Below are 115,343 nucleotides of genomic sequence, written 5' to 3'. Positions count from 1 at the left end.
CGCCGGAGGTCAGGTCGCTGGCAGCGCAGCGCGGCTACCTGCCGGCGAACGTGCCACTGCTGAAGACAGTGGTGGCGATGGCATCGCAGCAGGTATGCGTGGTGGGCAATCAGGTACGCATCGATGGCGTCGTTGTTGCCAGGCGCTTGAAGTGGGATCTCCAAGATCGCGCGCTGCCAGCCTGGCAGGCCTGCCGGCGCCTGGTTGGCGATGAACTGCTTCTGCTCAGCAGCGACCCGGAGTCGTTCGACAGCCGCTACTTCGGCCTGGTGTCTGTCGACGCGGTGATCGGTCGGGCGCAGCCCCTGTGGCTGGAGTCGCGTCGATGAACAGGCCTTCTCCGTATCGATCTGCCTGCCGACCGCATGCGCTCGACGTGCACGGTCGCGGGCCCCCTGGCTGTAGATTCTTCTGCCCTCGCCTGCCTGCCAGAGGCTTTGGAGGTCGTCGTCCTGCCTCTCCTGATTACCCAACTCAGCAGCGCAAAGGCACGGAAAAAGCGGAGGGCAAGATAAAAGGGGGCGGCACTTCGTTGGCCCGGAAAGCAGTCTGCACGGGGGTTGGCGGTGACACGGCGCCTGCGTCGCCAGGTGCCGGAATCGTGTTCGCCCCACAGTTGTGTTGGCCGGGAAGCGTGCCTGACACGCCCTATTGCGATCAACTTGGAGGAGTCTAAACATGAGCAAGGGAAGCCATCCTGACGACGAGTTGCGCTTTCGCCCGCAGCCGGGCAAGGCGCAGCAACGCGGACAACCCTTCGTCAACCAGGTGCTGCGCCAGGCCAACAAGGCCGGCACCGGCAAGCCACGCAAGACAGGCCACCAGCCCGGCGCCCGCCTCGGCCGCGGGCATGTCGCCGCCCGTTTCAGCGCGCAGCAACTGCCGTCCAACGCACGCCGCGTCACCATCAAGACGCGCCTGGTAAACCTGCGCCAGGCTGGCAAGCGCTCGACGCTCAGCCACCTGCGCTACATCGAGCGCGACGGCGTCAACCGCGAGGGCGATCCGGGTCAGGCCTACGGGCCACTGACCGACCAGGCCGACCTCAATGCATTCGAGGAGCGCGGCAGGGACGATCGTCACCAGTTTCGCTTCATCGTCTCGTCCGAGGATGCCGAGCAACTCGACGACCTGCGCACCTACACCCGCCACCTGATGAGCCGGATGGAGGCCGACCTCGGGACGCGCCTCGACTGGGTAGCAGTCGACCACTGGAATACCGACAACCCGCATATCCACATCGTCCTGCGCGGCAGGGACGACACCTGCAAGGACCTGGTGATCGCCCGTGACTACATCGCCGAGGGCATGCGCAACCGAGCGTCGGAGCTGGCCACCGAATGGCTCGGCCCGCGTACCGAACTGGAGATTCAGCAGAGCCTGCAGCGCGAGGTGCAGCAGGAGCGTTTCACCAGTCTGGATCGAACCCTGTTGCGCGAACGCCAGACTGGCGTGCTCAGCCTGAAGGGGCTCGCCAACCATCCACGTAGGCAGTTGCTGATCGGTCGCCTGCAGCAACTACAGAAGTTTGAACTGACCGATGAAGTTCGCCCAGGACAATGGCTCCTGCGGGACGCCGCCGAGGCGACCCTGCGCGCCATGGGCGAGCGCGGCGATATCGTACGCACGATGCAGCGGGCCATGGGGGGCGCGCAGCGCGAGTTGACTGTATTCCAGCCGGGCAAGGATGGCCCCGAGGTAGTCGGCCGGATCGTCGCCAAGGGGCTGGCCGACGAGCTGCACGACCGCGGCTACCTGGTGGTCGACGGTCTCGACGGCAAGGCTCACTACCTGGCCATGCCTGCACGCGCGGAACTGGCCCACTACCCCATCGGTGGCGTGGTGGAAACGCGCAGCCTGAGAGAACCGCGCACAGTGGACAGGTCGATTGCCGCGTTGGCTACGGGCGGTATTTATCGCACCGATCATCACCTGCCCCTGGCACGATCACAGACAGTCGAAGGACAGGATCCCCAGGCACTGGTCGAGCGTCATGTACGGCGACTGGAAGCGCTACGCCGGAGCGATATCGTCGAGCGGCTGGCCGAGGGCGTCTGGCGGGTACCGGCCGATCTGCCCGAGCAAGGCCGGCGGTATGATGCCCGCCGCTTGGGCGACGTCGCCGTCGAACTGCGCACGCCGTTGCCCCTCGGGCAGCAGGTGCGCGCCGTCGGCGCCACCTGGCTGGACCAGCAGTTGATCAGCGGCAACCGCGAACTGGTCGACCAAGGTTTTGGCAAGGAGGTGCGCGAAGCGTTGCGACAGCGCGCCGACTTCCTAGTGGAACAGGGCCTGGCCCAACGCCAGGACCAACGCGTGGTGCTTGCACGCAACCTGCTAGTCACCCTGCGCGGGCGGGAGCTGACCGCTGCGGCGCGCGATATCTCGGCGCAGACGGGCATGCGGTACCACCCGGCGGTTGAGGGCCAGCGAGTCAGCGGGATTTACCGGCGCAGCGTGCAGTTGGCCAGCGGCCGTTATGCCCTTCTCGACGATGGCATCGGCTTCAGCCTGGTGCCGTGGAAGCCGGTGATTGAGCAGCGGCTCGGGCAGAGCGTATCGGCGCTGATCCAGGGCAACAGGGTGTCCTGGCAACTGGGTCGCCAGCGCGGGCCGTCGATTGGTTGAACAACAGGCGCCGGGGCTTACACCAGCGCCGGCTCCTGCAGCAGCCACTGCTCGAAGTCTCGGCTCTGCGGCATGCCTTCCTTGGCCACGTAGTAGACCAGCCGCAGGTGGCGATCCTCGTCGATGGTCAGCGTGGTGTGCTCGAACACCACCTGGCCGACCGAATCGATCTTCAGGTGACGGTTCCCCTGACACGGGCCGTGGATGTCCTGCTGCCGCCACCATTCCCTGAAGTCCGGCGAGGCCTTCTCCAGGTCCTTCACCAGCGCGGCGATATCCGGATCCTGGGTCGCCCGCACGAAGTCACGACGGAAGCTGGAGAGTATCTGCAGCGCCTGCTCCTCCCAGGGATTAAACAGCTCGCACATGGCCGGGTTGGTGAACAGCATCCACAGCAGGTTACGGCGGTCCGCCGGCACGACGGAAAAGCCGAACACCCGATCCGCTGCGGCGTTCCAGGCCAGCACATCCCAGCGCAGGTTGAGCACGTAGGTCGGACGTGACGGCAGATCCCCCATCAGACGATGAATCAGCGCAGGCACCGTGCACCAGGTCTTGCCCGGCTCTGGCGGCAGTCGCTGGTGGGCGAGCAGGAACAGGTGGCGACGCTCGGTGGCATCCAGCTTGAGCGTGCGCGAGAGGTTGTCGAGGAAGGTCGCGGACACGCTGATTTCCCGTCCTTGTTCCAGCCAGGTGTACCAGGACAACCCTACTCCGGCCAGGGCTGCAACCTCCTCGCGGCGCAGCCCCGGCGTGCGCCGCCGAGTACCGGCGGGCAAACCCACCTCCTCCGGCGAAATACGTTCGCGGCGGCTGCGCAGGAATTCGGCCAGCTCTACCCGAGTGCGTTCGGCTGTGCGAGGCGCGCTCATCCGGTTACCTCCAGCACTAGGATAAACAGTCAAATTGTAACCCCTATAAATCCCGAGAAGAATACCCCGACCTGGCCGCAAACACCCGTGCCAGGGCTCTTGCTTGATGAGGATCCACACAGAGACGTGTCATCAACTCGCTAAGGAGATAAACGGATGTACCAAGCACTTCTTCGGGAACAACTGAGCATGGCCGCCGGCCTCGAGGTACGGGTGCCCTTCTGCGACCACCGCCTGGTCGAGTACGCCTTCAACATCCCGTGGGCGTTGAAGGCCTTCGACGGGCGAGAGAAAAGCATCTTGCGCGCGGCGACCCGCGACCTGCTGCCGGAGTCGATCAGCGAGCGGGTCAAGAGTCCCTATCCCTCGACCCAGGATCCGGCCTACGAGCAAGCGCTGCGTGACGCCCTGGCTGCCATCCAGGCGGATTGCAACGCGCCGGTCACGCCGCTGCTCGACAGCGCCCGTATCCAGCAAACCCTGGCCAAACCGCTCGGCAATGTCTCGCCCATGTACGAGCGCATGGGCATGGAACTGGCGGTCGGCCTCAACACCTGGCTGAACGAGTACGACGTCAGCCTCGAACTCTAGCCCCAACCGGATGTGGCCCCGGTGCGGGGCCGCATCCCTCCGCTGTACCACCTACACGTTCCTGCAACGCAAGCGAGTCCGAGCATGCACACTCCCAACCAATCACCCATCTACCTCATAGCGCTGGGTGCCTTTGCCCTCGGCATGGCCTCCTATGTCACCGCCGGGCTGATCCCGATGATCGAGGCCTCGTTCGCGGTCTCCGTCGCGGTGGCCGCGCAGCTGGTTACCGCCTTCACCCTGGCCTACGGCCTGGGTTCGCCAATCTTCGTCGCCCTGACCCCAGCGCACCGTCAGCGCGCCGGCCTGTTGCTGGCCCTGGGCCTGTTCGTCATCGCCAACGCTGCCAGCGCGCTGGCCGAGAGCTTCACCGCGCTGATGGCCTGGCGGGCCATCGCCGGTATCGGCGCCGGCGTCTACCTGGCCATGGGTATTGGCGCCTCGGCCGCCGTGTCCATCCCCGAGCGCCGTGGCAAGGCCATCGCCATCATCATGGGCGGCATGGCCAGCGGCGTGGTGCTGGGTGTTCCGCTCAGCCTGCTGATCGCTGAACAGCTGGGCTGGCAAGCTGCCCTGTGGCTGGTCACCCTGCTTGGCCTGGTGGCCTTGTTCGGCCTGCTGCTGAAGCTCCCTTCCCTGCCGGCAGCCACTGCCACCACGCTGGGCCAGAAGCTAGCGATTCTCGGTGACGGCCATGTGCTGGTCATCCTGCTGGTGTCGCTGCTGGCCGCCATCGCCAGCCTGGGCATGTACACCTTCATCGCCCCGCTGCTGGCTGACCCGACCTATGGCGCGGTGCGCTCGGTCACACCCTACCTGTGGGTCTGGGGCATCGGCGGCGTGCTGGGCAGCTTCCTGATCGGCCCGCTGGTGGACCGTATCAGGGGCCCGGTGCTGACCTTCGCCATCATGCTGATCCTCGCCGTGTCGCTGTTCGTGCTGCCGCTAGCAGCTGCCCTCAACACCTGGCTGGTGATGCTGCCCATTGCCCTGTGGGGCGCCGTCGGCTGGGCGCTGCAGGTACCGCAGAACAACGAGCTGATACTGGCGCGCCAGGCCCAGGGTGACGGCAACCTGGCCATCGCCCTGAACGAGTCGGCGCTCTACCTGGGCAGCGCCATCGGCGCCGCAGCCGGCGGCTTCGTGCTGCTGTTACAGATGCCCACCTGGACCCTGGCCGCCAGTGCCGGTGGCGTCGCCGCGCTGGGCGCGCTGCTGCAGATCATCAACCTGCGTCGCCAACCAAGCTTGAACGGCGACGTGCAAGCCGAAATTTACAACTGACGGAGGAAAGGCCGTGGAACTGCGCCACCTTCGCTGTTTCATCGCCGTTGCAGAAGAACTGCATTTTGCCCGCGCCGCCGCGCGCCTGCATATCGAGCAGTCGCCCCTGTCGCGGATCATCAAGGAGCTGGAGTACCGCCTGGGCGTGCAACTGTTCGAGCGCACCACACGGCGCACGCGCCTGACCTGGGCCGGCAAGGTGCTCCTGGAAGAAGCCCGCCGGGTGCTCACCGTGGTCGACCAGGCCAAGGCCAGCGTCAAGAGCGCGGCGGCCGGCTACCGCGGGCGCATCCGCGTCGCGCTGTCCGACGGCATACCCCAGGCACGCCTGGCCGCCCTGCTCGCCCAGTGCCGCGAAGAGGAGCCGGAGGTCGAGATCTGCCTGTCGGAGGTTACCTTCAGCGAACAGGTCAGGGGCCTGAACGGCGACCTGTTCGACATCGGGCTCGCACAGTCCGACGAGGTTGGCGATGGGCTGGTGGCCGAGCCAATCTGGTTCGATGCACTGGTTGTGGCGGTGCCTGCCCGCCACCCGCTGCTGAGCTACCGGTGTGTGCCGCTTGAAGAGGTCGTACGCTACCCGTTGGTACTTTGCGATCCACAAGTTTGCGAAGGTTTCTGGCAACAGCTGCAGCGGGTACTGGGCGCCGTCGATACGCGACTGACCATCGCTGACCGCGTCCCCACCCTGGACCTGATGATGGCGCTGGTGTCGGCAGGATACGGGCTCGGCTTTTCCAGCCTGGCGCGCATCAACGAACTCAACAATCCGGACGTTGTGGCCCGTCCGCTAGACGGCTGCACAACCATGTTGACCACTTACCTGATACGGCGCGAAGGCGAGCCGGCCGAGCAACTGGCCCGGTTTATCGAGCGGGTAAGCCCCGCGGAAAGCCAGGAGTCGCTGCCCGATCACACATCACAGAAGGAGATCGCTTGATCGGCCCTGGCACAAAACCTTCCCCTCGCAGCCCTCCTCAGAAGAACGTCTGAGCGGCAGCACCGCAGTCTGCAGAACCCGCCCCGAGGTCGTGTTGTACCTATCTAGTGGCAGACTGCCCTATTGCATCAAAACGCCATCATTGCTACTAACTACACTCTGCCACTAAGCGGCACGGCACCTATCAGCAAAATCAGGGAGAGATTATGCAAGACGAAGTCCTACGCAAGCTGCTCCAAGCTCTCGAGCCGCCTGTAAAACATAAAGTCTTTGTTAGTTATCACCACACGCTAGACCAAGCCTACTACGAAGCCTTCTCCACGAAATTTCATGACGCCTACGAGTCTATCCACGACCACTCGCTAGACGATGAAATTGATAGCGATAATAGCGACTACGTAATGAGAAAAATTCGTGAAGAATATCTCACGGGCACCTCTTGCACTCTGGTCTTGATAGGTGCGGAAACGTATAAGCGAAAGTACATTGACTGGGAAATTAAAGCGACCTTAGATAAAAACCATGCATTGATAGGCATTTACCTCCCTACAGCCAAGCGCAATGAATTCGACAATAAAATAGTTGTCCCCGGACGCCTTTACGACAATATAATTAGCGGCTTCGCAAGCTTTGTAAGCTGGGCAGCGATAACTGCTTCAACTGATGCGCTCGATCAGCACATAAAAACAGCAAAATCAAAATCCAAGACCCTGATCAACAACAGCAGAGTTAAAAAGGCGAGAAATGGCTGACTTGACTTGCACTGACCTTGCCCGTCCTTTCTTTGTAGTCCATGTAGTTTGGCACCCTTCATGTGAAATTGGCGAAATAATTGCCGACACGCTGATGCAGCACTTCCGACGGAACCTCTATAAGAACATTGTTGGCGGCATCGGAATCCCAGTGGTATTTCGAAGCACATGCTTACCTGATGCAAGCACGCCAATTCCAATCTTACTAGAGGACTCTGAAACATCGGCAACTGTAGTAGTACTTGACGAAAATCTAGTTTCGTCGACAGAGTGGCTAGATTACATAAATCGAGCGAACGCCCAAGTAACCGAAGCGTCTGAAGGTGGATTCAAAAGGCTATTTTTTCCTGTAGCGATTAGCCACGAAGCGCTGTCAAATGCCCAAATAAGAGCACAAGCTATCCGCTGGTATAATTGGGAAGGCAACGATGGACAGCGAATTCAGCGGTTGCTTAGCGACCTAACGTACGAGTTCTGTAGAATTTTACGCTACAATCTCGCACAACTTGAGCACCCTACAGAAAGAAATATCGCCGAATACTTAAAGAAAGTCCAAATCTTTCTGAGCCACTCAAAACATGATGACGAGGGGGTCGATATTGCCAACGCGATACGCGATAGAATTTATCAAGGATCCGGTCTAGCTTCATTTTTTGACGTTCACGATATCCCTGCCGGCCTCCAGTTTGATGAAGTATTGCTGCACCAAGTCCGTGTGAGTGCAATGGTGGCAATCCATACCGACTCGTACTCATCTCGAGAATGGTGCAGAAAAGAAATCATCGAAGCAAAAACCTGGAACGTCCCCCTAGTCGTTGCAAACAGTATAAACACAATGGACGAAAGAGGCTTTCCCTATATGGGAAATGTGCCGCTAGTTCGACTTGGCTATGATGTAACAGATACGACTAGAATTGACATTGTTATTGGAAGATTGCTTGACGAGGTTCTGAAAGACTTTCTGTGGAAATGTCAGACACAACAAATTAGAAAAGATTTGCCAGCAAGAGCTATCTTCATCCCCCGTCCTCCTGAACTTATTTCGCTTTCATGTATTCCGGATGTATATCCAGACACTCAGGATAGCTCTGCTCGAGACTTAATTATTATCTATCCTGACCCCCCCTTGAGCACTGAGGAAGAGAGGCTTCTCAATCGTGTAGCCCCCCACGTTCAAATTCGCAGCCTAAATGAATGGAAGGCGGGAGCTACCCGATGAGCTACAAAGAAGTTCTGGATGGAAAAAAAATAGCCATATCTATTTCAGAAAGCGAGCACATGCAGGCTCTAGGTCTAAGTGAGGTGCATCTAGTTGAAGCCATGTGTGAGCTAGCACGCCATATGTTGGCACTGGGTGCAACGTTAATATATGGTGGAGACCTTCGTGCTCGCGGCTTCACCCGCTTACTTTATGAGTTAGCCTCACGCTATCGAAAGGACTCTCCGGATAAGAAAAACCGCGCAAGCATTATAAATTATCTACCATGGCCATCCATCTTGTCGTTTTCTCAGGAACAGTTAGAAGACCTAAGACGCGAGTTGGCTGGCACTGCAGAGATTTGCCTTCTAGATATCAATGGGGAGCTGTCGCAATCACCTTACACAGCGGATGATCAATCCAATGCGCATTTACACTGGGCAAAATCTCTCACCCAAATGCGAGTTCGAACCACTGCCGAATCTACGGCGCGAATTGCCCTTGGCGGAAAGACGAAGAATTTCATGGGTGATATGCCCGGAATTGCAGAAGAGATCATGACCTCACTAACCACTCAGCGCCCCGTTTATCTTTTGGGTGGATTTGGGGGTTGTACGCGGGAGATATTGGACGCGATGGGCATACCAAACAATCAAGTAGCGTCAATCCCAACCTGGAATGGTGCAAGTGCTTTTTCGGCATTCGGCATTGAAAGCTTAAATAATGGGCTTTCTACCGAAGAAAACTTAGCACTTGCAACCACGCCATATATAGACCAAGCAGTAATCTTGGTAATTCGCGGACTTCTTAATATTAAAAAATAACCTGCCCAGACAATATCTACGCGAGAAGGAAATTCGAATGGCCATCCTAACTGAATCAGAGGTAATAGCGCGATCTCGCACAGTCAACCGCTCAGCTCGAATGTTCAAATCCACCTATGACAGCCATGCATCGTCAGAATACTTTGATGTTTTCCTGAGTCACTCATCCAATGAGCCAGTTGACATAGTATTTGGCATCAAGGGTCTGTTGGAAGATGCAGGGCTGAAGGTATATCTAGACAAAGTTGACGATCCATATCTCTCTCCAAATAGCGTTACACCGGAGACCGCAGAGATCTTACGAGCACGGATGCGCCAATCAAACTCGCTGCTTTATATCTATAGCCGATATTCGACCCAATCTCGATGGATGCCATGGGAGCTCGGCTTCTTCGACGGCCTGAAAGGAACCGTAGGCATTCTTCCTGTCAAGCAATTCTCGAATAGCACCTTCAAAGGGGAAGAATACCTGGGCCTGTACCCATATGCTGACCTCGCAAACATTGCCAACTCTACAACGAAGAAGCTCTGGATTAATAAATCCGAAAATGAGTACGCCGGCCTTGCCAGCTGGGTAAAAGGTACTGAAAAAATAACTCGGCGTGCCTAGCTCCCACTAAACCACTTACAGCGCGTACCGCTTTGCTTGGAATCCCTATGTATCGGCACCCAACTTAGGCATCGCGACCTCTGTAGTGACACTAAAATCTGACACCAACAGGACACGAGAATGAATACTCCCCCAAAAGTATTTGTAAGCCATGCAAGCGAAGACAAAGAGCGTTTCGTACTAGATTTCGCAACCAAATTAAGGGAAGTAGGAATTGATGCCTGGCTTGACAAGTGGGAGATGCTGCCTGGTGACAGTCTCATAACCAAAATTTTCGATGAGGGGATCAAGAATGCGCAAGCAGTAATAGTTGTGCTCTCCAAGAATAGCATTGACAAACCTTGGATCAAACATGAGCTTGATGCCGCTTGCGTGAAAAGAATCAATACCGGTAGCAAACTAATCCCTATTGTCATCGACGACTGCGAAGTACCCGAGGCTCTGAAAGCGACCCTTTGGGAGAAAGTTCACGATACAACTGCGTATCAGCCCAGTCTTGAACGTATCGTTGCGTCTATTTTTGGGGCTTCGGATAAGCCTGCACTGGGGAAACCACCGGCCTACGTGGGTAGCTTCGGCGTTGGCGTGTCCGGCCACAATAATGTAGATAGCCTAGTATGCAAGTTAGCTTGCGAGTTCGCCCTAGAGGCTGGCACTAGACACGTTGATATCTCAGCCTTCTGTCAAGATGGCGCATTGATCATCCCCGAACATCAGTTAAGAGAATCGGTTGAAATACTGGGCGAACACGGGACATTTGATCTTCGGCACACCCTAAGTGGTGGATTCCCATTTATCGCAGTAACCGACGCCGGATTTGAGCTGTACGCTCGCGACCATGTAGATGACTACGACAACATCTTTCGTTCTGTAGTCTCGACTATTGTAAATAACGGTCTTACAAGCCTCTATGAAATAAGAGATGCTTTGAGTCTCAAGCCATTCTTGGTTGAGCACATTCTGAGAACTCTTGCTGGAGCTCAGAAAATTACAGTCTCGTGGTTCCTTGGTGGAAACTGCTCCATTCACAGCGTCTCGCCATCTTTGCGTCGGTCACTATCGTGACCTGAGGGCTGTACCTTCAAGCTTCATGACTGCGCCTCAACACAGCAGCTCAGTCGACAGCACCCACATTTCGCTCCCCCACGAGGCGACTGACTCTAAGGACAGAACGCTCGTACATTCGCCAACGGAGACTATCGCTGTTGGGACTGGAATCAGTGACGTCTCCTCTTGCAGAGTAGCCCCCGGCTTCGAAGCCGTTTTGATTTCCGGAAGCAATGACCGCATTTGGCCGATTGCTGCTTAAAGGCCGCCAACCGGCCATCTACACCATACCCCGTTGATCTTGTCCGCCACCCACCGCTGTCTGCTGTGTTGTCCTATCTGTCTTAGTACCCGCCGAAACGGTCTTTGACCCCTACTCCTTCAGTACCGAACCTCTCGCCCGCGGCACATCGGCGTGCCGTGCGTTTTGTCTCGGAGGCTGGGTTCAGGGATGCAAGTGACAACGGTGCTTTACGGCCAGGTGCTGGTGGTTCTGGCCATTACCCTTTCCGGGGTGTGGTGTGCCACGCAGTGGACGGCTGCTGCGCTCGGCCACCAGGCCCGCCTGGGAGCACCCTGGTTCGAGTTGCTGGGCATACCGGTCTATCACCCCTGGCGTTTGTTCGAGTGGTGGTTCGTCTTCGATGCCTATGCGCCGGAGGTCTTCAACGTCGGCGGTAGCATCGCTGCATGCAGCAGCCTGCTGGCGTTGGTGGTGGCCATCGGCATGGCTATCTGGCGCGCGCGCCAGGCGCGTCGCGTCACCACCTACGGCTCGGCGCGCTGGGCCGATGCGGATGAGGTGCGCCAGGCCGGCCTGACCCAGCCGGCGGGAGTGTTCCTCGGCCAGTTCGACGATCAATACCTGCGTCACGAAGGCCCCGAGCATGTACTGACCTTCGCGCCTACGCGCTCGGGCAAGGGCGTCGGCCTGGTGGTACCCACCCTGCTCTCCTGGCCTGCCTCGGCGGTCATCCACGACATCAAGGGCGAGAACTGGAGTCTGACTGCGGGATGGCGTTCGCGCTTCTCCCACTGCCTGCTGTTCAACCCCACCGATCTGGCCTCGGCTGCCTACAACCCGCTGCTGGAAGTACGCCGTGGCGCCCACGAGGTGCGCGACGTGCAGAATATCGCCGATATCCTGGTCGACCCAGAAGGCGCGCTGGAGCGGCGCAACCACTGGGAGAAGACCAGCCATGCGCTGCTGGTCGGCGCCATCCTGCACGTGCTCTACGCCGGCCAGGACAAGACCCTGCGCGGCGTTGCCAACTTCCTCTCCGATCCGGCCTGCACCTTCGAGCTGACCCTGCACCGGATGATGACCACGCCGCACCTTGGCGATGCACCCCATCCGGTGGTGGCCTCGGCAGCACGGGAGGTGCTGAACAAGAGCGACAACGAGCGCTCGGGCGTGCTCTCCACGGCCATGTCCTTCCTCGGCCTGTACCGGGACCCGACGGTGGCCGAGGTCACCTCGCGCTGCGACTGGCGCATCGCCGACCTGATCTCGGCCGAGCATTCGGTGTCGTTGTACCTGGTGGTACCGCCCTCGGATATCAGCCGCACCAAGCCGCTGATCCGCCTGATCCTCAATCAGGTCGGCCGGCGCCTGACCGAATCGCTCGACGGCTCCGACGGTATCGAGCGTCGACACAAGCTGCTGCTGATGCTCGATGAGTTTCCGGCGTTGGGGCGACTGGATTTCTTCGAGACGGCCCTGGCCTTCATGGCCGGCTATGGTCTGCGCGCCTTCCTGATCTCCCAGTCGCTGAACCAGATCGATAAGGCCTACGGCCAGAACCACTCGATCCTCGATAACTGCCACGTGCGAGTGACCTTCGCCACCAACGACGAACGCACCGCCAAGCGCATCTCGGAGACCCTGGGTACCGCCACCGAGTTGCGCGCGCAACGCAACTACGCCGGCCACCGTCTGGCGCCCTGGCTGGGCCATCTGATGGTCTCGCGCCAGGAAACCGCCCGCCCACTGCTGACTCCGGGCGAGGTGATGCAACTGCCCAGCGACGAGGCCGTGGTGATGCTCTCGGGCCTGGCGCCAATCCGCGCGAAGAAGCTGCGCTACTTCACCGACGCCAACTTCCAGAGCCGGGTACTGCCCGCGCCGCGCTTGCAGCCGGGCCGCTATGCCGACGCGCCGACGCCACGCGCGGATGACTGGAGCGGCCTGGTCGTACCTGCCGCCATCGGCGCTTCGCCGGCTGGCCTGACCGATGACGAGACCGTCGACGGCGGCGGCCCGAACATTCAGCCCGAGTTGGCGGAAGTCGCCCAGTTGCCGGATCACGACGAGCTGGCCAGCGACCTGCTGCTGCTCGACGAGGACGACATTCCCACGCCCTTCCTCACCCAGCCGGATCCACGCCTGCAGCGCGTAGCGCGGCTGGCCGCCCTCGACCCTGACGATGGAGTAGCCCTATGAGCCGAGCCCGCCTCAACCTGTTTGTCCAACCCGAACATGCCAAGCGTCTGAACGAACTGTCGGTACGTGGCTTCCCCACCGCGACCTGGCCGGGCGTGCTGGACGATCTCAACCGCATGGGCTTCGCCTATCGCTGGTCGACCCGCTTCATCTGCCTGGACAAGGACGAGGCCGAGAAGGAACTGGTGCGTCTACGCCGGCAGTGGTTTGCCAAGCGCAAGGGCGTCCTGGCGCTGCTGCGCGAAGCGATCTTCCAGCAGGAAAGCCCGCTGCTCGACAGCGACGCCGCGAACAAGGCCAGCGACGCCGACGCGGCGTTGCAGGAACTCGGCGCCGACCAGGTCGCGTTTGGCTATGTGACCGCCACCGTGACGGTGAGCGATGCAGACGCCCAGGTCGCCGACGAGAAGTTGCGCCGTGTCGAGCGGGTGATCCAGGGCCGCGGTTTCGTCACCATCGTCGAGAGCCTCAACGCGGTGGAGGCCTGGCTGTCGTCGATCCCCGGCAACGCCTACGCCAATGTCCGCCAGCCGCTGATCTCCACGCTCAATCTGGCGCACCTGATACCGATCTCGGCAGTCTGGGCTGGCCCGGCACGCAACGAACATCTGGATGGCCCGCCGCTGGTGATCACCCGCACCGATGGCGCGACACCGTTTCGCCTGGTCACCCACGTTGGCGATGTCGGCCACACCCTGGTGGCTGGCCCTACCGGCATGGGCAAGTCGGTGCTACTGGCGACCCTGGCATTGCAATTTCGACGCTACCCGGGCTCGCGCCTGTTTCTGTTCGATATGGGGCGCTCGCTGCGCGCAACGGTGCTGGGCCTGGGTGGCGAGCACTACGACCTCGGCGGCGATGGCGAGCTGGCCTTCCAGCCTCTGGCGCGCATCGATCAGCCGGGATACCGAGCCTGGGCCGCCGAGTGGCTGGAGGCTCGCCTGCTGCAGGAGGGCGTGGCTATCGGCCCCGAGCAGAAGGCTGCGCTGTGGACGGCGCTGGACAGTCTGGCCGGCGCGCCCGAAGCGCAGCGCACATTGACCGGTTTTTCGGTGCTGCTTCAGGACAACGCTCTGCGCCAGGCGCTGCAACCCTATGTGCTAGGCGGCGCTCATGGCGCATTGCTGGATGCCGATCAGGATCGCCTGGGCGGCGCCGACGTGCAGTGCTTCGAGATGGAGGAACTGATGCACAGCAAGGCGGCGGTGGCCGCCGTGCTGAGCTACCTGTTCGCCCGTTTCGAGGAGCGCTTCGACGGCGCGCCGACCCTGCTGATCCTCGACGAGGCCTGGCTGTTTCTCGACGATCCGCTGTTCGCCGCGCGCATCCGCCAGTGGCTCAAGACCCTGCGCAAGAAGAACGTCAGCGTCATCTTCGCCACCCAGTCGCTGGCCGACATCAAGGACTCCAGCATCGCTGCGGCAATCATCGAGAGCTGCGCCAGCCGCATCTTCCTGCCCAACCCGCAGGCGGGCGAGCCGCAGATCCGCGGCATATACGAGGGCTTCGGCCTCAACGACCGGCAGATCGAGATCATCGCCCAGGCCACGCCCAAGCGTGATTACTACTACCAGTCGCGCCTGGGCAACCGCCTGTTCGACCTCGATCTGGGGCCGGTGGCGCTGGCCTTCGCCGCCTCGGCCAGCCCGGCCGAGCAGCGCGAGATCGACCGCATCCTGCAGGCGTACAGCACCGCCGATTTCGCCCCTGTCTGGTTACGTCACCGTGGCCTGGACTGGGCCGCCGACCTGCTCACCGCTTATCCCTCATCACACAAGGAGTGCCTGCCATGAGATCCCCTGCCCACCGTTTTCCCGGCGCAACGTTGCTGGTACTGGGTCTGCTGGCCTTGAAGCCGGCCAACGCCTTCACCGTAATCGATCCGACCAACCTGGTGCAGAACACCTTGACCGCAGTACGCACCCTGGAGATGGCGAACAACCAGGTTCGCCAGTTGCAGAACGAGACCCAGATGCTGCTGAACCAGGCCCGTCATCTGCAGCGCCTGGACTACAACGTGGTCAGCCAGTTGCGCGCGAGCCTGGCCAATACCGAGCGGCTGCTCGCCGGGGCGCAAGGGCTGGCCTACGAAGTGCAGCGCCTGGATCAGGAGTTCAGCCGACTCTACCCGAACGAGTACACCGGCGACGTCAGCAGCCAGCGCCTGGCAGAAGAGGCGCGGGAGCGCTGGCAGCAGGGCCTCGACGGGCTGCATACGGCGCTGCGCGTGCAGGCACAGGTGACGCAGAACCTGGCCGAGGATGAAAGCGTCTTGGCGGCGCTGGTCCAGCAGAGCCAGTCCGCGGGTGGCGCCTTGCAGGCTGCTCAGGCCACCAACCAGTTGCTGGCCCTGCAGGCCAAGCAGTCGATCCAGGCGCAGCAACTGCAGATCACCCAGAACCGCGCCGTCGCCCTGGAGCTTGCCCGTCAGTCTGCTGCGGCCGAGGAAGCACGCGAACGGCGGCGCCGATTTATGGGCAACGGCACGCCCTACACCCCCTACCCCGTGCAGTTCTATCGCTAGGGAGGCGGCGTCATGAGACTCCTGACACTGCTACCGCTGCTGGTGCTGGCCGCCTGCGGACAGGCTGACAACGGCGTCATGGCTCGGCAAGAGGATGCACCTGAACGCTTCTACTCGGGCGGCGCCCATCCCAGCGAGTTTCTTCGTCCTGCCGACCTACCCGCCATACCAGCAAGTTTCGACGAGGACGTGCCATGAACGACGTCAGCGTGATCGACCGTTTCCTCGAGGTGTTCGGGCTGTATATCGACACCGGCTTCGGGCTGCTCGGCGGCGAGGTGGCCTTTCTCACCATGACGCTGGTAGTGATCGACATGACCCTGGCCGGGCTGTTCTGGGCCATGGGCGGTGAAGACGTCAGCGCCAAGCTGATCCGCAAGACCCTCTATGTAGGCGCCTTCGCCTTTATCATCGGCAACTTCAACATGCTCGCGAAGATCGTCTTCAACTCATTCGCCGGGTTGGGTCTGCTGGCCTCAGGTTCTGCGTTGAGTCATGCGGAATTTCTGCAGCCGGGACGATTGGCTGCAATTGGGGTTGAGACCGGAGGGCCGCTGCTTGAGCAGATCAGCAGCCTCAGCGGTTTTCCCGAAGTCTTCAGCAATCTGCATAGCATTTTTGTGCTGTTTCTCGCCTGGCTGGTGGTGATCGTCAGCTTCTTCTTTCTGGCCATTCAGCTGTTCGTGACCTTGATCGAGTTCAAGCTGACCACCCTTGCCGGCTTCGTGCTGGTGCCCTTTGCGCTGTGGAACAAGACCGCCTTTCTCGCCGAGAAGGTGCTGGGCAACGTGGTGGCGTCCGGCATCAAGGTACTGGTGCTGGCGGTGATCGTCGGCATTGGCAGCGGGCTGTTCGCCGAGTTCCAGGCTGTACCGGACGAGCCCTCCATCGACCATGCGCTGGTGGTCATGCTCGCCTCGCTGGCCCTGCTCGGCCTGGGCATCTTCGGGCCGGGCATTGCCAGCGGGTTGGTCTCCGGCGCACCGCAACTGGGTGCTGGTGCAGCTGCCGGTACCGCGCTCGGCGTGGCGGGCATGGCAGTTGGTGCTGCTGCAGTAGCCACAGGTGTCGGCGGCGCGGTATTGGCCGGTGCACGCATGGCACCCGGTGCAGCGCGCGTAGCAATGGGCAGCGCTCGCTCTCTGGCAGGAGCCTCTTCCGGTGCTGCAGCAGGTGGCGCCCCCGCCGCGTCCGATCCTGCTACTGCTCCAGCCAAACAGCCCGACTGGGCCAGGCGCCTGCAGCGCAGGCAACAACTCTCACAGGCTACCAGCACAGTCGCTCACACCCTTCGTGGTGGCGATGGCGGTGGCTCATCACCCGGGCCGCAGATCCGCGACCCATCGAATTCGTAAAGGAGGACGAGGATGCGATTCAGACGTCCACGGGTGCGCTACAGCGACACCCCTCAACCGGTCACCCCCTACCAGGCAGCGGCACAGGCCTGGGACCTGCGCATGGGTAGCAGCCTGGCGCAGGCACGCAACTGGCGGCTGATGGCCTTCGGTTGCCTGGGCCTGGCGCTGCTGATGGCCGGCGGTCTGGTCTGGCGTTCGGCGCAGTCGACGGTGACGCCCTATGTGGTGGAGGTCGACAACCTCGGCCAGGTGCGCGCCGTCGGCGAAGCCGCCAGCCCCTACCAGCCTCAGGATGCGCAGATCGCGCACCATCTCGCGCGCTTTATCGAGCAGGTGCGCTCGCTGTCGATCGATCCGGTGGTCGTCCGGCAGAACTGGCTGGAGGCCTACCACTCCACCACCGACCGCGGCGCGGCCACTCTCAACGATTATGCCCGCGCCAACGATCCCTTCACCCGAGTCGGCAAGGAGTCGGTATCAGTCGAAGTCACCAGCGTGGTGCGTGCCAGCGACAGCTCCTTCCAGGTGCGCTGGATCGAACGCCGTTTCGTGAATGGTTCGGCCGCCGGCCTGGAGCGCTGGACGGCAGTGATCTCGCTGGTGCTACAGGCTCCGCGCACCGAGGAAAAGCTGCGCCGCAACCCGCTCGGCATCTACGTCAACGGCCTGTCCTGGAGCCGTGAGTTGGACACTACGGAAGGAGCCAAGAAACCATGAAAACCTCCCTGAGCCTCTGCCTCTGCCCTTTGCTGCTGAGCGTGCTGGCCGGCTGTGCCAGCCAGCAACCGCCAGTGATCGCCCTGGACGAACCGGTCGAGGCGCATCGCCTAGCGGAGCCACCTAAGCCAATCGAGGTGGTAGAAGTGCCCAAGCCCCTGGCTCTGCCGGCTCAGCTCAAGCCACTGCTGGAAACTCAACCCAGCAAGCCGGCCAAGGAACCGACCGATGAACGCGTGCGGGTCTCGCGCGCCAATCGCGATGCTCGGGTAGCGCCGAGCCGCGAGGGCTATATCAACGCCATCCAGGTGTGGCCCTATTCCGATGGCGCGCTGTATCAGGTGTATGCCAGTCCTGGCCGGGTCACAGCGATCAACCTGCAGCCTGGCGAGGAGCTGGTCACCGTGGCCGCCGGCGATACGGTGCGCTGGATCGTCGGCGACACCACCAGTGGCAGCGGTGACGAGCTGCGCACCAGCGTGCTGATCAAACCGACGCGCATCGATCTCAACACCAACCTGGTGATCACCACCACGCGCCGCACCTACCTGATCGAGCTGAGTTCAACCGAAAACGCCTGGATGGCTTCGGTGTCCTGGGACTATCCGAAGGATCGCATGCTCGCCCTGCAACGCCACGCTAGTGCCGCACAGGCCGCGGCGCCTGTGGACGCCGGCCTGGCGCTGGAACAGCTGCGATTTCGCTATGCGATCAGCGGAAGCAATCCACCCTGGAAGCCGCTGCGCGCCTTCGACGACGGCCGCAAGGTGTATATCCAGTTCCCGGCTGGCATCGCCCAAGGCGAGCTGCCGCCGCTGTTCTTGATCGGCCCTGAAGGTGACGGGCAACTGGTCAACTACCGCTTCCGCTCGCCCTACTACATCGTCGACCGCCTGTTCGGCGCAGCCGAGCTGCGCCTGGGTGCCGACAAGGGTGACGTGGTGCGGATCGAGCGCACCGACGGCGTGGTACGGAGGCCCTGAGCATGACGGCCAAGAACAACGACCAAACCGCAGGAACCTCGCTACCGCCCAAGGAAGCGCCGGAGTCGCTGGAGCTGCGCGCCAAGCCGCGCCTGGTTACTCGCCTCAATCCGCGCATGCTGGTGGTAGTGGCCGGAGGCCTGTCGGCTGCGGTGCTCGGTGCCATGCTGTGGTCGCTGCAGCCGCAGCGCCGCCAGGGTGCCGAGCCGAACGAGCTATACAACGTCGACCGCGTGGCACGCTCCGAGGGGCTGGAGCAGTTGCCGGCAGACTACTCGCAGCTGCAGCCTCCACCTGCGCCCGAAGTAACGCAACTGGGGCCGCCGCTGCCAGGTGATCTGGGCGGGCCAATCCTCAGGGCGGAGCAACAGGCGCAAGGTTATGGACATGGGCCAGATGCCGCCGAAGCAGAGCGCCTGGCCCTGCTCAAGGAAGCCGAGGAGGCAACGCAGTCCTCGGTGTTCTTCCAGACCAGCAGCGCGAGGAAATCGAACGTTGCATCCACCGGGAGTGCCCAGCCAGATCCCATGACCCTGGGTATGGCCTCGTCAGGCGCGGTAGCCGCAACAGCAGGAACGCCGACCCAGCAGGAACGTAATGAGGCGTTTCTCAGTAAATCCGTAAACGCACAAATCCGTAATTCCGGCTTGCTGCAGATGCCTGAGTCGCCCTATCAGGTGATGGCCGGCACCGTCATCGCGGCGGCACTGGTAACCGGTATCAAGTCGGATCTGCCCGGCGACGTAATCGCCACAGTGACCGAGCCGGTCTACGACAGTGCCACCGGTCAGCACGTGCTGATCCCTCAGGGTGCACGCCTGCTGGGCCGCTATAACAGTCAGGTGAGCTATGGGCAGAGCCGCGTGCAGGTGGTGTGGCAGCGGGTGATCTTGCCGGGCACCTCGTCCTTCCAGCTCGACAATCTGGTCGGTACGGACGCCGCCGGTTATGCCGGTCTCGAGGATGGCGTCGACTGGCACTGGAACCGGATCGTCGCCGGCGCGGCCATGACCAGCCTGCTGGGTATCGGAGCCGAGTTGGCGGCACCGACCACTCGCACCGACGGCGACCGCATCATCCTCGCCGGGCGCGACAGCCTGCAGGACACGGTGAACCAGGTCGGCCAGGAGGTCACCCGCCGCAACCTCGATATCCAGCCCACGCTGACCCAGCGCCCTGGCCTGCCCCTGCGGGTGATCGTCAATCGCGACCTCGTGCTGCGCCCCTACCAACCCGTCACAGCTCAACAAGGAAGCCCGCAATGAGCACGGCCAAACTGCGCCTCGGCCCACTGCCGAAAACCGAGAACCTGAAGCTGACCTTCACCTGCCCTGCCAGCCTGAAGGCCGACCTCGAGCGCTACGCGGCACTGCATTCGCATACCTATGGCGAAGAGGTCGACGCCCTGACGCTCATCCCGCACATGCTGGAAGCATTCATGGCGAGGGATCGGGTTTTCAGGAGAACAAATACACAATCTTGCAGCGGCAATTGATAAGCCTGCATCCCCTCCCAGCTGCCGTAATGACAACGGCAGAAAACCCACGCACGGTTGAAAACCGTGACCTAATACATCACACTTATCGCCATGATCGTAAGCTTCCGGCACAAAGGTCTACGCATTTTCTTTGAATCTGGCTCAACCAAAGGCATCCGGGCCGACCACGCAAAGCGCCTGGGCCGAATGCTGAGTTTTATGGATAGAGCCAATGAACCCGCCGACCTCGACATCCCCGGTTGGCGGCTACATCCCCTCAAAGGGGAACTGGAAGAGTTCTGGTCACTCACCGTCAATGGAAACTGGCGAGTGATCTTTCGATTCGTGGGTAGCGACATCGAGCTCGTCGACTACCTTGACTACCACTGAACAGGAGGGGGTTATCCATGACCATGTTCAACCCACCGCACCCTGGTGAAACCCTGCTTGAGGACGTGCTCCCCGAACTGGGCATCAGCATTGCCGAGCTTGCCCGCCGCCTTGGTTTTGCGCGGGAATCCCTGTCTCGCATCTTGCACGGCCATGCGCCGGTCAGTCCGGATTTGGCTGTTCGTCTAGAGTTGGCCGGCATCGGCAAAGCTCGCACCTGGCTCGGCGTGCAAGCCGACTACGACCTTTGGCAAGCCAGGCATCGCGAACAGCCGCACATCGAACGCTTTGCTGCGATTGCTTAATTCCGTATGGAAGATGACGACTGATAACGAGGGAGGCGACATCGATGAGAAGAAAGATTCTTGGGAGCAATTCAAGCCCACTATCGACCTTCTTCAGGAGCAGCTCTGATACAGCCAAGCGCGCTGCTTACGGCGCAGCAGCTGAGCGCGCCATCGAAAGTCAGCGCAAGGTACTCGAAAAAGCGAAACTCATTCGAGAAGCCAAGGCAATAGCCTGAAGTTTTCGTCGCGCTAACGAGCGCCGCTATCCACATCCTGCTGAGGGATTAGCCTTTCCAGCGACGCCCACCCAGCACATGCCGAAATGACAACGGCTGGGCAGACCGCGAATACTACCGACGATCAAACATCTCGAAGGCCGATTGCAGCTGAGAATGGTCGGAGGCCCGCTTCGTAGCTGATCGTGAAGCAAGATTCTGCAGTTTCCTTTTTATCGCGGGGAGCTCTGCTGCCTGTGGCAACTCGATCAAGTCAAAATCTGGATTTTCCATCTCGACGGACTCCAGAAATGCTCTCGACCGCGGAGTCAGCCACTCCGAAATTTGCAGAAGAAGCCTGGCGCGGTGCTCCAGCAGCATCTCTGAGCTGACAGGTGCTGCAGTCATACCACGGAAGTGGGTCTGGTATATCGCCTCGAAATCCTTGGGCTCATTGGGAACCAGCATCTCCCAGGCAGGTTTCGGGCTACAGGTCATGTAGATCAGGAAGGTTCGCCAAAGTCGCTCATCTGTGCGCGGATCGGCCAGAAGCAAACCTATATCAAACAGGTCGCGCGGATGCTGCCTCGACAATGCTGCTGCCATTTTCCCCGCATATAGATCCGCAAAGTCGAGCACCTGGATCGAGGCAAAGCCAAAGGCCTCCTGGACCTGCGACTGGACAACCATTGTCCGTACCGGATGCACGGAACCGCGCATCACCGGAGTCGTTTCTATTTGGACTCGGGCTCGTCCACGACTCACTATCAGCCGGTTTACGAAACCACCTCTCTCTGGCGCTGATGTTTGTACTTGTAGCCTTAATGGCGCAGAGCCAAGTGCCCTTCCCAGACTTTCTAATGCATCGGAGATCTGACCAGCATCCTGCGCATAGTCCTGCATCGGCAACCAGGTCAGATCGATATCCACAGACAACCTGGGCAAGTCATGCTCGAACAGGTTGATCGCCGTCCCCCCTTTGAGGGCAAATCGTGTTTCTTTCGCCAAGGTCGGCAGAATTTCCACCAATAACTGGACTCGGTCGGTGTAGCGCTTATCCCAGGTGCTCATCAAGATCCGCCGGCAAGGTTATTTGGTAGGTTGGGTTCAAGCGACCACCGGGAACCAGGCAACGCTTTCCCTTCCCTAGATAGACGCCGTCCAACGAGACATGATCCATCCAGGCGTGCTGGTGGCGTTCTGCGAGGGCTAGGAACAAGCGCTTGGCTTTTATGCTGGTGCAATGTCGCAGCAGCATGCTTATCCTTTGGGGACGAAGGGTATCCGCACCCTGCATCAGCGCATCCACTTCATAAACGAGCGATGCGTCTGACACGCCATCACAGAGTTCGAGGATTGCGCGCTCAGGTGTCGCGACGACGATGCGGCCGCGGTCGCCATCAGCATCCACCCACTCGAGCCCAAGATTCCTTAGGGCTTCGTCATCCATGTCGGCCTTGAATGACAGTGCTGAAAGATTGAATGGGCTTTTGCCGCACAACACTAACTCAGCTTTCAATGGAAGCTTATCCACCCAGGCAGGGAGGCTTCCAGGGCCATACAGAGTAACCCTCTCACGCTCGCCCAACCGCAGATAGTGCTCGTGCCCATGCCAAGCCAAGGCAAAACGCCCACCAACATGCAGCGGCAATCGTTCTCCTTCCTGCAACGCACGCACTACAGCAGCCCAGGTGAGACGTCCGCCTCGTCGTTGATAGACTCCACGCGCAGGCGATTCCAGCCAGCCGCTCGCGGTATATCGCGCTACGAGGTTGCTGCTGTAGCCATGAGCCTTCAACCAGCTACTGGACACCAGATCGCTGTCGCCGAGCCCTGCAAGCAAGGAGTTTAGTTTTTCAGGTTTTTGCACACTCATAGTGAGCAAAATAGATATTTTCTAAACCATCCGCAAGAAGAAGGTTTATAGAAACCAAAAAAAACTCACCATTAGTGAGCAAAATTCAGCTTTTATAAACCAGCACCGAGGAGTTCTTGAACATTGCTACAGGCGCTCCCGAGGCCCCTTCCATTCCAGCAACGCCTGTAGCGGATCCAGCTCGCCAACAAGCTCACGCGCTTGGGCAAGCTTGTCCATAGCAATACACCGCTCGGCTTCGGGCAGATTCGATACGGAGCTCTCAGCATCACTGAAAAAGGCCTGGATTCGCTTTATGTCATCCCAATGCTTGTTGGACGAAATCGGCCTGAATAAATTAAGAAAAAATCAGTAGAATCGGAAAAAATGAAGATTTTCTTGTCTCACTCAAGAAAATCTGGGGGCCAGAGCCAAGCTAAAGGAATTTTTGACATGCACCTAGTCGGTTACGCTTGGCTACGCGAAGCCATGCAACTGTCCGCATTCCCCTTGCATCTGCCAGCGATTGTGCAGCCTGTCACTCGCTTGAAGAAGATAGGCCAGACCTTGGCTGTACCATCTGCCATCGCACCGGCTGCTGATGACTTGCTGGGCCATGTCCTCTTCGCGCTGAAGCATGAGGGGGGTCAATCTTGCCATTCTGACTCAGGCTCTCCCCAAGATACCAGTCGCAGCCCTGGAGAATGCCCTGCAGGAGGCGCCCAACGGCATCTACATTCGCAAGGCGTGCTATCTGAGAGAAGCATTCACCGGCGAGGAGGTTCCTCAGCATGCACCGGTTCGGGGGGCTTTCGTACCGCTCTTCGATCCCAAGCGCTATGTGACCCGCCCGGGAACAAGAAACTCCCGGTGGCGGGTGGAATTCAACGGCCTTGGCGACGTGAGCTACTGCGCCACCGTGGAAAGAACCGCCAGGCTGATCGAACTTCAGGAACACGACATACTTGGCCGGGCGAAAGCCTTCATGGAGTCCCTGCCTCCGGTCATGATGGATCGGGCGATCAACTGGGCATATTTGCATGAAACCAAGGATTCGTTCGCTATCGAACGCGAAGCGCCGAACGAGGACAAGTCGCGGCGATTCATTCACTTGCTACGCCAGGCACACGAACGCCAGCCGCTGACCGAGGAGTATCTGGTGGCGTTGCAGAACGCCACGGTATCGAACCCTTATGATCTAGCTGCGGCATTCAGGCATGAACAAAACCACCTCGCAGGAGCCCTTCAAGGGGCTGCTGGGGTAACTTACGTTCCCCCTCCACCAGAGCTGTGCCGCGAACTGATGGAGCACCTCATGCGGTTTGCGAATGAGGCCCCCACCCAAATCGACCCGCTGGTAGCGGCTGGAATCATTTCCTTTGGTTTCGTATTCCTCCACCCCTTTATGGATGGAAACGGACGCCTATCCCGGTTTCTGATCCACCAGGCACTTTGCCGCGCGGGCGCCTTGGAGAACGGCCTGCTACTGCCAGTGTCGGTGGCAATGAAACGTGAGGAGCGCCTGTATCTGGAGGCACTGCAGGACTTCTCCCGCCCAGCCCGGGATTTCTGGGATGTGCAGTGGATCGACTTTGGCAAGTTGGCTTTCGACTTCCGGGGAGATGCAGCGATCTACCGCTACTGGGACGCAACTGCCTGCGTCATCTTCACCATGGAAATGGCTCAGCACGCCCTGGAGGTCGAACTCCGCGAAGAAGCCGCTTTTCTGGAGTGCTACGACGCCGTCTACAGGGATGTGGATGAACGATTCGACATCCGCGGCAGCGACTTGGCGAATCTGGTGATGATGTGCCTAACCAATGATGGCTTTGTTTCGAAGCACCGTCGTAAGCAATACCAGTACACGGTACCCACTGAAGTCTTCGACTACATAGAACAGACTGCCCAGCAGGTTCTTAGCGAGCAACACGCGGCTCGAGAAACACGTCAATAGCCGCATCTTTTTATCATTTAGGCGAGCTGAACAAACCAATGCATTCAGAGCAAGCAACAGGTTTAAGAAATATAAAAAATGCTCACTATCAGCGAGCATTTTCCGAGTTTCGTAAACCCAGACAGAATCAGTTTCAGCGCTCCCGCGGCCCCTTCCATTCCAGCAACGCCTGAAGCGGATCCAGCTCGCCAACAAGCTCACGCGCTTGGGCGAGCTTATCCATAGCAATGCATCGCGCGGCTTCGGGCAGATTCGATGCGGAGCTCTCCGCATCACTGAAAAAGGCCTGGATCCGCTTTATGTCATCCCACTGTTTGATGGCACTCAGCAAATCAGCTCTCGCCTGCTCCCTTGCTTCGTTTTGACGTCGAATCCGTTTCTCTCTCCTCGAGCCGGCACATCTGCTCCTTCCACTCCTGCTGACGAATTCTCGCCTGTTCCTCGGCTTCCTCTACCAATCGGGCAATTACAGGCGCGGCGTCCGTGAGCTGCTGGACGATCTCATCCAGCTGGCCGCGTAGCGAGCCTTGCTTAGCCTCCTTCCAACTCTGAGACCAATCAGTCCACGGATATGGCGAGAACGCCCTTATACATAGGCGGCCGGTCGCAAAGTCCATCCGAGTCGACCAGTTCCAGGTTGGGCTCAAGCGGCGCATCTGCTGCGACGGTATCTTGGAGGTGGGGATGTACTTGCCATCGATGTAGCGGGCCTCCAGTTCCTCAGTCATCTCAAATAACGTCAGCCCAATGGCAACCGTCCCCACGAAGACCACTGTCGGCTTGGATGGTGACCACAACGCCGGATGCCGGTGCCTTGGCTTCTTGGGTGGATGCTCATGCTCATCAAGCGAGGCCCGGGCATAGGTTCGGTCACTCGGAGCAAACATCACCCGATGACCAGCAGCCTCCAGCTTGAGAAACAGCAGATTCGCCAGCTTCAGGGCAGGCTCCAGTTGCGATTTGGTCACCACAACATCTACCAGGCGCTGCCTCCCGGGCTTGAGGAAGCCCTGGTCGATGACGCGGCCTTGCTCAAATACTTCATACGCCCCCATGACAACAGGATGCTGCTTTGAGCGCGATATACGGAGCTGTTCAGGCCTGATTTTACGCGGCACCGGTGCCTTCGGAGCCGGTTGAGAAACAGCACCAAGAGCATCTCCCTTGCGCCAGACCTGAAGATCACCAGGCCCAGCCTCAGGCAGCGGTGGCTGAGGACTTGGTATTCCATTCTCCAGCTTTACCCAGTGCCCGCGCGGCGGCCGCGGGACATTCATGCGGGCACACACGCGCGCCAAGAAGCTGGAAGAAACACGGTGGTGATCTGCGATCTTGGTCATGGGACGCCGCCACACCTCTGCGTACATCTCCTCACGACTGACTGGGCCACCAGGACTGGAACCAGGTTGCTGGGCTACCTCTTCGGAAGACACGTATCAATCCTCAAGCCTGATATCGCCGACCAACCAACGGCTGGCCATACGCAACGATCCATCAGGTCAAACCGAACCAAAACGGTTGTTGTACCAAACCCTCCCCAGCCCCCTCCACCACGTTGTTCGCCCGGCGAGCAACGGACAGCATCTGCAGAACGGATCAGGGTCGATAAGGAGGCGATATTCATGCCCGCATCATCTGAACAGATAGCCGCACGCTTGATCACCTGCCCACCCCGAATCCTGCGAGCCAGTGCGGCCCCAGCCTACCTCGGCATGTGCCGCACAGAATTCAACAAAACCGTCCGGCCTTACGTGCGGGAATTCCGCATTGGCGTGCAAGGCATCGGCTTTGATCGCGAAGAGCTGGATGCCTGGGCAGACGCCTACATCGACCGGGCCATCATTGAAAAGGAAGGTGCCAAGGGACATGATCACTCCCGCAGCGAGCGCCAAGGAGAAAAACCATGGCGCGAAAAACCATTAGCGGCCTCTACCAAAGGAACGGGATTTGGCACATCGACAAGGTCTTCAGAGGTCAGCGAATTCAGGAAAGCACTGGATCAAGCGATAGGAAGGAGGCAGAGCAATACCTGATACACAAGCTGGAAAAGCTCCGGGAACAGAAGATCTACGGCATCCGTACGATCAGAACCTGGCGGGAAGCCGCTACGCGTTACCTGACCGAGTACAGGGACCAGCCGTCGATAGGCCTCACAGCCATCTATCTGGAGCAGTTGGACCCGTATATTGGCGACCAGCCTCTGACTCATGTCGACGACGAGACCCTGGCTCCCTACATAAGGGATCGACTCAAGAGCAGCAGAACCAGCGATGGCAAGTTGAAGCCTGGCGTCTCACACCGCACGGTGAACATCGCCTTGGAGCGCGTCATACGCATCCTGAACCTGTGCGCCCGAAAATGGCGTGATGAGCAGAAGCGTCCCTGGCTCGACGTTGTGCCAATGATCACCAAGCTGGAAGAGAAGAAGACGAGGCGACTCCCCTACCCTATGTCCTGGGAAGAGCAGTCGATTCTCTTCGCCGAACTGCCTGATCATTTGCGCCGCATGGCCCTGTACAAGGTCAACAGCGGCTCACGCGAACAGGAGGTTGTGAAGCTTCGCTGGGATTGGGAGATACCGATTCCTGAGCTCAACACCAGCGTATTTCTCATACCGGCGGATTTTGGTGGCCGACATGAGAGCTCCGGGGTCAAGAACGGCGACGAGCGGCTCGTGGTGCTCAACAGCGTAGCCAAGTCGGTGATCGAGGGGCAGCGCGGGCTTGATCCGGTCTGGGTATTTCCTTACGGACAACCCGATCGAAACGGCAAGGCCACTCCAGTTCACCGGATGAACGATTCGGCATGGAAGAAAGCCAGGGTCAGAGCAGCGAAGAAGTTCCAGGAGCGTTTTCTGCGTCCTGCTCCACCTGGATTTGCTTCGATCCGCGTTCACGATCTGAAGCACACCTTCGGTCGAAGACTTCGGGCAGCTGGGGTAACGGAGGAGGACAGGAAGGCTCTGCTGGGCCACAAGAACGGCAGCATCACCAGTCACTACTCGGCCGCCGAGCTGGGCAAACTGATCGATGAAGCCAACAGGATTTCGGCTACCGACTCGCGCGGGCCGGCCCTGACAATTTTGAGGAGAATGGCAGGATGAAAAAAAGTCCCGCAAAAGTCCCTGCGCTTTTAGGTGTGAAGCGCCCATAAAAAAATCCAGTCACCGCTAAGTAACTGGATTTTTTAGGGTTTTTTTGGTCGGGACGGAGTGATTCGAACACTCGACCCCTTGCACCCCATGCAAGTGCGCTACCAGGCTGCGCTACGCCCCGACTGGTGTTTTCAGTGCTGCTGAAAACGGATCGAACTATACCTTAAGCATCTGAAAATGTGAAAGTTTTTTAGCGCTCCGGTGGATTATTTCCGTAGCACCTGCAGCACTTCCTCCAGTTCCGAAATCATCTGGCGGATCATTTGCTTGTACTGGGTGGTGTCCTCACGGGCTTCTTCGCTGGAGAGGCGCTGTCTGGCGCCGCCGATGGTGAAACCCTGGTCGTAGAGAAGCGCCCGGATCTGGCGAATCATCAGTACGTCCTGGCGCTGGTAGTAGCGCCTGTTGCCTCGGCGCTTCACCGGGTTGAGCTGTGGGAATTCCTGTTCCCAGTAGCGCAGCACATGGGGCTTTACCGCGCAGAGTTCGCTGACTTCACCGATGGTGAAGTAGCGTTTGCCCGGAATTGTCGGAAGCTCGTCGTTATGGCTTGGTTCCAGCATAGGCCTCGACCCTGGCTTTGAGTTTCTGCCCTGGGCGGAACGTCACGACACGGCGCGCCGTGATCGGTATTTCCTCGCCGGTTTTCGGATTGCGCCCAGGCCGCTGGCGCTTGTCGCGCAGGTCGAAGTTGCCGAACCCGGACAGCTTGACCTGCTCGTTTTGCTCCAGCGCCTGGCGAATTTCCTCAAAAAACAGCTCGACCAGCTCCTTGGCCTCGCGCTTGTTCAAGCCTAGCTCTTCATAAAGACGTTCGGCCATTTCAGCTTTCGTCAGAGCCCCCATACGCTATTTCCTTAACGTGGCGTTGTACCTTTCTTCCAGGGAGGTAAGGATTTTCTGCATCGCACCGCTCACCTCATCGTCGTTTAGAGTGCGCGAAGGGTGCTGCCAGGTCAAGCCGACTGCCACACTTTTGCTAAGCGGATCAATACCTTTACCCTGATAGACGTCAAATAGCTTGAGGTCGGTCAGGTTATCGCCCGCCGCTTCACGGATACAGCGCAGCACATCGTCCGCCGCTACGCTGATTGCCACAAGGATCGCCAGGTCGCGACGCACCTCGGGGAAGCGCGACAGTTCGCTGAAACGCGGCAGCCGCCCTTCACTGATTTCGGCGACCAGCAACTCGAACAGATAGACCGGCTGGTCGATACCCAGGCTGGAGGCCAGTTCGGGGTGCAGGCTGCCGGCGAAACCGACCAGACGCCCTTCCCGCTCGATACGCGCCGTCTGCCCTGGATGCAGGGCCGGATGCTCGGCGGCGATGAAGGTATAGGCCGCAGCATCGCCCGCGTAGGCAAGTACGGCTTCAACATCGGCTTTCATGTCATGGAAATCGACCGCTTCGCGCCCATTGCTCCAGGCTTCCGGCAGCCGGCTCCCGGTCACGACGCCAGCCAGCATCGCTTCCTGCTTCAGATCGCCAAGCTGGCCGACGAAACGCAAACCGCTTTCGAACAGGCGAACCCGCGTCTGTTGACGATTCAGGTTGTATTGCAGCGCCTTGATCAGGCCCGGCCATAGGGTTGCCCGCATGGCCGCCATGTCCGAGGAGATCGGGTTGGCCAGCTGCAGCGGCTCGACACCGGGACTGAACAGCTCGAACAGCTTCGGATCGATGAAACTGTAGGTGATCGCTTCCTGATAGCCCCTCGCAACCAGCAGGCGACGCAACGCCGGCAGCTCTGCACGGGCTTCCGGGCTGGCCTCGGGTGCCAGGCGCGCCTGGGGATAACGCACCGGCAGGCGATCGTAGCCATACAACCGCCCCAGCTCTTCGATGAGGTCGACTTCCAGGCTGATATCGAAGCGATGGCTGGGCACGCTGACTTCCCAGCAACCCTGCGACTTCTCGACAACGCCCAGGCCCAGCGCAGAGAGCAGCGAGACGACCTGCCCCGCCGGCATTTCCAGCTCGAGCATCTGATCGATACGCTCGGCACGCAGCACAATCGGCGCGATATCGGGCAGATCGGCTTCGCTGGCTGCTTCGATCACCGGGCCTGCGTTGCCGCCGACGATTTGCAGCAGTAACGCGGTCGCCCGCTCCATGGCGCGACGGGCAAGCTGCGAATCCACGCCACGCTCGTAGCGATGCGAGGCATCAGTGTGCAGGCCGTAGGAGCGCGCCTTGCCGGCCAGGGCGATGGTGTCGAAGAAGGCGCTCTCAAGGAACAAATCCTGCGTCGAAGCGCTCACACCGCTGTGCTCACCACCCATCACACCGGCAATGGCGAGGGCGCGCTGGTGATCGGCGATGACTAGGGTGTCGCTGCGCAGTGTCACTTCCTGGCCATCGAGCAGAACGATTTTTTCCTGCTCTTCGGCCATCCGCACGCGAATGCCGCCCTGGATTTCAGCCAGATCGAAGGCATGCAGCGGCTGCCCCAGTTCGAGCATCACATAGTTGGTGATATCCACCACCGCATCGATGCTGCGGATATCAGAACGGCGCAGACGCTCGACCATCCACAGCGGCGTCGGACGCGACAGATCGACACCGCGGATCACACGACCGAGATAGCGCGGACAGGCTTTTGGCGCCAGTACTTCAACCGGACGCACTTCGTCATGAGTGGCAGCCACAGGCGCGATATCGACGGGTGCAACCTGCGCGGCGTAAATCGCCCCTACTTCGCGGGCAAGCCCGGCGATGGACAGGCAGTCACCCCGGTTCGGCGTCAGGCCGATTTCGATGCTCGCATCGTCCAGCCCCAGGTATTCGCGCAGATCGCTGCCCACCGGAGCATCCGCCGCCAGCTCCATCAGCCCGCTGTCATCGGTACCGATCTGCAGCTCGGTTTCCGAGCACAGCATGCCATTGGACTCGACGCCCCGCAGCTTGGCCTTCTTGATCTTGAAATCGCCCGGCAGCTTCGCGCCGAGCATGGCGAAGGGAATTTTCAGGCCGGGGCGCACATTGGCCGCACCGCAGACCACCTGAAGGGTTTCGCTGCCATTGCTGACCTGGCACACGCGCAGCTTGTCGGCATCGGGATGCTGTTCGGTGCTCAGCACCTCCCCCACCACCACGCCACTGAACTCACCGGCAACCGGAGTCACGGCGTCCACTTCGAGGCCGACCATGGACAGACGTGCGACCAGCTCGTCACGCGATACACCCGGATTTACCCAGGTGCGCAGCCATTGTTCACTGAATTTCATCCTGCTCTCCTAAAGAATTCTCGTTAACCGTTTCGAGCGCCTAGCGAAATTGCGCCAGGAACCTGAGGTCGTTATCGAAGAACAGGCGCAAATCATTGACGCCATAACGCAGCATAGCCAGCCGCTCGGCGCCCATGCCGAACGCGAAGCCTTGGTATTTCTCCGGATCGATGCCGGACATGCGCAGCACGTTCGGATGCACCATGCCGCAGCCCATCACCTCAAGCCAGCCGGTCTGCTTGCACACACGGCAGCCCTTGCCGCTGCACATCACGCACTGCATGTCCACCTCAGCCGAAGGCTCGGTGAAGGGGAAGAATGACGGACGGAAACGCACGCCCAACGGCTTCTCGAAGAACACCCGCAGGAACTGCTCGATGGTGCCTTTCAAGTCCGCGAAACTGATGCCTTCGTCGATCAGCAGGCCTTCGACCTGATGGAACATTGGCGAATGGGTGATATCCGAATCACAGCGATAGACCCGACCGGGGCAGACGATGCGAATCGGCGGCTGTTGCGACTCCATGGTGCGCACCTGTACCGGCGAGGTATGGGTACGCAGCAGCATCCGGGCATCGAAATAGAAGGTGTCGTGCATCGCCCGCGCAGGGTGATGCCCTGGAATATTCAGCGCTTCGAAGTTGTGGTAGTCGTCCTCGACTTCCGGACCTTCGGCAACGCTGTAGCCGATATGGCTGAAAAACTGCTCGATACGCTCAAGCGTGCGGGTTACCGGATGCAAGCCGCCGCTGGCTTCACCGCGGCCGGGCAGGGTCACATCGATGCGCTCGGCTGCAAGCCTGGCGCTCAGCGCCGCCTGCTCGAGACGGGCCTTCTTCGCGTTCAGCTCATCCTGCACACGGCCTTTGGCTGCATTGATCAGGGCGCCGGCCTTTGGCCGCTCTTCGGCAGACAGCTTGCCCAGCGTCTGCATGACCTGGGTCAGCTCGCCTTTCTTGCCGAGGTATTGGACCCGGATCTGCTCCAGGGCATTGATGTCTTGGCTATGTTGCACCGCCTCAAGCGCTTGCGAGACCAGTGCATCCAGGTTTTCCATGTACAACCTCCAGAGGTTCTTGCAGAACCGCACCCGGCGACAGCAGCCTGAGCCGCACCGCCACATGCACTTTTGCAAAGGCCCCTTCAAATACGAAATAGGGGAAGAGCACAAGGCTCTTCCCCTATCGGTGACGCCACGAATCCTAAGATTCGAGATTATCGATGGGCTTAAGCCAGAGAAGCTTTAGCTTTTTCGACAATCGCAGCAAAAGCTGCTTTTTCATTCACTGCCAACTCGGCCAGAACCTTGCGGTCGATCTCGATGGCCGCTTTTTTCAGGCCAGCGATCAAACGGCTGTAGGACAGACCGTTTACACGCGCACCGGCGTTGATACGAGCGATCCACAGAGCGCGGAACTGACGCTTGCGCTGACGGCGGTCACGGTAGGCATACTGGCCAGCCTTGATTACCGCCTGCTTGGCAACACGGAACACGCGCGAACGAGCGCCGTAGTAGCCTTTTGCGAGTTTCAGGATTTTCTTGTGACGGCGACGAGCGACGACGCCACGCTTAACACGAGCCATGAGTTATTCCTCTGTTCTTGACCGATTAACGTACGCGCAGCATGCGCTCTACTTTTGCGTTGTCAGACGGGTGCATCAGAGATGTACCACGCAGCTGACGCTTACGCTTGGTAGACATTTTGGTCAGGATGTGGCTCTTGAAAGCGTGCTTGTGCTTGAAGCCATTAGCCGTCTTCTTGAAGCGCTTTGCAGCGCCACTTTTAGTCTTCATCTTTGGCATGTTCGGTACTCCACAGTGTGGGTGATTACAAATAACCGCAAGGCCTGCCAGTGCCCTGGAGGTTACTTTTTCTTCTTGGGAGCGATGACCATGATCAGCTGGCGTCCTTCCATCTTCGGATGCTGTTCGACCGAGCCGTATTCAGCGAGGTCAGCTTCGACCCGCTTCAACAGTTCCATCCCCAGCTCCTGATGGGCCATCTCACGACCTCGGAATCTCAACGACACCTTGGCCCTGTCCCCTTCACTCAGGAAACGTATCAGGTTACGCAGCTTGACCTGATAGTCGCCCTCTTCCGTCCCTGGGCGAAACTTCACTTCTTTGACCTGGATCTGCTTCTGGTTCTTCTTCGCCGCAGCAATCTGCTTCTTCTTCTCGAACAGATGCTTGCCGTAATCCATCACCCGGCATACGGGAGGCGTTGCATCAGCGGAGATTTCCACCAGATCCAGCTTCGCTTCTTCAGCAATACGAAGCGCTTCATCAATCGAGACGATGCCAACCTGCTCGCCATCAGCACCAATCAAACGGACCTCACGAGCCGAGATATTCTCGTTGATCGGGGCCTTGGGTGCAGCTCGTTTATCCTGTCTCATTTCACGCTTAATAGTGATTACTCCAATTCTTGGCGACCACGCCGGGAAACCGCTTGTGCGAGCAACCGGGCGAAATCATCCAGGGGCATGGAGCCCAGATCGGTTCCTTCACGGGTGCGCACGGCAACGGATCGTGTCTCGACTTCCCGATCTCCGATAACCAGAAGATAGGGAACCTTGAGCAAGGTATGCTCGCGGATTTTAAAGCCGATCTTTTCGTTTCTCAAGTCGGACTTGGCACGGAAGCCGCTCTGATTGAGAATTTTCTCCACTTCGCTCGCGAAATCGGCCTGCTTGTCGGTGATATTCATCACCACTGCCTGCGTCGGCGCCAGCCAGGCCGGGAACGCACCTTCGTAATGCTCGATGAGAATACCGATGAAGCGCTCGAACGAACCCAGGATCGCCCGGTGCAACATGACCGGATGCTGGCGATCATTGTTTTCGCTGACGTATTCGGCACCCAGACGGATCGGCAGATTGAAGTCCAGCTGAAGCGTGCCGCACTGCCAGACACGCCCCAGGCAGTCCTTGAGCGAGAACTCGATCTTCGGTCCATAGAAAGCGCCTTCACCCGGCTGCAGATCGTAAGGCAGCCCCGCGCTGTCCAGCGCAGCTGCCAGAGCCGCCTCGGCGCGATCCCACAGATCATCGGAGCCGACGCGCTTTTCCGGGCGGGTCGAGAGCTTCAGCTCGATGTCCTCGAAACCGAAGTCGGCATACACCGCCTGCGTCAGCCGGATGAAATCAGCCGACTCGGACTGCATCTGCTCTTCGGTACAGAAGATATGCGCATCGTCCTGCGTGAAACCGCGCACGCGCATGATGCCGTGCAGCGCGCCGGACGGCTCGTTGCGGTGGCAGGCGCCGAACTCGGCCAGGCGCAATGGCAGCTCGCGATAGCTCTTCAGGCCCTGGTTGTACACCTGAACGTGGCACGGGCAGTTCATCGGCTTGATCGCGTAATCGCGACTTTCCGATTCGGTGGTGAACATGTTCTCGGCGTAGTTGGCCCAGTGCCCGGATTTCTCCCAGAGCACGCGATCGACGACCTGCGGCGTGCGAATTTCCTGGTAGCCGTTCTCGCGCTGTACCTGGCGCATGTACTGCTCAAGCACCTGGTAGAGCGTCCAGCCATTGGGATGCCAGAAGACCATTCCCGGCGCTTCTTCCTGGGCATGGAACAGCCCCAGGCGCTTGCCGATCTTGCGATGGTCGCGCTTCTCGGCTTCCTCGATGCGCTGGATATAAGCCGCCAGCTGCTTCTTGTCGGCCCAGGCGGTGCCATAGATACGCTGCAACTGCTCGTTCTTTGCGTCGCCGCGCCAGTAGGCACCGGAGAACTTGGTCAGCTTGAACGACTTGAGAAAACGCGTATTGGGCACGTGCGGCCCACGGCACATGTCGACGTATTCTTCGTGGTAATACAGGCCCATGGCCTGCTCGTCCGGCATATCCTCGACCAGACGCAGCTTGTAATCCTCGCCACGCGCCTGGAACACCTCGATGACCTCGGCACGCGGGGTGACCTTCTTGATCACGTCGTATTCGGTGTCGATCAGCGCCTTCATACGCTGCTCGATGGCGGCCATGTCTTCCGGCGTGAAAGGACGTTCGAAGGCGATATCGTAATAGAAGCCTTCGGCAATCACCGGACCAATGACCATCTTCGCCGTCGGATAGAGCTGCTTGACCGCATGCCCGACCAGATGCGCGCAAGAGTGGCGAATGATTTCCAGCCCCTCTTCATCCTTGGGCGTAATGATCTGCAGGGTTGCGTCGCTCTCGATCAGGTCGCAGGCATCGACCAGGCGACCGTTGACCTTGCCGGCAATCGTCGCCTTGGCAAGACCGGCACCAATGGACTGAGCCACCTCGGCAACTGAAACCGGATGATCGAACGCACGCTGACTGCCGTCAGGAAGAGTAATGATGGGCATGGCGCCTCCTCTCCTAGTGGTGACCCCTACCAAAGGCCACGTGGGTTGGGATGAGCCAGGAAAGCGATCCACCGGCTTGGCCTGCCGCACAATGGCAGTAGCCCGAAGGCCGACCGACGCGAATCGAAGTCACTGGAGGATGAACGAAACGGGCTATTTAACTGCCCGACTCCTTACAAGTCGAGCAATAAAAAAGGGCCGCTAGCGCGACCCTTTTTCTCGGAATTTGGTAGGCACAATTGGATTCGAACCAACGACCCCCACCATGTCAAGGTGGTGCTCTAACCAACTGAGCTATGTGCCTCCGATGGACGCGCATTCTATAGATACGCATGACAGCGTCAAGCTTTTTTTCGCTAAGCCACTGATATTTGTGATTTTTGAAACCGGCAAGCAACACAGGCGGCGTCCCTATGGTGCGAAAGGGCTTGTAGCGCTAGCATCGCGTCAAATATTCAGAACAGGGGTTAACGAAATGCCGCACACACCCTATCCCGATTCCTATTATGCAGCCTCCGCGCACCCGGCACCGGACCGCGCTCCCCTGAACGATGCCATCGAGACGGATGTCTGCGTGATCGGCGCAGGCTACACCGGACTCTCTACTGCACTCTTTCTTCTGGAGCAGGGTTTTCGGGTGGTCGTGCTGGAAGCCGCCGGGGTTGGCTTCGGCGCCTCCGGGCGCAACGGCGGGCAGATCGTCAACAGCTACAGCCGCGATATCGATGCCGTCGAGCGCAGCGCCGGCCCGGACGCGGCGCGCCTGATCGGCGCCATGGCATTCGAGGGCGCACGGATCATTCGCGAGCGGGTCGCACGCTATGGCATCGACTGCGACCTGAAGAACGGCGGCGTATTCGCCGCCTTCAATTCCAGGCAAATGCGCCATCTGGAAGCGCAGAAAGCGCTTTGGCAGCGCTACGGCTACGACCAGCTGGAAATGCTCGATCACAACGGCATCCGCAACGTCGTGGCATGCGAGCGCTATGCCGGTGGCATGCTCGACCACGGCGGTGGCCACATCCATCCCCTCAACCTGGCGCTGGGCGAAGCGGCGGCGGTGGAATCGCTGGGCGGCATCATTCATGAGCAGAGTCCCGCGATTCGCATCGAGCGTGGCGACACACCATGCGTACACACGGCCAATGGCCGGGTCAGCGCCAGGTTCGTGGTCGTCGCGGGCAATGCCTACCTCGGCGGCCTGGTGCCCGAGCTGGCCGCCAAATCCATGCCCTGCGGCACCCAGGTGATCGCCACGGAGCCGCTGGGCGATGAACTCGCCGCCAGCCTGCTGCCGCAGGATTACTGCGTCGAGGACTGCAACTACCTGCTCGACTATTTCCGCCTCTCGGCGGACAAGCGCCTTATCTATGGCGGCGGCGTGGTGTACGGCGCACGCGACCCGGCGGATATCGATTCGATTATCCGCGCGAAGATGCTCAAGACCTTTCCGCAACTGCAAGGCATTCGGACGGAGTTCGCCTGGACCGGCAATTTCCTGCTGACACTGTCGCGCCTGCCGCAAGTCGGGCGGATCGGTGACAACATCTATTATTCACAGGGTTGTAGCGGGCATGGAGTGACTTATACCCACCTGGCCGGGAAAATCATTGCCGAAGCCTTGCGCGGCCAGGCCGAGCGCTTCGACGCCTTTGCCAACCTGCCGCACTATCCGTTTCCTGGCGGACAACGCTTCAGCGCACCACTCAGCGCCCTCGGTGCGCTGTATTACAGCCTGCGTGACCGGATAGGATTCTAAATAGCGCGTTATTCCGGCAATAACCCCCCACCACCAGCTGGCGGGTTCACCTGCTTTTTGTGGGGGCGGGCTTGCCCGCGAGCTTTTATCGCCCGCGCCCGAACCAAAGAACCAAAGCTCGCGGCTAGGGCCTCTCCCGCAGGGCGCGCTCGCTGGATCGACCGTAGGGCCGAATTCATTCGGCCATTTGCGCAGCGGCGGTCAAACAAGTTCGACCCTACGGCAAATTCTCGCGGACAAGCCCGCTGCCACTGCCCAAGCCGTGAGCCGGGCAACACAGCTTTCATTCACCTGCATAATGGCAGCGGCTCACAAACCTCCCCCCGCTCGCGCGGCTGCGACAGCCCGGCGGCAAAGCGCGGGTCCTCGGGCGCCAGTTGCACGGCGCAGGCTTTCGCCCTGGACGCCTGCGCCGTGCAGCCGCGCTCGGCCAGCACCTGGGCCAGGTTGAACCAGCCAACCGCGAAGGCATCATCGCTCGCTATGCTGCTGCGCAAGGCGCGTTCCGCTGCGCGCCGGTCGCCTTCGGCATACAAGCTATTGGCCAGCGCGAACCAGGACAAACCACCGGACCAATGCTCCGCCGCCGTCTCATAAGCCTTTCGCGCCGCATCCTTGCGCCCGGTCTGCTCCAGATCGTTCGCCGCCTTGAGCCATACCGTTTCCTTGGCGCTGGCCGGCAGCCGGTCCGGCTCGACCGTCACCACGGCCCAGCGTTCACCCTTGGCCCAGCTGCGCTCGAACTGATGAAAACTGCCCGTCCAGCGCTGGGTGGTGCCAGAGCGCAGAATGATCGTCTGACTCTCTAAGTCATAACCCACCACAACGGCAAAATGCCATTGGGGCCAGCTGTCGAAGGCCAGGTTCTGCAGCACCAGCACCGGATTGCCCGCCGCCACCTCGGCCAGCAGCGCTTCCAGACGCGGTTCAAGCGGATAGACCAGCAGATCATGCGCCCTGGCCGCAGCCACCATCTCGACCTGCAGACTGCCCTTTCGCCCCGGAATATAGACACGCCCGACCAGTTGCTCGGGATCAGTAGCGATGTCGCGATGAGTCAGCATGGTCGCCAGCGCAGCCGGTCCGCACTGGTAATCCTCCTGAGGAAAGAACGGCACCTCGGCCAGCTCGACCCGCTGGGGCAGGTCCAGCGGTGTCACCACCACTGGACTACGCGCACAGGCCCCCAGCAGAACGACGCCGAACAGCAGGAGCAGTTTCCCTATCAACGGTTGATGCAATTGATGAAGTTGAAGATATTGGTCGCGCACAGCATGTCGGTAATGATGAAGACCACCAGAAACAGCACGATGACCCCAACCACACTCGGACCCGCACCCGCCGGCGCCTGATCGAGCTGCTGGTTGAATTGCGCAAGCTCCGCGGGTGTCAGGCTATTGATGCGCTGCTCAACCTGATTACGGTCGACACCCATGGATTCAAGCTTCTTCTGCACATCGGCATCTTCGAGCATCGTCAGCAACTGCTGGCGGTCAACCTGCTGCTGTTGTTCGGCAATCACCTCTGGTGTGCCGATCATCGTGGCCTGAGCCAAAGGGATTTGTGCAAACAGCATGAAATGCATCGCGGCCAGGATACTGGCTACACGCTTCATCAGGGACGAGTTGAACATGGCGGAACTCCTTCATCTTGTTCGTCAGCCCTCGCGCCATCGCAATGGGCCATCGCAGTTAAGACGGTGTCGCTGTTGCACCAGTTCCCTTTCAGGATAATTTCAGTTCGTACAGCTCGATCACGCTCCAGGAGACAGCATGAAAACTCAAACGACCGCACTGCTATTGCTCGGCCTGACGCTGGCGGGCTGCCAGTCACTCTCCTCGCCACAGCCCCAACCCGCCACTGGCGACTGCAACGCCGCCGCGGTACGCGATCTGGTTGGCAAGCAGGCCAGCCCCGCACTGCTCGACCAGGCCCGTCGCGACAGCGGCGCCGAGGTGGCGCGCCTGCTCCGCCCTGACGATGTCGTCACGCTGGAATACAACGCCCGGCGCCTGACGCTGTCGACGGATGAAAAAGGCGTGATCCGCCACCTCAGCTGCGGCTAGCGGCTATTGAGTGAGCATTGCCCGCATGCGCAAGCGGGTCGCGGACACCGATCTGGGTGGCGTCAGCAGCATATACAGGTTGTAACGCTGGATGATCACCTGCGCCAGCAAGGGCGCAGCAAGCCCCACCAGCGTGCCGACCAGCAGGTGCACGGCAATGGAATCGATACCCAGGACAGCGCTCATGATCACCCGCACCCCGCTGCCCGCCAGGATATGCAGCAGATAAATCGTCATCGAAGAAGCGCCGACGAACAGCAGCCATTGGATACGAAACTGTCCCAGCCACATCGACAGCGTGACCATGAACAGGATCGAAATCGTCGCCAGCACGAGAACCGGCAAACCGCCGACATCCCAGGTCAGCCCAAGGGTGACATGAAACACATATTGCCCCAGCACGAACAGCGCACCGAATAGCAGCATCAACTGAGTATGGCGTGCCAGCAGGAATGCCTTGATCTCATTGACCCAGATGCCCAGCGCGAAAAACACGGCGTTGCCCAGAACGAACTGGACGGCACTGTTGGCCACCATCTCCTGCCTGAAGACATAAAGAGCGGAAAAGACCAGCAGTATCGGCAGAAAAAGACGGCGGCCAGCCTTGGCGTAAATGAACGAACACACCACGAACACCAGAAACAGCGCATAGAGAAACCAGAACTGCGCACGCGGCGACCAGACCAGTGAAAACACCACTTGCGAGAGAGTGACATCGCCGTTGGTGTAGTCCGACAGGATCACCTCGAACAGCCCCTGCAACAGCGACCAGAGCAGGAACGGGTAAACGATGGTGTCGATCTTGTTAACGATCAGCCCTGTCTTGCCCCGCTTCATCAGGGAATCGTAGAAGAACAGGCCCGAAAGAAAGAAGAACAGCGGCATATGGAAGCTGTAGATGATGCTGTCCACCAGCACGTATCGACCTTCATCCATCGGCAGGCCGGCATTGAAGACACCACGCGCGACATGCCCGTAGACCACCAGAATGATGCCAATACCCTTGGCGTAATCGACCCAGGTGTTTCTCTCCTGCATCCCGTTCCTCCTTCTCATCGGCCTTTGGTAGGGCAATAGCAGACGCACCAATCCCGACCAGTCACTGGCAGGATGAAAAGACGTAGACAATGGAAAGCACGATCCGTTTGTCAGCTGTTTGCTGGACGGAACCTCGGGCCGCTTGCCGGTCTGTCGCGCAGCCCGAGAACAGAAGTGTCAGCCGAACAGTTCAGCGAAGGAGATGAACCTCACCGGATCGCCTTCACGCAGCTGGCTGTGCTCGCGTATTTCAACCAGTCCGTCGGCCCAGGCCGCACTGCGCAGGATGGATGAACTCTGGTTGGGATAAAGTACCGCCCTGCCCGACTCCAGCCGCGCCCGCACATACTCGCGACGCTTGCCAGGCTTGTCCCAGACAAAGCCGGCGGGAACCGGAAAACTCAGAGGCTCTACCTGCGTGACACCCATGCGGCGCAGCAGATAAGGCCGCGCAAACAAGCCGAAGGTCACAAGCGTGGACGCCGGATTGCCGGGCAGACCAATTACCGCCACGCCGTGATAGGTGCCACAGGTCAGCGGCTTGCCCGGCTTGATGGCCAGCTTCCAGAACGCCAGCTCACCCTCCTCGCGCAGAACCTGCCCCAGATAATCGGCCTCACCCACCGAAACACCGCCGGTGGAGAGAATCAGATCGACCTGCCGCAGCGCGGCCAGGCATTGACGAACCTGCGCAGGGTCATCCGGCACGATACCGACATCGACCACCTCACAACCCAGGCGCTGCAGCCAGTGCCGCAACAGCACACGATTGCTGTTGTAGATCTGCCCGGGCGCCAGCGGCTGCCCCGGCTCAGCCAGCTCATCGCCAGTGGAAAGCAGCGCCACCGTGATCCTGCGCACCACCGTCAGCCGTGCGACGCCCAGCGATGCGGCAAGCCCCTGCTCGATCGGCCCCAGTTGGACGCCCGCTTCCAGCACGGTCTCACCAGTGCGAACCTCCCCCGCCTGTGGCCGCACATGCTGACCACACCTGACCGGTTCGACGAAGCGCACCCGACCATCTTCGAGCAGTTCGACGTTCTCCTGCATCTCGACGCTGTCCGCGCCTTCCGGCATGGGCGCACCGGTGAATATTCGCGCACAGCAGCCCGGCTGCAGCGGTAGCGGCTGACTGCCCGCGAAGATCTTCTGGCAGACCACTAGCGGCTGGCCATCCAGATCCGCCCGGCGCAGGGCGTAACCATCCATGGCGCTATTGGGCCACGGCGGCAGATCCAGCTGCGCAACCAGCGGCTCGGCCAGCACACGTCCATCCGCCTCGCCCAGCGCAATTGTCTCGACATCCTGAATCGCTGCGCCATGCGCCATCTTCAACAGAGCTTCGCGCGCCTCCTCCACCGACATCAGCGCCGACGGCGCAGCCAGCGTCATGAGCGACTCTCGCAGGGCGCGGCCTGCTTGAGGTGCGCCACGAAATTGCAGGGACGATGTCGCGCATCGAGCTGCTCGGCAAGAATGCCATCCCAGGCGGTTCGGCAGGCATTGGTCGACCCCGGCATGCAGCAGACCAGCGTCGCATTGGCCAACCCGGCCAAGGCACGTGACTGCACGGTGGAGCTGCCGATATCCGCAACCGAAATCTGCCGGAACAGCTCGCCAAAACCATCGACCTGCTTGTCCAGCAGGCAAGCAACCGCTTCCGGCGTACTGTCACGCGCGGTAAAGCCGGTGCCGCCGGTGATCAACACGACCTGCACCCTGTCTTCGGCGATCCAGTGGGCAACCTGCGCACGAATCCGATAGATGTCGTCCTTCAGCAACACCCGCTCGGCAAGCCGGTGCCCAGCCTCAAGCAACCTGTCGACAAGCAGCTGGCCTGAGGTATCGGTATCCAGCGAACGCGTATCGCTGACCGTCAGAACGGCAATATTGAGAGGGACAAAAGATTGATTGGCGAGGTGACTCATGAACGACTTCCGGTTGTTGGCCTACGATGCCGGGTGTTATATCACAGGCTTTTGCCGGAGCCTCCGATGCCACAACACCTGCTTGCCGATTGTTCGATACTGCTGCTCGCAGGTGGCCGTGGGCAACGGATGGGCGGGCATGACAAGGGCCTGGTCGTATGGCACGGCAAACCGCTGGTGGCCTGGCCGCAGCGAATCGCGCGCCCGCTGACGGATGACCTGCTCATCTCGTGCAACCGTAATCCAGAATATTACGCCCCCTTCGCCGATCGACTGATCTCTGACGATGAGGCGGACTTCCCCGGCCCACTTGCCGGCATTCGCGCGGGCCTCGCGGCGGCACGTCATCAGTGGCTACTGGTATTGCCATGCGATGCACCACTGATCGACGAAGCACTGCTTCTGCAATTGCACAACGCTGCGCAGGAGGCGCCTGACACGCCCGTCATGCTGCGCCGCGGTGAACAGTGGGAACCTCTTTTCTGCATCATTCCGCTTCGCCTGGCCGCTGCAATCGAAGCCGCATGGCAAGCTGGCGAACGAAGCAACCGGCGCATACTCCTGAAACTGGGCGCGCGCAGCCTCGACCTGCCCGAAGACGACCCTCGCCTTGCCAACCTGAACTCTCCGGAACTGCTCGCCGGACAAAACCCACCCATGGGAACTTGACGCGCCCCGAAAACGTCACAGACACAACCCATCCATTGAGGAGAATCACCATGCGTTCAGGAATCGCTCCCACCCTGACATTGCTGCTCGGACTGTTCCTGCTTGCCGGCTGTTCGAGCCCCAGCGTCATTACGCTCAACGATGGTCGCGAAATCCAGACACTGGACCGACCGGACTTCGACGATGAATCCGGCTTCTATGAATACGAAGGTCTGGACGGTAAACCCGGCAAGGTCAACAAGGACCAGGTTCGTACCGTCAAGGAACTCTGACCGTCAGAGTACGCCTTCGGCCAATTCGACCTACAAAGCTTGTAGGTCGGGTTACGCTTCACCAACCCGACGGGCGGACGATCAAACAGCACAAAGATCAGCGCCGTGCCTGTCATGAGCCTGGGGTTGGCTGTAAATCTGCCCACAGGATTACACCTTCATCCAATCCAGCCTACGCAGGCCGGACAGCACAAAATGTGCATCGGCTTTTTCGCCGGAACATTCAAAAAACGGGCGCTAAGCGCTTGTGAAACAAAAGTATTTCTGTAAAATGCGCGCCAGCTTCGGAGCGTAGCGCAGCTTGGTAGCGCGTCTCGTTCGGGACGAGAAGGTCGCTGGTTCGAATCCAGTCGCTCCGACCATTTCCCGATATCGAAACACTTCTCGTGTGTCTGATATCAAAAAACCGGCCTTGCAGCCGGTTTTTTTGTTTTTGTCTGGCGTTTCTGACGAGCTTCAATCACGCAGAAACCAGACCACCTGCTCGGTTTCAAACGGCCAGTCCAGCTCCGCGCCCGTATCGACCCTTCTCAGTACCGGGATGCGCAGGCCGTAATCGTCAACCCATTCGGCCCTGTCTGCCACATCCAGCAACTCCACCAACAAACCATGCTCGACCAACGGCATCACTACCGCTTCGGCCTGCTCGCACAGGTGACAGCCCAGGGTTCCAAACAGCTGGCATTCAGGAAGCATTGACGAAGACTCGTTGGGGTGATTAACGAAGTCAATTCTAGCAGGCCATCCGTAGTGGTATTGGCCGCCAGGCAATATCCTCCTTTCGAAGTAGACCCCAAAAAGCGTGACGCCGAACTCACTCAAACGAGAGTTTGACTTCTGCATTCGACTCGTCGCCAGCAAAACGGTAGGATTCGGCAGCCCTCCCAGCACTGCAACTGGCGGGTTGGCAAGGTTGGCCCGCCCAACTCGGTAGCGTAGTGATACTCGAATCCATAGCCTTCAATACGCAACAGCGATACCGAGCGAGCCACTCCAGCCTTGACGTACAAGTCCTAAAGACTAAGGTCTAAAGGCTGAAACAATAACGAAATGTTTTATTGCATGTCGCCGTAAGAGCGACCTTCAGAGCATCATCCAACGAGGAGAACAAGAAATGCTCAAGACCCCAATCGCCCGGGGCGTGGCCCTGGCCACTCTGGGAGCAACACTGGCCATTCCTTCCATGGCTCAGGCTGCTTTTATTGAAGATACAAAGGCTAGCCTGGAGCTGCGTAACTTCTATTTCAACCGTGATTTCCGTGAAGGCACTGGCAATGCCAAGGCAGAAGAGTGGGCTCAGGGTTTCCTGCTCAACATCGAATCAGGTTATACCGAAGGCACCGTAGGCTTCGGTGTCGATGCTCTCGGTCTGCTGGGTGTAAAGCTTGATTCGGGCGGCGGTCGTACCGGTACTGGCCTGTTGCCTCTCGGGGACTCGGGAAAAGCAGGCGACGACTACTCTGAACTAGGCCTGACAGCCAAGGCTAAACTCTCTGAAACCGTTCTGAAGATCGGCACGCTTCGCCCCAAGAACATGGCTGTATCTGCCAGTGATTCCCGCCTGCTGCCTCAAACCTTTCAAGGCGGACAGATTACCTCGAAGGAAATTGCAGGTCTGACTCTCGATGCGGGTTACTTGAACCGCATGAACGATCGTAACGCCAGTGGAAACAGAGGGATGTACTGGGGCGGCAAAGGCGCTGCAGTCGGCGAGACTCCTGTTGTCGCCGGTAACGCTGACGACTTCATCTTCGCAGGTGGCAGCTACAAGGTTAACGATGACCTTACTGCTTCGTACTACTACAGCAACCTGGAGGAAGTCTATAAGCAGCATTCGACCAACCTGGTGCATGTACTGCCGCTGGGTGACAAGCAAGCACTGAAGACTGATCTGCGCTACGCTCGCTCCAGCGAAGACGGCAGTTCAAACGTTGATAACAAGGCACTTGGCGCCATGGTCACCTACTCGGTAAGTGGTCATAGCTTCGGTCTCGGCTACCAGAAAATGAGTGGTGATACCGGCTTCGCCTATCTCGGCGGCGGCGCGGATCCGTTCCTGGTCAACTATGTGCAGATCAATGATTTTGCACTTGCAGACATGAAGTCCTGGCAGGCTCGCTATGATTTCAACTTTGCATCCATCGGCATCCCTGGCCTGACCTTCATGACCCGTTACCTCACAGGCGACAATGTGGAGCGTGGCGCAGGTCAGTCCGAAGGCAAGCTGTGGGAACGTGATACCGATATCGGCTACACCTTCCAGGAAGGCGCACTTAAGAACCTCAACGTCAAATGGCGTAACGCAACTTCCCGTGGCAATATCGCAAGCGGAAACAACCTTGACGAAAACCGTCTGATCGTCAGCTACACCATTCCGCTGATGTAATAGCGGCCTACCGCATTTCAATGCAGTAGATAGGAAACCCGCTTCGGCGGGTTTCTCTTTTTCGGAAGTTTGTTGGGTTATGCCTTCGACTATTTCAACCTATACCTCGGATCTGTGTATTTGCAGGTGACACCCTGGAAGACACTCCCTCCATTCACCACGCCCCGCCGAAGCCAGTTCCAAACCACTTACTCACCGCCTGCCGCTTATCGCCTGCAACTTATCTGCCGCGTCATTCAAACCGAAGCGGGAACCTTGCGCCGTTGTCATGCTCGAAACCTGAGGCAACGGGACTTTTCGTCCCACAAGACTCAAGAGGAGCTGCAGATGTCTACCGAATCCACTTTTGGCACCAGCGATAACACCCCAATTCCCGACGCATCCACTTCAAGCCCTTCGTCGCTGATCGATAAATCTGCCCACCGCCGCAATCTTCAGGCCGCCCAGAACGCGCTGATCGAAGAATTCCATACGCTTATCGCCGACACCGAGCGCCTGCTCAAGCACACTCAGGAAACTGCCGGCAGCCAGACCGAAGAGCTGCGCGAGAAAATCACCGCCAATATGAATCGTGCTCGGGAAATGCTGAAAGAGCAGGAAGGCACGTTGCGTGATCAGAGCGAGGCCGCCATTCAGTGCACCGAGGAATATGTTCAAACGCACCCTTGGCAAAGCATTGGTATCGCTGCAGGCGCCGGCTTTCTTCTCGGCATGATCATGCGCCGCTGATAGAGGAAAGCAGGCCAATGGAAGCGAAACATTCCGATGAAGCGCCCGCACCGTCCCTGAAAAAAATGGGCGGTGCGCTTGTCGGCCTTCTTCAAGGGCATCTGGAACTGCTGGGAATAGAGCTTCAGGAAGAACGTAGCCGTGTATTCAGGTTGTTCCTCCTGGCCAGCATAAGCCTGATCCTGGGTCTGCTGGTTCTGGTAGGACTATCAGCGGCCATTGTCATCGCCTTCTGGGAAACCAACCCCATCGCGGCCATTCTGATTCTTTGTGGGGTTTATGCGATTGTCCTTGCGATATGCATCAGCAGGGCCATTCGCCTCGCCAAGGCGTGCGCTTCGCCCTTCCAGGCAACAGTCGAGGAACTGGCCCGCAATCAGGAGCGTTTACTACCATGAGCACTCCATTGAGCACATCCAGCGATCTGGCCATGCGCAAGGATCTGATTCGACTGCGTATGGAGATGAATCGTCAGCAGATCCTCTATCACTCACAGCCTCTGGCCCATCCGGTACAGCGCATAAAGGGCATGATTATCAACCGTGGCACAGCTTCCGGGCGCCACACCGATAAAAGCCCATTGATGCTGGCCGCGACCGTCGTCCTCGCGATATTCGGGCCACGCCTGGGTAAAGTGGGCAAGCTCGCCCGGCTGGGCATCACGCTCTATCCGCTGGTTCGCAAACTGCGGCAGTAGTCAGGCTGCCTGATCCGCGACGAAATGGCTGAACCGTAGGGCCGAACGTGTTCGGCCGCTGCCGGCAAATTCATGGCCGCATGAATTCGGCCCTACGGGTGCTGGTCAGATCTGTAATCCCCACATGGAATGCGCCACACTGGCGCTGTCGGCATGCCAGGAACCTGGCGGCAACAAGGAGATAGCCCTTTGGACTGGCACACATTGCTCAATCGTGAACGACTCGGAAAATCTGTTCACAGCACCGAAGAACTCGGACGAAGTCCGTTTCACAAGGATCACGACAGGATCATTTTTTCCGGGGCCTTCCGCCGGCTCGGGCGCAAGACGCAGGTGCACCCCGTATCCAGCAACGATCATATCCATACGCGCCTGACCCATTCGCTGGAAGTCAGCTGCGTCGGTCGCTCGCTGGGTATGCGCGTGGGCGAAGTATTGCGTGAAAACCTGCCCGAATGGTGCAGCCCGGCCGACCTCGGCATGATCGTGCAATCGGCCTGCCTTGCCCATGACATCGGCAACCCACCGTTCGGTCACTCAGGCGAGGATGCCATCCGTCACTGGTTTCAGCAGGCCGCCGGACGCGGCTGGCTGGACGGCATGAGCGATGCCCAGCGTACCGACTTCCTCAACTTCGAGGGCAACGCGCAGGGTTTCCGAGTGCTCACGCAGCTTGAATATCATCAGTTCGACGGCGGTACGCGGCTGACCTACGCAACCCTCGGCACCTACCTCAAGTACCCATGGACCTCGCGTCACGCCGAGGCGCTCGGCTACAAGAAGCACAAGTTCGGCTGTTACCAGAGCGAGCTGCCGCTGCTGGAACAGATCGCCTCGAAACTGGGCCTGCCGCAACTGGAAGAGCAACGCTGGGCACGCCATCCGCTGGTGTACCTGATGGAGGCCGCGGACGACATCTGCTATGGCCTGATCGACCTTGAAGACGGCCTGGAGATGGAGCTGCTCGACTACGCCGAGGTGGAAGCGCTGCTGCTGGGGCTGGTCGGCGATGACCTGCCGGAAACCTACCGCCTGCTCGGTCCCAATGATTCGCGCAGGCGCAAGTTGGCGATCCTCAGGGGCAAGGCCATCGAGCACCTTACCAATGCCGCCGCGAGCGCATTCGTCGAACAACAGGATGCGCTGCTGGCCGGTACCCTCGTCGGTGATCTGGTCGAGCATATGCATGGCCCGGCCAAAAAGTGCGTGGTGCAGGCCAAGGCAATGGCCCGCGAAAAGATCTTCCAGGACAAGCGCAAGACGCTGCACGAGATCGGAGCCTACACCACGCTCGAAATCCTCCTTAACGCCTTCTGTGGCGCAGCGCTGGAACAGCACGGTGGACGCACGCCTTCGTTCAAGAATCGTCGCATACTCGACCTGCTGGGCAGCAATGCCCCGGACCCCGACTGGCCGCTTTATCGCTCCTTCCTGCGCATGATCGACTTCATCGCCGGCATGACTGATAGCTACGCCACCGAAATGGCTGGGGAGATGACCGGACGTTCAAGCCCGACGTGAGCAGCATGAAGAAACCACTGTGGCGCAGAAACGGCTGGAGGCCGGGACCTCCCGCTTGGGGAGCGGCAGCGATTACCGGCCTGGGCTGTGCCCTGCCGCTTCTGCTCGGGCTGTTCAGCGGGCATCCGGGCTTTCTCTGGGCAACCCTGGGCGCCTTCCAGGCCGCCAGGGCCAACCCGCTGCACCGACTCGGCATGCTGCGCATGCTGACGCAGATTGCACTCGGCGCCTGTAGCGCCGGTCTTGGTTTCTGGGCGGCGTCCTATCCCCTGATAAGCATGGGCCTCTTTGCCTTCTATGGGTTGCTGCTGGCCTGGCTGCAACGCTACGGCAACGAAGCCGGCAAACTGGGGATCGGCCTTGCCATCTGTCTGTGTCTTGGTCAGGGTCAGTACGGCATGGGTGATTTCAACAACCCACAGGCAATTGCCATGCTGTTCGTCCTGGGCGGACTCTGGGTCATGCTACTGGCTTTCGGATTGCGCGGACTGCACGGGCTGCGGATGTGGCCTTATATGCCGCGCCTGTTCAGTGTGATCAGGGTATTGCGAAGTCGGGCACGGCGCATATCTGCCCGACGGTGGCGCCTGCAAGCCCTGACGCATCTACTGGCAGCTGCACTGGGTGGCCTGATCGTGGTGCTCGCCGACCTTCCACGCGGCTACTGGCTGACGCTGGCGATACTCACGGTTCTGCAGATGGATGTACAACGCAGCCTCGTGCGTGCGCTGCAGGCAGGCCTGGGGATCTTGTGCGCGGCAGCCATATTGATCTACATGGGTCACAGCCTGGTGGACCCGCCGCTGATGGTGATGATCCTGTTGCCGCTGCTGATGCTCAGCCGTGCCTTTCAGGCGCATCACTACAGGCTTTTCGTTCTACAGACGACGCTGAGTTTCATCCTGCTGACCGAAACCCTCGCCCAGGACTGGGACTTGCCTCAGGTACGCCTGATCAATGCCGTGACTGGCATCGGCGTAGCACTGGCGGTCACCTTGCTGATGTATCTGCTGCGCCGGTTGATCGCCCGGATTGCATTGCGCAGAGCCGGACAATCAACCGAAACCGTATCTGATCACGGCAGGAGCCGGGACCGGGACAACTCGATCACGCCTTGACGTTGATCTCGTTTTCCGGATACCAGACGTCCATCAACGGGCTTACGCCAAATTCGCTCAGCTCGCTACGACCCTTGAGCCATGCCTCGACCTGGCCACGCTGCTCTTCGCTTACCGAACCACGCTTGGCCAGGCAAACGAAGCCATAGTCCTCGCCACCGATATAACCCAGGCCATTGGCTTCCATGGCTTCAACCAGGAAGGCTTCCAGGAATTCGTCCACGGCGTTGCCATCGAGGCCCTCGACGTAGGACAGCGTGACTTCGAAGCCCAGTTCCTGGAACTCGTCGACACAGAGTTTTTTGCGCAAGCGACGCGAGCGATTGGTAGCCATTGAATCGGTCCTTTCTTGACGGGATAACGGCGCGCACTCTAACAGCTACGCCGCACTTGTGCGATTACGAACCCTCGCCGACAGGCTGCCTGTCTGGAAAAGTCATACATTGCGGCAAATCTCTTTGCAGAACCTCGAACCAGCCGGCTACGCTTGGCAACATGTGGAGTACATCACTTGGGTGCGAGCATAGTGTCTCGTTATTTCTTCCCTGAAAGTTGTAGGGAATCTTCATGTCATTTATTTCCTTCGTTCGCATGAGCAGGCTCATACGTCCTTTCGCCATTGCCGCGCTGGCCATGCCGCTGGCTTTTCAGGCAGTGGCCGAAACGGCCAATCAACGTTTGCCCGCCAGCGTCGCGCAGGCACTCAAGGCCAACAAGATAGAAAGCAGTGCCCTGTCCGTCGTTCTGCTGCCCCTCAACGGTAGCGCGTCGCCGACCTTCGTCAACGCCGACGTTTCGATCAACCCCGCTTCGACCATGAAGCTGGTCACCACCTATGCGGCGCTGGAGCTGCTGGGGCCCAATCACCAATGGAAAACCGAGTTCCATGCCGATGGCCCCATCGAAAACGGCACCCTCAACGGCAACCTGTATCTAAAGGGCGGTGGCGACCCCAAGCTGAACATGGAAAAGCTCTGGCTGCTGTTGCGCGACCTGCGCGCCAACGGCGTACAGACGGTGAGCGGAGATCTGGTGCTCGACCGCAGCCATTTCGTGCAGCCTGACCTGCCAGTCTTCGATGACGACGGCAACGACAAGAACAAACCCTTTCTGGTCGGCCCCGATTCCCTGCTGGTCAACCTCAAGGCACTTCGCTTCATTGCCCGCAACGATGACGGGAAAGTGAACGTTCTGGTCGAGCCGCCCATCGCCACGGTGCGCATCGACAATCGTATCGAAGCCCTGCCCAAGGCCAAGTGCCCCGGCTGGCCGGACATTCGCTACAACCCCATCGAGGAAGGCGACGGCGTGCGCGTGGTGGTCACCGGCAAGCTGCCGGCGGGTTGCAGCGGGCAGACCTACCTGTCGCTGCTGGATCATCAACGCTATGCCGCCGGTGCCGTGCGCGCCATCTGGCAGGAATTGGGCGGCAGCATCCTGGGAGAGGACCGGGTCGCCACAGTGCCCGACAGCGCACGGATGATCGCCCGCGCCTGGTCGCCGGATGTGGTGGAAATCATTCGCGACATCAACAAATACAGCAACAACACCATGGCCCGGCAGCTGTTCCTGAGCCTGGGCGCGGAGTTTCGCAACGAAGCGGACCCCGACGATTCCATGGCTGCACAACGGGTCATCCGTCAGTGGCTGGCGAAAAAGGGGCTGATCTCGCCGCATCTGGTGATGGAAAACGGATCGGGCCTGTCGCGCGCCGAGCGCGTCAGCGCCCGCGAGCTGGCCAGCCTGCTGCAGGCTGCCTGGCAAAGCCCGTTCGCCGCCGAGTTCATCTCCTCGATGCCGGTGGCCGCGCTGGACGGCACCATGCGCAAGCGTCTGCATAACACCGGCGTCGCCGGCAAGGCGCACATCAAGACCGGCACCCTGAACACTGTGCGAGCCATCGCCGGTTACAGCCGCGACAATGACGGCAACACCTGGGCAGTCGTCGCCATCCTCAACCACCCGCGCCCATGGGGCGCATCGTCGGTGCTGGATCAGGTGCTGGTCAGCCTCTACAACCAGCGTAGCCAGAGCACCGCGCAGCGTTGAACTCTGCGGGGCAGGTCACGCCTTACCGACCCGACAGACGGGGCCGAGGTTATTCGCTGAGTTATGCGCCGCATCGTCGGATTACGCCTTCGGCTAATCCGGCCTACAAATGGCTGGGCTTCGTAGGTCGGGTCATGCTTCACCGACCCGACGGGCGAGGCCGAGGTTATTCGCTGGATTACGCTCCGCATCGTCGGATTACGCCTTCGGCTAATCCGGCCTACAAATGGCTGGGCTTCGTAGGTCGGGTCACGCTTTATCGACCCGACGGGCGGCGTCGAGATTATTCGCTGGATTACGCTCCGCATCGTCGGATTACGCCTTCGGCTAATCCGACCTACGAATCAAGACAGGCGGGCTAGCGCACCCGTCCGGCCTGCGGTTCCAGTTCTTCCTTGGCGAAGTCGTCCACGTCGATGACCTTGCGCCTGGCTGTTTCAGCGCTGCGCAGCAGTTCAACTTCCTCGTGGGAGAGTATGCCGGCTGCCAGCGCGGCGAGTATCGGGGATTCGTTGGCAGCGGGGCTGAGTTCGCCACGCTTGATGGCCTGCTGCAGTTTCCTGGCCAGCGGCTGGGTTTTGGCAAGGATGTCGAAGGCATGCCTGAGCGCGCCGAGTGGCTCGCTCGTATCCTTCGGTCGGTATACGCCATCGAGAATCTGCTCAAGCGCCGGGTCCCCTTCCGCGCGACCGAGAATGGCGGCGATTTCGGCATCCAGCTCGTCGGACGGCCCCGCGTGGCGTGTACCAAAGGGAAACACCAGGACCTGCAATACACAACCGAGAATCCGGTTGGGGAAATTGGCAAGGGTATCTGCCAACGCCTGCTCGGCTTTGCACAGGCAATCTTCCAGCGCCCAGCGCAGCAAGGGCGCCTGCTCTGCCGGATGTCCCAGGTCCTGATAACGCCTGAGCGCGGCGGAGGCCAGATAAAGATGGCTGAGCACATCACCCAGGCGCGCCGACAGCCGTTCGCGACGCTTGAGTTCGCCACCGAGCAGCATCATGGAAAGATCTGCCAGCATGGCGAAGGCCGCGGCAATACGATTCAGTGCGCGGAAATAAGGGCGCATCAGGTCGCTGCCTGGCGCCTTGCCTAGCCGGCCAAAAGTCAGCCCGAGTACAAGGGTGCTAGCGGTATTGCCGACCGCAAAGCCGACATGCTGCATAAGCAGCCTGTCGAACTTCACTACGGCTGCGTCGCGATCCGGCTCCTGCACCAGTTCCATTTCACGCAGCACGAACGGATGGCAGCGGATCGCGCCCTGGCCGAAGATCATCAGGTTGCGTGAAAGGATGTTGGCGCCTTCGACTGTGATGGAGATCGGCGCGGACAGCCACAGGCGTCCCAGGTAGTTGTTCGGCCCCAGGATGATGCCCTTGCCGCCGTGAATATCCATCGCGTCGGTGATGCACTGGCGGCCACGTTCGGTCAGGTGGTATTTGAGAATGGCCGAGAGTACCGAGGGTTTCTCGCCCAGGTCCACGGCGCTGGCGGTGAGGATGCGCGCGCTGTCCATCAGCCAGGCGTTGCCGCCGATGCGGGCCAGCGGTTCTTGGATACCCTCGAAGGCTGCCAGCGGCACGTTGAACTGCTCGCGAATCTGCGCGTAGCGACCACTGACGTAGCTGCAGGTCTTGGCGGCGCTGACGCCGGTGGCTGGCAGTGAGATGGAGCGGCCAACCGACAGGCAGTTCATCAGCATCATCCAGCCCTTGCCGATCATCTCGCGCCCGCCAATGATGGCCTCCAGCGGCACGAAGACATCCTTGCCCCAGTTCGGCCCGTTCATGAAAGCAGCGCCCAGCGGCAGGTGCCGACGACCGATCTCGACACCGGCAATATCGGTAGGAATCAGCGCCAGGCTGATCCCCAGGCTTTCCTCATCGCCCAGCAGGTGCTCAGGGTCGTAGGTCTTGAAGGCCACGCCGAGCAAGGTCGCGACCGGTCCCAGGGTGATGTAGCGCTTTTCCCAGTTCAGGCGCAGGCCGAGCACTTCTTCGCCCTGCCACATGCCCTTGCAGATCACCCCGCTATCGTTCATCGCGCCCGCATCGGAGCCGGCATAGGGACCGGTCAGGGCGAAGCAGGGAATGTCCGTGCCGTTGGCCAGTCGCGGCAGGTAATGGTTGCGCTGCTCCTCGGTGCCGTAGTGCATCAGCAGCTCAGCTGGACCGAGCGAGTTGGGCACCATCACGGTGCTGGCCAAGTCGCCGCTGCGGGTGGCCAGCTTCATCACGATCTGCGAGTGGGCGTAGGCCGAAAAGCCCTTGCCGCCGTATTCCTGGGGAATGATCAGCGCGAAGAAGCCTTCGGTCTTGATGTAGTCCCAGGCCTGGGGCGGCAGATCCAGCCGCTGGCCGATATCCCAGTCGCTGACCATGGCACAGAGCGTTTCGGTGGGACCATCGAGGAATGCCTGCTCTTGCTCGGTGAGCCTGGCTTTGGGATAGCCCAGCAGGGTGTCCCAGTTCGGTCGGCCACTGAACAGCTCACCATCCCACCAGACGCTGCCGGCCTCGATGGCATCGCGCTCGGTGTCGGAAATCGGCGGCAGCACCTTCTTGAACCAGTCGAACATCGGCCCGCTGATGTACTTGATGCGCAGGTCGGCGACCAACAGCGGCACGGCCACGGCGATGAGTACCAGCCAGAGCACGATCATCAGCCAGACCGGCGGCTCGCCGGCAATACCCATCAGCAGCAGATACGCCGCGACGATTACCAGCGCCGACACGGGCGAAACCCTCAGATGGGCGATCACGGCGATGCCGAGCAGGAGAACGAGCAGCCAGAGCAAAGTCATATGATTTTCCTTGTTGAACGAATGGCTTCTTCCTTGAGCATAGGCGCTCTGGCAAGGTGTGCGGAATCGTCGGATTACGCTCTCAAGCCGTCGGATTACGCCTTCGGCTAATCCGACCTACAAGTGGCTGGGCTTGTACTTTACCGACCTGCCGGGGGGCCAAGGTTACGCCCCGCTGAAGCCCGACGTTTTGCACGTCGGGTTACACCTTCGGCTGACACGACCTACGAGCGCTTGCGTCAGCCTCCAACGATCAGCAACGGGTTGTAGCCGCTGCGCTCGTATTCGCCCTGCTCGGCCAGCAGTAGATCGAGCGCCAGGCTCGCCAGGTCGTCGGCAACCGGGTCGGCTCGTCCATGCAGTTCGCGCTGGGCCACCTTCAGGTAACTGTGGCACTCCCTGCAGGCTTCGGCCTGCACGGGCAGGAAGGGTTTGCCCTTGTCGTCATCGAGGCTGAGGTAGAGCAGCTTGGCGCTGTCGCATTCGCTGCACTTGACCCGCTCCAGATGCCACTCGGTGGCGCACAGGCTGCAGTGCAGATAGCGCACACCACTGCGCTGCTTCTCGCTGTGGATCACGCTGGCCACTGGCAGGGAGCCGCAGCAGGGGCAAAGCGCACGCGCCTGTTCGTCCGGTCTGTCTGGCGGTCTGGGCAGCGACAGGGCCAGACGCAGCCAGGCAACCTGCAGCGCGGCTGCTACCAAGGGCATCAGCCCGCGTGTTGCCTCGCTGCCGGGACGTACCTCCAGCACGTCTTCGGCCAGGGCGGCACGCTGCTCGTCCGGCATCTCGCGCAGGGCTTTGAGCAAGGGGCGCTGGCGCTCGCCCACATGCAGATCGAGCGCATCGAGAATCGCCAGCAGATCGGCCTGCCAATCGATATCGCGACGCAGCGCACGATGCCCCAGCGGCGGCATACCGTGCAACAGCGCGGCATCGAAGGCATCCGGCGCCGGTCGCCAGGCCGGCTCGCGTTCGTTCAATACCTGATGCTGTGCCTGAGCCAGGCGGGCCATGAACGCCAGAAACTCGTCCAGCGCCGGCACCTGCTCGACCAGTTCGCGCAGGCGCAGGGCACGTTTACTGAACAGTTTTGCCTCCGCCAGGATGACCTCGGGCGCCTGCATGATGCCCGAGGGTGCGCTTCCGTAGATGTGGCTCACTGCATCCCCTTTCATCGATGATCCTGTCATGGCCGGTCCTTCTGCGTTTCGCTGGTTGGCGAAGCGCTTTGCGCATCGGTCTTGCGGTCACGCATGATGTCCTCGTACCAGAGCGGGTGATGATGCCTGGCCCAGGCGTGGCTGACCCGGCCCTGGGTCATGGCACGGATGGAGCCCTTGACCCAGATGGCCGAGTAGATGTGGATCACCAGGGTGATGATGGCGATGAACGCCGCGTAGGCATGGATGGTCACAGCCCAGCGCAACGCCCATACCGGCATGCCATCGGCGATCCACGGGCGCCAGAGTACGAGGCCGGTGATCAACAGGATCGGCACCGTGGCGAGGAAGATCCAGTACACCAGCTTCTGCCCGGCGTTGTTCTTGCCCACCGCCGGCAGGCGCTCGTCACGGTTGCTGAGCACATCGCCAATCTGCCTGGCCCACTGCACATCGTGCCGGCGAAACAGGTTGTCGCGGAAGAAGCGCACCGCCTGAATGACGAACAGCAGCGACATGAATACACCGATATAGGGGTGCATGATTCGCGTTGGCTCGGGGCCGCCGAACAGTGCCGTGAGCCCGAAGAACGCCGGGTAGAAGAACGCCAGTCCGCTCAGGGTCAGCAGGACGAAGCAGATGGCGACGATCCAGTGGTTGACCCGCGTCCATCTGCCATAGCGGAGGATGCCGTGGCGAACATTGGAATGACTCATGGCCGGTCCTCCTCGCGACGGTCGAACTCACGGTCTGCTGTCGCCTTCTCGATATCCGGGTCGTCCTCCGGCTCCTCCTTGGGCCCCTGGGTGACGTAGTGGAAGAAGCCAGCCAGCACCGAGATGCCGAGCGCCACCGACATGATCGGCTTGGTAATGCCCTTCCACAGCTCGACCGTCGGCGCGATATGCGGATCGCGCGGCAGGCCACTGTAGATTTCCGGTTTGTCGGCGTGCTGCAGCACGTACACCACATGGGTGCCACCCACGCCCGGCGGGTCGTAGATACCGGCATTCTCGTAGCCGCGTCCGTTCAGGTGGGCCACCCGCATGGCACCGTAGTCGAGCATGTCTTCCTTGGTGCCGAACATGATCGCCGAGGTCGGACAACTCTTCACACAGGCCGGCTCAAGGCCGTTGAATACCCGGTCGGAGCACAGCGTACATTTGTAGGCCTTGTTGTCCTTCTTCGAGATGCGCGGGATATCGAACGGACAGCCGGCAACGCAATAGCCACAACCGATGCAGTGCTCGGAGTTGAAATCGACGATGCCGTTGGCGTACTGCACGATGGCGCCAGGGCTCGGGCAGGCCTTGAGGCAGCCGGGCTCCGCGCAGTGCATGCAGTTGTCCTTGCGGATCAGCCATTCGAGGTTGCCCTGTTCGTTCTCGTACTCGGAAAAACGCATGACCTCGAAGGATTCGGCGGTCAGGTCCTGCGGGTTGTTGTAGGTACCATCGCAGGACCCCACCTCATCCCGCAGGTCGTTCCATTCCGAACAGGCCACCTGGCAGGCCTTGCAGCCAATGCAGACCGAGACGTCGATCAGCTTGGTCACCTTGTCCACGCCGCCCTGCCGCACCTGGGGTGAAGGCACCGTACTCGCCGAACGGGCGATGATGTTTTGCAGATTGATCTGGTCACCACGCATCAGGCGGTCCCTCCGATCTTCTCCACATTCACCAGAAACGACTTGAATTCCGGTGTCTGTGTATTCCCGTCACCCACGAAGGGCGTCAGGGTATTGGTGAGGTGCGCCTTCTTCGCCACACCCTTGAAGCCCCAGTGGATCGGAATACCGATCTGGTGAACCGTGCGACCGTCGATCTGCAGCGGAATCAAGCGCTTGGTCACCACCGCAACCGCGGTGATATAGCCACGCTTGGAGGTCACCCTGACCCGCTCGCCCGCACTGATTCCCAGCTCTGCGGCCAGCACTTCACCGATCTCGATGAACTTTTCCGGCTGCGCAATGGCATTGAGCCGTGCGTGCGTCGTCCAGTAATGGAAGTGCTCGGTCAGCCGGTAGGTCGTCGCCGCGTAAGGGAAGTCCTTGTTGGAGCCGAACGAGTCGCGATCCTGCTCGAACACCCGAACGATGGGATTGTTGAAGGCCTGAGGGTTGTTCGGGCTCATGGGGTTGCGATCAATGGGCGACTCCATCGGCTCGTAGTGCTCTGGGAACGGCCCCTCGTTCAGCCATTCGGCTGCGAAGAAATGCCCGCCGCCACTCTGGGTGATGATGAACGGCCCCACGCCCGCGGACGGCGGCGAGGTCAGCGGGAAGTCCGGCACGTCGGCCCCCGTCCAGCGCTCGCCATCCCACCAGATGAACGCCTTGTTCGGCGCCCAGGGCGTGCCGTCGGGCCGCGCCGAAGCTCGGTTGTAGAGCACTCGGCGATTCATTGGCCAGGCCCAAGCCCAACCGATGGTATTGCCGGTGTCGTAGGGGTCCGAGTTGTCGCGCCGGGCCATCATGTTGCCTTCCTCGGTCCAGGCACCCGAATAGATCCAGCAACCACAGGCCGTGCTGCCATCGTCGCGCAGTTCGCTGAAGTCCTTGAGCAGCTCGCCCTTGCGGCGAACGACCCGACCAGTGTCATCGGTCAGATCCACCAGCGCTCTGCCGTTGTACTCCTTGGCCAGCTCCTCCGCCGTAGGGTAGCTGGGCACCTTGTAGTTCCAGCTCATGTTGAGGATCGGATCGGGGAAGGCGCCCCCCTCCTCCTGATACATCTTCTTGAGTCGCAGCATCACCTCGCCAAGGATTTCCGTATCGGTCATCGACTCGCCCGGCCCAGGCACTGAGCGTTCGTGCCATTGCAACCAGCGCGAGCTGTTGGTGATGGAGCCGTCATCCTCGGCAAAACAGGTGGTGGGCAGGCGGAACACCTCGGTGCCTATCTGCGAAGGATCGACGTCGTGGTATTCGCCGAAGTTCCTCCAGAACTCGCCGGTTTCCACCTTCAAGGGGTCCATGATCACCATGAACTTCAGCTTCGACAGCCCCGCGACCACTTTCGCCTTGTTGGGGAAGGCGGCAAGGATGTTGAAGCCCTGGCAGAAGGCGCCGGTCATCTTGCCCTGGGTCATGTCGTTGATGGCGTAGAGAATGTCGTAGGTGGGTACGGAAAGCTTCGGCAGCCAGTCGTAGCACCAGTCGTTTTCCGCCGTGGCGACATCGCCGTACCAGTCCTTCATCAGGCTGACGAAGAAGCGCTCGTAGAACTTCCAGTAGGACACCTCGCCTTCGACCAGCGGCTGCTTGATGCGCGTGCGCATATAGTCGGCATAGGTCTGCAGGTTGGCCGAGGGCAGGTTCAGGTAGCCCGGCAGCAGGTTGGAGAGCAAGCCGATGTCGGTCAGCCCCTGGATGTTGGAGTGCCCGCGCAACGCATTCACGCCACCGCCCGGCATGCCCATGTTGCCCAGCAGCAACTGCACCATGGCGCCGCAGCGGATGATCTGCGAGCCGATGGAATGCTGGGTCCAGCCCAAGGCATAGAGGATGGTCAGGGTCTTGTCGGGCGCCGACGTCTGGGCGATCAGCTCCCAGAGCTGGACGACCGTATCTCCCGGCATGCCGCAGATGTTCTCGACCTGATCCACCGTGTAACGGCTGTAGTGCTGGCGCAGCAGCTGGAACACGCAACGCGGATGCTGCAGGCTCGGATCGCGTCGGGCGAAGCCGCGCTCATCCATGTCGAAGTTCCAGGTCTGGCGGTCATAGGTCTTGCTGGCCGGGTCATAGCCGGTGAACAGACCTTCCTCGAAGCCGAAGCCTTCGGCCACGATCAGGCTGGCATCGGTGTACTCGCGCACGTATTCGTGGGCGTAGCGGTCATTTTCGATGAGGTAGTTGATCAGCCCGCCGAGGAAGACGATATCCGTGCCGGTGCGCAGCCAGGCGTGATAATCGGCCACCGCCGTGGTGCGGTTGAAACGCGGGTCGATGGAAATCAGGATCGCATCATTGCGTTCCTTGGCGCGCATGACCCAGCGAAAGCCAACCGGATGCGCCTCAGCCGAATTGCCGCCCATGGACAGGATGACATTCGCATTGGCGATGTCCGCCCAGTGATTCGTCATGGCACCGCGACCAAATGTTGGGGCAAGACCTGCCACCGTTGGTCCGTGTCAAACGCGCGCCTGGTTGTCCAGCTGGAGAATGCCCAGTGCCCGGGTGATCTTCTGCGTCAGATAAGCCGTTTCGTTGGTGCAGGCCGAGGCCGCCACCATCGAGGTGGTGAGCCAGCGATTGACCAGCCGGCCCTGCTCGTCATGGGTCTCGAAGTTCCTGTCGCGATCATCCTTCATGTGCCGGGTGATGCGCGTGAACGCCTCGTCCCAGCTGATGCGCTTCCATTCATTGGTGAACGGCTCGCGCACTTCGGGGAACTTGACCCGCGATTCACTCTTGATGAAGTCCAGCACACCGGCTCCACGCGGGCACAACGAGCCGCGGCTGACCGGGTGATCGGGGTCGCCTTCGATGTGGAAGAGCTCATCGACGACATTGATCGACTGGTCACCGCGTGAATAGAACAACATGCCGCAGCCTACCGAGCAGTAGGTGCAGATGTTGCGCGTCATGCGCGCGGCGCTGAGTTTGAAGTGGCGGACGGAAGCGACGGCTTCATCCGGGGCGAAACCCATCATGGCCATGCTCGACGCACCGACACCGGCGGCACCGAACTTGAGGAACTGGCGACGGGATACTCTCACGGTCATGGGTATCTCCTTGTAGTTATTGTTGGCAAGCCAACTGATCCAGTGGACTGCCTCGCTCGCTCGGGGTTCCGCTTCTGCACTTCTGGCGCCCCTGGCAAGTCGCCAGAGGGGCGACTCACCTGTCGATATTGAGCATAGATCAGCAATCGCTGGCGTCGAGCCGATGGCTGTCGTTGCGTTCGCAAGACAGCCGATGCCGCATGCTCAACCGTTGACCACCGTACCGCCGTTCACGTGGATCACCTGTCCGGTGACGTATGACGAATCGCTGCTGGCCAGATAGACGTAGGCCGGCGCGACCTCCTCCGGCTGTCCGGGGCGCTTGAGCGGCACGTTGGCGCCGAACTCGGCGACCTTGTCGGCATCGAAGGTGGACGGGATCAGCGGTGTCCATATCGGCCCCGGCGCCACCCCGTTCACCCGGATACCACGCTCGACCAGGCTCATCGACAAGGCACGGGTAAAGCCGACGATCGCACCCTTGGTCGACGAATAGTCGATCAGCATCGGGTTGCCCTTGTAGGCGGTCACCGAAGTCGTGTTGATGATCGAGGCGCCCTTGCCGAGGTGCGGCAATACCGCCTGGGTCATCTGGAACATGCCGAAGACGTTGGTGCGGAAGGTCTTCTCCCACTGTTGCTGGGTGACGTCCTCGAAGCGCTCCTGCGGATGCTGTTCGGCGGCGTTGTTGACCAGGATGTCGAGCTTGCCGAATCTGGCCACTGTCTCATCGACCACCTTGCGGCAGATTTCCTGATCAGCTACGTCTCCGGCGAAAGTCAGGCATTGGCGTCCCTGTTCTTCCACCACACGACGGGTTTCGTCGGCGTCTTGGTACTGGTCCAGATAGAGAATCGCCACATCAGCGCCTTCACGGGCGAACAGCACCGCTACCGAACGCCCAATGCCGCTGTCACCGCCCGTAATGATCGCTACCTTGCCCTGCAGCTTGCCAGCGGCCTTGTAATCCTCGCCGCGAAACTCCGGGCGAGGCGTCATTTCGTCTTCCTTGCCGGGCTCCGGTTGCTGTTGTGGGGGCATTGTCTGCTTCTCGTCAGCCATGCTGATTCCTCCGTCAAGGGAATAACCTGTCTGCGGAGGACTGAGCGGGTAGCTGAAAAGTTTCTATCGGGTGATGAGAGGCAGCCTTAGAGGACTGCCCCGTTTCGTCGCGAACGAAACGGGAACAGACCCAAGATCACTCGATGCGCAACGCGATGCGGCCTCGCGCCGCACCGCTTTCCAGATACTGATGCGCAGCGACGGCCTCTTCGAAGGGGAAAACCTTGTCGATCTGCGGGCCGACCAGCCGGTCGGCGGTCAGCTGGTTGATGTGCGACAGCGCCCGCTCCACTGCTTCACGGTTCTGTTCGATACCCATTTCCGGCTGGCCGGTGAAGTCGCAGAGGCAATGCAGGAAGAACTTGAAGTTCTTCTTGAACGCCGCGCACGCGGGAAACGCCGTTTCGTTGCCGCCGATGATGCCGTAGAGAATCAGCTTGCCACGCGGTGCGATCACGTCGCCCAGCAGCTTCATCTGCGACCCACCGCAGGAGTCGAGTACGATCTCCACGCCCTTGCCATCGGTGATCCTGTCGAGGCGACCGACCAGATCCTCCTCCTCGGTGGCGATGACCGTCTCGGCACCCAGGTTCAGCAGGAATTCCCGGTCCTCACTGTACGCGCAGGTTGCGATGACTCGCGCGCCAAGCGCTCTGGCCAGTTGCACCGCTGCCGGGCCGGTGCAATGCCGGGCTTCGGTGACCAGCACGTACTGGCCAGGCTCCAGTTGCGCCAGTTCCACCAGTGCGAAATAGGAAATCAGCAATGGCGTGTAATGCACGCAGGCCTCGATGGGACTGAGCATGGCGGAGTAATGCACCAGGGCGGTCTGCGGAATGCGTACGTGTTCGCCGTAGAGTGGGTAATCGTTGAGATCGTGGGCCGGAAAGCTGGCCACCCGCTCACCGATGGCGAAACCCTCGACACCTTCGCCCACGGCCTCCACCACGCCGGCCACTTCGCTTCCCAGGCCCGCTGGCAATCGCGCGTGACGCGGCGCCAGATCCTGCCGCCAGAGCACGTCGTTCCAGCTCACGCCGATCGCGGCGACCTTCACCAGCACCTCACCGGGGCCGGGTCTGGGTGTTTCCTGCTGCTCGTAGCGCAGCACCTCGGCAGGACCGAACTGATGGAAGCGGATGATGCGGGACATGGAAAGACCCCTCGATTACTACTGTGTTGAAGACTCTATCTGTCCAGTGAGCACAACTCCAGTCGCCAGGACGCATTCCGGTCAATAGTTGCCATGTCCGCCGATGATGATGGATTGCACGATAAGGCGTATGTATAGGCGCATCCCAGAGCGGCTGCGCGCTGTTTGCAAGCGGAAATGGGCATGCGTAGCACGCATCGATCTGTCTAGAATGCAGTCGCAACGTTCGAGGAAGGGCTTACCGCCCGACCGCAGCATGAAGTGAATGGCATGAATCGCAACGACCTTCGCCGTGTGGATCTCAACCTGCTGATCGTTTTCGAGACACTGATGCACGAGCGTAGTGTGACCCGTGCGGCTGAGAAGCTGTTTCTCGGGCAGCCGGCGATCAGCGCCGCGCTCGCCCGCTTGCGTACGCTGTTCGACGATCCGCTGTTCGTGCGTACCGGTCGCAGCATGGAGCCCACCGCCCGCGCCGAGGAAATCGCGCGGCTGTTGTCGCCGGCGCTGGACTCGATCTCCACCGCCGTCAGTCGTGCCTCATCCTTCAATCCTGCTACCAGCACCCAGGTCTTCCGAATCGGTCTGACCGACGAAGTCGAATTCGCCCTGCTACCACCGCTGTTGCGTCGCATACGAGCCGAAGCGCCAGGGGTGGTGATGGTGGTGCGTCGCGCCAACTACCTGCTAATGCCGGGGCTGCTGACATCCGGAGAAATCTCGGTGGGCGTCTGCTACACCGAAGAGCTGCCAGCCAATGCCAAACGCAAGGTATTGCGCCGCCCGAAGCCGATGCTGCTGCGCGCCGACGCCATCCCGGGGCGCATCAGCATGGAAGATTACTGCTCGCGTCCGCATGCCATGGTGTCCTTCGCCGGCGACCTCAATGGCTATATCGATGAGGAGCTGGCACTGCATGGCTGCAAGCGTCGAGTGGTACTCGCCGTACCACAGTTCAACGGCCTGGCCAGCCTGCTGGCGGGCACCGATCTGGTGGCCACCGTCCCGGATTACGCCGCCGCAGCCCTGGCGGCCAACGGCGGCGTGCGTGCCGAACCACTGCCGTTCGAGACCAGCCAGGATTTCGAACTGTCCATGGCCTGGCGCGGCGCCCAGGACAACGACCCCGCCGAGCGCTGGCTACGCTCGCGCATCCAGATGTTCGTGGGTGATCCGGATAGTCTCTGAATACGGTAGGCCCAACGTTGACATTGGTTTTAGGGGCAAGGCCGCCGGAGGCCCAGCCTTTATCTTTTTCGCCGAGAACAGCTGATTTTTTGTCAAATTTGCATGAATGTTAGCGTTCTAGCACTTATCGAATTATTGTTTTCGCGCACGTCCCTCTGTTGGTTATTATTTTTTGGCTCTTGTTAGGGAATTCGACAATGCAAGTAGGTTTCAAGGCACTCGCCGATCGCTACGGTATCGCGCTTGCACAATCCCTGCGCGTCGAGTCGGTGATCGGCACGAGACGAATGAGCTGCGAGAGCAACGGACATGTCGAGAACAAGTATCCCGCCAGCTATCAGCCGGCGGACGACTTTGCGGGGCATTTCGAGTTTGGGCTCAAGTACGAAGAGATCCACCTCGAGTTTTTCGCCCGGCTGTTTGCGGTTGTCGGCCCGGAGCCGATCGAAGCCTGGTGCCGGAAAGCGCCTTTTGGACAATATGCCCGTCGCACCGGATTCCTCTACGAGTGGCTGACCGGGCAGCACCTTGATGTGCCCGATGTCACCAATGGCGGCTATGTCGATGCCATTTCATCACGGCAATACCTGACTCGTGTCGAGCCACTGCGGATACGGCGATGGCGCATCAACGATAATCTACCCGGCGTGCCGGCGTTCTGCCCCCTGGTCCGCCGTACCGGGACCGTACAGCAAGCGCTGCAATTCGACCTGCATGCGGCTCTGCGTGAGCTGAACCAGACCTTTGGCGCCGATATCCTGATGCGCACGGCCAGTTGGCTGACGCTCAAGGAATCGCGTGCAAGCTTTCTCATCGAGAAAGAGGCGGACAAGGCCGACAGGATCCAGCGGTTTGCCCATGTGATCGCCAAGTACTGCGGCCATATCGAAGATCCGTTGAGCAACGACAGTCTGCACACGCTGCAAGCCGGTATTCTGGGGCATGAGGCCTTCGGACTGGGTCTGCGGCGCTCGCCGGTCTTCGTCGGACAGGCGACCATGCGCGAGGACATCGTGCACTACATTGCGCCGCCATCCGAGGTGCTACCGCAACTGCTGGATGGCCTGAAAGCATTCGAGCGGGCAACACGGGGCGCCGAGCCGCTGGCTCGGGCAGCAGCACTCGCCTTTGCCTTTGTGTATATCCACCCCATGCGGGACGGCAATGGCCGGATCCATCGCTTCCTGATCAATGACACCCTGATCCGCGACAAGGCAGTGCCTGATGGCGTGATCCTGCCGGTATCGGCCACCATCACGAGTTCCATCGATTTCCGGGCGCGCTACGACCGTACGCTGGAGGTTTTTTCGCGGCCCTTCATGCAACGTTACGCAGCGTCCTATCGGTTTGGCGAACTCGTCGTCTACGAGGATGGCACCCCGAGCAACCTGGCCTTCGATGACTACGACGACGCGCAATTCGCATGGCGCTATCCCGATCTGACCGAACACGTCCTGTACACGGCACAGGTCGTGGCGCATACGGTCCGTACCGAGATGGCCGATGAGGCCCGTGTGCTGATCATTTTCCAACGCGCCCAGGAGCGACTCAAAGAAGTGCTGGAAATGCCGGACCAGGACGCGAACCGCATCATTCGCTCTCTCAAGGAAAACGGCTGGCAGGTATCCGCCAAGTTGAAGAAAGCGTATCCGCAATTGGACGACGCTCAGCGGGCGGAACGCGTCGTGGAAGCCGTGCGCTGCGCCTTCGAAGAACGAGAGATGGGGACCCGCGAAGAGTGATCTTCGACCTTTACACCTCTGCCTTCTACACAAATTCATGTCCTGACCGAACGGTATGACAGTGGGTTGAGCCGCCTCACGGCGAAATCCGACGGGACAGCGCGCGCGTTGGGCTTCGCTACGCCCGACATCGGCGGTCCCACTCAGCCTGCGATGGCCACAGATCATCGGCGAATGGCCTCGCGTGCACCTGATGCCGAACGCCAAACCATCATCGCCGATGATATTCACCTTTGCCTCGTTCGATTTCTGCTGCACCGCCCGACCGCGCAGACTCCCGCTCATCGATAAATCCGAGTTGTGGAGTCAAGCATGGAATCTTCCCTCAACGCCTTGCGTTTCCCTCTGGTCGCGCTGGTCATGGTCGTCGCCGCCGGGTGCGGCAAGGCGCCCGAGGCCACGCAGTCGGCAGCCGCGCCGCCGGCTGTCAGCGTCGCCCAGGTCATCAAGCATCAGGTCACCGAATGGGACGAACTCACCGGGCGTCTGGAGGCGCCGGAGTCGGTGGAAATCCGCCCGCGCGTCTCCGGCTTCATCCACAAGGTGGCGTTCGAGGAAGGCGCCCTGGTGAAGAAAGGCGACCTCTTGTTCCAGATCGACCCGCGTCCCTTCGAGGCGCAGGTCAAGCGGCTGGAAGCCGAGCTGCAGCAGGCCCGCGCGATTCAGCAGCGTACGGCCAGCGAGGCCCAGCGGGGCGAGCGGCTGCGCGCCAACAACGCGATTTCCGCCGAACTGGCCGACGCACGGGTCAGTGCCGCCAGCGAGGCGAAATCCGCGGCGGCGGCGATCCAGGCACAGCTGGAGGCAGCAAGGCTCGATCTCGACTTCACCCGCGTCAGCGCACCCATCGATGGCCGCGTGGGACGTGCGCTGATCACCGCCGGCAACCTGGTCAACGCCGGTGAGGCGCTGCTGACCACGCTGGTCTCCACCGACCGGGTCTACGCCTACTTCGAGGCTGACGAGCGCACCTACCTCAAGTACCGCGAGTTGGCCCGCGAGGGCGCGCGCGGCGAGACGACGCCGGTGTACCTCGGCCTGTCCAGCGAGGACGGCCATCCGCACCTGGGCCGCATGGACTTCGTCGACAACCAGGTCGATCCGCGCACCGGCACCATCCGTGGGCGGGCGGTGTTCGACAACCGCGACGGCCGCTTCACCCCAGGGCTCTACGCGCGGCTCAGGCTGGTCGGCAGTGCCACCTACGACGCGGTGCTGATCAAGGACGTGGCCGTGGGCACCGACCTGGGCAAGAAGTTCGTGCTGGTGCTCGGGGAGGACGGCAAGGTCGATTACCGCTCGGTCGAACTGGGACCGAAACTCGAAGGCCTGCGCATCGTCCGCAACGGCCTGGGTGAAGGCGAAACCATTGTCGTCAACGGCTTGCAGCGCATCCGCCCGGGCAATGCGGTCGAGCCGCAGAGCGTGCCGATGGCCGACGCCGATACCCTCGCCGCCCTGCAGGAACAACACCGCGCCATCAGTGCCGCGCTCAAGCCGCAGGTGGTGGATCGCAGCATGCCGCAGCCGCCCAGCACCTGAGCCCGGCGCTGCGCCAGCAGTCGCGCCGCACCACACAACAACAGATTCCGCCAGGGTGCGTGTTGCGCACCCTCTCCCCCGGAGTGCGTCATGAATTTCTCGCAATTCTTCGTCAAGCGGCCGATTTTCGCCGCCGTGCTGTCGCTGGTGATCCTCATCGGCGGCGCCATCTCGCTGTTCCAGCTGCCGATCAGCGAATACCCGGAAGTCGTCCCGCCCACCGTGGTGGTGCGTGCCGAATTCCCCGGCGCCAACCCCAAGGTGATCGGCGAAACCGTCGCCTCGCCGCTGGAGCAGGCCATCACCGGTGTCGAGGGCATGCTCTACATGTCGTCCCAGGCCACCGCCGACGGCAAGCTGACGCTGACCATCACCTTCGCCCTCGGCACCGACCTGGACAACGCTCAGGTGCAGGTGCAGAACCGCGTGACCCGCACCATGCCGAAGCTGCCCACCGAGGTGCAGCGCATCGGGGTTACGGTGGACAAGGCCTCGCCGGACCTGACCATGGTGGTGCACCTGACCTCGCCGGACAAACGCTACGACATGCTCTACCTGTCCAACTACGCCGCGCTCAACGTCAAGGACGAGCTGGCACGGCTCGATGGCGTGGGCGACGTGCAACTGTTCGGCATGGGCGACTACTCGCTGCGCGTCTGGCTCGACCCGAACAAGGTCGCCTCGCGCAACCTCACCGCCAGCGACGTGGTCAACGCCATCCGCGAGCAGAACCGCCAGGTCGCCGCCGGTGCCCTGGGCGCGCCGCCCGCGCCGGGCGCCACCGATTTCCAGCTGTCAATCAACACCCAGGGGCGGCTGGTCGACGAGGAAGAGTTCGAGAACATCGTGGTGCGCGCCGCCGCGGACGGCGAGATCACCCGCCTGAAGGACATCGCCCGCATCGAGCTGGGCTCCAGCCAGTACGCCCTGCGCTCCTTGCTCAACAACCAGCCGGCGGTCGCCCTGCCGATCTTCCAGCGCCCGGGCTCGAACGCCATCGCCATCTCCGACCTGGTGCGCGAGCGCATGGCCGAGCTGAAGCAGGAATTCCCCCAGGGCGTGGACTACGAGATCGTCTACGACCCGACCATCTTCGTCCGCGGCTCCATCGAGGCGGTGGTGCACACCCTGCTCGAAGCCATCGTACTGGTGGTGCTGGTGGTGATCCTGTTCCTGCAGACCTGGCGCGCCTCGATCATCCCGCTGGCGGCGGTGCCGGTGTCGCTGATCGGCACCTTCGCGGTGATGCACCTGCTGGGTTTCTCGCTCAACGCGCTGTCGCTGTTCGGCCTGGTGCTGGCCATCGGCATCGTGGTGGACGACGCCATCGTCGTGGTGGAGAACGTCGAGCGCAACATCGGCCTCGGCAAGTCGCCGGTGGAGGCCACCCGCCAGGCGATGAAGGAGGTCACCGGGCCGATCGTCGCCACCGCCCTGGTGCTCTGCGCGGTGTTCATTCCCACCGCATTCATTTCCGGCCTCACCGGGCAGTTCTACCAGCAGTTCGCGCTGACCATCGCCATCTCCACGGTGATCTCGGCGTTCAACTCGCTGACCCTGTCGCCGGCGCTGGCGGCCACACTGCTCAAGGCCCACGATGCGCCGAAGGACGGCTTTTCGCGCCTGCTCGACCGGCTGCTCGGCGGCTGGCTGTTCCGCCCGTTCAACCGCGTCTTCGACCGCGCCAGCCACGGTTACGTCGGCGTGGTGCGGCGCATCCTGCGCGCCAGCGGCATCGCCCTGGTGGTCTACGTGGGCCTGGTCGGCCTCAGCTACCTGGGTTTCGCCAGTACCCCGACCGGCTTCGTCCCGCCGCAGGACAAGCAGTACCTGGTCGCCTTCGCCCAGTTGCCGGACGCCGCCACCCTCGACCGCACCGAGGCGGTGATCCAGCGCATGTCGGAAATCGCCGGCAAGCACCCGGGCGTGGAGAACACCGTGGCCTTCCCCGGCCTGTCGATCAACGGCTTCACCAACAGCCCGAACAGCGGCATCGTCTTCACCCCGCTCAAGCCCTTCGACGAACGCAAGGACCCGGCGCTCTCGGCCAATGCCATCGCCGCCGACCTCAATGGCCAGTTCGCGCAGATCCAGGACGCCTTCATCGCCATCTTCCCGCCACCGCCCGTGCAGGGCCTGGGCACCATCGGCGGCTTCCGCGTGCAGGTGCAGGATCGCGGCAACCTCGGCTACGAGGCGCTCTACAGCGAGGTGCAGAACATCATCGCCAAGAGCGCGGACTATCCGGAACTGGCCGGGCTGTTCACCAGCTACCAGGTCAACGTGCCGCAGGTGGACGCCGACATCGACCGCGAGAAGGCCAAGACCCACGGCGTGGCCATCGACCAGATCTTCGACACCATGCAGGTCTACCTCGGCTCGCTGTACGCCAACGACTTCAACCGCTTCGGCCGTACCTACCAGGTCAACGTCCAGGCCGACCAGAAGTTCCGCCTGGCGCCCGAGCAGATCGGCCAGTTGAAGGTGCGCAACGACCGCGGCGAGATGGTCCCGCTGTCGACCTTCGTCAAGGTCAGCGACAGCGCTGGCCCGGATCGGGTGATGCACTACAACGGCTTCCTCACCGCCGAGATCAACGGCGCCGCCGCACCGGGCTACAGCTCCGGCCAGGCCGAGGCGGCCATGGAGCGCCTGCTGCGGGCCGAGCTGCCCAACGGCATGAGCTTCGAGTGGACCGAGCTGACCTACCAGCAGATCCTCGCCGGCAATACCGCGATATTCGTCTTCCCGCTCTGCGTGCTGCTGGCCTTCCTGGTGCTGGCCGCCCAGTACGAGAGCTGGAGCCTGCCGCTGGCGGTGATCCTGATCGTGCCGATGACGCTGCTTTGCGCGATCGCCGGGGTGATCCTGGCCGGCAGCGACAACAACGTCTTCACCCAGATCGGCCTGATCGTGCTGGTGGGCCTGGCGTGCAAGAACGCCATCCTGCTGGTGGAGTTCGCCAAGGACAAACAGGAGGAAGGCATGGACCGCCTCGCCGCGGTGCTGGAAGCCTGCCGCCTGCGCCTGCGGCCGATCCTGATGACCAGCTTCGCCTTCATCATGGGCGTGGTGCCGCTGGTGCTGTCCAGCGGCGCCGGCGCCGAGATGCGCCACGCCATGGGCGTCGCGGTGTTTTCCGGGATGCTCGGGGTGACCTTCTTCGGGCTGCTGCTGACCCCGGTGTTCTATCTGGTGATCCGCGCCTTCGTCGAGAAACGCGCGGCGCGCAAGGCGGTATTCGAGGAGGCCCGCGCATGAAGTTCTTCGCCCTTTCCCTGCTCGCCCTGGCCATGGCCGGCTGCGCCGTCGGCCCGGACTACCGAGCGCCACAGCCCGAGCCCGCGCGCATCGCCCATGCCGAGGACAGCGACTACGACCGCTCACGCTTCGAATCCGCCTGGTGGCATCAGTTCGAGGACCCGACGCTGGACGCTCTGGTCGTACAGGCCCTGGCCGAGAACCGCGAACTGCGCATCGCCTATTCGCGTCTGCGCGCGGCGCGAGCGATCCGCGACGACGACGCCAACGATCGCTTCCCCACGGTCACCGCTGGCGCCAGCGCCGATATCGGCAAGGCACAGCAGCCCGGCGTCAGCGAGCGGCGGGTCAATGCCGAACGCTACGACCTGGGCCTGGACATGGCCTGGGAGCTGGACCTGTTCGGCCGCATCCAGCGCCGCCTGGAGGCCAGCGACGCCCAGGCCGAGGCCGCCGAAGCCGAGCTTTACCAATTGCAGGTCAGCCTGATCGCCGAGCTGGTCGACGCCTACGGGCAACTGCGCGGCGCCCAGCTGCGCGAGCGCATCGCCCGCGACAACCTGGCGAACCAGCGCGATTCCCACGAACTGACCGAGCAGTTGCGCGATGCCGGCATGGGCAGCGAGCTGGACGTGCTGCGTGCCGACGCGCGCCTGGCCGCCACCGAGGCCAGTCTGCCGCAACTGCAGGCGCAGCAGGCCCGTGCGCGCAACCGCATCGCCACTTTGCTCGGCCAGCGCGCCGACCGCCTCGCCGTGGACCTGTCGCCGCGCGAACTGCCGGCGATCGCCAAGGCCCTGCCGATCGGCGATCCCGGGGAACTGCTACGTCGCCGACCGGACATCCGTATCGCCGAACGCCAGTTGGCCGCGGCGACCGCGAATGTCGGCGTGGCGACGGCCGACCTGTTCCCGAGGGTGAGCCTGTCCGGCTTCCTCGGTTTCATCGCCGGGCGCGGTTCGCAGATCGGCTCCAGTGCGGCCGAGGCCTGGGGCGTGGCGCCGAGCATCAGTTGGGCGGCGTTCGACCTGGGCAGCGTGCGCGCCCGCCTGCGCGGTGCCGAAGCCGACGCCGACGGCGCGCTGGCGAGCTATGAGCAGCAGGTGCTGCTGGCGCTGGAAGAGTCGGAGAACGCCTTCAGCGATTACGCCCGCGCCCAGGAACGCCTGCTGTCGCTGCTGCGCCAGTCCACGGCCAGCCGCGCGGCGGCGCAACAGGCGGAAATCCGCTACCGCGAAGGCACGGTGGATTTTCTCGTGCTGCTGGACGCCGAGCGCGAGCGGCTGGCCGCCGAGGATGCCCAGGCGCAGGCGGAAGTGGAGGTCTATCGTGGGGTCGTCGCGCTCTACAAGACACTGGGCGGAGGTTGGCAGCCGGGCAGCAGCTGAGCGGCTTTACGATGGGGCATTGCGGCTCAAAATGTGATCTGTTCCCGGTCCCAACGGTCAGGATGGCGGTTTTGCAAGAAAGCGCTTTTGGTGATGCTGTTAATTTGGCATAACGCTTCGTTGACGTGCAGTCGAAACCCGGCTGCCGCATGTACTGCCATCCCAACAAAGAGAAGTGCCGTTCATGATCAAGCCGATTGTCACTCTCGCCGGCCTGGTGTTCGCCATGGTCGGCGCAGCTGCCCAGGCCGACCCCATCGTCATCAAGTTCGCTCACGTCGTCGCCGAAGAGACCCCGAAAGGCAAAGGCGCCCTGCTCTTCAAACGCCTGGTCGAGGAACGCCTGCCGGGGCAGGTGCGCGTCGAGGTCTATCCCAACTCCACCCTTTATGGTGACGCCAACGAGCTGGAGGCCCTGAGCAACAACGACGTTCAGTTGCTGGCACCTTCGCTGGCCAAGTTCGAGCGATACACCAAGCAGCTGCAGGTCTTCGACCTGCCGTTTCTGTTCGATGACCTGGAGGCTGTCAATCGCTTCCAGAAGCGTTCCAAAGGGCGGCAACTGCTGCGCTCGATGGAAAAGGAAAACATCACGGGCCTGGCCTACTGGCACAACGGCATGAAACAGCTGTCCGCCACCCGTGCCATGCACTTGCCGAGCGATGCATCAGGGCTGAGCTTTCGCATTCAGCCGTCTGCAGTACTGGAATCCCAATTCACCCAAGTAGGTGCATCGACCAAAAAAATCGCCTTCGGCGAGGTTTACAGCGCACTGCAGAGCGGCACTGTCCAGGGCGCGGAAAACCCCTGGTCGAACATCTACAGCCAGAAGATGCACAGCGTGCAGCCTTACATCACCGAAACCAACCACGGCGTGCTGGACTACATGCTGGTGAGCAACACACGCTTCTGGTTCGGCATTCCCCATCAGATTCGCACCGAGCTTGAAGGCATCATCGATGAAGTGACCTACGAGGTGAACCGCGCAGCCGAAGACGCGAACCAGACCGACCGCACGCGCATCATCAATGCCGGCACCTCGGAAATCATCGAGCTGAGCCCGGAACAACGCGAAGCCTGGCGCGAGGCGATGCGCCCGGTCTGGCAGCAGTTCGAATCAGTCATCGGCGAAGACATCATCAAGGCGGCGCAAGCCGTCAATCGCAAACAGCGCAACTGAGCGTAGGTCGGATTAGCCAAAGGCGTAATCCGACAGGGCGAGGCGTAAGCCAGCGAACAACCTCAGCCCCGCCCGTCGGGTCGATAAAGCGTGGCCCGACCTACGAAACCCCTGCCATTTGTAGGTCGGATTAGCCGAAGGCGTAATCCGACGATACGTAGCGTAACCCAACGAGCAACCTCAGCCCCTGCCTGTCGGATCGATAAAGCGTGGCCCGACCTACGGTCGCAAGATCACAACCCCCAGCGGCGGCAGGGTCAGTGACAGGGACAAAGGCTGCCCATGCCGCTCAACCTGCTCGGCCAGAATGCCCCCACCATTGCCGGTATTGGAACCTCCATAGCAGGCCGCATCGCTATTGAAGATTTCCGTCCAGCGCTCGCCTTCCGGCACGCCGATGCGATAGTTCTCGCGCACCACCGGTGTAAAATTGGCCACCACCAGCAACGGATAGCCGCTGGTGCTCTTGCGCAGCCAGGCGAAGGTGCTGTTGCTGCGGTCATCGCCGATCAGCCACTGGAAACCGGCAGGGTCGCTGTCCAGTTCATGCAGCGCCGGCTCCTCACGGTACAGGCGATTGAGATCACGCACCAGGTCCTGCGCGCCCTTGTGGTCGGCTTCGCCCAGCAGATACCAGTCCAGTTCACGGTCATGATGCCACTCGCGCCACTGGCCGAACTCGGAGCCCATGAACAGCAGCTTTTTGCCGGGATGGGTCCACATGAACGAGAGATAGGCGCGCAGGTTGGCGAATTTCTGCCAGCGGTCACCCGGCATCTTGCCGATCAGCGAACCTTTGCCATGCACCACTTCGTCATGGGAAATCGGCAGCACGAAGTGTTCCGAATAGGCGTAGACCATGCTGAAGGTCATCTTGTCGTGGTGATAGCTGCGATGGATAGAGTCTTCCTGGATGTATTTGAGGCTGTCGTGCATCCAGCCCATGTTCCATTTGTAGGCAAAGCCCAGACCGCCCTCCGCGACCGGCTTGCTCACGCCGGGAAAGGCCGTGGACTCTTCGGCGATGATCAGTGCGCCCTGCGCTTCATGCGCGACCACCTCGTTGAGGTGCTGCAGAAACTCGATGGCCTCCAGGTTTTCGCGCCCGCCGTGGCGATTGGGAATCCACTCGCCTTCCTGCCGGGAATAATCGCGATAAAGCATCGAGGCTACGGCATCCACGCGCAGACCATCGACGTGGAATTCGCGCAACCAATGCAGCGCCGAAGCCAGCATGAAGCCATGTACCTCGGTGCGACCGAGGTTGTAGATGTAAGTGTCCCAGTCCTGATGGAAACCCTCGAACGGATGCGCGTACTCATACAGCGCCGTGCCGTCGAACATGCCCAGGCCATGGGCATCGGTGGGGAAATGCGCCGGCACCCAGTCGAGAATCACGCCGACGCCAGCAGCGTGACAGGCATCGACGAAGGCGGCGAAGTCATGAGGCGAACCGTAACGCGCACTCGGGGCGAACTGCGAGAGCAACTGGTAACCCCAGGAGCCGCCGAAGGGATGCTCCATGATCGGCATCAATTCGATATGGGTAAAACCCATCTCCACCACATAGGGAATCAACCGTTCCGCCAGTTCGTGCCAGTTGTACGAGCGTCCGCCCTCACCGCCTTCGCGCTGCCATGAGCCGGCATGCACCTCGTAGATCGACATCGGGGCGTTGAGCGACTGACGGGCCGCCCGGTCCTGCAACCAGAATTCATCCTTCCACTCGTAATCCAGCGGTCGGGCAATAACCGAAGCGGTCCCAGGTGGATGCTCGGTAGCCAATGCCATGGGATCGGCCTTCAGCGGCAGAATGCCGTGCGGCCCGAGAATCTCGTATTTGTAGACGTCGCCCGGATGCAGTCGGGGAATGAAGATTTCCCATACGCCCGCCGGAAAACGCAGCCGCATCGGGTGCCGCCGCCCATCCCAGTCGTTGAAACTGCCCACCACCGAAACACGCCTGGCATTGGGCGCCCAGACGGCGAAGCGCACGCCCTGTACCCCGTCGACCTCCATAAGCTGCGCGCCAAATACACGGCCCAGTTCACGGTGGTTGCCTTCGGCGAACAGGTAGAGATCCATTTCGCCCAGTTGCGGGCCGAAGCTGTAGGGATCTTCGGTGATCTGCTCTCCGCCGGCCCAGCGAATATTCAACAGATACGGCTGCGGGTGGGTCAGGCGCGTGAAGAACAACCCCGGAACCTGCCCCTGCTCCATGGCCGTCAGCGTACGACCGCTGGCACGCTCCATTACCTCGACGCTCAGCGCATTGGGCAGATAAGCACGAACCACCAGACCGTCGCCGTCGGGATGGGGGCCGAGAATCGAGAACGGATCACCATGCTCGGCGCGAACCAGCGCATCGACATCAGCGTCGCTGGGCAAAAGGTGTTCGCCGTGCAAGGTCACCGCAGGCCGATCATTCATTGAAACCTCCGCTGGATAACTGTTGCGCCATCTCCCACAACCCCCTCAAAGGGACCGGGAGCCAGGCGGGTCGATTCTCTGCTTCGTAGAGGATTTCGTATGCGGTTTTCTCGAAGCTGAACAGGTTCAGAGCCGCCTCGGCACCGTTGACGTCATGCCAGGCATGAGGCATTCCGGCGACAGCCTGTCGATAGGCATCCATGAACGTTGAACGTGCACTGTGCCGATAGTTTTCGGCAATGCGATGACGGGCATCTTCGGCTTCGGCGGACGTGTCGCTGCCCTGGGCGTTACGCCGGATCATGGACGCGGCGTACTCAAAGGAACGCAGCACACCGGCCACATCCTTCAGCGGGGAAAGCTTGGCGCGGCGCTCTTCCAGCGACCGCGCAGGCTCGCCTTCGAAGTCGATGAAGTAGGCATCGCCCTGCACCACCAGCACCTGCCCGAGATGCAAATCGCCATGCACCCTTGTGCGCAGGCCGCCAATGGTGCTGTTCGCGAGCCGGTCCACTTCATCGAGCAGCCTGCCGCGCAAGCCAAGCAGATGCTCCACTTCGGCTGCAGCCTTCCTGTTCAGGCCGTCACGCTGCGCGGCAAGCACATCCAGCGCATGCTCGAGCTGCTCGCGAATACTCGCTGCCCATTTTTCACTGTCGGCTTGCGAAGTGGTTTCGTAGGCGAAATCCGGATTGTCCGTTTCAGCAGCCAGGGTCATATGCAGCTCGCCAAGTCGCTGGCCCAGCAGACGGTTGAAGTGTTCCAGCTCTTCCAGAGCGCTGTACTGGTTTTCCACCAGCGAGACGCCACCTGCCAGCTCGTCGCGCACCGCACGGTCCAGGGTGGTCAGCGTCCATTCCCAGGCATCGCCCTGGTTGTCGAGGAAACGCTGCACCACCATCAGCGCGTGCGGCTCGCCCTTCTTGTTGACGCGGCTGACCTGGCCGAGCATCGCGGAAATATGGGTGAAGCCCTGCTCGGTCAGAAAACGGCCCATTTCCAGCTCCGGATGCACGCCGGACGAAACGCGGCGCAGCATTTTGATCATCATCTCGTTGCCGATGATCGCCGAACTGTTGGATTGCTCCGCCGAGGAATAGCGCACCTCGACACCGTCGGGCAGTTCGATTTCAGCCAGTTGCGGCAACGGCTCGAAACGTATCTGGCCTTCGCCACAGCTCAGCACCTGTTCGTCACGCAAGCCCTGGATCACACCCAGCACGAACTGCTCCAGAGTGAAGGCATCGGTCAACAATCCCACCTGCGGGCCACGTCGCACCCTCGCGATGGCCAGTTGCTGGGGCAGCGCAGTACCGAAATCGGCCTCGGCGAGGAAACCCAGTGGCAATTGGTAGAGATCGGTATGCCCGCCTGACTCCACCGCAATTTCGCTGAACAGCACCGGTCGTTGCGGATCACCGAACGGCACGCCGTAGCAGATCCTGATCGAATCGATCGGTGCCCCCTTGCTGGCGAACCAGCGCCGCTTGGGCAGGTAGGCCGGCAAGGAGTCATGCTCCAGGGTACGTTTGCAGGCGCTGTTCAGCGTGTCCAGGCGCTTGAACACCAACGTCTGGAAGTCCGGCATGACATCCACCGGTTCCTGGTGCCAGATCGGCATCTGATGCGTGGACGCCAACTGGAACCAGTAGAACCCGTAAGGCGGCAACGTCAGCAGATAGGACAGCTGGCCGATGGGCGGAAAGGCGCTGCCACCGACCATCTCCACCGGCACCATGCCGGCGTACTGCGAAAGCTCCAGCTCCGCCGCCTGGGCCGAACGGGAGACGTTGGCCACGCAGAAGATGACTTCGGTTTCGCCATTGGCGCCAGTGAATTCGCGCAGATACGCCAGGATTCGCCGGTTGCTCGGCGCCAGCATTTTCAAGGTGCCGCGACCGAAGGCCTTGAACTGCTTGCGAATGGCGAGCAGGCGCCGGGTCCAGTTGAGCAGCGAATGAGGATCGCGCTGCTGCGCCTCGACGTTGACCGCCTGATAGCCGTACAGCGGGTCCATGATCGGCGGCAGCACCAGGCTTGGCGGGTCGGCGCGGGAGAAACCGCCGTTACGATCCGGCGACCACTGCATCGGCGTACGGACGCCATCGCGGTCGCCAAGAAAGATGTTGTCGCCCATGCCGATCTCGTCGCCGTAATAGATCACCGGCGTGCCGGGCATCGACAGCAGCAGGCTATTGAGCAGCTCGATGCGCCGGCGATCACGCTCCAGCAGCGGCGCCAGACGGCGGCGAATGCCAAGATTGATACGCGCGCGCTTGTCCGAGGCGTAATAGTTCCAGAGGTAGTCGCGCTCCTTGTCGGTCACCATTTCCAGCGTCAGCTCGTCGTGGTTGCGCAGGAAGATCGCCCACTGGCAGTTGGCCGGAATATCCGGCGTCTGACGCAAGATATCGGTGATCGGGAAGCGATCCTCCTGCGCCAGCGCCATGTACATGCGCGGCATCAGCGGGAAATGGAACGCCATATGGCATTCGTCGCCTGGGCCGCCATCCTCGCCACCGAAGTAGAGCTGGGTGTCTTCCGGCCATTGATTGGCCTCGGCCAGCAGCATGCGATCGGGGTAGTTGGCCTCGATCTCGGCGCGAATCTGCTTGAGCACCACATGGGTCTCGGGCAGGTTCTCGTTGTTGGTGCCATCGCGCTCGACCAGGTAGGGAATGGCATCCAGGCGCAGACCATCGATGCCCAGATCCAGCCAGTAGCGCATCACGCTGAGCACCGCCTTCATCACCTGTGGGTTGTCGAAGTTCAGGTCCGGCTGGTGCGAATAGAAGCGGTGCCAGAAGAACTGTTCGGCCACCGGGTCCCAGGTCCAGTTGGAAGTTTCCGTATCGAGGAAGATGATCCGTGTGCCCTGGTATTTGTCGTCGGTGTCCGACCAGACGTAGAAATTGCGCGCCGCCGAGCCTTTCTTCGCCTTGCACGCACGCTGGAACCAGGGATGCTGGTCCGAGGTGTGGTTGATGACCAGCTCGGTGATGACCCGCAAGCCACGCTTGTGGGCTTCGGCGATGAAGCGCTTGGCATCGGCCATGTTGCCGTAATCGGGATGCACGCCGCGATACTCGGCAATATCGTAGCCGTCATCACGGCGCGGCGAGGGGTAGAACGGCAACAGCCAGATGGTGTTGACGCCCAGGTCGGCGATGTAGTCGAGCTTTTCGATCAGGCCGGCGAAATCACCGACGCCGTCGTTGTTGGAATCGAAAAAGGATTTCAGGTGAACCTGATAGATCACCGCATCCTTGTACCAGAGCGGGTCTTTGATAAAGGCGGCAGGCTTGCGCGCTTTGGCCATGTTCTTCGTTTCCTTTCAGTGCTCCGGCGCCGGTAATCCGAACGGCAGAACCAATCTATAAAAAGGATTTAGTTTTAATTACAAGTCACTGATTCAAAACGGTTAAGTAAATTATTCTAGAATTCACTTTAAGCCTGGATCTGGAGCAACCATGCTGAATCGCCAAATGCCGAACGGCAGTTGCCAAGGTTCGATGCGCATCCACTGGGTCTTGCCGTACCAGGTCCAGCGATGGCCATTCATCAGATCTTCACCCTGGGTGTGGGCGTCATCAGGCAGGCCCAGCTCCCAGAGCGGCAGCTCGAAATGGGCTTCCTGAGCGTTATGCGGATCGAGGCTGACGGCCACCAGCACGAAGTTCGACAGGTCCGGCGTGCGCTTGCCGAAGTAGAGAATGTTGTCGTTCCAGACCAGATAGGGCTTGAAGCCAAGATGAGTCTGCAGTGCCGGGTTTTGACGACGGATGCGGTTGAGCTGGGCGATCTCGGCGATGATGTTGCCGGGCGCGTGATAGTCGCGCACCCGGATCTGGTATTTCTCCGAGTCGAGATATTCCTCTTTGCCGGCGATGGCGGCGGCCTCGCACAGCTCGAAGCCCGAATACATGCCCCACAGACCCGAGCCCATGGTCGCCAGCGCAGCGCGAATGAGGAACCCGGCACGCCCGGATTCCTGCAGGAAAAAGGGGTTGATGTCCGGCGTATTGACGAAGAAATTCGGTCGGTAGCAATCGCGCAACGGGTGCTCGTTCAACTCGGTCAGATACTCACTGAGCTCGGCCTTGGCGTTGCGCCAGGTGAAATAGGTGTAGCTCTGGTTGAAACCGACCTTGCCCAGGCGCGCCATCATCGCCGGTCGGGTGAAGGCTTCAGACAGGAACATCACATCGGGATCACGCTCGCGTATATCGGCGATCAGCCACTCCCAGAACGGCAGCGGTTTGGTGTGCGGGTTGTCGACGCGAAAGATCTTCACGCCCTGCTCCACCCAGTGCCAGACCACATCACGCAACGCCAGCCACAGGTCGGGCATGGCGTCCTCGGCATAGAAATCGACGTTGACGATATCCTGATACTTTTTCGGCGGGTTTTCCGCATAGCGGATGGTCCCGTCCGGTCGCCAGGAGAACCAGCCGGGATGCTTCTTCAGCCAGGGATGATCCTGGGAACACTGGATGGCGAAGTCGAGTGCGATCTCCAGACCGTGTTCAGCGGCAGCTGCAACCAGTTCACGGAAATCCTCTAGCGTACCCAGCTGCGGGTGGATGGCGTCGTGACCGCCGTCTTCGCTGCCGATGGCGTAGGGGCTGCCCGGATCGTTCGGTCCAGCCTGCAGGCTGTTGTTCGGTCCCTTTCGATGCGCGCGGCCAATGGGATGGATCGGCGGAAAATAGAGCACATCGAAGCCCATGTCGCGAATCATCGGCAGGCGCTTGTGTACATCTCTAAAAGTACCGTGGCGGTTCGGATCATCGGTTTCCGAGCGGGGAAACAGCTCGTACCAACTGGCGAACTGCGCCAGTGGCCGCTCGACTTCAAGCGGGTAGATAGGGCTTGCACTGCAATGCTCACGGGGATCGGCCTCGGCCATGGCCGCCGCGGTTTCCGCGGCCAGCAGCACCGAAACGCGTTCGTCATCCAGGTGTGAGCTGTCGAGCCGATGCAGCAGATCATCGAGCATGGCGCGAATTTCACCCTGTGCCCGTTGCGCGGCACGCTCGATCAACAGACGCCCTTCGGTCAGTTCCAGTGAAACCCCAACGCCCGCCGCATGCTTCTTGGACAGTTCATAGCGGTAGGTTTCGTAGAGATCCCACCAGGCTTCAACCCGGAACTCGTGCGAAGCGACCTGGGTGGCGGTGAATTGGCCCTGCCAGATATCCCGGCCAGCATCGGCCCGCTTCAGCGGAGCGCGACGCCAGTTCTCCTCGCCCTGCTGCCGCCAGCAAATCGCAGCGGCAAGCTGATCGTGGCCATCGGCGAATACCCGGCAACTGACCACAACCGGTTGACCGATGATCGCCTTGGCCGCAAAGCGCCCCTCATCCAGCACAGGTTGTATGGCATCGATGGCAATGCGCGGCAACCGCAGAGCCTGTTCAAGTCGGGGGGCAAGGGTGGCGTGAGACGGTGCTTCGGACATCGAACGGGCTCCTGACGCGTGAAGGCTGCGATACGGCAAACCCGTCCGCTTCTGGAACGAACATCAAGCGGGCCGGATACACCGAGGAAAACCCACTGGAAGGGGTTTCACAAAGTCTGTTCTTCCGAACCAGAAGAGCCCGTAAAAGTTCAGCCGGAAACCTTGCTAACAGCTGCAGCGTGCGCGTAAAGGGAGGGTCACATCCGCAAACAAGGCCTACACCTCAGTGTGGCCCTTCACGGGCATGGCCCGTTCCTACGAAAAGCGAAGATTGCCCCGATAAGGAGCCTTGCGGCAGGTATCGTCACTCGTCCTCATTCACCCGATCCCGCAACTCCTTTCCAGGCTTGAAATGCGGAACGTATTTGCCGTCGAGTGGGACGGATTGGCCGGTCTTGGGATTGCGACCGACGCGAGGGGCGCGGTAATGGAGGGAAAAGCTGCCGAAGCCGCGAATTTCAATGCGATCACCAGTGGCCAATGCCTGAGCCATTTGCTCAAGCATGGTCTTGATTGCCAGTTCCACATCCTTGGACGAAAGCAGCCCTTGCTGGGTGACGATTCGCTCGATCAACTCCGACTTGGTCATGGTTTTCCCTTCGTTTTCAAGCGGCTAGATCATTTGGGTTGCGGTCGTTTGTAGCATGTTGTACAGAGTTTGAACAGCCCGTGAGCACTTCCTGAATCCCGACGCAGGAAGAAGACAAGCGCCGGGAATAGCCAGCGCTTCTTACGCCCTATCCACCAACGCCCTGGCTTCTTCCTGGATACGCTTGAGGTGGGATTCGCCTTCGAAGCTTTCGGCGTAGATCTTGTAGACGTCTTCGGTCCCGGACGGTCTGGCGGCGAACCAGCCGGTGGCCGTCACGACCTTGAGCCCACCGATGGCAGCGCCGTTGCCCGGTGCTTCGGTAAGGATCTGGGTGATGGGCTGGCCAGCTAGTTCCCCAGCGGTCACCTGGGAAGCGGACAGCTTGGCAAGCCTGGCTTTCTGTTCACGATCGGCGGGAGCGTCGATACGCTGGTAGACCGGCGCACCGAAACGTTCGGTCAGTGCCTGGTAGCGCTCGCCAGGATCCTTGCCGGTGACGGCTGTCATCTCCGCAGCCAGCAGGCCGAGGATGATGCCGTCCTTGTCGGTCGACCAGGCGCTACCTGACTTGCACAGGAAGGAAGCACCCGCTGATTCCTCTCCGCCAAAGCCCAGGCTGCCGTCCATCAGGCCCTCGACGAACCACTTGAAGCCCACCGGCACCTCGATCACCCGCCGCCCTATTCCGCTGGCCACACGGTCGATCATGGACGAGGACACCAGGGTTTTGCCGATGCCCGCCTCTGCGCGCCACTCGGGGCGGTGGGTAAAGAGGTATTCGATGGCCACGGCCAGGTAGTGATTGGGGTTCAGCAGCCCGGCAGAGCGCGTGACGATGCCGTGACGGTCGTGGTCGGTGTCGCAGGCGAAGGCCACGTCGAAGCGGTCCTTGTTCTCGATCACTCCGGCCATGGCGTGTGGTGAGCTGCAGTCCATGCGGATCTTGCCGTCCCAGTCCAGGCGCATGAAGCGGAAGGTCGGATCGACCACCGTGGACAGCACCTCCAGCGGCAGGCCATAGCGCTCGGCGATGCGCGTCCAGTAGTGCACGCCTGCGCCGCCAAGCGGATCGACCGCAAACTTCAGGCCCGAGCTTCGAATCGCCTCAAGATCGATCACCTGCCCCAACCCGCCGACATAGCTGTCGATGAAGTCGAAGCGCTGGGTTGTCGGCGCCCTCAACGCACGGGCATGGTCCATGCGCTCGACGCCTCGAAGCCCGGCCACCAGCAAAGCGTTGGCGCGCTCCTGAATCCATCGGGTCACGCCGGTATCAGCCGGGCCGCCGTTGGCCGGGTTGTATTTGAAGCCACCATCGGCAGGTGGATTATGCGACGGTGTGATGACGATACCATCGGCCAGACCACCGCTGCGGCCCTGGTTGTACTTGAGAATGGCATTGGAGATCGCCGGCGTCGGCGTATAGCCGGGCGCGCCGCCGGTTTCGCCACAGCCGGCATCGATGCGCGTCTCGACGCCATTGGCCGCCAGCACTTCCAGGGCCGAAACGAACGCCGGCTCGGACAACGCATGAGTATCCATGCCGACGAACAGCGGCCCATCGATGCCCTGCTCCCTGCGGTAATCGCAGATAGCCTGGGTCACCGCCAGGATATGCCATTCGTTGAAGCTGTTCTTGAGCGAAGAACCGCGATGCCCCGAAGTGCCGAAGGAGACCTGCTGCGCCGGGTCGGAAGGGTCGGGACGCTCGCTGTAGTAACGTGAAACCAGGCGCGGAATGTGGATCAGCGAGTGTTCGTCAGGCAGGCATCCTGCGTTGGAGTCGATGCTCATGGGTCATTCCCTGAGAGGATAAAAGTATCGCCTCAGATTAAGGGTTAGAGGCGGTCGACTCCATACGACCTCCGCTGAGCGCATTTATCTCATATGCCTCGACACCGGCGGACGATGTAGCCGTAGCCTGGATTAGCCGAAGGTGTAATCCGGGTTTCGAAGGCGTAACCCGACGATCAGCAGGCATAACCCCACGCGCGAGGCATCGGCTCTCGCAATGTCTGGACGTCCGCCCGCCGGGTCGGTGAAGCGTGACCCGACAACAGCGCAGAGCCCGCCTTTGTAGGTCGGGTTAGCCGAAGGCGTAACCCGACGATCAGCAGACTTAACCCCACGCGCGAGGCATCGCCTCTCGCAATGTCTGGCCGTTCATCCGTCGGGTCGGTGAAGCGTGACCCGACCTTGTATCTCGACTGCAGCCTTTCAGGAGGCGATAGTCCCCGGCTGATCATCGGGGGAGAGAGTGCAAGTAGTACCCGCCCTTAAGCTTCGAGCTTGTGACGTAGATAACGCTGCACTCCTCCGCACTCATCCAGTAAGTCCGAACGGTATCTTGAGCCACGAGCTCGCATTAGCAAGGTAGGACGGATGCAGTGACGATCTATCCGTTCACTGAGGAGGAAAACCATGGCCATAGTCGTTGGCGTCGACATCGCCAAACACACATTCGACATCGCAACCTTGCAGAGCAACGGCAAGCACCGCACCAAAGGCAAGCTGACCAATGACTCAGCAGGCTTTGAGGTGTTCCAGCAATGGCTGCTCAAGTACGCCGAGCCGCAGGCATGGGTCGTCATGGAGGCGACGGGCATCTACTACGAAGCCCTGGCCGAATGGCTGCTCGCGCGAGGTTACCGGGTGTGCGTCCTCAACCCGGCCCAAGTTGCCTATTACGCCCGCAGCCAATTGCAGCGGGTGAAGACCGACAAGGTCGACGCCAAGCTCATTGCCGATTATGGCAGCCTGCATCAGGCCAAGCTGCGTGCCTGGCAGCCTGATCCACCGTCCATTCGCCGCCTCAAGGCCTTGGTGCATCGCCTGAAGGATCTTCAGGAGCTGGAGCAGATGGAACAGAACCGCCTGGACGTGACCCGCGAGACCAAGGTCAAGGCGTCGATCGAGTCGGTTCTTGAACATTTACGCCAGCAAATCGCCGAGACGCTGGAAGCGATCAAGCAGCATTTCGACGACAACGATGACTTGCGCGGCCAGCGTGACCTGCTCACGAGCATCGACGGCATTGCTGAGCGGACGGCAGCACTTGTGCTGGCTGAACTGGGGGACATTCAACGCTTCGGCAGCAGCCGAGCGGTCACCGCTTTTGCAGGGCTCAATCCCAAGCTACAGGATTCGGAAATACTCAAAGGGCATGTGCGGATTTCCCGTATGGGGTCGGCCAGCTTGCGCGCGGGGCTCTACATGCCAGCCATTACGTCCATGAGCCGTAACCCTGCCATTCGGGCAATGGTCGAGCGGATGAAAGCCAGAGGTAAAGCCGGCAAACAGATCGTCTGCGCGGCGATGCGTAAATTGCTCTGTATCGCCTATGGCGTGTTGAAATCCGGCGAACCGTTCAACCCCGAACTCGCTATTGCGAAGTGAGGGGCAAGACGGTATCTACGACAGCGCAGAGTCCGTCTTTGTAGGTCGGATTAGCCAAAGGCGTAATCCGACACAAAAGCATCAATCGGTCTGGTACAGCCCCGGCAGCTCATAGCGCAAGCCGTAGCCGGCATAGATACGCTCCAGGCTGCCGTCGCCGATCAGCCCTTCCAGCACGCCTTCGATGGCATAGGCCAGCTGGCGGTTGGATTCATGTACGGCCATGCCCAGGTCCCAGACCTGCCTGCCCATGTTCGGGTAAGCATTGTCGGCCAGCTGCAGATTGCTGTCGTTGGCCTGTTTCAGCAGCCAGTCGATCTCGCCGCGCATGCCCATGGTCGCATCCACTTCGCCGTCCTGCATCGCCGCGAAGGCCGCCTGGGTGCTCGGGTAATGATGCAGCATCTTCCTGATGTTGCCGTTGAGCACCGAGGACAGGTAGAACGACGGTACGCTTTCCACTTCCACCCCGACCGGGTGGTACTGGAACACCGCGACGCTGGACACTTCCTCCAGGCGCCGCTGGTCGAATGCCGACTGCCAGCGCTCACGCTGATAGGGGCCGAACATCACCACCAGTTCGTTGATCAGCTCGCCCAGCTCGTTCTGCTTGTAGGAGAATTCGCGGTCGTAGGGCACGCGCAACATGACGTCAGCCACTATGCCGGGGCGCAGGTAGTGCCCGCGCCAGATGAAGTTGCGCAGGTCATCGTCCAGCGTTTCGTCCGGCGAGATCCACAACAGTTCGACCTTCAGTCCCAGGCCGCCCGCCAGTTGCTCTGCAAGCTCGACATCGACCCCGCGCGCCTCGCCATCGACCATGTAGCTGTACGGCGGGAAGTCCCGGTATAGCGCGACCTTGAGCACACCCGATTCGATAATGTCGTCGAACTCGCGCACCTTCGCCACATGCGGCACCTGTGCCTGTACCAGGGCGCAAAACGCCAACAGACAAAGGCCCGCAAGCAACCGGCGCATGGTGATCACTGCTTGGCAGCCTCACTTTCGATATAGGTACGGATCGCCCAGAGTGCTTCCTGGCTGAGGTAGTCAGCCATGCGCGGCATATAGACTGCACCGTCGCGTACCGCGCCATTGATCACGCGATCCTTGTACCACTCATCGCCATCGAAGTCGGCTTCCAGCTCGCGCAGATCCGGGGCGATGCCACCGGAAATCGCTTCCAGGCCATGGCAGCGGGCGCAGTTCTGGTTATAGGCCGAGGAGCCAATTTCAACAGCCCTGTCATGAAACTCGCTCGGTTCACGGTAAGGATTCTCATCCAGCCATTCCTCACCCAGTGGGGCCAACCCCTTGGTCTCGACTTTCTGTGGCGTTACGTCGCCGTGGGCCATCGCAAAACCGGCTGCACCAAGCAGGCCGACAGCAAAAAGAGCGCGCAATAGGGTTTTATTATTCATGACTACCACCGTTGAGTTCTGAAACCTGAGCAAGGCGGCTCCCTGACGGAGCGCATGGCCGCCATCTTGGCGGTGCCGCAGGGAAGGCAGAATCCTGCTTTGGTTGTCTGCATCTCCTTCCTTGGTAGTAGGGCATTGGGCCGCCCTGAGCGCCCCGCAGTAGCAAGGCGAAAACACAGGCCATTTGGGAAGTTTTCCCTGCATTGTCGGGAGCTTTTCCGTATCGGTCGGGGTTCGCGCTTCCAATAATCGACGTGCCTGGCCATTGGCTCGCAGCGGACAACGACGTTCATGCGGCAAGGCCTCGTTCGTATCGACCAAGGGAATCGCAACCATGACAACAAGATCGCACCCCGGCAGCAAACGCCCTCTTGCCCTCGCCGTACATTGCCTGGCGCTGGCCGGCGGCCTGGCGTTGGGCGGCCTCGCGCAGGCTAAGAACGTCACCTGGGAAGACATCGCCAATGACCACCTTTCCACCGAAAACGTCCTGCAATACGGGCTCGGCACCCATGCCCAGCGCTGGAGCCCACTGGCCCAGGTAAACGAAGACAACGTCTTCAAACTGACCCCGGCCTGGTCCTTCTCCTTCGGCGACGAGAAGCAGCGCGGCCAGGAATCCCAGGCCATCGTCCACGATGGCGTGATCTACGTGACGGGTTCCTATTCACGCATATTCGCCCTGGATTCACGCACCGGCAAACGCCTGTGGAGCTACAACCACCGCCTGCCCGACGACATCCGCCCCTGCTGCGACGTGGTCAACCGCGGCGCCGCCATTTACGGTGACAAGATCTACTTCGGCACCCTCGATGCCAGCGTGGTGGCGCTCAACAAGGACACCGGCAAGGTCGTCTGGCGCAAGAAGTTCGGCGACCATGGCGCGGGCTACACCATGACCGGCGCACCCACCCTGGTGAAGGACGGCAAGACCGGCAAGGTCCTGCTGATCCATGGCAGCTCCGGTGATGAGTTCGGCATCGTCGGCAAGCTCTTCGCCCGCGACCCGGACACCGGCGAGGAAGTCTGGATGCGCCCCTTCGTCGAAGGCCACATGGGCCGCCTGAACGGCAAGGAAAGTACGCCCACCGGCGACATCAAGGCACCCTCCTGGCCAGACGATTCCAACCACCCCACCGGCAAGAAGGAAGCCTGGAGCCAGGGCGGCGGCGCACCCTGGCAGAGCGCGAGTTTCGATGCGGAAACCAACACCATCATCGTCGGCGCCGGCAATCCGGCCCCCTGGAACGGCTGGGAACGCACCAGCGACGGCGGCGATCCGAAGGACTACGACAGCCTCTATACCTCCGGTCAGGTCGGCGTAGACCCGAGCACCGGCGAAGTGAAATGGTTCTACCAGCACACCCCCAACGATGCCTGGGACTTCTCCGGCAACAACGAGCTGGTGCTCTTCGACTACAAGAACAAGGACGGCAAGACGGTCAAAGCCACCGCCCACGCCGACCGCAACGGCTTCTTCTATGTGGTCGACCGCAAGGACGGCAAGCTGAAGAACGCCTTCCCCTTCGTCGACAACATCACCTGGGCAAGCCATATCGACCTCGAGACCGGTCGCCCAGTCGAGCGTGACGGCCAGCGCCCACCCAAGCCTGAGCCAGGCGAAACACGCGGTAAATCTGTCGAGGTCTCGCCACCGTTCCTCGGCGGCAAGAACTGGAACCCCATGGCCTACAGCCAGGACACCGGTCTGTTCTACGTGCCCGCCAACCACTGGAAAGAGGACTACTGGACCGAGGAAGTCAGCTACAAGAAAGGCAACGCCTATCTCGGCCAGGGCTTCCGCATCAAACGCATGTACGACGACCACGTCGGCATCCTGCGCGCCATGAACCCCACCACCGGCAAGGTCGCCTGGGAGCACAAGGAACCACTGCCGCTGTGGGCCGGCGTACTGGCGACCAAGGGCAACCTGGTGTTTACCGGCACCAGCGATGGCTACCTCAAGGCCTTCAACGCCAAGACCGGCGACGAGCTGTGGAAATTCCAGACCGGCAGCGGAGTCATTTCCCCGCCAATCACCTGGGAGCAGGATGGCCAGCAGTACATCGGCGTGACCGTCGGCTATGGCGGCGCGGTGCCGCTGTGGGGTGGCGACATGGCCACGCTGACCAAGCCGGTCGCCCAGGGCGGCTCGTTCTGGGTGTTCAAACTGCCTGAATGGGACAGCAAGACGGCACAGCGCTGACTTGCAGGGCCGAACTTGTTCGGCCTTTATGGCCCCGTGGCCGAATGAATTCGACCACGGGGCCATGGAGTTGACCGGGAATCGGCAGAGTTGGCGCTCTCGGTTCCCGGCCTTCAGCTTTCTGTGGGAGCGGACTTGTCCGCGATTCAGCGGCCAAAGCCGCTTCAGAACCTCCAACCGGAAACCCGACATGAAATCACCCAGCCTTCTGCTCCCCCTCGCACTGCTTGCCAGCATCACGGCACTCGCCGCGGACGACCAGCCGCTGACCATCAACGGCTGTGTGCTGCAACCTGAAAGCCAATGCCCGGACGCCGATTTACGCGGTGCCGACCTCAGCAATATGGATCTGAGCAAAATCAACCTTGCCGGCGCCGATCTGTCCGGTGCGAACCTGCGTCATGCCAGGCTCGACCTGGCGAATCTGGAGAAGGCGAACCTCACCGGCGCCACCCTCAACCGCGCCAGCCTGCAACAGGCCAGCCTGCGTCTGACGAACTTCACTGATGCCCGGATGATCGCGATCCAGGGCTGGGGGCTGTTCGGCCAGGCCGCCCAGTTCCAGGGAGCCGATCTGACCGCGGCCAATCTGGAGTTCGCCCGTATGAGCGGGGCCAAGTTGCACGGAGCAAAGCTGCGAGCGGCGAATCTGGAAATGACCTGGCTGAGCAAGGCCGACCTCAAGGGCGCCGACCTCACCGATGCGAACCTGCAGGAAGCCAAGCTGAACGACGCCAACCTGGCCGAAGCCACCCTCACCGGTGCCCGCCGCCATTACGCGACCTTTCAGGGCACCAATATGGAGCAGTGCAAGGATTGCCCGCAGGGTTGGGAAAAATAAGGCCAATCGCCGACGTATCACCCGGCTTTTATATCTTCCTGGACTCCACACGTCGGGTCGATGAAGCGTGACCCGACCTACGAACGAGGACTCCGCACGTCGCGCGCCCATTTGTAGGTCGAATTAGCCGAAGGCGTAATCCGACGATCCGTCTAGGCTCCGCACCTCGGATCGGTAAAGCGCAACCCGACCTACGAAGCCGCCCGCTCACCGACACGCAACACGCCCGTATCGATGGCCAGATGCACCAGCTCAGCCTGGGAGCTGACCTGCAGTTTGCTCTTGAGCAGGGTCAGGTAGTTGGAGACCGTCTTGCCGCTGATACATAGCCGCTCGGCAATCACCCGTGCCGGGGTGCCCTTGGCCAGCATCACGAAGATCTCGAACTCACGCTGGGTCATGCTCTGCAGGCGCGGATCCTGGGCGTTGGCTGCCGTGGGGTTGCGTGCCAGCTGGGTCGCCAGGGGCTGTTCGATGTAAGCGTAGCCGGCCAGCGTGCGTCGTACCGCATCCACCAGCACTTGCGGTGAAGAGCTCTTGGTAATGTAACCCGCAGCGCCGGCATCGAGTGCCTGGCGCACCAGGGGCAACTCATCATGCATGCTGAAAAACAGCACCCGCAGTTGCGGCAGCCGCTGGATCAGCCGGCGAGTGGTTTCCAGCCCGCTGATACCGGGTAGCCCGACATCCATGATCACCAGGCTCGGTATCTCTTCCTGCACTTTCGCCAGTGCCTCTTCGCCATCGCAGGCCTCGACCACCTGGGCTTCAGGCAGCAGTGCGCGCAAGAGCGCCGCGTAGCCCTGGCGGACCACGGCATGATCGTCAACGAGAAGAATCTTCATGCGTCATGGCCTCTATAAGTGGAATATTCAGACAGATCACCCAACCACTGCCCGAACGACTGGACAAGGCCAGGGTTCCGCCCAGACAGCGTGCCCTCTCTCGCATCGAGCGCAGGCCGATACCCAGCGGTCGCACCTCGCTCGCGCCACAGCCGTTGTCACGAACCAGCAGGCGCAATCGCTCGCCGCGCAGTCGCAAGCGGATGCATACACGACTGGCGTGGGCATGCCGGGCAACGTTGGTCAGGGCTTCCTGCAGCAGCCGGTACAGATGCTCCTTGGTGGCCAGTGGCAACGCCGGCATACGTGCATCGATGTGCAGGCGCAGTTCGATACCCTGTGCGTCCTGCCATTGTTCGCCGAGCTGGCGGATCGCTTCCGGCAGCTCCAGGTGATCGAGCATCACCGGATACAGTTCGCGGGTCAGCCGGCGGAAACCGTTCTGCAATTGTTCGCAATTGTCATCCAGGCGCCGCGCCGTGCTGGCGACCAGCTTTGGCTGATCCTTGACGGCCTGCAACAGACAGGCCTGAGCACGGATACCGGCCAGGTACTGGCCAAGATCGTCGTGCAGCGCCTGCGCCAGTTGAGTGCGCTCGCGCTCCTGTAAGGCGAGCAGCGAGCGCGTCAACTCATCGTTTTCCCGCCGGGCACTCTGCAGGGAGGTCACCATCCGGTTGAAATGACCGGCGAGCTGACGCGCTTCGGCCAGCGAGTGACTGCCCAGACGGGTATCGAGCCGCCCCTGGGAAACCTGCTCAAGGGCCGTGAGCAGTTCATCCAGCACCGCCAGTGCCGGTCGAAGCGCCCAGCGAATCACCAGCAGGCTGAGCAGCAGCGCGAAACCGAACAGGGTCAGCAGTTGCAGCAGCGAATCCCGGACTTCATCGATCTCGTCGCCTGGATCGACGCTCAACTGCAGAATCCTGCCATCAGGCATCGGAAGGCTCACCGGCTCGGCGAGATCGCTCGGATAAAGCTGCGCGCTCAACCAGGAATGCGCGCCCTGCGGCTCCGGCACGTGCCCAGGCGCCAGCCAGCGCACACGCACATGGCGCAGGTTGTCGGTGAGTTCCGCCTGCAACGCGGCGGGGTCCCGCTCGGCGACTTCGCTCAGGTAAACCACCATCGCCTGCGCCGCACTCAGCTCGCGGCTCACGTCATGGCTGGCCTGACGCAGCAGTACCAACAGACAAACCGTGCCGATCAGGCCGAAGAACAGCGAGACCAACCAGTAGATGCGCCAGAGTGCGGACATGGGGTTCGTCCCGGCTAAAAGAACTACTTGACGATGAATTCGCCTTCCATGCCCTTGTTCTGCAGCCCCTTGCAATAGAAGGGATAGCTGCCGGGCTTGATCGGCAGGAAGAATATCTCGGCTTCACCGGCATCCTCGAACTCCAGTTCGAGCAGCGTTACGGCCTTGATCTCGATACCGCCCGCCTCGACCTTGCGCAGGAAGATCGACTGAGCGAATTCGGGCGCCTGAAACGCACACTCTTTCTGGCCACCGGAGCTGATCTTGAGCTGATAGGCGACGCCGGTTTCAAGCTGGTACTGCTTCTGGGAAACCGCGTAATCGCTTTCCTCGGAGCCGAACGCGAGATCCGGCAGCGACTGCGTGCGCAGCGTCAGGTCACCCGCCGCCTGGCTCTGGTCGAAGCCGATCAGGCTGCCGATAAACAGGATATTGAGCAAAAAGGGCTTGGCAACGCGCATGGGGTTGATCTCTTTTGTTGTTATCGATGTGCCTATCCTAGGGGTAGTACCCCGCCCCCCCTTTACTACCTTGGTACACAGCGACTGGTACTTTCTGCATATTCCCCCGTTCCGACAGGGTTCCTATGCTGGCCGCAACGCCACAGGAGCCCCCCATGCGCCATTTCCTGCAACACGCCAGCTGGCTGATCGTCCTCGCATGCTGCGCCACAGTGGCCCATGCCGTGCCGGCCAAGGAATTGTCCGTGCGTATCGGTTATCTGGGTTACCGCCCCGATCCCGGTCCGCTGCTTTCCAATGTAATTCCCGAGCCGACCGATGCCGGGCAGCGCGGGGCCGAGCTGGCCATTGCCGACAGCAACACCACGGGGCGTTTTCTCAAGCACAGCTACCAGCTGCAGGCCTTGAACAGCGATACCCCCGAGCAGCTGCTGGAAGAAGCGCGCAGGTTGCATGACGACGGCCTGCGCCTGTTCGTGATCAATGCGCCAGCCGCGCCGCTGCGCCAGCTCGCCGAGGCCCTGCCCGACAGCCTGCTGATCAACGCCGGCAGCGCCGCCGACGAACTGCGCAGCAGCAGCTGCCTGGCCAACGTGCTGCACACCCTGCCCAGCCGCAGCATGCTCGCCGACGCGCTGGGCCAGTTCCTCTCCGTGCGGCGCTGGAACCGCTGGCTGCTGATCACCGGCCCGACTGCCGAGGACCAGGCCTATGCCGAGGCGCTGCGCCGCGCCGCCAAGCGCTTCGGCCACAAGATCGTCGAAGAAAAGGCCTGGAGCTTCGACAACGACCAGCGCCGTAGCGCCCAGGCGGAAATGCCGCTGTTCACCCAGTCCCGCGAATACGATGTGGTGGTGGTGGCCGACGAGCGCGGCGACTTTGGCGAGTACGTGCCCTACCACACCTGGCTGCCACGTCCGGTCGTCGGCACCCAGGGCCTGACGCCCACCGGCTGGCACAAGACGGTGGAAACCTACGGCGCCGCACAGCTGCAAAAACGCTTCGAAGCGCATGCCGATCGCTGGATGAACGACCGTGATTTCGCCGCCTGGATGGGGGTGCGCAGCCTGGCCGCCGCCGTCACCCGGCTTGGCGAAGCCGATCCCCAGGCAATCCGCACACTGTCGCTCAGCGAAGAATTGCCGCTCGATGGTTTCAAGGGCCGCAAGCTGACCTTCCGCCCCTGGAACGGTCAGTTGCGCCAGCCCATCCCGCTGGTGCATCCGCGCGGGCTGGTGTCCAACTCGCCGCAGGAGGGCTTCCTGCACCCCTCCAGCGAACTCGACACCCTGGGCTTCGATGCCCCGGAAAGCAGCTGCCGACTGAGCGAGGTCGAATCATGAAGCGCAAGACAATCGCAGCCCTGCTGGCCCTGGCAATGCTGTCCGGCACCCCGGCCAATGCCAGCGAGGAGATGAGCTACGAGGCCTACATCGACAGCCCCAAGCGAATCAAATGCATGTACGGCTACGTCACCGCCAAGACCGGCAATTTCGAGGCGGCCAAAACCATTTTCGAGGACTGCGTCGCACGCTGGAACGACGTCTACTCACTGATCTGGCTGGCGCAGATGTATGAGAACGGCAACGGCGTCGAGCCTGACCTTTCCCGGTCCGCCGCACTGCTCAGGCAGGGCGCGGAGCAGCCCGACAACATCAGCTACGTGAGCCTCGCGCGTTACCACTGGGGCGTGGCCCTGGCCGAAGGGCGCGGCGTGGAAGCTGATCGCGCGGCGGCGCGCGTGTGGCTGCAGCGCGCCGCGGCGGACGGCCAGACTGAAGCCAACGATTACCTGCTGCGCCTGGACGAAACCAGCAACACCGATTCGCTCCGCTAGCCCAAAGCCGGCCACACATAACGACAAAAGAGAGCCCGACCATGACCCGAACCCTCCTTGCCGCCGCCATTTCCTGCGCCCTGGCGTGCGCCAGCGCGTCCGCCCTGGCCGCCAGCGCATACGTTTCCAACGAGAAGGACAACACCATCAGCGTGATCGATCTTGTCACCATGGAAACGGTCGAGACACTGGAGGTCGGCATGCGCCCACGCGGCCTCACCCTGTCCCATGACAACAAGCTGCTCTATATCTGCGCCAGCGATTCGGACACCGTGCAGGTGATGGACCTGGCCACACGGCAGATCATCAAGCAACTGCCTTCCGGCGCCGATCCCGAACAGTTCGCCCTGCACCCGAACAACAAGTGGCTGTATATCTCCAACGAGGACGATGCCCTGGTCACCGTGGTGGACGTGGACGACGGACAGGTGCTGGCGCAGATCGACGTCGGCGTCGAGCCCGAAGGCATGGCCGTCAGCCCCGACGGAAAGTGGGCGGTGAACACCAGCGAAACCACCAACATGCTGCACTGGATCGATACCGCCAGCAACGAACTGGTGGACAACACCCTGGTCGATCAGCGCCCACGGCACGTCGAGTTCACCCAGGACAGCAAGCTCCTCTGGGCCTCGTCGGAAATCGGCGGCACGGTCAGCGTGGTCGATGTGGCGCAGCGGCAGATCATCAAGACACTGAATTTCGCCATCAAGGGCGTCCACCCGGACCGGGTTCAGCCGGTGGGCATCAAGCTCAGCTCGGACGGCAAATACGCCTTCGTCGCCCTCGGCCCGGCCAACCATATCGCCGTGGTCGATGCGCAGACCTACGAGGTGCTCGATTACCTGCTGGTGGGTCGGCGGGTCTGGCATATGGCGTTCAATACCGACGAAAGCCAGTTGCTGACCACCAACGGCGTCAGCGGCGATGTCTCGGTAATCGACGTGAAGAGCCTCAAGGTGATCAAGTCGATCAAGGTCGGGCGCTACCCCTGGGGCGTGGTGGTGACGCCATGAGTGCCCTGCGGGTCGAGCACCTCGGCTTTGCCTATGGGGAGCGACAGGCCCTGCGGGATGTCGGTTTCACTGCCGCAGCCGGGCGTTTCACCGCCCTGCTCGGCCCCAATGGCGCCGGCAAGTCCACCCTGATCGCCCTGCTCACCCGCCTCTATGATCTGCAGCAGGGCGAAATCCGCGTGGCCGGTTACAGCCTGCGCACGCACCCGCGCGAGGCGCTGCGACGCCTCGGCGTGGTATTCCAGCAAAGCACCCTGGATCTGGACCTCAGCGTCGAACAGAACCTGCGTTACCACGCCGCCCTGCATGGCATGCCGCGCGTGCTGGCCAACGAGCGCATCGAGCAGGAACTGCAACGCCAGCAGCTCATCGAGCGACGCAAGAGCCGGGTGCGCGAACTCAATGGCGGCCATCGCCGCCGGGTCGAAATCGCGCGCGCATTGCTGCACAAGCCGAGCCTGTTGCTGCTCGACGAAGCCAGCGTCGGCCTGGACCCCGCCAGCCGCCAGGCGCTCAACCTTCACGTACGTTCGCTGTGCCAGAGCGAAGGCATGAGCGTGCTGTGGACCACGCACCTGCTCGATGAAGTGCAGAGCGACGACGAACTGCTGATCCTCAATCGCGGCAGCCTGGTGGCTCAAGGCCGCGCCGATGAGCTTTCAGCCGCCGATGGCAGCCTGGAGAAAACCTTCGCCCGCCTGACCCGTGTTTGAAAAACATAAACCGTAGCCTGGATGAGATGCGCAGGCGCAACCTGATGCTTCAAAGGCATACCCTGACTCTGTCCGTCGGGTTGATAGAGCGTAATCCGACCTACGAAGCCACAGCCATTTGTAGGTCGGATTAGCCAAAGGCGTAATCCGACAACCCGAAGGCGTAATCCCTAACGCCAACCCTTGCATGAACCCCATGACGGAAGCGCCTGCGCGATTCCGTCCTACTGGAGACCTGTCCATGAATGCCCACTGGGAATGCCTGCGCGCCATCGTGTTCCGCGAGTGGCTGCGTTTCGTCCAGCAGCGCTCACGCTTTTTCAGCGCCCTGGTGCGGCCACTGTTGTGGCTGGTGGTGTTCGCCGCCGGTTTCCGTGCCGCCCTGGGCATCGCCATCATCGAGCCCTACGACACCTACATCACCTACGAGACCTACATCGTGCCGGGGCTGGCCTGCATGATCCTGCTGTTCAACGGCATGCAGGGCTCGCTGTCGATGGTCTACGACCGCGAGATGGGCAGCATGCGCGTGCTGCTGACCAGCCCCATGCCGCGCAGCTTTCTACTGGCCAGCAAACTCCTGGCCACCGCGCTGATTTCGCTGCTGCAGGTCTATGCCTTCCTGTTGATCGCCTGGTTCTACGGCGTGCAGCCGCCCATGGCGGGGCTGCTGGCCGCCCTGCCGGCGCTGCTGCTGGTCGCGCTGCTGCTCAGTGCGCTGGGCCTGCTGCTGTCCAACGGCATTCGCCAGCTGGAGAACTTTGCCGGGGTGATGAATTTCGTCATCTTTCCCATGTTCTTCCTGTCCTCGGCGCTCTATCCGCTGTGGAAGATGCGCGAAGCCAGCGACTGGCTGTACTGGATCTGCGCCCTCAACCCCTTCACCCACGCCGTGGAACTGGTGCGCTTTGCCCTGTATCAGCGTTTCAACCCAACGGCCCTGGCGATCTGCTGTGGGCTGACCCTGCTGTTCGTCGTACTCGCCATCGTCAGCTTCAATCCGCAGCACGCCACCCTGCGCCGCGGCACCGGCCAGTGATGGCTGTACTTTGGTAGCGCCCGCTCGATGCCAATGAAGGATTTTGCCCCGCAGCGCCCAGGAATCTAATTGGAGCGCCACCGCCGCCACGGCCGGTGGCCATCATTTGCAAAACCGACCCGGAGTCGTGGATGCGCAAGTCTCGGATACACCTGGGTGGCTTCCTGAAGCTCAGCCTCGCGGTGGAGCCACGGGTGTCGCCAAACACAGGCGCTACGCCGCTCGCCTCACAACTGCTGCGCAACGACACCTGGCAGCAGGCCGGCTGAGCCCATCAGCGCCCGCTCGCCGAGCGCGTACCCCTGCGGGAACGCCTCGCATTTCCCAACACAACAACAACATTGGTAGCCAACATGCCTACAGCCACCCCGTTCCGCCTGAGCACTCTGGCGTTGCTCATGGCCCCCGCTTGCGTGACGCCCCTGGCCGCAAAAGCCGCGGAAACAGAGCCGGTGCTCACCCTCGAACAGATGAATGTGGTCAGCACCCTGCTGCTACCCTCGCTGGGTGTACCGGAAGACAGCGTGGCCGCGCCGATACAGGGCTTCACCGACGAGGACCTGCGTAACAGTCAGGCCCTGGGGTTGGCCGACTACCTCAAGCGACAGACTCCCGGTGTCTACGTCAACGAGATCCAGAACAATCCGCTGCAACCGGACATCAACTACCGCGGTTTCACCGCCTCCCCCCTTCTGGGCACACCCCAGGGGCTGTCGCTGTACGTCGATGGCGTGCGCATGAACCAGCCATTCGGCGACGTGGTGAGCTGGGACCTGATCCCCTCCAACGCCATTTCCAGCGTCTCGCTGGCTCCCGGCAGCAACCCCGTCTTCGGCCTCAACACCTTGGGCGGCGCCCTCTCGGTGCAGACCAAAAGCGGTCGCGACAACCCCGGCGGCGCGCTGCAGAGCACCATCGGTTCCCACGGTCGACTGATCCAGGAAGCCGAATACGGCGACAGTGCCGGTCGCTGGGACTGGTTCTTGGCAGGCACCTACTTCGAGGAAGACGGCTGGCGCGAGCATTCCGAATCCGACGCCCAGAACCTGTTCGGCAAGCTCGGCTGGTACGGCGATGCCACCGATCTCAAACTGACCTACAGCTTCGCCGACACCGACCTCAACGGTAACGGCATGGTGCCCAAGAGTTTCCTGCGCCGGGACTACGACAGCGTCTACACCCACCCGGACAACACCCAGAACACCTCCAGCTTCCTCAACCTGCAGTGGGACCACCGCTACAGCGACAATCTGATGCTGTCCGGCAACGCCTACTACCGCCACATCAAGACCGACACCTTCAACGGTGACATCAACGACGAAGCCCTGCCCGAGGGCGTCGGCAATCCGGGGCAGAACATCCTGCTCAACCCCGGCGCCTATACACCGGTCGGCAACCTGGCCGCCTGTATCGACGAATTCGAACCAGGCGGCGAGCCGGGCGAGAAATGCACCGGCATGATCAACCGCACCCACACCGTGCAAAGCAACGCCGGCGTTTTCAGCCAGCTGTCCGTGCGCAACCGGCTATTCGGCAAGGACAATACCTTCGCCATCGGCGGTGGCTTCGATTACAGCCAGGTGCGCTTCGACCAGTCAGCCGAATACGGCGCCCTCACCGCCGACCGCGGCATCATCGGCACCGGCGTGTTCTCCGAGGCGGGCAATGTCTTCAACATGGACGGCGAACTGGACGACAGCGCGGTAAAGCTAAAGGGCGACACCCGCACCTGGAGCCTGTACGGCAGCGATACCCTGACCCTCGCCGAGGGGCTGAACCTGACCCTGTCCGGTCGCTACAACCATGTCTCGGTGCGCAACCACGACCAGCTGACCCACTACGAACTCAATGCCGCCGGCGACGGCCTGAGCGACGACATCGACGAAAACGCCTCGCTCAGCGGCACGCACAGTTTCAGTCGCTTCAATCCCGCCATCGGCCTGACCTTCAGCCCGAGCAGCAGCCTGACCACCTATATCGGCTACAGCGAAGGCAGCCGTACCCCCACCACCATCGAACTGGGCTGCGCCAACCCCGAGTCCCCCTGTCGCCTGCCCAACTCCATGGCCGGCGACCCGCCGCTGGAGCAGGTGGTCACCAAGACTTGGGAAGCCGGCCTGCGTGGCCTGATCGGCGACAACGCGCAGTGGAATGCCGGGGTGTTCAGCTCGCGCAACCTCGACGACATCATGTTCGTCTCCTCCAGTACCAGCGGCAGCGGTTATTTCGACAACTTCGGTGAAACCCGCCGGCGTGGCGTCGAAGCCGGTATCGCCGGCACCTGGGGCGCGTGGATGCTGGGTGCCAACTACACCTTCATCGACGCCACCTACCAGTCGAACGAAACCTTCATGGGCGAGGCCAACAGCAGCGCGGATGACGGCAACATCAGCGTGAAATCCGGCGACCGCATTCCCATGATCCCGCGCAATATCCTCAAGCTCTCGGCCCGCTACGCAGTCACCGAGCAGTTCAGCATCGGCGCCGACGCCATCAGTGTTTCGGGCTCCTACGCCCGTGGCAACGAGAACAACGACCACCAGAGTGGCGGCCTGTATCTGGGCAGCGGCAAGGTCGGCGGCTACACCGTGTTCAACCTCAACGGCGCCTACCAGATCACCCCACAGTGGCGCGTGTTCGCCCAGGTCAACAACCTCTTCGACCGCGAATACGCCACCGCCGCCATGCTCGGCGTCAACCCCTTCGATGCCGGCGGCGTGATGCGCACCGATGGCGCGGCAGCCAATGGTACGGTCAATGGTCGGCGCAGCAACTCGGTGGGCGAGACCTTCGTCGCCCCCGGCGCGCCGCGCACCGCCTGGTTGGGAGTGCGCTGGCAGTTCGACTAGAGCCGATGACATGGCCCCGGCTGCCGGGGCCTGCACGGGATAGCGGCATTGACCCGCGCACGGGCCATCGCTGGTATTCTCCCGCCGCTCGGAGTGTGGGCTGGCTGGAGTTACGGCTGCGACGCTGCGCGACCGCTACCCGCAAAGGGTCACTACTACTTTGGTGCCGGTTCAAGTGTCGATTGTAGGATTTCAAAAAGACGCTCGGTGAACTGTAATGTGTCCGACCGAAGTACTGGGGCATTACAAGCCCTCGTACACACGATCTGCACACCATAATCAAAACAATGAGGTGACCGGTCTTGTACAAGATACTGATCGCAGACGACCATCCGCTCTTCCGCGAAGCCATTCACAATGTCATCAATGACGGCTTTCCGGGCAGCGAGATATTGGAAACGGCCGATCTCGACAGCGCTCTGGCGCTGACACTGGAAAACGACGACCTGGACCTGGTGCTGCTGGACCTGAACATGCCCGGCATGCACGGCCTCAATGGCCTGATCAACCTGCGCAACGAAGCGCCGACCATTCCGGTGGTGATCGTTTCCGCCGAACAGGACAAGCAGATCGTGCTGCAGGCCATCACCTACGGCGCCTGCGGTTTTATCACCAAGTCCTCACCACGGGCACAGATGACCGAAGCCATCGAGCAGATCCTCAACGGCAATGTCTACCTGCCCTCGGACATTATCCGCAGCCAGAAGGCGACCACCCGCCACTCCCATCACAATGAATCGAGCATCCCTCCCGAACTCCTGCAGGCGCTGACCCGCAAGCAGTTGCTGGTGCTGGAGCGCATGACCAAGGGTGAGTCGAACAAGCAGATCGCCTACAACCTCGACATCGCCGAAACCACGGTCAAGGCCCACGTCTCGGCCATCCTGCGCAAGCTCAACGTGCACAACCGGGTGCAGGCGATTCTCTCGGCGGGCGATATCGATTTCGCGGCCTATCTGCGCCGCTGAACCGTAGGGCCGAATTCATTCGGCCATGGATTCGTGGGTCGGGTCACGCTTCACCGACCCGACTGGCGGAGTCGAGAACATTCGCCTGGTTGTGCCCCGTATCGTCGGATTACGCCTGCGGCTAATTCGACCTACAAAAGCCAAAAGTGTGTGGTAGATACCGTCTTGCCCCTCACTTCGCAATAGCGAGTTCGGGGTTGAACGGTTCGCCGGATTTCAACACGCCATAGGCGATACAGAGCAATTTACGCATCGCCGCGCAGATGATCTGTTTGCCGGCTTTGCCTCTGGCTTTCATCCGCTCGACCATTGCCCGAATGGCAGGGTTACGGCTCATGGACGTAATGGCTGGCATGTAGAGCCCTGCGCGCAAGCTGGCCGACCCCATGCGGGAAATCCGCACATATCCTTTGAGTATTCCCGAGTCCTGTAGCTTGGGATTGAGCCCTGCAAAAGCGGTGACCGCTCGGCTGCTGTCGAAGCGTTGAATGTCCCCCAGTTCAGCCAGCAGAAGCGCTGCTGTCTGCTCAGCAATGCCGTCGATGCTCGAGAGCAGGTCACGCTGGCCGCGCAAGTCATCGTTGTCGTCGAAATGCTGCTTGATCGCTTCCAGCGTCTCGGCGATTTGCTGGCGTAAATGTTCAAGAACCGACTCGATCGACGCCTTGACCTTGGTCTCGCGGGTCACGTCCAGGCGGTTCTGTTCCATCTGCTCCAGCTCCTGAAGATCCTTCAGGCGATGCACCAGGGCCTTGAGGCGGCGAATGGACGGTGGATCAGGCTGCCAAGCACGCAGCTTGGCCTGATGCAGGCTGCCATAATCGGCAATGAGCTTGGCGTCGACCTTGTCGGTCTTCACCCGCTGCAATTGGCTGCGGGCGTAATAGGCAACTTGGGCCGGGTTGAGGACGCACACCCGGTAACCTCGCGCGAGCAGCCATTCGGCCAGGGCTTCGTAGTAGATGCCCGTCGCCTCCATGACGACCCATGCCTGCGGCTCGGCGTACTTGAGCAGCCATTGCTGGAACACCTCAAAGCCTGCTGAGTCATTGGTCAGCTTGCCTTTGGTGCGGTGCTTGCCGTAGCTCTGCAAGGTTGCGATGTCGAATGTGTGTTTGGCGATGTCGACGCCAACGACTATGGCCATGGTTTTCCTCCTCAGTGAACGGATAGATCGTCACTGCATCCGTCCTACCTTGCTAATGCGAGCTCGTGGCTCAAGATACCGTTCGGACTTACTGGATGAGTGCGGAGGAGTGCAGCGTTATCTACGTCACAAGCTCGAAGCTTAAGGGCGGGTACTACTTGCACTCTCTCCCCCGATGATCAGCCGGGGACTATCGCCTCCTGAAAGGCTGCAGTCGAGATACAAGGTCGGGTCACGCTTCATCGACCCGACGAGCGGGGTCGGGGTTATTCGCCGGGTTACGCTCCGCAACGTCGGATTACGCCTTCGGCTAATTCGACCTACAAAGCCCAAAGCGGGCTCTGCGTTGTTGTAGGTCGGGCCACGCTTCATCGACCCGACTGGCGGGGGTCGGGGTTATTCGCCGGGTTACGCGCCGCCTCGTCGGATTACGCCTTCGGCTAATCCGACCTACAAAGCCCAAAGCGGGCTCTGCGTTGTTGTAGGTCGGGTCACAGCTCGCACCGCGAATGGCTTTCTCACCCCACCTGACCATGCTCGAGCATATGACACATGGCGGTTTTCAGCTTCATCGGGCGGATCGGTTTGTGCATCAGCATGTGCCCCAGCTCCCGAACCTGCAGTTTGAGGTCGTTGCTGTAGTTGGCGGTGATCAGCAGCACCGGTAGTGAGCTGGCGCGGCGCTCGTTGACCGTGGTGACCACGTCCAGGCCGTTGCAGCCGTTGTCCAGATGATAGTCGGCGATGATCAGGTCGGCATCGGCGTGGAAGTTGTCCACCTGCCGCGCCAGGTCTTCCTCCGAAAGCGCGGTAGTCACCACACAGCCCCAGCCTTCGAGCAGAGTGCGCATGCCAGCGCAGATGGCTGCGTCGTTGTCGAGCACCCAGACCCGCGCACCGTTCAACCGTTCCAGCACCAGCTCGGTGGTGGTTGGCTCCGCACGAACCTTTGACGCACGCCGGGCCAGCGGCACCTCGACAGCGAATACCGAACCGCGCCCCGGCTGCGAGCGCACCATGATCCGATGGCCAAGCATGCGCGCGATCTTTTCCACGATGGCCAGGCCCAGTCCGAGCCCGCGATCCTGGTTGGGCTGCACCGCATCCCCGCGTTTGAATTCCTGAAACACCTCCTCCAGCTTGTCCTCGGCGATGCCCACACCCGTGTCCCAGACTTCGATGGACAGGCTCTGACGCCGCCGCCGACAACCCAGCAGCACGCGCCCCGTGGGGGTGTAGCGAATGGCATTGGTCAGCAGGTTGCGCAGGATCCGCGCCAGCAACTGGATATCGCTGCGCACCAGGGCCGAGCTGGGAATGTAGTCCAGCCGCAACTGTTCACTGCCGGCAATCTGCCGGAATTCAACGGCCAGGTTTTCCAGCAACTCACTGACAGCGAACGAGGCGATATCAGGCTTGATCACGCCGGCATCGAGTTTGGAAATATCCACCAATGTGCCGAGCAGGTTTTCCACGTCCTCCAGCGAGTTGCTGATATTGCGAATCAGCCCCCCGTTCGGTGCCGCTGGTTGCTCCAGCAGCGCGCTGGTGAACAGCCGCGCCGCATTGAGCGGCTGCAGCAGGTCGTGACTGACCGCCGCGAGGAACTTGGTCTTGGACAGGTTGGCCAGCTCCGCTTCGCGCTTGGCTTCGCGCAGGCGGGCTTCGGCATGTGCGCGCTCGTCGATTTCGCACAGCAGCTGCTCGTTCAGGCTGGTGAGCTCGGCGGTTCGTTCCCGCACCCGCTGTTCGAGATTCTGGTAGGCCTGATGCAGCGCCTCAGCGGTGCGGCGCCGGTCGGTGATGTCCTGGATCAGCACGAAGATGCCGGCCACCTCACCACTGGCCAGGCGATTGGGCACATAGGAGCGCAGCATGTAGCGCTGCTGGCCGGCATGGTTGGGCTCGGCCATCTCGAAGCTGATGTTTTCACCGGACAGCGCCCGCTCGATATAGGGTTCAAGCTGCTGCCAATGCTCCCCGCTGTGGATCTCGCGCAGGCACTGCCCGAGCATGCCGTCCCTGGGCCAGCGATACCATTCCTCATAGACCTTGTTGGTGAAGGCGTAGGTCAGGTCCGCCGAGACATAGGCGATCAGCGCCGGCACATGGTCGGTGATCAGGCGTATCCAGCGCTCGCTCTCGCGCAGCGCCTCGGCATGCCGGTAGCGCTCGGTGATGTCGGTAAAGGTGTTGACGAAGCCGCCGGTGGGCAGCGGATGGGTGCGGATTTCCAGGGTACGGCCATCGAACAGGTGCTGTTCCAGTTCGCTCAGTGGCTGGCCGCTGGCACCCCTTGTGTTGGGCGTCAGCAGTTTGAGTTCGCTCTCGGCCATGACCTCCTCGAAGGGTCGGTGCGCCTCGATCGGCGCCAGCCCGCAGAGTTCCAGAAAGCGGCGATTCCACAACTCCAGGCTGCCATCGGCGCTGATCATCGCGACTCCCTGGGACAGGTTGTCCACGGCGCGCTGCAGCAGCCGCGACTTCTGCGCCAGGGCCTGTTCGCGGCGCATGGTTTCGCTGATCTTGACCTCGGTGATGTCGGTATAGAGCATCACCAGCCCGCCTTCGCGGGTCGGGCGCTCGCTGACCTGCACCCAGCGCCCGTTATGCAGGCGGTAGACTGTGGGCTCGTTGCCCTTGCCGCGGTGCTCCTCGGCGATCAGTCCACTGCTGTCGGCCAGGCGACGCATGTCCGACAGCCGGGTGCCGCCATTGATGCGGGCGCCGGTGCGGCTCCAGAGCGATTTGAAGCGTCGATTGAAGAGGACGATGCGCTGATCGTTGTCGAACAGCACGAAGGCATCGGAAATGCTCTCGATGGCGTCAACCAGATGCTGGTGCGCGGTTTCCGCACGCAACCGGGCATCACTGAGCAGGCGGTTGCTGGCCTTCAGCTCGGCCATCGCCTGGTTCAGCGCATCGGTGCGCTCGCGCACCTGCTCGGCCAGCTCCACCGAATGCTGAAACGCCGCATAGGAGGCATCACGCCCGGAACTGCTGGATTCGATACGCTCGATCAGTGCCGCATTGATCCGGTGCAGCTTGGCGTTCTCACGTTCGAGCTCGGTCAGTCGGTTCGACAGCTCAGCGACCGCCTCGTCCTCCGGGACGGCCAATGGCGACCCCGGTGAAGGTCTGATTGATGTGCATGCCATTGAACTGTTCTCCGTAGGTGTTGAAGCCGATCACCTTCTGGCGTCGGAGAAAGGCGGACGTCTGCTCCGTGGTGCCGTTGCCCTCGATTTCCATCCGTCGCAGAAAGCAGTCGCAACCTATGGTCAGCAGGGTTTCGCCGAGCCGCTGTTCGAGGCGTTCGAACAACATCTCAAGGTTGGGCATCAAGGGACCGGGACGCATGGCGGTCAGCACGATGCCGTTCTCCACCGCGCAATAGAAGGTCAGGCTCAGGTCTTCGTTGACCTTCTGGATGGAGCGCACGTAGTACTGTTCATTGATGCGCACGGCCAGCGGGTGGGCAGCGAACAAGGCATGGTTGAGATCGCTGACGTTCACCCCGATCAGTCGGGCGTATTCCTCGGCGGCGGGCTCGGCGTTCAGCTCATAGACCCGCCGGGCATTGCTGTCGGCCATCGTCACCACCAGCTTTTCGCTGCGCGGCAGCATGTGATGCGTGGTGAATACTTCGAAATCCAGCCAGGTATTGATCAGCACCACGATGGCCGCGCCGCTGCGGAACTTGCCCTCGTAATAGACGTAGGTGTCGTTCAGGTGGTTGTCGTCACCGGCCGACCCGCCGAAATGCGGAATGCTGCCGAACGCGGCGCTGAGTGCCGAGAGAACGATTTCCTCGCGGCTGGACAGGCCATCGAGCAGGGTCAGGGCGAAACTGTGATCCTTGATCGGTGCCAGCGAGTTGCTGCGGCAATCGCTGCCAAGGCGTTCGACCAATTGCTGGGCATCGATCAGGCTGAAGCGGTCCATCTCGACGATCAGCTCGCTGGAAATGGAAAAGCTGCGGTGATCGAAGCCGACCGCCGTCACGCAGCTACGGTTGTAGCCTTGGGCGGTGATCTCCCCCGCCGAGGTGCAGCCCACCAGGCGCACACCGCCGAAATACTGTTGCAGCGCATCGCCCAGGGCTGGCAGGTCGTACTCGGCTGAACAGAAGAACAGCACGAAACCAAGATGGGGATGAATCAGCTGGCGGGCCAGATCTTGGGCCACGGTTTCAGCATCCCTTGCCTCCGACATCGCCGTGCGTATCACCTCGGCTCTTTGTTCGATCACGCACCGCACTCCCGTACCACCTGAATCGGATAGCAGGCCATTGAAAAACTACCTGACAGCTCTCATTTTTGGTCAGGGCACGGGGCAGGCAAATGCTACTTGAGTACCGGTGACGGCCTGCCAAGGTCGTAACGCGACGAAATCACGCATGGCGCAGACGAAAAGGCCGGCATTCCGAGGAATACCGGCCTTCTGTGATGCGGCGCAGTGTTGACCACTGTGCCCAGGGCGTGGTGTGCGCTCAGCGCACGGGCCACTGCGATGCAACGGATGGAGCGACCTACGGTTCGGATTCCAGCCGTGCCCTGTTGCGCGCGGGTTAGAAGCTCAGCGCAGCACCTACGGCAAAGGTGCGGGTGTCTTCGTCCAGAGCGGCGGTATTACGCCCACGGACTTCCAGTTCGTTGAGCTCGGCCACCAGCGTCAGGTTGTCGTTGATGCTGTGGAACAGCGCGATACCACGGGTTTCGAAGTCGGCAGCCGTACCCAGGCCGTTGCCATCATCCTCTGTCTTGCCGTAGGACAGCGCCACGCGGTTCTTGCCAAAACGGTAGGAGCCTTGGAGCAGGTAACCGTCGCTGTCTACTTCGCGCAGCAGCGCCTCGCCGAGGTTGTTGGTGAAGAAGGGGTTGATGCCTTCGGCCTGGAAGCCGGAAGCGGTCACCGACAGATCACCCATCTTCGCCTGCACGCCGTAGCTGATGCCCTTGGAGTCTACGTCACGCACGCTGCTGTCGGTGTTGTCCGAGCTCTGCTGCATGCCGCCGAGCCAGGTGTAGAACTGCGCACCGCCTGCCTCGAACTGATAGGTGATTTCGGTCTCGAAGCGCGGCGTGTCCTGATACGCCTTGTTCAGGGCTGCGCTCGTATCGCTGGTGGTATCCACCGGGTCCATGATGCCGACAGCAACACGCAGGCCGCTCATGACCGGCGAGCGATAAGTGACCTGTGCTGCCGGGAAGGGATAGGGGTAGCCGGTACCAATGTTGCCGAAGGAAACGCCGCCACCATCCACCAGGCCAAGGGTGTCGCTGACCTGGCCATAGCCGGTGAGCATCTCGTCGAGCAGGATGTTGGAGCGGGCGAACAGGCCGAAGTCCTTACCGAAGAGCACTTCACCCCACTCGTCATTGGCGACGGTGGCGTAGAACTGGCGGACGTCGATGCCGCTTTCGGTGCCATTGCTTTCACTGTCGTTGATGGTTACCCAGAACGAGGAGCGGCCACCGAGCTTGAGATCGCCGACCTGCTTGCTGAAGTTGAAGCCGATGTAGTTGGGCAGGAAGCCCATCTTGACGCGCGACTGGTTGCGGTCGAACTGCTCACCGGCACGGTCCACCTTGCTGTGGACGTAGAAGGTGTTGAAGTAACCATCGGTGGAGAAGGTGGTGCCTTCCTGATCGTCGTACAGCACGATTGCGGCCATGGCTGACTGACTCAGCCCCATGGCGATCGCGCTGGACAGAGCCAGGGGCAGAATTCGGGTAAAGGTTTTTTTCTTGTTGTGCATGGCGCTCTCCGCTTGATGTGACGACGGGCAGTCGTGTCGAGGCGGATTATCGAAAGCACCACGGATGAGCCATACGCTGCCATAGCGGCGTATGGCTAGTACTTTGGCTGTAGACGGGGGCTTGAGCTGCAAGCAGGCACGAGCAGAGCCGGAGGAAGCAGCGCTTAGGTAGTAAGCCGTAGCGCTTTAGCAGGTGATTCAACCTGTCAGGTTCAGGACCAGTGTGCATCCGGGGCGGCTGCATTGGCCAGAACCCGCCAGCCGCCAGCGCCATGGCGCACAAAGTCCAGCGCCGCCAGCACCTGCGCTGCACTGAGGTTGGCCATGACTTGCGCCACCCGTGCCGGATGTTCATCTTCGTGACCCGCCAGCCAGGCTTGTCCGAGCTGCTCGGCACAGGCACGCAGGTCAGCCGTGCCGGCCACATGGCGCAGGGACAGTTCACGCGCGGTCTCTTCGATCTGCACAGCCTGACTCGCCAGTTGCGCGGCGAGATCCTCTAGAAAGACCTCGATATGTCCGAGAATCTCCACTGCCGAAGCCGTTGGCGACTGCATGGCGAAGAGCATCCCACCCTGGCCAGCGAATGAGGCGAAACGACTGAAAACGGCATAGCCCAGTTGCAATTCACTGCGCAGACGACGGAAAAAGGCGCGTTCAAGCAGGCGCCCCAGCACTCGCCAACTGGCCTCGACCTCGCAGTCAGCATTTGCTGGCAACGGACAGAACAGCAGCAGAGCTGTCTCGCCTCGGTTCTCTTGCGAACCGAGCCTGTGCCAGTGATGGGCATCCGGACTGGTCGTCAACTCAGGCTGTGCCGACATGGCTTGTCCGGGCAACGCAGCAATCGCCGCTTGTAGCGGGCCACTGAGATCTGCTGCGAAACCCAGAGCCAGCCCCTGCCATCGGGCGCCCTGCCAATGTTGCCTCAGCCCGGTCTGCTCCAGCGAAGCCTGCTCGGTTCTGGGTGTCGCCTCGGCGAGCAAGCGCGGCAGCAATGTCAGCAGCTGGCGAATCGGCAATTCATCGCCGCCCAGCCTGAAGGCACGCTCGGCCAGTTGCGGCCCTTGGGCGAGAGAAGTTTGCGGCGGCTTGGCCAGCAATGCGGCCAGGTCTTTCAGAATCAGCGGAATGGCTTCGGCAATGCCGTACAGACTCAGCAGCCAGCCATGTCCCAGATCCTCGAAACGCAGCTCGACGCCGGCTTGCCGCGCCGCCCAGACCCGCGATTGCAAGGCGTGCCGAAGCGCCTGCCAGTATCCCGCCGAAATCGTGCTGGGCATGAATCGCCAGCGCAGATACAGCGCTGCACGCCCGTGTGCATCCTCCGGGCCGAGCCAGTGCAGGGCCGGTTCGAGTGCGTCTGCTTTGCCTCGCAGGCCGGCTTGCAGCCAGGAATTGGCCTGCGGCTGCCGCCAATGCCAAGCGATGGAGGCTGCTCGCTCTGGCGTTTCGAATCTCAGGCGTAGCGGAAAACCAGCGGTTTCGATGGGTTCACAATGGCTCGTGTCTGTGGTCAGTACAACCGGTTGCGCAGCGAGCACCTGTTCGAGCACGCCCCCCAGCGCCTGGCGGACTGCCGCCTCGTCGCTGCCATCGCTCCAGGCCAGTGGCTCGACCCAGTGCCTCAGCCGCGCCAGGGGCTCGGCTACCTGCAAGCCGCGCCGAAGCACGCGCAAGTATTCCTCGCGACAGGCCTGCCAGCGGGCTTCACTGGAAAAGAAGCGCAACCAATCGAACAATGCATCGACGACCTGCGCCCGCCGCGCAAGGCCCTGCTCAGTCAGCGTCGCCTCGATCACCATTACGCCCTGCCCCGCATACCAGTACGGCACACGCAGCTTCAGCAACTGGCATAACCCTTGGTCGCGCAGGCGTGACAGCAGGCTCTCCGGCGCTTCGGATGCGATCCAGCTGGACAGATGATCCAGCGCCGACAGGCCATGCGCGGACATCCCGTCGAGGGCGAACCCCAGCAGCAGGCGTGGCGCAGCCTTGTCCAGCTGCAGGCGCAGCCAGGCCTCGCGCGGATATTGCAAGGGCGGCGCATCACGCCGAATGAAGGGGCCAGCGGCAAGCGAACCATCAGCCAGCCGCGCCAACCGCATCAGTTCGGCGTGCGCATGCGGGCCGGCCAACAGCAGTTCGATCTGCCCCGTGCGGTAAAAGCGCTGATGATAGCCAAGCAGCGCCTGCTGGAAGTGCTCATCCTCGACGGGCAGTGTTTCGCGGTTGCCGGCGTGAAAGGCGCTGAACGGATGGCCGCTGCCGAGCACCTGCCCCAGCGCCGCATCGCACAGGGTTTCGGCATCCTCGACGCGCGCCCGGTATTCGGCATGCAGCACCTCGCGTTCACGCTGTTGCGCGGCAGGGTCGAGCAGCGGTCGGGCAAGCATGTCCAGCAGGCGCGACAGGCCTTCTTCGAGCCGGTCGGCGGGCACCTGGAAGAAATAGTCGGTGTGGCGCTCGCGGGTCGAGGCATTCAGTTGCCCGCCACAGGCCTGGACGAAAGGCATCAGGCTCTGTTCGACGGGATAGTGCCGGCTACCGAGAAACAGCAGGTGTTCAAGAAAATGCGCCAGCCCCGGATAGGCCGCGGGCGCATCGTGGGCGCCGGCATGCACGCGGACAAACGCGGCAGCCTGCGCCCCCTCGGGCAGGCACAGCAGGCGTACACGCAGGCCATTGGGCAGGCTGATCTGCGGTGGACGCTGGACAGAATCGGTTTGCAGAGGCATGGGCTATGGCGGCTCCGGCAGAGGTCCGGGCAGGATCGCGCCAAGCCGTGTTCGACACAATGGTGCCAAAGTATTGGCTCAGCAGGCCGTTGCAAACCATCTGCGCTGACGGATGCCTCGGCATGGACCATCAGGTAAGCTCGTAGCACAAAGCCAGTCAGTCAATCCGAGGTGCCGTGATGACCCTGACGCTTCTGCAGAATGCTGCCCTTCTCCTTGCGCTGTGCTGGCTGCTCGGCTTTACCCTGCATCACAGGGCCAACAGACATCCCACGGCTACCAATACCCTAACTGGCCTCTGGTTCGGTGGCGTCTGCGTGGTCGGCATGATGGTGCCCTTCACGCTGCAGCCGGGCGTCATCTATGACAGCCGCGCGGCGGTGTTGAGCATGGCCAGTCTCTTTGGCGGGCCGCTGACGGCAGCGATCGCCGCCGTCATGGCCGGAGGCTACCGGCTGTGGCTGGGTGGAGCGGGAAGCTACATCGGCCTGTTCAATATCGCCATGCCGGTACTGTTGGGTCTTGGCTTTCGTCTTGGCCACAAGCGTGGCCTGTGGAAGATCGGCTTCTGGCCATTGCTGGGCCTGGGACTCATTCTGCATGCCTCCGCGCTGATCTCCATGCTCGCATTGCCTTCGGTGGCCTCCCTGAGCATCGGGGAGCTGGCCCTGCCAACGCTGCTGATCATGCCACTGGCGACAGTGATGGTCGGCCTGCTGCTCGATGACCTCTCGCGCCACCACCGCGCCGAGCAGGCCCTGCTGGCCAGCGAAGCGCGCCTGAGTGCGATCACCCGTGCCATTCCGGACCTGCTGCTGGTCATCGATGAAGACGGTCAGTATATGGAAATCGTCTCCTCCGACAGCAGCCCGCCATTTGCCGGCTGCCAGGCGCTGACGGGCCAGAGCATGCACCAGGCGTTGCGCCAGGAGGATACGGAGCGCTTCATGGGACTCATCGAGCAGGCGCTGACCAGCAATACGCCGCTGACACTGGAGTTCCCCTACCAGACCGAGGAAGGTCTGAAATTCTACGATGTTCACGCACAACGCCTGGAAACACCGCCCGACGGCAAGCGCGCGGTGGTTGCCATCCTGCGCGACATCACCGAGCGCAAGACGGCAGAAGAACGCATTCATCACCTGGCCTTCTACGACCTGCTGACCGGCCTGCCCAACCGGCGCCTGCTGCTCGACCGCCTGCAGCAGGCGCTGACGAGCAGCGCGCGCAGAGGCTGCCACGGCGCCCTGATGTTCATCGATCTGGACAATTTCAAGAACATCAACGATGCCTACGGCCACCCGGTCGGCGACCTCTTTCTGCAACAGGCCGCCCAGCGCCTGCGCACCGGCGTGCGTGGTAGCGACACCGTGGCGCGCCTGGGCGGCGACGAGTTCGTGGTGATGCTCGAAGAACTCGACAGCCAGCCCGAAAGAGCCGCCGAGCAGGCCCGGCAGATCGGCGACAAGCTGCTGGCGACCCTGGCCACGCCCTATTCCCTGGAGGGGGAAATGCTCCACAGCAGCGGCAGCATCGGCATTGCGCTGTTCTGCGGTGTGGGCGTCAGCCCCGACGAGCTGATGAAGCGCGCCGACCTGTCGATGTACGAAGCCAAGAACAACGGCAAGAATGCGCTGCGCTTCTTTGACTCATCCATGCAGGACTGCATGCAGCAGCGGCTGGAACTGGAAGACGAGCAACAGCGATCAGAGGTCTGCTCGTAGAGCGGACGTTGTTCGGTCCTTGGATGGGCCTTGTTGAAGCCCGAGCATAAGGCCGAACTTGTTCGGCCTTGGATGAATGCATTCGACCCTACGGAATGAGCGGTCCGTAGCCTGGATTAGCCGAAGGCGTAATCCGGGGTTCCGCAGCAAGCCGACAATATAGGGTGGAGACACCCCTCGGCGAACGACCTTGCTCCCGCTCGCCAGGTCGGTGGAGCGTACCCCGACCTACAGCGCCCGCGGCGCCCGGCGGCACAGTGTCACCAGCGCCTGTACCCAGCTTTCATGAGTATTCAGGCAGGGAACCAATTGCAGCTCCTCACCACCGGCAGCCACGAATTGCTCGCGGCCACGGTCGCCGATTTCCTCCAGTGTCTCGATGCAGTCGGCGACGAAGGCCGGGCACATCACCAGCAGCTTCTTCACACCCTGCGCCGCCAGCTCGTCCAGACGGGCTTCGGTATAGGGCTCGATCCACTTGGCGCGCCCCAGGCGGGACTGGAAGCTCACTGACCACTGGTCCGGGCGCAATCCGGCACGTTTCGCGAAGGCAGCACCACTCTGCAGGCACTGGGCACGGTAGCAACTGGCAAGCACCGCACCTTCGGCACGCTGGCAGCAATCATCACTTTTCAGGCAATGCGCGCCGCTCGGGTCGGTCTTGTGCAAATGACGCTCGGGCAGGCCGTGGAAGCTCAGCAGCAGGTGATCGAAATCCTGCTCCAGATAAGGTCTGACGCTATCGACCAGGGCGTCGAGGTATTCCGGCTGATCGTAGAAGGGCTGCAGGATCGAGAGTTCGATATCGAGCCCCCTGTCACGAATGACCCGCCGTGCCTCTTCGACAGCGGTTTTCGTGGTGCTGTCGGCAAACTGCGGATACAGCGGCGCAAAGGTCACCTGGCGAATGCCCTGCCCCGCCAGTTTGACCAGCGCACGCTCGATGGACGGCTCGCCATAACGCATCGCCAACTCCACCGGGCCTTCCTTCCAGTACGGGCGCACGGCTTCGCTCAGGCGCTGGCTGAGCACCACCAGCGGCGATCCCTCCGGCCACCAGATCGAGGCATAGGCGTGGGCCGACTGTTGCGGACGCCTGACGAGAATCAGCGACACCAGCAGACGGCGCAGCGGCCACGGCAGATCGACGACATAGGGGTCCATCAGAAACTGGTTGAGATAACGCCGTACATCGGCCACCTCGGTGGACGCTGGCGAACCCAGATTGACCAGTAACAACGCCTGCTCTGTCATGCGTATTTCTCTGCCTTGTGTTGGGAGGATCGTGCCACGCCCACCGGAGTGGCCGGGCGGCGGCGCTATACTGCCCGAGCCGGGCGCCTGGATGCTACCCGACAGATCGAATCCGCAGGCGCTGGAATGGTTTGGACTGTCGCGGCTGTTTCAGGCAGGAGCAGGAGTGATACCAGGGGAGGATCGGAGCATTGCCAGCGGCCTTCCGTCGCCGCTGGCAAGAGCGCTACCCGCGCTTGTCAGAAGGGATCATCGCGTGGCGCCTGATCAGCGTATCGGCCGCCAGCAACGCCAGCAGCGGTAGCACACCGACCTTCAGCGCCAACGGCCAGGACACGACAAAGCCAATCAACACTGCCCCCGCCACCACGATGGCGGCAAGGCAATGTGCACAAAAGCGCCACAGTTCCATTGCAACGACCCGAGTATTCCGGTTGTTGAGCATGGCGAGCCCCTCTTGTTGTTATCAGCCTCGTACAAGGTCAGCGTAGTCACCGTGTACATATGCGCAAACACATTTTCATTTCATTAATGTGTCTGGCACGGTGTTTACAGGCGATCCGAATGTTTCGCCCAAGAAGGTCTAAGCTCTGTCAGAGAACCACAGAGGGCAGCCGCCATGACCACCCCCACGCTCGGCATCAGGCTCGATGACGCGACCCGCGAGCGACTCGCCGCAGCCGCGCACCGGCTCGATCGCACACCGCAGTGGCTGGTCCGGCAGGCCATCTTCGACTTCCTCGAACAACTCGATAACACAGGCCAGATAGGCGAGAGCAGCCGCGCGGGCACTATCGAGCAGGAAGCGGACCTGAACATCGAGCCGGCCAGCCTGCCATTTCTCGAATTCGCCGAATCCATCCTGCCGCAGTCGGTGCTGCGTTCTGCCATCACCGCCGCCTACCGCCGCCCCGAATCTGAAGCCGTGCCGATACTGCTGGAGCAGGCGCGGCTTGCGCCGGACAAGGCCACCGCAGCGCACGAGCTTGCCATGCGCATCGCTGGCAAGCTGCGCAACCGAAAAAACGCCGGCGGTCGCCAGGGGCTGGTACAGGGGTTGCTGCAGGAATTTTCGCTGTCCTCCCAGGAAGGCGTGGCGCTGATGTGCCTGGCCGAAGCCCTGCTGCGGGTGCCGGACAAGGGCACGCGCGATGCGCTGATCCGCGACAAGATCAGCACCGGCAACTGGCAGCCGCACCTGGGCAACAGCCAGTCGGTATTCGTCAATGCGGCGACCTGGGGGCTGATGCTGACCGGCCGGCTGGTGGGCACCCACAACGAGACGGGCCTCACCTCTTCGCTCAACCGGCTGATCGGCAAAGGCGGCGAGCCGCTGATCCGCAAGGGCGTGGATATGGCGATGCGGCTGATGGGCGAGCAGTTCGTCACCGGCGAAACCATCGGCGAGGCGCTGGCCAACGCCCAGACCATGGAAGCCAGGGGCTTTCGCTATTCCTACGACATGCTCGGCGAAGCCGCGCTGACCGCCGGGGATGCGCGCCGCTATCTCGCCGCCTACGAGCAGGCGATCCATGCCATCGGCAAGGCCTCGCACGGGCGCGGCATTTATGAAGGGCCGGGCATCTCGATCAAGCTCTCGGCCCTGCACCCGCGCTACAGCCGAGCGCAATACGAGCGGGTGATGGACGAGCTTTACCCGACATTGCTGTCACTGACGCAACTGGCCCGGCAGTACGACATCGGCATCAATATCGACGCCGAGGAAGCCGATCGCCTCGAACTGTCGCTGGACCTGCTCGAACGCCTGTGCTTCGAGCCTTCGCTGGCGGACTGGAACGGCATCGGTTTCGTCATCCAGGCCTACCAGAAGCGCTGCCCGCATGTGGTCGACTACCTGATCGACCTGGCTCGGCGCAGCCGGCACCGGCTGATGATCCGGCTGGTCAAGGGCGCCTACTGGGACAGCGAAATCAAGCTGGCGCAGATCAACGGGCTGGAGGGGTATCCGGTCTACACCCGCAAGGCCTATACCGATGTGTCCTTTCTCGCCTGTGCACGCAAACTGCTGGCCGCGCCAGAGGCGATCTACCCGCAGTTCGCCACGCACAACGCCCACACCCTGGCGGCGGTCTACCAGCTCGCCGGGCCGAACTACTATGCCGGCCAGTATGAATTCCAGTGCCTGCACGGCATGGGCGAACCCCTCTACGAGCAGGTGGTGGGCAAGGGCGATGGCCGTCTCGATCGCCCCTGCCGCATCTACGCGCCGGTGGGCAGCCATGAAACCCTGCTGGCCTACCTGGTGCGCCGGC

General features: G+C 61.3%; 95 protein-coding genes, 3 tRNA genes and 5 pseudogenes (2 of these 103 cut by a window edge). 56 read left to right on the top strand and 47 right to left on the bottom strand.

Annotation, left to right across the window (positions count from 1 at the left end):
* Both ACYCFC_RS06240 and ACYCFC_RS06235 read left to right on the top strand, forming a co-directional pair.
* Positions 1-329: the 3' portion of a S26 family signal peptidase gene (locus ACYCFC_RS06240; RefSeq protein ID WP_459653447.1), read on the top strand. 196 nt of this gene lie to the left of the window's left edge; the window shows 329 of its 525 coding nt (coding positions 197-525); the start codon falls outside the window, past its left edge; the stop codon is at positions 327-329.
* A 349-nt stretch (positions 330-678) separates the two neighbouring features.
* Entirely contained in the window at positions 679-2,628 is a 1,950-nt protein-coding gene (locus ACYCFC_RS06235; protein ID WP_459653446.1) for a DUF3363 domain-containing protein, read from the top strand.
* A gap of 17 nt (positions 2,629-2,645) precedes the next feature.
* On the opposite strand, the gene ACYCFC_RS06230 is transcribed toward ACYCFC_RS06235, so the two are convergent.
* Positions 2,646-3,500, bottom strand: a complete 855-nt coding sequence (locus ACYCFC_RS06230) for a helix-turn-helix transcriptional regulator (RefSeq protein WP_459653445.1) — start codon at positions 3,498-3,500, stop codon at positions 2,646-2,648.
* Between the two features lie 153 nt (positions 3,501-3,653).
* Here ACYCFC_RS06230 and ACYCFC_RS06225 point away from each other — a divergent pair.
* From ACYCFC_RS06225 to ACYCFC_RS06130, 20 genes and pseudogenes are all read left to right on the top strand, one after another.
* A pseudogene (locus ACYCFC_RS06225) lies at positions 3,654-4,091 on the top strand (asparagine synthase-related protein); the annotation flags it as partial.
* Positions 4,092-4,175: 84 nt separating this feature from the next.
* Positions 4,176-5,375: an MFS transporter gene (locus ACYCFC_RS06220; protein ID WP_459653444.1), complete on the top strand. Its 1,200-nt coding sequence runs from the start codon at positions 4,176-4,178 to the stop codon at positions 5,373-5,375.
* Positions 5,376-5,388: 13 nt separating this feature from the next.
* On the top strand, positions 5,389-6,315 hold the full coding sequence (locus ACYCFC_RS06215; protein WP_459653443.1) for a LysR family transcriptional regulator: 927 nt from the start codon (positions 5,389-5,391) through the stop codon (positions 6,313-6,315).
* Between the two features lie 206 nt (positions 6,316-6,521).
* A complete protein-coding gene (locus tag ACYCFC_RS06210; RefSeq protein WP_048329039.1) occupies positions 6,522-7,067 on the top strand; it encodes a TIR domain-containing protein in 546 nt (181 codons plus the stop codon).
* Positions 7,060-8,286, top strand: a complete 1,227-nt coding sequence (locus ACYCFC_RS06205; RefSeq protein WP_459653442.1) for a toll/interleukin-1 receptor domain-containing protein — start codon at positions 7,060-7,062, stop codon at positions 8,284-8,286. The genes ACYCFC_RS06210 and ACYCFC_RS06205 overlap by 8 nt, the downstream gene beginning before the upstream one ends.
* Positions 8,283-9,089 (top strand): hypothetical protein, encoded by an 807-nt coding sequence (locus ACYCFC_RS06200; protein WP_459653441.1) that lies wholly within the window; start codon positions 8,283-8,285, stop codon positions 9,087-9,089. Before ACYCFC_RS06205 ends, ACYCFC_RS06200 begins: the two co-directional genes overlap by 4 nt.
* A gap of 37 nt (positions 9,090-9,126) precedes the next feature.
* Positions 9,127-9,699 (top strand): toll-Interleukin receptor, encoded by a 573-nt coding sequence (locus ACYCFC_RS06195; protein ID WP_459653440.1) that lies wholly within the window; start codon positions 9,127-9,129, stop codon positions 9,697-9,699.
* A 120-nt stretch (positions 9,700-9,819) separates the two neighbouring features.
* Positions 9,820-10,764, top strand: a complete 945-nt coding sequence (locus ACYCFC_RS06190; protein WP_080965141.1) for a toll/interleukin-1 receptor domain-containing protein — start codon at positions 9,820-9,822, stop codon at positions 10,762-10,764.
* 433 nt (positions 10,765-11,197) lie between these two features.
* Positions 11,198-13,189: a conjugal transfer protein TraG gene (locus tag ACYCFC_RS06185; protein ID WP_459653439.1), complete on the top strand. Its 1,992-nt coding sequence runs from the start codon at positions 11,198-11,200 to the stop codon at positions 13,187-13,189.
* Positions 13,190-13,242: 53 nt separating this feature from the next.
* A pseudogene (trbE, locus tag ACYCFC_RS06180) lies at positions 13,243-14,982 on the top strand (conjugal transfer protein TrbE); the annotation flags it as partial.
* The gene (gene trbJ, locus ACYCFC_RS06175; protein ID WP_048329032.1) at positions 14,979-15,713 is read left to right on the top strand and encodes a P-type conjugative transfer protein TrbJ; all 735 of its coding nucleotides are present in this window, start codon (positions 14,979-14,981) and stop codon (positions 15,711-15,713) included. The pseudogene trbE and the gene trbJ, both read left to right, overlap by 4 nt.
* A gap of 12 nt (positions 15,714-15,725) precedes the next feature.
* On the top strand, positions 15,726-15,911 hold the full coding sequence (locus tag ACYCFC_RS06170; RefSeq protein ID WP_048329031.1) for a hypothetical protein: 186 nt from the start codon (positions 15,726-15,728) through the stop codon (positions 15,909-15,911).
* The gene (gene trbL, locus ACYCFC_RS06165) at positions 15,908-17,068 is read left to right on the top strand and encodes a P-type conjugative transfer protein TrbL (RefSeq protein WP_459653438.1); all 1,161 of its coding nucleotides are present in this window, start codon (positions 15,908-15,910) and stop codon (positions 17,066-17,068) included. The genes ACYCFC_RS06170 and trbL overlap by 4 nt, the downstream gene beginning before the upstream one ends.
* A gap of 12 nt (positions 17,069-17,080) precedes the next feature.
* Positions 17,081-17,788, top strand: a complete 708-nt coding sequence (gene trbF, locus ACYCFC_RS06160; RefSeq protein WP_256518968.1) for a conjugal transfer protein TrbF — start codon at positions 17,081-17,083, stop codon at positions 17,786-17,788.
* Positions 17,785-18,771 (top strand): P-type conjugative transfer protein TrbG, encoded by a 987-nt coding sequence (gene trbG / locus ACYCFC_RS06155; protein ID WP_459653437.1) that lies wholly within the window; start codon positions 17,785-17,787, stop codon positions 18,769-18,771. Before trbF ends, trbG begins: the two co-directional genes overlap by 4 nt.
* Before the next feature lie 2 nt (positions 18,772-18,773).
* Positions 18,774-20,036 (top strand): TraB/TrbI/VirB10 family type IV secretion system protein, encoded by a 1,263-nt coding sequence (locus tag ACYCFC_RS06150; protein WP_459653436.1) that lies wholly within the window; start codon positions 18,774-18,776, stop codon positions 20,034-20,036.
* Complete coding sequence (locus tag ACYCFC_RS06145; RefSeq protein ID WP_048329026.1) at positions 20,033-20,266, top strand: DUF2274 domain-containing protein; 234 nt, start codon at positions 20,033-20,035, stop codon at positions 20,264-20,266. The genes ACYCFC_RS06150 and ACYCFC_RS06145 overlap by 4 nt, the downstream gene beginning before the upstream one ends.
* A gap of 93 nt (positions 20,267-20,359) precedes the next feature.
* On the top strand, positions 20,360-20,638 hold the full coding sequence (locus ACYCFC_RS06140; protein WP_019339397.1) for a type II toxin-antitoxin system RelE/ParE family toxin: 279 nt from the start codon (positions 20,360-20,362) through the stop codon (positions 20,636-20,638).
* A gap of 17 nt (positions 20,639-20,655) precedes the next feature.
* Positions 20,656-20,943: a HigA family addiction module antitoxin gene (locus ACYCFC_RS06135; protein WP_003108490.1), complete on the top strand. Its 288-nt coding sequence runs from the start codon at positions 20,656-20,658 to the stop codon at positions 20,941-20,943.
* 44 nt (positions 20,944-20,987) lie between these two features.
* The gene (locus ACYCFC_RS06130) at positions 20,988-21,161 is read left to right on the top strand and encodes a hypothetical protein (RefSeq protein ID WP_157782029.1); all 174 of its coding nucleotides are present in this window, start codon (positions 20,988-20,990) and stop codon (positions 21,159-21,161) included.
* A 114-nt stretch (positions 21,162-21,275) separates the two neighbouring features.
* Here ACYCFC_RS06130 and ACYCFC_RS06125 read toward each other — a convergent pair whose 3' ends face one another.
* Positions 21,276-22,211, bottom strand: a complete 936-nt coding sequence (locus tag ACYCFC_RS06125; protein WP_048329025.1) for a nucleotidyl transferase AbiEii/AbiGii toxin family protein — start codon at positions 22,209-22,211, stop codon at positions 21,276-21,278.
* Entirely contained in the window at positions 22,195-23,016 is an 822-nt protein-coding gene (locus ACYCFC_RS06120; RefSeq protein WP_048329024.1) for a type IV toxin-antitoxin system AbiEi family antitoxin domain-containing protein, read from the bottom strand. Before ACYCFC_RS06120 ends, ACYCFC_RS06125 begins: the two co-directional genes overlap by 17 nt.
* Before the next feature lie 432 nt (positions 23,017-23,448).
* Between ACYCFC_RS06120 and ACYCFC_RS06115 the strand changes: the two are divergent.
* Positions 23,449-24,949: pseudogene (locus ACYCFC_RS06115) on the top strand (Fic family protein).
* A 133-nt stretch (positions 24,950-25,082) separates the two neighbouring features.
* Here ACYCFC_RS06115 and ACYCFC_RS06110 read toward each other — a convergent pair.
* The 3 genes from ACYCFC_RS06110 to ACYCFC_RS06100 all read right to left on the bottom strand — a co-directional run bounded on the left by ACYCFC_RS06110 (position 25,083) and on the right by ACYCFC_RS06100 (position 26,817).
* Positions 25,083-25,280 carry a hypothetical protein gene (locus ACYCFC_RS06110; protein WP_459653435.1) on the bottom strand — a complete coding sequence of 66 codons (198 nt, stop codon included), beginning with the start codon at positions 25,278-25,280 and terminating at the stop codon, positions 25,083-25,085.
* A 1-nt stretch (position 25,281) separates the two neighbouring features.
* On the bottom strand, positions 25,282-26,289 hold the full coding sequence (locus ACYCFC_RS06105; RefSeq protein ID WP_459653434.1) for a hypothetical protein: 1,008 nt from the start codon (positions 26,287-26,289) through the stop codon (positions 25,282-25,284).
* A gap of 291 nt (positions 26,290-26,580) precedes the next feature.
* On the bottom strand, positions 26,581-26,817 hold the full coding sequence (locus tag ACYCFC_RS06100) for a hypothetical protein (RefSeq protein ID WP_459653433.1): 237 nt from the start codon (positions 26,815-26,817) through the stop codon (positions 26,581-26,583).
* A gap of 35 nt (positions 26,818-26,852) precedes the next feature.
* On the opposite strand from ACYCFC_RS06100, the gene ACYCFC_RS06095 reads away from it, so the two are divergent.
* The gene (locus ACYCFC_RS06095; RefSeq protein WP_155550579.1) at positions 26,853-28,052 is read left to right on the top strand and encodes a tyrosine-type recombinase/integrase; all 1,200 of its coding nucleotides are present in this window, start codon (positions 26,853-26,855) and stop codon (positions 28,050-28,052) included.
* A 95-nt stretch (positions 28,053-28,147) separates the two neighbouring features.
* Here ACYCFC_RS06095 and ACYCFC_RS06090 read toward each other — a convergent pair.
* The 10 genes from ACYCFC_RS06090 to ACYCFC_RS06045 all read right to left on the bottom strand — a co-directional run bounded on the left by ACYCFC_RS06090 (position 28,148) and on the right by ACYCFC_RS06045 (position 35,975).
* Positions 28,148-28,224: transfer RNA gene (locus tag ACYCFC_RS06090), tRNA-Pro, on the bottom strand.
* Between the two features lie 85 nt (positions 28,225-28,309).
* Entirely contained in the window at positions 28,310-28,666 is a 357-nt protein-coding gene (locus ACYCFC_RS06085) for a MerR family transcriptional regulator (protein WP_181087077.1), read from the bottom strand.
* Positions 28,647-28,949, bottom strand: a complete 303-nt coding sequence (gene ihfA / locus ACYCFC_RS06080; RefSeq protein ID WP_037022310.1) for an integration host factor subunit alpha — start codon at positions 28,947-28,949, stop codon at positions 28,647-28,649. Before ihfA ends, ACYCFC_RS06085 begins: the two co-directional genes overlap by 20 nt.
* Positions 28,950-28,952: 3 nt before the next feature.
* Positions 28,953-31,331 carry a phenylalanine--tRNA ligase subunit beta gene (gene pheT / locus ACYCFC_RS06075; protein WP_459653432.1) on the bottom strand — a complete coding sequence of 793 codons (2,379 nt, stop codon included), beginning with the start codon at positions 31,329-31,331 and terminating at the stop codon, positions 28,953-28,955.
* Between the two features lie 40 nt (positions 31,332-31,371).
* A complete protein-coding gene (gene pheS / locus ACYCFC_RS06070; RefSeq protein ID WP_181087075.1) occupies positions 31,372-32,388 on the bottom strand; it encodes a phenylalanine--tRNA ligase subunit alpha in 1,017 nt (338 codons plus the stop codon).
* Between the two features lie 170 nt (positions 32,389-32,558).
* On the bottom strand, positions 32,559-32,915 hold the full coding sequence (gene rplT / locus ACYCFC_RS06065) for a 50S ribosomal protein L20 (RefSeq protein WP_131648508.1): 357 nt from the start codon (positions 32,913-32,915) through the stop codon (positions 32,559-32,561).
* Positions 32,916-32,940: 25 nt separating this feature from the next.
* Positions 32,941-33,135 carry a 50S ribosomal protein L35 gene (gene rpmI, locus ACYCFC_RS06060; RefSeq protein WP_014852591.1) on the bottom strand — a complete coding sequence of 65 codons (195 nt, stop codon included), beginning with the start codon at positions 33,133-33,135 and terminating at the stop codon, positions 32,941-32,943.
* Between the two features lie 62 nt (positions 33,136-33,197).
* Positions 33,198-33,749 carry a translation initiation factor IF-3 gene (infC, locus tag ACYCFC_RS06055; RefSeq protein WP_181087086.1) on the bottom strand — a complete coding sequence of 184 codons (552 nt, stop codon included), beginning with the start codon at positions 33,747-33,749 and terminating at the stop codon, positions 33,198-33,200.
* Entirely contained in the window at positions 33,749-35,671 is a 1,923-nt protein-coding gene (gene thrS, locus ACYCFC_RS06050; protein ID WP_181087074.1) for a threonine--tRNA ligase, read from the bottom strand. Before thrS ends, infC begins: the two co-directional genes overlap by 1 nt.
* A 227-nt stretch (positions 35,672-35,898) precedes the next feature.
* Positions 35,899-35,975 (bottom strand) — tRNA-Val (locus ACYCFC_RS06045).
* A 171-nt stretch (positions 35,976-36,146) separates the two neighbouring features.
* Here ACYCFC_RS06045 and ACYCFC_RS06040 point away from each other — a divergent pair.
* Positions 36,147-37,430 (top strand): NAD(P)/FAD-dependent oxidoreductase, encoded by a 1,284-nt coding sequence (locus tag ACYCFC_RS06040; protein ID WP_459653431.1) that lies wholly within the window; start codon positions 36,147-36,149, stop codon positions 37,428-37,430.
* Positions 37,431-37,717: 287 nt separating this feature from the next.
* Here the strand turns inward: ACYCFC_RS06040 and ACYCFC_RS06035 are convergent, their stop codons facing one another.
* Both ACYCFC_RS06035 and ACYCFC_RS06030 read right to left on the bottom strand, forming a co-directional pair.
* Positions 37,718-38,659 carry a PA2778 family cysteine peptidase gene (locus ACYCFC_RS06035; RefSeq protein ID WP_459653430.1) on the bottom strand — a complete coding sequence of 314 codons (942 nt, stop codon included), beginning with the start codon at positions 38,657-38,659 and terminating at the stop codon, positions 37,718-37,720.
* Positions 38,656-39,063 (bottom strand): PA2779 family protein, encoded by a 408-nt coding sequence (locus tag ACYCFC_RS06030; RefSeq protein WP_181087071.1) that lies wholly within the window; start codon positions 39,061-39,063, stop codon positions 38,656-38,658. The genes ACYCFC_RS06035 and ACYCFC_RS06030 overlap by 4 nt, the downstream gene beginning before the upstream one ends.
* A 139-nt stretch (positions 39,064-39,202) precedes the next feature.
* Between ACYCFC_RS06030 and ACYCFC_RS06025 the strand changes: the two genes are divergently transcribed.
* Positions 39,203-39,496: an I78 family peptidase inhibitor gene (locus ACYCFC_RS06025; RefSeq protein WP_459653429.1), complete on the top strand. Its 294-nt coding sequence runs from the start codon at positions 39,203-39,205 to the stop codon at positions 39,494-39,496.
* A gap of 3 nt (positions 39,497-39,499) precedes the next feature.
* Here the strand turns inward: ACYCFC_RS06025 and ACYCFC_RS06020 are convergent, their stop codons facing one another.
* From ACYCFC_RS06020 to moaB, 3 genes are all read right to left on the bottom strand, one after another.
* A complete protein-coding gene (locus ACYCFC_RS06020) occupies positions 39,500-40,534 on the bottom strand; it encodes an acyltransferase family protein (protein WP_459653428.1) in 1,035 nt (344 codons plus the stop codon).
* A gap of 177 nt (positions 40,535-40,711) precedes the next feature.
* Positions 40,712-41,926: a molybdopterin molybdotransferase MoeA gene (locus ACYCFC_RS06015; RefSeq protein ID WP_459653427.1), complete on the bottom strand. Its 1,215-nt coding sequence runs from the start codon at positions 41,924-41,926 to the stop codon at positions 40,712-40,714.
* Positions 41,923-42,462 carry a molybdenum cofactor biosynthesis protein B gene (gene moaB, locus ACYCFC_RS06010; protein ID WP_181087068.1) on the bottom strand — a complete coding sequence of 180 codons (540 nt, stop codon included), beginning with the start codon at positions 42,460-42,462 and terminating at the stop codon, positions 41,923-41,925. Before moaB ends, ACYCFC_RS06015 begins: the two co-directional genes overlap by 4 nt.
* A gap of 66 nt (positions 42,463-42,528) precedes the next feature.
* On the opposite strand from moaB, the gene mobA reads away from it, so the two are divergent.
* The 3 genes from mobA to ACYCFC_RS05995 all read left to right on the top strand — a co-directional run bounded on the left by mobA (position 42,529) and on the right by ACYCFC_RS05995 (position 43,765).
* Entirely contained in the window at positions 42,529-43,131 is a 603-nt protein-coding gene (gene mobA / locus ACYCFC_RS06005; protein ID WP_459653426.1) for a molybdenum cofactor guanylyltransferase MobA, read from the top strand.
* 50 nt (positions 43,132-43,181) lie between these two features.
* Positions 43,182-43,403: a YgdI/YgdR family lipoprotein gene (locus ACYCFC_RS06000; RefSeq protein WP_181087066.1), complete on the top strand. Its 222-nt coding sequence runs from the start codon at positions 43,182-43,184 to the stop codon at positions 43,401-43,403.
* 285 nt (positions 43,404-43,688) lie between these two features.
* Positions 43,689-43,765, top strand: a tRNA-Pro gene (locus tag ACYCFC_RS05995).
* A gap of 94 nt (positions 43,766-43,859) precedes the next feature.
* Here ACYCFC_RS05995 and ACYCFC_RS05990 read toward each other — a convergent pair.
* Complete coding sequence (locus tag ACYCFC_RS05990; protein WP_181087084.1) at positions 43,860-44,099, bottom strand: glutaredoxin family protein; 240 nt, start codon at positions 44,097-44,099, stop codon at positions 43,860-43,862.
* Positions 44,100-44,517: 418 nt separating this feature from the next.
* On the opposite strand from ACYCFC_RS05990, the gene ACYCFC_RS05985 reads away from it, so the two are divergent.
* The 6 genes from ACYCFC_RS05985 (at position 44,518) to ACYCFC_RS05960 (ending at position 49,854) form a co-directional block, all read left to right on the top strand.
* Complete coding sequence (locus ACYCFC_RS05985) at positions 44,518-45,789, top strand: OprD family porin (RefSeq protein WP_459653425.1); 1,272 nt, start codon at positions 44,518-44,520, stop codon at positions 45,787-45,789.
* A gap of 327 nt (positions 45,790-46,116) precedes the next feature.
* The gene (locus tag ACYCFC_RS05980; protein ID WP_181087169.1) at positions 46,117-46,518 is read left to right on the top strand and encodes an ElaB/YgaM/YqjD family protein; all 402 of its coding nucleotides are present in this window, start codon (positions 46,117-46,119) and stop codon (positions 46,516-46,518) included.
* Positions 46,519-46,535: 17 nt separating this feature from the next.
* Complete coding sequence (locus tag ACYCFC_RS05975) at positions 46,536-46,916, top strand: phage holin family protein (RefSeq protein ID WP_181087170.1); 381 nt, start codon at positions 46,536-46,538, stop codon at positions 46,914-46,916.
* Positions 46,913-47,215: a hypothetical protein gene (locus ACYCFC_RS05970; protein WP_459653424.1), complete on the top strand. Its 303-nt coding sequence runs from the start codon at positions 46,913-46,915 to the stop codon at positions 47,213-47,215. The genes ACYCFC_RS05975 and ACYCFC_RS05970 overlap by 4 nt, the downstream gene beginning before the upstream one ends.
* A gap of 189 nt (positions 47,216-47,404) precedes the next feature.
* The gene (locus tag ACYCFC_RS05965) at positions 47,405-48,736 is read left to right on the top strand and encodes a deoxyguanosinetriphosphate triphosphohydrolase (protein ID WP_181087172.1); all 1,332 of its coding nucleotides are present in this window, start codon (positions 47,405-47,407) and stop codon (positions 48,734-48,736) included.
* A 5-nt stretch (positions 48,737-48,741) separates the two neighbouring features.
* Positions 48,742-49,854 (top strand): FUSC family protein, encoded by a 1,113-nt coding sequence (locus ACYCFC_RS05960; protein ID WP_459653423.1) that lies wholly within the window; start codon positions 48,742-48,744, stop codon positions 49,852-49,854.
* Here the strand turns inward: ACYCFC_RS05960 and ACYCFC_RS05955 are convergent.
* A complete protein-coding gene (locus tag ACYCFC_RS05955) occupies positions 49,844-50,188 on the bottom strand; it encodes a YggL 50S ribosome-binding family protein (RefSeq protein ID WP_181087174.1) in 345 nt (114 codons plus the stop codon). The genes ACYCFC_RS05960 and ACYCFC_RS05955 overlap by 11 nt on opposite strands.
* A 257-nt stretch (positions 50,189-50,445) precedes the next feature.
* On the opposite strand from ACYCFC_RS05955, the gene dacB reads away from it, so the two are divergent.
* Positions 50,446-51,903: a D-alanyl-D-alanine carboxypeptidase/D-alanyl-D-alanine endopeptidase gene (gene dacB, locus ACYCFC_RS05950; RefSeq protein ID WP_459653960.1), complete on the top strand. Its 1,458-nt coding sequence runs from the start codon at positions 50,446-50,448 to the stop codon at positions 51,901-51,903.
* A 358-nt stretch (positions 51,904-52,261) separates the two neighbouring features.
* Here the strand turns inward: dacB and ACYCFC_RS05945 are convergent, their stop codons facing one another.
* From ACYCFC_RS05945 to ACYCFC_RS05915, 7 genes are all read right to left on the bottom strand, one after another.
* Positions 52,262-54,709, bottom strand: a complete 2,448-nt coding sequence (locus ACYCFC_RS05945) for an acyl-CoA dehydrogenase (protein WP_459653422.1) — start codon at positions 54,707-54,709, stop codon at positions 52,262-52,264.
* Between the two features lie 239 nt (positions 54,710-54,948).
* Positions 54,949-55,887 (bottom strand): formate dehydrogenase accessory protein FdhE, encoded by a 939-nt coding sequence (gene fdhE, locus ACYCFC_RS05940; protein WP_459653421.1) that lies wholly within the window; start codon positions 55,885-55,887, stop codon positions 54,949-54,951.
* Positions 55,888-55,898: 11 nt separating this feature from the next.
* A complete protein-coding gene (locus ACYCFC_RS05935) occupies positions 55,899-56,588 on the bottom strand; it encodes a formate dehydrogenase subunit gamma (RefSeq protein ID WP_459653420.1) in 690 nt (229 codons plus the stop codon).
* A complete protein-coding gene (gene fdxH, locus ACYCFC_RS05930) occupies positions 56,585-57,520 on the bottom strand; it encodes a formate dehydrogenase subunit beta (protein WP_181086919.1) in 936 nt (311 codons plus the stop codon). The genes ACYCFC_RS05935 and fdxH overlap by 4 nt, the downstream gene beginning before the upstream one ends.
* Positions 57,520-60,594 (bottom strand): formate dehydrogenase-N subunit alpha, encoded by a 3,075-nt coding sequence (gene fdnG, locus ACYCFC_RS05925; RefSeq protein ID WP_459653959.1) that lies wholly within the window; start codon positions 60,592-60,594, stop codon positions 57,520-57,522. The genes fdxH and fdnG overlap by 1 nt, the downstream gene beginning before the upstream one ends.
* Positions 60,595-60,804: 210 nt before the next feature.
* Positions 60,805-61,662 carry an SDR family oxidoreductase gene (locus ACYCFC_RS05920; protein ID WP_181086920.1) on the bottom strand — a complete coding sequence of 286 codons (858 nt, stop codon included), beginning with the start codon at positions 61,660-61,662 and terminating at the stop codon, positions 60,805-60,807.
* 136 nt (positions 61,663-61,798) lie between these two features.
* Entirely contained in the window at positions 61,799-62,815 is a 1,017-nt protein-coding gene (locus tag ACYCFC_RS05915; protein ID WP_459653419.1) for a zinc-dependent alcohol dehydrogenase family protein, read from the bottom strand.
* A gap of 270 nt (positions 62,816-63,085) precedes the next feature.
* Between ACYCFC_RS05915 and ACYCFC_RS05910 the strand changes: the two genes are divergently transcribed.
* The 6 genes from ACYCFC_RS05910 (at position 63,086) to ACYCFC_RS05885 (ending at position 73,116) form a co-directional block, all read left to right on the top strand.
* Entirely contained in the window at positions 63,086-64,003 is a 918-nt protein-coding gene (locus tag ACYCFC_RS05910) for a LysR family transcriptional regulator (RefSeq protein ID WP_459653418.1), read from the top strand.
* Positions 64,004-64,200: 197 nt separating this feature from the next.
* On the top strand, positions 64,201-65,745 hold the full coding sequence (locus ACYCFC_RS05905) for a Fic family protein (RefSeq protein ID WP_459653417.1): 1,545 nt from the start codon (positions 64,201-64,203) through the stop codon (positions 65,743-65,745).
* A 312-nt stretch (positions 65,746-66,057) separates the two neighbouring features.
* Complete coding sequence (locus ACYCFC_RS05900) at positions 66,058-67,287, top strand: efflux RND transporter periplasmic adaptor subunit (protein ID WP_459653416.1); 1,230 nt, start codon at positions 66,058-66,060, stop codon at positions 67,285-67,287.
* A 90-nt stretch (positions 67,288-67,377) separates the two neighbouring features.
* On the top strand, positions 67,378-70,548 hold the full coding sequence (locus tag ACYCFC_RS05895) for an efflux RND transporter permease subunit (protein WP_459653415.1): 3,171 nt from the start codon (positions 67,378-67,380) through the stop codon (positions 70,546-70,548).
* A complete protein-coding gene (locus tag ACYCFC_RS05890) occupies positions 70,545-71,936 on the top strand; it encodes an efflux transporter outer membrane subunit (protein WP_459653414.1) in 1,392 nt (463 codons plus the stop codon). Before ACYCFC_RS05895 ends, ACYCFC_RS05890 begins: the two co-directional genes overlap by 4 nt.
* A gap of 187 nt (positions 71,937-72,123) precedes the next feature.
* A complete protein-coding gene (locus ACYCFC_RS05885) occupies positions 72,124-73,116 on the top strand; it encodes a TRAP transporter substrate-binding protein (RefSeq protein ID WP_459653958.1) in 993 nt (330 codons plus the stop codon).
* 219 nt (positions 73,117-73,335) lie between these two features.
* Here the strand turns inward: ACYCFC_RS05885 and glgB are convergent, their stop codons facing one another.
* From glgB to pgm, 5 genes are all read right to left on the bottom strand, one after another.
* Positions 73,336-75,546 (bottom strand): 1,4-alpha-glucan branching protein GlgB, encoded by a 2,211-nt coding sequence (gene glgB, locus ACYCFC_RS05880; protein WP_459653413.1) that lies wholly within the window; start codon positions 75,544-75,546, stop codon positions 73,336-73,338.
* Positions 75,539-78,865 (bottom strand): maltose alpha-D-glucosyltransferase, encoded by a 3,327-nt coding sequence (gene treS, locus ACYCFC_RS05875; protein WP_459653412.1) that lies wholly within the window; start codon positions 78,863-78,865, stop codon positions 75,539-75,541. The genes glgB and treS overlap by 8 nt, the downstream gene beginning before the upstream one ends.
* Before the next feature lie 123 nt (positions 78,866-78,988).
* On the bottom strand, positions 78,989-81,007 hold the full coding sequence (locus ACYCFC_RS05870; protein WP_459653411.1) for an alpha-1,4-glucan--maltose-1-phosphate maltosyltransferase: 2,019 nt from the start codon (positions 81,005-81,007) through the stop codon (positions 78,989-78,991).
* 304 nt (positions 81,008-81,311) lie between these two features.
* Positions 81,312-81,596, bottom strand: coding sequence for an integration host factor subunit beta (gene ihfB, locus ACYCFC_RS05865; protein WP_181086929.1), 285 nt, complete (start codon positions 81,594-81,596; stop codon positions 81,312-81,314).
* Between the two features lie 141 nt (positions 81,597-81,737).
* On the bottom strand, positions 81,738-83,393 hold the full coding sequence (pgm, locus tag ACYCFC_RS05860; protein ID WP_459653410.1) for a phosphoglucomutase (alpha-D-glucose-1,6-bisphosphate-dependent): 1,656 nt from the start codon (positions 83,391-83,393) through the stop codon (positions 81,738-81,740).
* 627 nt (positions 83,394-84,020) lie between these two features.
* Between pgm and ACYCFC_RS05855 the strand changes: the two genes are divergently transcribed.
* A complete protein-coding gene (locus tag ACYCFC_RS05855) occupies positions 84,021-84,995 on the top strand; it encodes an IS110 family RNA-guided transposase (RefSeq protein WP_459653409.1) in 975 nt (324 codons plus the stop codon).
* Positions 84,996-85,076: 81 nt separating this feature from the next.
* Here ACYCFC_RS05855 and ACYCFC_RS05850 read toward each other — a convergent pair whose 3' ends face one another.
* Both ACYCFC_RS05850 and pedF read right to left on the bottom strand, forming a co-directional pair.
* The gene (locus ACYCFC_RS05850; RefSeq protein ID WP_459653408.1) at positions 85,077-85,973 is read right to left on the bottom strand and encodes a substrate-binding periplasmic protein; all 897 of its coding nucleotides are present in this window, start codon (positions 85,971-85,973) and stop codon (positions 85,077-85,079) included.
* Between the two features lie 5 nt (positions 85,974-85,978).
* Entirely contained in the window at positions 85,979-86,416 is a 438-nt protein-coding gene (gene pedF / locus ACYCFC_RS05845; RefSeq protein ID WP_459653407.1) for a cytochrome c-550 PedF, read from the bottom strand.
* Between the two features lie 334 nt (positions 86,417-86,750).
* Between pedF and exaA the strand changes: the two genes are divergently transcribed.
* Both exaA and ACYCFC_RS05835 read left to right on the top strand, forming a co-directional pair.
* The gene (gene exaA, locus ACYCFC_RS05840) at positions 86,751-88,622 is read left to right on the top strand and encodes a quinoprotein ethanol dehydrogenase (RefSeq protein ID WP_459653406.1); all 1,872 of its coding nucleotides are present in this window, start codon (positions 86,751-86,753) and stop codon (positions 88,620-88,622) included.
* A 190-nt stretch (positions 88,623-88,812) separates the two neighbouring features.
* Positions 88,813-89,463, top strand: coding sequence for a pentapeptide repeat-containing protein (locus ACYCFC_RS05835; protein ID WP_181084177.1), 651 nt, complete (start codon positions 88,813-88,815; stop codon positions 89,461-89,463).
* Positions 89,464-89,654: 191 nt separating this feature from the next.
* Here the strand turns inward: ACYCFC_RS05835 and ACYCFC_RS05830 are convergent, their stop codons facing one another.
* From ACYCFC_RS05830 to ACYCFC_RS05820, 3 genes are read right to left on the bottom strand one after another with little or no spacing between them, the layout of a single operon-like run.
* On the bottom strand, positions 89,655-90,308 hold the full coding sequence (locus ACYCFC_RS05830; RefSeq protein ID WP_181084178.1) for a response regulator: 654 nt from the start codon (positions 90,306-90,308) through the stop codon (positions 89,655-89,657).
* A complete protein-coding gene (locus ACYCFC_RS05825; protein ID WP_459653405.1) occupies positions 90,289-91,566 on the bottom strand; it encodes a sensor histidine kinase in 1,278 nt (425 codons plus the stop codon). Before ACYCFC_RS05825 ends, ACYCFC_RS05830 begins: the two co-directional genes overlap by 20 nt.
* A gap of 23 nt (positions 91,567-91,589) precedes the next feature.
* A complete protein-coding gene (locus tag ACYCFC_RS05820; protein WP_459653404.1) occupies positions 91,590-92,027 on the bottom strand; it encodes a cupredoxin domain-containing protein in 438 nt (145 codons plus the stop codon).
* Between the two features lie 155 nt (positions 92,028-92,182).
* Between ACYCFC_RS05820 and ACYCFC_RS05815 the strand changes: the two genes are divergently transcribed.
* From ACYCFC_RS05815 to ACYCFC_RS05780, 8 genes are all read left to right on the top strand, one after another.
* Complete coding sequence (locus ACYCFC_RS05815; protein WP_459653403.1) at positions 92,183-93,370, top strand: ABC transporter substrate-binding protein; 1,188 nt, start codon at positions 92,183-92,185, stop codon at positions 93,368-93,370.
* Positions 93,367-93,864, top strand: a complete 498-nt coding sequence (locus ACYCFC_RS05810; RefSeq protein WP_459653402.1) for a tetratricopeptide repeat protein — start codon at positions 93,367-93,369, stop codon at positions 93,862-93,864. The genes ACYCFC_RS05815 and ACYCFC_RS05810 overlap by 4 nt, the downstream gene beginning before the upstream one ends.
* A 41-nt stretch (positions 93,865-93,905) precedes the next feature.
* Positions 93,906-94,877 (top strand): YVTN family beta-propeller repeat protein, encoded by a 972-nt coding sequence (locus ACYCFC_RS05805; RefSeq protein WP_459653401.1) that lies wholly within the window; start codon positions 93,906-93,908, stop codon positions 94,875-94,877.
* The gene (locus ACYCFC_RS05800) at positions 94,874-95,590 is read left to right on the top strand and encodes an ABC transporter ATP-binding protein (RefSeq protein WP_459653400.1); all 717 of its coding nucleotides are present in this window, start codon (positions 94,874-94,876) and stop codon (positions 95,588-95,590) included. The genes ACYCFC_RS05805 and ACYCFC_RS05800 overlap by 4 nt, the downstream gene beginning before the upstream one ends.
* Positions 95,591-95,831: 241 nt before the next feature.
* The gene (locus tag ACYCFC_RS05795) at positions 95,832-96,629 is read left to right on the top strand and encodes an ABC transporter permease (RefSeq protein WP_181084192.1); all 798 of its coding nucleotides are present in this window, start codon (positions 95,832-95,834) and stop codon (positions 96,627-96,629) included.
* Between the two features lie 131 nt (positions 96,630-96,760).
* Entirely contained in the window at positions 96,761-96,898 is a 138-nt protein-coding gene (locus tag ACYCFC_RS05790; protein ID WP_181084194.1) for a hypothetical protein, read from the top strand.
* Positions 96,899-96,982: 84 nt separating this feature from the next.
* The gene (locus tag ACYCFC_RS05785; protein WP_459653399.1) at positions 96,983-99,478 is read left to right on the top strand and encodes a TonB-dependent receptor; all 2,496 of its coding nucleotides are present in this window, start codon (positions 96,983-96,985) and stop codon (positions 99,476-99,478) included.
* Between the two features lie 302 nt (positions 99,479-99,780).
* Complete coding sequence (locus tag ACYCFC_RS05780; protein WP_181084198.1) at positions 99,781-100,446, top strand: response regulator transcription factor; 666 nt, start codon at positions 99,781-99,783, stop codon at positions 100,444-100,446.
* A 172-nt stretch (positions 100,447-100,618) separates the two neighbouring features.
* On the opposite strand, the gene ACYCFC_RS05775 is transcribed toward ACYCFC_RS05780, so the two are convergent.
* The 5 genes from ACYCFC_RS05775 to pqqF form a co-directional block, all read right to left on the bottom strand.
* Positions 100,619-101,593, bottom strand: a complete 975-nt coding sequence (locus ACYCFC_RS05775; RefSeq protein WP_459653398.1) for an IS110 family RNA-guided transposase — start codon at positions 101,591-101,593, stop codon at positions 100,619-100,621.
* A 518-nt stretch (positions 101,594-102,111) separates the two neighbouring features.
* Complete coding sequence (gene nahK / locus ACYCFC_RS05770; RefSeq protein WP_181084200.1) at positions 102,112-104,751, bottom strand: hybrid sensor histidine kinase/response regulator NahK/ErcS'; 2,640 nt, start codon at positions 104,749-104,751, stop codon at positions 102,112-102,114.
* A complete protein-coding gene (gene nosP / locus ACYCFC_RS05765; RefSeq protein WP_219852648.1) occupies positions 104,681-105,808 on the bottom strand; it encodes a nitric oxide-sensing protein NosP in 1,128 nt (375 codons plus the stop codon). The genes nahK and nosP overlap by 71 nt, the downstream gene beginning before the upstream one ends.
* A gap of 355 nt (positions 105,809-106,163) precedes the next feature.
* On the bottom strand, positions 106,164-107,354 hold the full coding sequence (locus ACYCFC_RS05760; protein WP_181084204.1) for a porin: 1,191 nt from the start codon (positions 107,352-107,354) through the stop codon (positions 106,164-106,166).
* A gap of 212 nt (positions 107,355-107,566) precedes the next feature.
* Positions 107,567-110,092 (bottom strand): pyrroloquinoline quinone biosynthesis protein PqqF, encoded by a 2,526-nt coding sequence (gene pqqF, locus ACYCFC_RS05755; RefSeq protein WP_459653397.1) that lies wholly within the window; start codon positions 110,090-110,092, stop codon positions 107,567-107,569.
* 179 nt (positions 110,093-110,271) lie between these two features.
* On the opposite strand from pqqF, the pseudogene ACYCFC_RS05750 reads away from it, so the two are divergent.
* Positions 110,272-110,805 (top strand): annotated as a pseudogene (locus tag ACYCFC_RS05750) (LytS/YhcK type 5TM receptor domain-containing protein); the annotation flags it as partial.
* Positions 110,779-111,789, top strand: a pseudogene (locus ACYCFC_RS05745) (diguanylate cyclase domain-containing protein); the annotation flags it as partial. The pseudogenes ACYCFC_RS05750 and ACYCFC_RS05745, both read left to right, overlap by 27 nt.
* A 255-nt stretch (positions 111,790-112,044) precedes the next feature.
* On the opposite strand, the gene hemH reads toward ACYCFC_RS05745, so the two are convergent.
* Together hemH and ACYCFC_RS05735 are read right to left on the bottom strand one after the other, a co-directional pair.
* On the bottom strand, positions 112,045-113,070 hold the full coding sequence (gene hemH, locus ACYCFC_RS05740) for a ferrochelatase (protein ID WP_459653396.1): 1,026 nt from the start codon (positions 113,068-113,070) through the stop codon (positions 112,045-112,047).
* 226 nt (positions 113,071-113,296) lie between these two features.
* Positions 113,297-113,515: a hypothetical protein gene (locus ACYCFC_RS05735; RefSeq protein WP_459653395.1), complete on the bottom strand. Its 219-nt coding sequence runs from the start codon at positions 113,513-113,515 to the stop codon at positions 113,297-113,299.
* A gap of 174 nt (positions 113,516-113,689) precedes the next feature.
* Between ACYCFC_RS05735 and putA the strand changes: the two genes are divergently transcribed.
* Positions 113,690-115,343, top strand: partial view of a trifunctional transcriptional regulator/proline dehydrogenase/L-glutamate gamma-semialdehyde dehydrogenase gene (gene putA, locus ACYCFC_RS05730; RefSeq protein WP_459653394.1) — the 5' portion only. 2,294 nt of this gene lie beyond the right edge of the window; the window shows 1,654 of its 3,948 coding nt (coding positions 1-1,654); it begins with the start codon at positions 113,690-113,692; its stop codon lies off the right edge, out of view.

The sequence above is a fragment of the Stutzerimonas sp. NM35 genome, assembly GCF_054604355.1.
This window is presented reverse-complemented; position numbering and strand designations above follow the sequence as displayed.

What these genes read in the sequence shown, in the direction of transcription:
- ACYCFC_RS06235 (WP_459653446.1), top strand. Translation starts at nt 679, where the DNA reads ATGAGCAAGGGAAGCCATCCTGACGACGAGTTGCGCTTTCGCCCGCAG.
- ACYCFC_RS06230 (WP_459653445.1), bottom strand. Translation starts at nt 3,500, where the DNA reads ATGAGCGCGCCTCGCACAGCCGAACGCACTCGGGTAGAGCTGGCCGAA.
- ACYCFC_RS06220 (WP_459653444.1), top strand. Translation starts at nt 4,176, where the DNA reads ATGCACACTCCCAACCAATCACCCATCTACCTCATAGCGCTGGGTGCC.
- ACYCFC_RS06210 (WP_048329039.1), top strand. Translation starts at nt 6,522, where the DNA reads ATGCAAGACGAAGTCCTACGCAAGCTGCTCCAAGCTCTCGAGCCGCCT.
- ACYCFC_RS06205 (WP_459653442.1), top strand. Translation starts at nt 7,060, where the DNA reads ATGGCTGACTTGACTTGCACTGACCTTGCCCGTCCTTTCTTTGTAGTC.
- ACYCFC_RS06200 (WP_459653441.1), top strand. Translation starts at nt 8,283, where the DNA reads ATGAGCTACAAAGAAGTTCTGGATGGAAAAAAAATAGCCATATCTATT.
- ACYCFC_RS06195 (WP_459653440.1), top strand. Translation starts at nt 9,127, where the DNA reads ATGGCCATCCTAACTGAATCAGAGGTAATAGCGCGATCTCGCACAGTC.
- ACYCFC_RS06190 (WP_080965141.1), top strand. Translation starts at nt 9,820, where the DNA reads ATGAATACTCCCCCAAAAGTATTTGTAAGCCATGCAAGCGAAGACAAA.
- ACYCFC_RS06185 (WP_459653439.1), top strand. Translation starts at nt 11,198, where the DNA reads ATGCAAGTGACAACGGTGCTTTACGGCCAGGTGCTGGTGGTTCTGGCC.
- trbJ (WP_048329032.1), top strand. Translation starts at nt 14,979, where the DNA reads ATGAGATCCCCTGCCCACCGTTTTCCCGGCGCAACGTTGCTGGTACTG.
- ACYCFC_RS06170 (WP_048329031.1), top strand. Translation starts at nt 15,726, where the DNA reads ATGAGACTCCTGACACTGCTACCGCTGCTGGTGCTGGCCGCCTGCGGA.
- trbL (WP_459653438.1), top strand. Translation starts at nt 15,908, where the DNA reads ATGAACGACGTCAGCGTGATCGACCGTTTCCTCGAGGTGTTCGGGCTG.
- trbF (WP_256518968.1), top strand. Translation starts at nt 17,081, where the DNA reads ATGCGATTCAGACGTCCACGGGTGCGCTACAGCGACACCCCTCAACCG.
- trbG (WP_459653437.1), top strand. Translation starts at nt 17,785, where the DNA reads ATGAAAACCTCCCTGAGCCTCTGCCTCTGCCCTTTGCTGCTGAGCGTG.
- ACYCFC_RS06150 (WP_459653436.1), top strand. Translation starts at nt 18,774, where the DNA reads ATGACGGCCAAGAACAACGACCAAACCGCAGGAACCTCGCTACCGCCC.
- ACYCFC_RS06145 (WP_048329026.1), top strand. Translation starts at nt 20,033, where the DNA reads ATGAGCACGGCCAAACTGCGCCTCGGCCCACTGCCGAAAACCGAGAAC.
- ACYCFC_RS06140 (WP_019339397.1), top strand. Translation starts at nt 20,360, where the DNA reads ATGATCGTAAGCTTCCGGCACAAAGGTCTACGCATTTTCTTTGAATCT.
- ACYCFC_RS06135 (WP_003108490.1), top strand. Translation starts at nt 20,656, where the DNA reads ATGACCATGTTCAACCCACCGCACCCTGGTGAAACCCTGCTTGAGGAC.
- ACYCFC_RS06130 (WP_157782029.1), top strand. Translation starts at nt 20,988, where the DNA reads ATGAGAAGAAAGATTCTTGGGAGCAATTCAAGCCCACTATCGACCTTC.
- ACYCFC_RS06125 (WP_048329025.1), bottom strand. Translation starts at nt 22,211, where the DNA reads ATGAGCACCTGGGATAAGCGCTACACCGACCGAGTCCAGTTATTGGTG.
- ACYCFC_RS06120 (WP_048329024.1), bottom strand. Translation starts at nt 23,016, where the DNA reads ATGAGTGTGCAAAAACCTGAAAAACTAAACTCCTTGCTTGCAGGGCTC.
- ACYCFC_RS06105 (WP_459653434.1), bottom strand. Translation starts at nt 26,289, where the DNA reads ATGACCAAGATCGCAGATCACCACCGTGTTTCTTCCAGCTTCTTGGCG.
- ACYCFC_RS06100 (WP_459653433.1), bottom strand. Translation starts at nt 26,817, where the DNA reads ATGTCCCTTGGCACCTTCCTTTTCAATGATGGCCCGGTCGATGTAGGC.
- ACYCFC_RS06095 (WP_155550579.1), top strand. Translation starts at nt 26,853, where the DNA reads ATGGCGCGAAAAACCATTAGCGGCCTCTACCAAAGGAACGGGATTTGG.
- ACYCFC_RS06085 (WP_181087077.1), bottom strand. Translation starts at nt 28,666, where the DNA reads ATGCTGGAACCAAGCCATAACGACGAGCTTCCGACAATTCCGGGCAAA.
- ihfA (WP_037022310.1), bottom strand. Translation starts at nt 28,949, where the DNA reads ATGGGGGCTCTGACGAAAGCTGAAATGGCCGAACGTCTTTATGAAGAG.
- pheT (WP_459653432.1), bottom strand. Translation starts at nt 31,331, where the DNA reads ATGAAATTCAGTGAACAATGGCTGCGCACCTGGGTAAATCCGGGTGTA.
- pheS (WP_181087075.1), bottom strand. Translation starts at nt 32,388, where the DNA reads ATGGAAAACCTGGATGCACTGGTCTCGCAAGCGCTTGAGGCGGTGCAA.
- rplT (WP_131648508.1), bottom strand. Translation starts at nt 32,915, where the DNA reads ATGGCTCGTGTTAAGCGTGGCGTCGTCGCTCGTCGCCGTCACAAGAAA.
- rpmI (WP_014852591.1), bottom strand. Translation starts at nt 33,135, where the DNA reads ATGCCAAAGATGAAGACTAAAAGTGGCGCTGCAAAGCGCTTCAAGAAG.
- thrS (WP_181087074.1), bottom strand. Translation starts at nt 35,671, where the DNA reads ATGCCCATCATTACTCTTCCTGACGGCAGTCAGCGTGCGTTCGATCAT.
- ACYCFC_RS06040 (WP_459653431.1), top strand. Translation starts at nt 36,147, where the DNA reads ATGCCGCACACACCCTATCCCGATTCCTATTATGCAGCCTCCGCGCAC.
- ACYCFC_RS06030 (WP_181087071.1), bottom strand. Translation starts at nt 39,063, where the DNA reads ATGTTCAACTCGTCCCTGATGAAGCGTGTAGCCAGTATCCTGGCCGCG.
- ACYCFC_RS06025 (WP_459653429.1), top strand. Translation starts at nt 39,203, where the DNA reads ATGAAAACTCAAACGACCGCACTGCTATTGCTCGGCCTGACGCTGGCG.
- ACYCFC_RS06020 (WP_459653428.1), bottom strand. Translation starts at nt 40,534, where the DNA reads ATGCAGGAGAGAAACACCTGGGTCGATTACGCCAAGGGTATTGGCATC.
- ACYCFC_RS06015 (WP_459653427.1), bottom strand. Translation starts at nt 41,926, where the DNA reads ATGACGCTGGCTGCGCCGTCGGCGCTGATGTCGGTGGAGGAGGCGCGC.
- moaB (WP_181087068.1), bottom strand. Translation starts at nt 42,462, where the DNA reads ATGAGTCACCTCGCCAATCAATCTTTTGTCCCTCTCAATATTGCCGTT.
- mobA (WP_459653426.1), top strand. Translation starts at nt 42,529, where the DNA reads ATGCCACAACACCTGCTTGCCGATTGTTCGATACTGCTGCTCGCAGGT.
- ACYCFC_RS06000 (WP_181087066.1), top strand. Translation starts at nt 43,182, where the DNA reads ATGCGTTCAGGAATCGCTCCCACCCTGACATTGCTGCTCGGACTGTTC.
- ACYCFC_RS05990 (WP_181087084.1), bottom strand. Translation starts at nt 44,099, where the DNA reads ATGCTTCCTGAATGCCAGCTGTTTGGAACCCTGGGCTGTCACCTGTGC.
- ACYCFC_RS05985 (WP_459653425.1), top strand. Translation starts at nt 44,518, where the DNA reads ATGCTCAAGACCCCAATCGCCCGGGGCGTGGCCCTGGCCACTCTGGGA.
- ACYCFC_RS05980 (WP_181087169.1), top strand. Translation starts at nt 46,117, where the DNA reads ATGTCTACCGAATCCACTTTTGGCACCAGCGATAACACCCCAATTCCC.
- ACYCFC_RS05975 (WP_181087170.1), top strand. Translation starts at nt 46,536, where the DNA reads ATGGAAGCGAAACATTCCGATGAAGCGCCCGCACCGTCCCTGAAAAAA.
- ACYCFC_RS05970 (WP_459653424.1), top strand. Translation starts at nt 46,913, where the DNA reads ATGAGCACTCCATTGAGCACATCCAGCGATCTGGCCATGCGCAAGGAT.
- ACYCFC_RS05960 (WP_459653423.1), top strand. Translation starts at nt 48,742, where the DNA reads ATGAAGAAACCACTGTGGCGCAGAAACGGCTGGAGGCCGGGACCTCCC.
- ACYCFC_RS05955 (WP_181087174.1), bottom strand. Translation starts at nt 50,188, where the DNA reads ATGGCTACCAATCGCTCGCGTCGCTTGCGCAAAAAACTCTGTGTCGAC.
- dacB (WP_459653960.1), top strand. Translation starts at nt 50,446, where the DNA reads ATGAGCAGGCTCATACGTCCTTTCGCCATTGCCGCGCTGGCCATGCCG.
- ACYCFC_RS05945 (WP_459653422.1), bottom strand. Translation starts at nt 54,709, where the DNA reads ATGACTTTGCTCTGGCTGCTCGTTCTCCTGCTCGGCATCGCCGTGATC.
- fdhE (WP_459653421.1), bottom strand. Translation starts at nt 55,887, where the DNA reads ATGAAAGGGGATGCAGTGAGCCACATCTACGGAAGCGCACCCTCGGGC.
- ACYCFC_RS05935 (WP_459653420.1), bottom strand. Translation starts at nt 56,588, where the DNA reads ATGAGTCATTCCAATGTTCGCCACGGCATCCTCCGCTATGGCAGATGG.
- fdxH (WP_181086919.1), bottom strand. Translation starts at nt 57,520, where the DNA reads ATGCGTGGTGACCAGATCAATCTGCAAAACATCATCGCCCGTTCGGCG.
- ACYCFC_RS05920 (WP_181086920.1), bottom strand. Translation starts at nt 61,662, where the DNA reads ATGGCTGACGAGAAGCAGACAATGCCCCCACAACAGCAACCGGAGCCC.
- ACYCFC_RS05915 (WP_459653419.1), bottom strand. Translation starts at nt 62,815, where the DNA reads ATGTCCCGCATCATCCGCTTCCATCAGTTCGGTCCTGCCGAGGTGCTG.
- ACYCFC_RS05910 (WP_459653418.1), top strand. Translation starts at nt 63,086, where the DNA reads ATGAATCGCAACGACCTTCGCCGTGTGGATCTCAACCTGCTGATCGTT.
- ACYCFC_RS05905 (WP_459653417.1), top strand. Translation starts at nt 64,201, where the DNA reads ATGCAAGTAGGTTTCAAGGCACTCGCCGATCGCTACGGTATCGCGCTT.
- ACYCFC_RS05900 (WP_459653416.1), top strand. Translation starts at nt 66,058, where the DNA reads ATGGAATCTTCCCTCAACGCCTTGCGTTTCCCTCTGGTCGCGCTGGTC.
- ACYCFC_RS05895 (WP_459653415.1), top strand. Translation starts at nt 67,378, where the DNA reads ATGAATTTCTCGCAATTCTTCGTCAAGCGGCCGATTTTCGCCGCCGTG.
- ACYCFC_RS05890 (WP_459653414.1), top strand. Translation starts at nt 70,545, where the DNA reads ATGAAGTTCTTCGCCCTTTCCCTGCTCGCCCTGGCCATGGCCGGCTGC.
- glgB (WP_459653413.1), bottom strand. Translation starts at nt 75,546, where the DNA reads ATGAATGATCGGCCTGCGGTGACCTTGCACGGCGAACACCTTTTGCCC.
- treS (WP_459653412.1), bottom strand. Translation starts at nt 78,865, where the DNA reads ATGGCCAAAGCGCGCAAGCCTGCCGCCTTTATCAAAGACCCGCTCTGG.
- ACYCFC_RS05870 (WP_459653411.1), bottom strand. Translation starts at nt 81,007, where the DNA reads ATGTCCGAAGCACCGTCTCACGCCACCCTTGCCCCCCGACTTGAACAG.
- ihfB (WP_181086929.1), bottom strand. Translation starts at nt 81,596, where the DNA reads ATGACCAAGTCGGAGTTGATCGAGCGAATCGTCACCCAGCAAGGGCTG.
- pgm (WP_459653410.1), bottom strand. Translation starts at nt 83,393, where the DNA reads ATGAGCATCGACTCCAACGCAGGATGCCTGCCTGACGAACACTCGCTG.
- ACYCFC_RS05855 (WP_459653409.1), top strand. Translation starts at nt 84,021, where the DNA reads ATGGCCATAGTCGTTGGCGTCGACATCGCCAAACACACATTCGACATC.
- ACYCFC_RS05850 (WP_459653408.1), bottom strand. Translation starts at nt 85,973, where the DNA reads ATGCGCCGGTTGCTTGCGGGCCTTTGTCTGTTGGCGTTTTGCGCCCTG.
- pedF (WP_459653407.1), bottom strand. Translation starts at nt 86,416, where the DNA reads ATGAATAATAAAACCCTATTGCGCGCTCTTTTTGCTGTCGGCCTGCTT.
- exaA (WP_459653406.1), top strand. Translation starts at nt 86,751, where the DNA reads ATGACAACAAGATCGCACCCCGGCAGCAAACGCCCTCTTGCCCTCGCC.
- ACYCFC_RS05835 (WP_181084177.1), top strand. Translation starts at nt 88,813, where the DNA reads ATGAAATCACCCAGCCTTCTGCTCCCCCTCGCACTGCTTGCCAGCATC.
- ACYCFC_RS05830 (WP_181084178.1), bottom strand. Translation starts at nt 90,308, where the DNA reads ATGAAGATTCTTCTCGTTGACGATCATGCCGTGGTCCGCCAGGGCTAC.
- ACYCFC_RS05825 (WP_459653405.1), bottom strand. Translation starts at nt 91,566, where the DNA reads ATGTCCGCACTCTGGCGCATCTACTGGTTGGTCTCGCTGTTCTTCGGC.
- ACYCFC_RS05820 (WP_459653404.1), bottom strand. Translation starts at nt 92,027, where the DNA reads ATGCGCGTTGCCAAGCCCTTTTTGCTCAATATCCTGTTTATCGGCAGC.
- ACYCFC_RS05815 (WP_459653403.1), top strand. Translation starts at nt 92,183, where the DNA reads ATGCGCCATTTCCTGCAACACGCCAGCTGGCTGATCGTCCTCGCATGC.
- ACYCFC_RS05810 (WP_459653402.1), top strand. Translation starts at nt 93,367, where the DNA reads ATGAAGCGCAAGACAATCGCAGCCCTGCTGGCCCTGGCAATGCTGTCC.
- ACYCFC_RS05805 (WP_459653401.1), top strand. Translation starts at nt 93,906, where the DNA reads ATGACCCGAACCCTCCTTGCCGCCGCCATTTCCTGCGCCCTGGCGTGC.
- ACYCFC_RS05800 (WP_459653400.1), top strand. Translation starts at nt 94,874, where the DNA reads ATGAGTGCCCTGCGGGTCGAGCACCTCGGCTTTGCCTATGGGGAGCGA.
- ACYCFC_RS05795 (WP_181084192.1), top strand. Translation starts at nt 95,832, where the DNA reads ATGAATGCCCACTGGGAATGCCTGCGCGCCATCGTGTTCCGCGAGTGG.
- ACYCFC_RS05790 (WP_181084194.1), top strand. Translation starts at nt 96,761, where the DNA reads ATGCGCAAGTCTCGGATACACCTGGGTGGCTTCCTGAAGCTCAGCCTC.
- ACYCFC_RS05785 (WP_459653399.1), top strand. Translation starts at nt 96,983, where the DNA reads ATGCCTACAGCCACCCCGTTCCGCCTGAGCACTCTGGCGTTGCTCATG.
- ACYCFC_RS05775 (WP_459653398.1), bottom strand. Translation starts at nt 101,593, where the DNA reads ATGGCCATAGTCGTTGGCGTCGACATCGCCAAACACACATTCGACATC.
- nahK (WP_181084200.1), bottom strand. Translation starts at nt 104,751, where the DNA reads ATGGCATGCACATCAATCAGACCTTCACCGGGGTCGCCATTGGCCGTC.
- nosP (WP_219852648.1), bottom strand. Translation starts at nt 105,808, where the DNA reads ATGTCGGAGGCAAGGGATGCTGAAACCGTGGCCCAAGATCTGGCCCGC.
- ACYCFC_RS05760 (WP_181084204.1), bottom strand. Translation starts at nt 107,354, where the DNA reads ATGCACAACAAGAAAAAAACCTTTACCCGAATTCTGCCCCTGGCTCTG.
- pqqF (WP_459653397.1), bottom strand. Translation starts at nt 110,092, where the DNA reads ATGCCTCTGCAAACCGATTCTGTCCAGCGTCCACCGCAGATCAGCCTG.
- hemH (WP_459653396.1), bottom strand. Translation starts at nt 113,070, where the DNA reads ATGACAGAGCAGGCGTTGTTACTGGTCAATCTGGGTTCGCCAGCGTCC.
- ACYCFC_RS05735 (WP_459653395.1), bottom strand. Translation starts at nt 113,515, where the DNA reads ATGCTCAACAACCGGAATACTCGGGTCGTTGCAATGGAACTGTGGCGC.